The following is a 96077-nucleotide window of genomic DNA, read 5'->3' as shown; positions in this document are numbered from 1 at the left end:
CAGGCCGTTATTTGCTATAAATGGGCTGTTTTTGGCTGGATTTTCAGCAATTAACGGCCTCTCAGTCCGCGAAACCTCCCAATACCACGGATTTTGGCCAAATAAGAGCCTCTGAGTCCGCTAAAAATTTCAATGCGGACTCAGAGGCCCTTATTTTCAGTAAAAAGCTTGATTTCCTTGCGTTAGCGGACTCACAGGCCGTTATTTGCTATAAAACGGCTGTTTTCGGCTGGATTTTCAGCAATTAACGGCAAGACGATAACCTTACCGTTGTGATCAAAAAAATGCTGTGGATTTTCAGCAGGTTTTGATTATCCAATTCATTTATAGTTATTTCGTAATATAGGATTGCCTATGTATTCTACCAGGGTGATCGTCTGGTAATACGCTACTCCCATGTTCAAACAATTTTTCCCTCAATGTTCCTTTTGCATATTCGGTTTTGTATATTCCACGACGCTGGAGTTCAGGGACAACTAAGTCAATAAACTCCTCTAAGCTAGCTGGTGTAACGAAATGAGCAAGGTTAAATCCATCTAATCCAGCCTCCTCAAATTGATATTGAATCGCATCCGCAACTTCCACAGGGTTACCGACTAACACATTGTTACTATTAATTGTTTCAAAACGATTGAGCACTTCTTTGACTGTCAGTTTTTTTGGTTGATCCTTTGTTAAGGATTTAGCACTTGTTTGTCCGTGCTCTGTATGCTTATATTCAAAATAGTCATCTTGGTCTGTATATTCACTTAAATCATAACCACTCCCGCCACCATATAAAGCTTTTGCAGCGTCTGGGCTCCACAATTTGTTGTACTCTGCGAATTTTAAGTCTGCTTCCTCAGTTGTTTCGGCTACAACGACATTTAAGAAAGAAAGTGCTTTTATATGGTCAGGATTCCGTCCCCATTTTTCAGCACGAGCCTTAATATCTTCAATATAATACCTAATTTTTTCAGGATTTGGCCCGCCAACAAACACACACTCTGCATGCTTTGCCGCAAACTCTCGCCCTTTTTCTGACGTACCAGCTTGATATATAACTGGTGTTCGCTGCAAAGAAGGTTCACTCAAATGAGGCCCCTCGACATTGAAATAAAAACCATTATGATTGATTTGATGAACTTTACCGGGATCTGTTAATGTTTTACTCACTACATCCTCAATAATCGCTCCATCTTCCCAACTGGACTCCCATAGCTTGTAGGATACCTCTAAAAACTCATCAGCCATATCGTACCGCTCATCATGTTTAACCATGTTATCAAGCCCAAAGTTCCGTGCAGCGTTCGGTAAATATGATGTAACTATGTTCCAAGCTATTCTCCCTTTGGTCAAATGATCTAATGTGGAAAAACGTCTTGCATTAGAAAAAGGGTGATCATAAGTTGTACTAACCGTAACTGCAAACGATAAGTTTTCCGTAACACTAGCCATTGCTGGAACAACGAACGCAGGGTCATTTAAAGGAATCTGCAACCCGTCACGAATCGCTGGGTCTTTACTTTGTTGATACACATCGTAGACACCCGCTACATCAGCGAAGAATGCAGCATCGAACAGACCTCGTTCCAGTAGTTTGGCCATGTCTATCCAATAATCTAAATCTTTGTAACGTCTCGTTCTTTGGTTGTCAGGGTGTTTCCAAAGCCCATGTGAGTTATGCATAGCACTTGTCATATCAAAGGCATTCAAAATAATTTGTTTTGTCATAGGATCCCTACCTTTTATCCTAATTTTTTTATTATTTCTACCTTGCCTACTCATTCATTAAACGTTCAAGAGTTTGCTTGAGATCTTTTACTGAAACATCAACAACCTCACCTTGACCGGCTGTATCTTTCTTATATGCCTCTTTTATTTCTGGGTCTTGAATTAAAGTTGCTACCTTTTTATATGTTTCATTTTCGACATCTTCTGCTCGAACAGCAAATACATTTACGTATGGTAACCCCTCTATACTAAGAGGATCATTCTCGTAAAGCACATTGTTTGGGTCAATACCTGCCCTTCCTGCAATACTATTGTATATTGCAGAGAGGGCAACATCCTCAAGAGCCCTTGGCGTTTGTTGAGCATTCATTGCGTTAATTTCCAACTTTTTAGGATTGTTCGTTACATCTTCCGTAGTCCCAAAGATGCCTACCCCATCCTTCAACTCTATTAATCCAGCTGATTCAAGTAAACTTAAATCTAATCCCATATTTGCGGGGTCATTAGAAATGGCAACACTTGCACCATTAGGGATCTCCGAAATTTCGTTATATTTTTCTGAATAAAGCCCCTTAGGACCAACGAAACTAGAGCCAATTGGAACAAGATTAGCATCTCTTTGAACATTATATTGACTTAAAAAGGCTAAGTGTTGGAAGGCATTTATATCTATTTCCCCATTAACTAAGGCATCATTTGGCAACTGCCAATCTACTAACTCAATTATTTCTAAATTAATCCCTTCAGATTTCGCCTTTTCTACTAACAAATCCCAAACAGGCCCATCCGCACTAGAAACACCTAATTTCACAAGCTTTTCATCATTTCCTTCTGCAGAGGAACTACATGCCGACAGAATTGTAAGAGCTAGGATCATACAAATGGAAAAAAATAATTGTTTTTTCACGAACGTCATCTCCTTAAAAATTTTTATCTTATCTGCGTAGAAAGAAACGAGATAAATAATTCCCTAAATATTGAGCACCCTGCGCTAATACAATCAAAATTACAATCGTAACAACCATTACCGAGGTATCAAAGCGTTGGTAACCATAGCTCATTGCAATAGCACCCAATCCGCCGCCCCCAACAGTACCAGCCATTGCTGAGAAATCGATTAGTGCCACTGTTATAAATGTGAGTCCTAAAATAAGGGGCCCTAATGCTTCAGGAATTAAAACAGTAAATATAATTTGCACTGGGTTAGCTCCCATCGCTTGGGCTGCTTCAATCACACCAGGTTGAATGGATACAAGGTTGCTTTCAACAACACGCGCAATTGCAAATGATGCAGCAATAGTCATTGGAAACACCGCCGCCATTGTTCCAATTGTTGTTCCCATTAGTGTACGTGTAAGTGGACTAACTGCAACTAGTAAAATAATGAACGGAATCGGCCTTATAACATTGACCAGTATATTTAAAATAGAGAATACAGTTTTATTTTCTAATATATTTCCTTCACGAGTAACGAAAAACATTAAACCAATACCAATTCCGATCATACTTGCTATTAACAGGGTTAGAATAACCATTATGATGGTTTCCCCAAGTGCTTCTACAATTTTAGGCCAAAACGTGGTCCAATCTACTTTCACTGCCTAATACCTCCTTAACTTCAACGATTTCTCTTAGTTCGTTTACAGCCTCTTTCACAATAGAATCCGTCCCAATTAATTCGACAATCAAATTTCCATACAGCTGATCCTGAAGCTCATGAATGCTACCATACATAATATTAAAATCCAGATTATATTTTTTGGCTATTTGAGATATTATCGGTTTACTTGATACGCCTCCAGTAAATATAAGCCTATATATATTTCCTGAGTGTTCCCTATGCAAACGGTCTAGCAATCTTGGTGATAGGTTGTCGTTTAGTACGGAACTGATAAAATTTCTCGTTGTCTTCGATTGTGGATTTGAAAAAATATCATATACGTTCCCTTGCTCTATTACTTTTCCATCTTCCATTACTGCAACTCGACTACATATACTTCGAATCACATGCATTTCATGTGTAATCAATAAAATGGTAATGTCGTATTCCTTGTTTACTTTTTTTAATAGATTCAAAATTTCTTCCGTAGTTTCTGGATCTAAAGCTGAAGTTGCCTCATCACAGATAAGGATATCTGGAGAGGTAGCGAGTGCTCTTGCAATCCCGACTCTTTGTTTTTGACCTCCTGATAGTTGCTCTGGGTATTTATTTACTTTATCCTCTAAGCCTACGAAACGCAGCAATTCTTCTACGCGTTCATCTCTCTTGTCTTTTGGCACTTTCGCTAGCTTTAAGGGGTACGCAATATTACCAGCAACATTGCGTGAAGATAAAAGATTAAAAGACTGAAAAATCATCCCGATTCGGCTTCTTAATTTTCTTAGTTCTGTTTGTGAAATAGTACTTATTTCTTTTTCATTTACAATGATTTTTCCAAATGTTGGACGCTCTAATAAATTAACTAGTCTTAGTAATGTACTTTTTCCGGCTCCACTAAAGCCAATAATTCCAAATATTTCTCCTTTATTAATCGTTAGTGAAACGTCCTTTACCGCATGAACCTCCTGTCCGTCTGAACCAAATGTTTTCGTTACTTTATCGAATTTGATCATGGTACTCCCCCTTTTTATTCCAATAGAAAAAGACATCTTCACTCGACCTTTTTAAAATCATCGGAATGAAAGATGCCTTTAGTTGTCTAATCAGCATGCTATTTTTTTGTTCTACTTTAAATTATTAAGAGCAGTAGTTTGTTTTTAGGTAATGAGAAACGTTTCATACAACTATTTGGATGCTACTGCATGAGTTATTGCGTATTGCTTCCCTGGATGATGACCTGGTAACTGACTTCCCTTCCCAAATAAGCTATCTCTTAAAGTATCACCTTCATATTCTTTTCTTACTAGACCTCTTTCTTGTAAGATCGGCACAACCAATTCAACAAAATCTTGAAATGTACCAGGAGTTATTGCATAGGCAATGTTGAACCCATCTACTCCAGCTTCTTCTACCCATTGTTCCATTGTATCCGCAACTTGTTCTGGACTTCCAACAGATAGTGCTCCCATACCACCTAGGCCAACAAAATCTTTTATTTCATCTACTGTCCATTGTTTTTCTGGATCAATTTTGGTGAAATTTTCGACTGCAGACTGGATCGCATCATTTTCTACATAGCGAAGACTTTCATCTGAACTGTATTCTGACAAGTCAATACCAGTCCATCCCCCAAATAGAGCTAGTGCACCTTCATGGCTGATATGGTTCTTGTAATCACTGTACTTCTCAAGTGCTTCTTCTTCTGTTTTACCCACAATAGGAGTAAACATGGTAAGAATTTTCACTTCCTCAGGTGCTCTTCCCGCACCTTCAGCCTCTGCACGTAGCTTTTTAACAGTTTCCTTTGCTACATTGATAGTTGGGACTCCAATAAAGATACACTCTGCATTCCTTCCAGCAAATGCTCGCCCTTTCTTAGACGCTCCTGCTTGGTAAATGACTGGTGTTCTTTGTGGTGATGGCTCACATAAATGTGCACCAGGTACTTTATAATATTTCCCATCATGGTTTATATCATGGACTTTACTTGGGTCTGTGAAAATGCCATTCTCTTTATCTAGTAAAACGGCATCATCTTCCCAGCTCCCTTCCCACAACTTGTAACAAACTTCTAGGTATTCTTGAGCAATATCATAGCGCTCATCATGTTTAATTTGGTCTTCCAATCCCATATTGACTGCTGCACTTTTCAAATAAGATGTAACGATATTCCAGCCAACACGACCGTTTGTTAAATGATCCAGCGTAGATATGCGTCGCGCAAATGTATATGGATGTTCATGAGTGACAGAAGCAGTTACGCCAAATCCTAAGTGGTTCGTCACAGCTGACATTAATGGTACAACTAGTGACGGATCGTTAACTGGTGATTGTGCACCTTGACGAACAGCTGCATCCCTAGATCCTTGATAAACATCATAGGTTCCTAATACATCCGCTAAAAATATAGCGTCAAATTTTCCTTTTTCCAAAATCTGTGCAAGTTCTATCCAATATTCACTGTCTTTATAACGATGTGATTGATCTTTTGGATGTGTCCAAAGCCCAGGTGATTGGTGTCCAGCACAGTTCATATCAAATGCATTTAAATACATTCTTTTCTTTGCCATAATAGAAAATCCCCTTTACAAATTGAATTATATATCCCTTATAAAACAGCATTTTTCTGTCTATTTACTGTTTCAACAAAGTAATAAAGCTGCTTCTTTAATCGGTCTAAAATTTCATTTTGAACGATTGGATTGTCTATCTGTCTTTTATCTATTTGACTGTCCAGTAAATAAACGCCCTTTAAATTTTGACCTTTTAATGTAGCTAATAAAGGCTTTAATGTGTACTCAATCGCCAATAAATGTGATGGACTACCACCTGTCATTAAAGGTAATACCGGTGTACCCTGTAACACATCTTGAGGTAATAAATCTAACAAAGCCTTCAACACTCCTGAGTAGGCTGCCTTATATACTGGTGATCCGACTACAACGCCCTTGGCCCCTTGAATTAGAGAGGCTACATTCTCAATAGCTGGATCGTTAAACTTACCGTAAAATAATGCCTCATGTGGAACATCTCTAATGGAAATATGCGTTACTATAAATCCTTCTTTTTTTAGTAATGATCCGATATATTTCAAAACTAAATCCGATCTAGAACTTTCAGATGGACTTCCAGACAATATAACTATTTCACTCATCACTCTCATCCTTTCTTGTTTATAACTTTGAAAATCCTCTAATACTATTTTCATTTTTAAGTAAATCCCCCCTTTTGTAATAGTAATAGTAATAGTTACAGAATCATCCTTCTGTTCTGGCTCAAAGGTTTTCATTACTTTTTCATGTGTCATTAGCAGTAGTTCTCAAACAAAAAAGCACCCTTATTCATAACGTCAACAAAAACGTTTTGAAATAAAGATGCCTTTAGTCGTCTAATCGGCAAATTGGTTATTCATTCTATTACGAAGTGCATTACTAATTATTCTTCGGTGATTTTGGTTCGTTTTTTTGTAACGTGAAACGCTTCTTTTCTGTCGCATCAATCTGTGTTATTTCACCGTTATGGACTGTGATTACAACGGATCCATACTCCAATCCTTTTAGAGTTGATAAAATATGTTTTACTTTTGTGTCATCAAGGTTCCCCATATAAAAATCCCCCTTGTTTTTATGCAGTGAAACGATTACCAGTAGGTGTGACTTAAGCAAGAATACACGCGGATAAACCGGATTCTTTTTCATTGCGCTTCTGGTTGACCAGAAAGCACATTTTTCATTTTGATCAAAATAAAAACCCTCTTCCGCATAAGAAGAGGGTAAAAGTAATCCGTTCACTTTTCTCTTCTTATCTTTTCAAGCATTATGCTTGCTGGAATTGGCACAGTACAAAAAATGTCTGTTGCCGAGGTTTCAATGGGCCAGTCCCTCCACCTCTCTGGATAAGAAAAAATCTACTATGAATTTGTACTTAATAATGTACATGGATTTCATTTATTTGTCAATTACCTTTTTTGAATTTTTTCATTTTTTTAACACCCGATTTAGTATTCCTCTCAAAATGCGGCAAAAAAGTGATAATGATAAGGCTAATAATGGCTAGAACTAATAGACTCCAGTAGACACTTTGAAGCGAAAGGGTTAGACCTTCTTGGATTAACTTCACCGTTTCTTCTCCAAGTATACGTCTGCTTTCAGGATCTAGAATTGAATTTGTCACATTGACATCAACTGAGATGTCTAACGCATCCGTTTTTTGATCTAGAAAAGCTTGCAATCTAGTATTCAAGATTGCACCCATAAGTGATGCACCAATCGTGTTACCTAAAATGCGCATAAACATGTTCGAGGCTGTTGCGACCCCGCGCACCTTCCACTCTACACTGCTTTGAATCGAAACAATAAATGTTGTCGTAGCAAATCCCATGCCACTTCCAATAAAAAAGGAACCAACCCCCGCCCATACAGGGCCAAGTTTAGGTGTGAGGGTAATAAAAAAGATAGAGCCAATGATTAAATTTATTCCACCAATGATTGCTGTTCTAAGATATCCAATCTTTATCATCAGCCTCCCAGCAATCGTGGAGGAAATAGGCCATCCAATCGACATCATCCCCAACGTAATACCTGCAACAATAGGGGAACGTTCCATGACACCTTGCACAAATGTTGGTAAAAAAGTGGAAACGCCAATCATAATAGCGCCTGTTGTTAAAGAACCAATATTTGCCACGGCAATAATACGATTTTTCCAGATCCCTAGTGGCATCATTGGTTCACTTGCTCTCGTTTCTTGCCAAAAGAAAAAGACAAAAGTAATCAAAAATAGAGCCATAAGACCCAAACTAGGTGAAGAAATCCAGCTCCACGAAACACCACCTTGGATAAGCAGGATCATTAGCGAACTTACAGAAATGAATAATAAACTAGATCCAAGATAATCAATGTTATGTTTCTTTTGTTCGATATCCTCGTGTAAATAGTTCACAATTCCAATAATAGCCAAAATACCAATCGGAACATTGATCCAAAACACCCATCCCCAGTACAAATATTGTACAAAAAGTGCCCCAAGCATTGGGCCAGCAACAGAAGAAATCCCCCAAACACTGGCTAAGTATCCTTGGATTTTCGCCCTTTCTTCCTTTGTATAAATATCGCCGACAATCGTTGTTGCGATTGGTTGGACAGCTCCTGCACCAATCCCTTGAATGGATCGAAATACGATGAGCATTGGCATCGTTTTTACAAAACCACACAGAATGGAACCAATTAAAAAAATAATGACCCCAATCGTAAAAATGGATTTTCTACCGAATAAATCAGCTAATTTCCCGTAGATCGGAATCGTCACGGCCTGCATTAATAAAAAAGCGGAAAATACCCATGTGAAAAGTGAGAAACCACCGACATCAGCTACAATACTTGGAGTTGCAGTCGAAACAATCGTAGCTTCAATTGCCGCCATAAACATTCCTAAGATAACTGCAGCCAACACCAGTGGGCGGTTTGTTTTTTTAGTTTCTAAACGAGTATGTACCATAAATACAAGGTCCTTTCATTTCTTCTAGAAATAGAATTTTACACTTTTAGATCTATCTCCTGCAACCGTTTAATTGATTAAAAAAACAAGAATTGCCAATCATATGTATATGCAATGTCTTTTCTTATACTTTAATCCGACCAAAAATCACTTTCTTAAAGTGTTAAAAGACTGGATAAAATCTATGTATATTCCACACTTACTAGAATTTCAAAAAACATAAAGTAGCTTGATTCACAAACAATAATTTTCGCTAAAGGGTGCTTAAATGAAACACGAACACATGGATTTTAATAAAATCCATGTGTTTCTATTCTAACATGTTATTTTCACAATATTTGCGGTTTTTTTACAGTTTGTCCAAAGTATTGAACTACTTATAATTTGATAGTAAACATTGTCATGGAGGATTGTTTTACTTTTGTTTCAAATGGGTAATAGTTGTCCCTGGATAATAAAATTGGAGAATCTCTTCATAGGTTTTTCCTTTTTCCCCCATAAAATGTGCTCCCCATTGGCTCATCCCTACACCGTGACCGTACCCTTTTCCTTTCATTGTGTATAATTCGTCATTCATTTCAAGTGATTCAATCAAATAACTTTTAAATCGGTTACCGCCAATCATAGGGCGAATCCGATCAAGTTTCACATCGTCCAATGCTAGTTGTTGAAATAAAACCGTTCCTTCTGGCAACCGTTGTAAAAATTCAATGGTAATAGAGCCTTTCACACTTCGCTTTGATTCCAATTGTTCTTTTGATAACTCAAAACGAGGAATAGAAAGAATTTTGATGTCGCCCATATACCCTTTTCTGTAAAGCGATTTTTTCATAGATGTGGTGATTTCCTCATCCTTTTCTTTTATTTCACCCCACCAATTCGGATGATCCCAGTTGATGTCATCCATTGAAACTTGTGTCTGATGTAAAGTGAATCTCCATGGATTAACGGGGTCATGGGGATCTTTTTTGATTGGAAAATAGGACATAGCTTTTCCTCCCCATACATGAGCATTATTCTCCGTGTATCCACCATTGCTTGCAGAATAGAAAGCATTGATCAGTTTATTTTGAAAGGTTATCACTTCTCCACTCGTTTCCTCTACTGCTATTGTGGCTTTATCACTCCATGAATATCCTTCGTAAACTTGGTCTTGTATTGTATCTTTTATTTCCTTATTTATGTGGGAAACAGCATACGTCCGTGCAGCCAATGCTTGAGCTTTTAGTGTTTCAATTCCCCAAGAAGGAAATACTTCAAATGGAACAACTCCTTTTAAGTAATCCTCTAGCGGTAATTGGTTAACTGGGCGTACGTACTTCTCCTCCTCTATACGAAATTCAACCGCTCCTAAATATGGTCGTTCATTTATATAAATGTTGTGCTCCTTATCATAACTTTTGGGGATAAGAATAAAAGGAGCTTGTATTTTCTGTTTATTCCCATCGCCTTCCAAAATAAATTTCCCTTTTTTAACCGATAACGTATAGTTCCCTCCTTTTTTTAGCGAAAATGTTGGATCAAGCGTTACATAATCTCCTTTAAGTTGAATATTCAAATCTGAAGTATCGCCAATATGATTCATCAACTTTACAGATACCATTTCTTCTGCCTCTAATGTAACTGGAAATAGGAAGGATACGACAAATACGAATAATAATAAATATCTCATACACTTTATATTTCCTAAGTGAAACACAATTATTCTGAACGCACTAATCGAAATTGACGAGTAGGCTATTTTGCCCTTTGAGAAATAGGCTATTTACTAAGTTACTAACAAGGCGGGTGTAACATACTTTAATAAAGAAAATGTATGAAGGAGTTGTAAAAATGCAATATAGAAGTGTACATCCCCAGTATTATAGTTCATTTCCGGCCCCTGACCCATTCGTAAATGGAACGGGGTATCCTCACTTAAGCAATCCAGAAACAGTAGGAACCGATCACCATTTTAGAAAAGAAACACAAATGAATCTGAATCCAAACGAAAAAACAGGTCATACGCACGGCCATAATGGCGCAACCACGTGTAACGATGAGCATGTTCACATGCATCCGGGAGTTACAAGTACCCCTATCGAGACAAAAGAAGGGCATATTCATAAAGTCTGGGGTAATACCACTTTTGACGATGGTCACATCCATTATTATGAAGCATACACTGGACCTCCCATTCCTTTGCCAAATGGCTATCACACCCATTATGCAGAGATTAAAACGACTGAGGCTGATGGACATATTCATATGATTAAAGGCTTTACAAAGCCATCACAAAGTTAATCTTTAAATGGTTTTAGGGTTTTAGACCCCCACCTCTAAACGAAGCGTAGGTGGGATTTTCCAATCAGGTGGAGTCGAGACTCCATCTGATTCCCCGATGTTTCAACTTGCTGAAACGAGTTCGTTTTTGTACTGTCATTTATAATATATACGCACAATTTCATAGAATGAATAGCTAAATCCATTAGTTAGTGGTAAAATTAAGGAATAGTATGTGATTTAATCGTTACTTCAGTAATTTGATTACTTTGTTTAGTACTTCCTTGTCCTTTGATGATACAGTCTTCGGTTTCTTTGGGGACACGACACTTACCTTTTCTTTTTGATTCTTTACCGTTACAATCTGTAAGTAAAAGGCAACTGATTCTCTGTCGCCATTTAAATATCCTCTTAAAATTTTCATTTTATTCGTTGAACCAGTCATTTTCCCATTATAGTCCCATTCTATTCCGTTCTCGTATCTCTTGTCCATTTTTTCTTTTAATGCTAAGGCTTCGGAAACAGCCTCTTTTGGAGTGCTAAAGAATGAATTTCTTCTATTCATTCCTGTCATCTTGAATCCATCTCCAGCTTTAGCTTGATATAAATTACTTGTCATAACGGTCATCCTTTCAATGTGGGCTTCACCCTCTGATGGCACGTTTTATGCACCTAAACTTAAAAGGGTATATTCCTCTACTAATAGTATACTCTTTATTACCAGATAATACCACCAAAACGGTGAAACGTGTTTATTAAATTGAAAACTTGGGTAGGAATAGAAACTATAGACCGGTTTGAAAAATTAATCTGAGCATTTCTTTATTCACCAAATCAAAGGAAAAGTGGGGTCCATAATGAAAAATAAAAATAAATTCCAACGCAAGCAAAAAGTTACCCTCAAATCAACCGGAGAAATAGTTACGATAAACGACTGGAGCTACGTTGAAAATATGAAGCGTTACTCCTATACAGTAGAAGAGTACCCGAACACATTTTATTTTGAAGAGGAATTGGAAGAATAGTTATAACATCAGGGAGAAAATCCACCCATTTGTTGTTCGCTATTTTAACTCTATTTGACAATGAATTTTTGGCTGTGCACAGAAACATTCATTTGATATTACTTCCTTTATTTGTTATAATGAATTGGTTTTAATTTTATTAAGGGGGAACTTTTTTTGTCAATCGAAATAGGCAGCAAGGTACAAGGTAAGGTAACAGGCATCACCAATTTTGGAGCATTCGTAGAGTTACCTGGAGGCACAACAGGTCTTGTGCACATTAGTGAAGTAGCGGATAGCTATGTAAAAGATGTGAATGACTATCTTACAGTAGGCGATCAAGTTGAAGTAAAAGTGATTAGTGAGAAGGATGGAAAAACTGCCTTGTCCATCAAAAAAGCGATAGATAAACCAGAAGGACAAAGCAATTCCTATTCCCAGCGTTCACCGCGCCAGGGAAGAGATGATCGGAACGCAAAGAAATTCCGCTCAAAAGGTAATTTCAAGCCAAAGGAAACTTTTGAAGATAAAATGGCTCAATTTTTAAAATCAAGTGAAGAAAATTTATATAACCTCAAACGTAACACCGAAACAAAACGGGGCGGCAGAGGCGGAAGACGCGGATAACCCACTGCAATTTTTAATATTTTATCCTAATAAGAGGTTGTTCAAAAAGTCACCAAATGATAAGCGGCGCATCTCTTCGTTGGCTTGTTTTTCCGTTACTCACGTATTAAAAGCATACGTTCCGTTACTCAAAACAGCGCCGCCTCGACCTGCTTGCTTCTAATTTGCCGACTTTTTGAACACACACTATAAGATATGGGCAAGCCTGATTACACCGGCTTGCCCTGTTTGCTATGGCTTTAAATGGGTTGATTTGTTAAAAATTACAACTCAAAAAATGCCAGATACCCTTTTGTGAACATCTAGACACAAATGGCACCTGACACTATAATGCTTTAATTTAGACCTTTTTCTAGTTTGGTTTCGTCCTTTTTGTGTTTGGTCATGATCTGTACAATAAGCAGTATAGCAAAAACACCAAATCCAATTAGGTCTGAATTTCCTTCTGGATAAATCAAAAGTATACCTGTAACCATAGTAATAATTCGCTCTATCCAATTAATCTTCCGGTACCAGTATCCAATCATACCCGCACCGATTGAAATCATACCGAGAAATGCTGTTATTAAAGAAAGTGTAATTTCTACAGTAGTCGCATTAATCATCAGTAGCTGTGGACTTAACACAAACATATACGGAATAATATAAGCAGCAATTGCCAATTTTGATGCATTAAAACCAGTCCGAATTGGTTCTCCACCCGAAATTCCGGTTGCAGCAAAGGCGGCAAGCGCAACTGGTGGTGTAATATCTGCTAGGATTCCAAAGTAAAACACAAACATGTGAGCTGCGAGTACAGGAATTGCAAATTGATATTGGTCATTTAAAGCAACAATAGCTGGTAATGCAATTGTTGATGTAATAATATAGTTTGCTGTTGTTGGTGAACCCATTCCAATGATTATGGAAGTGATCATTGTAAAAAACAATGTTAGCAACAACAGTGCTTGTGGTGAGCTTGTAATGGAACCTGCTATATCAACAAGACCGTTGCCCAATTTCAATCCCAAACCTGTTTTTGTTACAACACCCACAATTATACCTGCACTAGCTGTTGCAGCTGCTACACCCAATGCGGTACGTGCACCCGTTGTCAGTCCCTCCATTAATTTACTTAATGTGAATTTGTTATCCTTCAAAAACATATTCGTATCTTTTCGAAACAAACTAATCCCTATGGTAATGATAATTCCATATATAGCTGTTCTATCAATACTGTAACCCTGAAATAACATATATACTATCGCTAGTATCGGTAACAACAAGTATATTTTTTTTAGTGTTTCCTTTTTGTTCGGTATTTCTTCCTTTGACAACCCCATTAACCCTAATCTCTTAGCTTCAAAATGGGTCATGATCCAAATTCCCGTGAAGTATAAAATTGCTGGGATGACTGCTGCCTTAGCGATTTCCCAATAGCCAACACCTGCAAATTCAATCATCAAAAACGCAGCAGCACCCATAATTGGTGGCATGATTTGTCCACCTGTTGATGATGCGGCTTCTACACCACCTGCAAAGTTCCGACTATACCCCAGTCTCTTCATCATTGGGATCGTATAGGAACCAGTTGTAACAGTATTTGCAACCGAGCTTCCTGAAATTGTTCCGTTTAGTGCACTAGAGAAAATGGCAACTTTCGCAGGACCACCAATACGACGACCAGCAATTACAAGAGCCAAGTCATTAAAATACATACCTATTCCTGTTTGAATCAAAAAAGCCCCAAATAACAGGAACAGAAAGATATAGGTGGAAGATACTTGTAATGGTGTACCTAAAATACCTTGTGTTGTAAAAAACATCGCATCAATTAATTGTCCAAGACTAAGTCCTCGGTGTGCCAGCATACCAGGCATTTGTTGGCCAAATATCGCATAGAGAAGGAACACAGCGGATATAATTGTGATCGGAAGACCTACAGCTCGTCTTGCCGCCTCTAGGACTAATAGAATCGCTATACCCCCAATAACCATTTGTGCCCCATCAATTCCGCCAATTTGCTGAACTAAATCTTCATAAAAAAATGGCCAGTATCCTGAAACAACAATGGATAATAGTACGAGGATCCAATCATACCAAGCAACACTTCTTTTATTCCCTTTCCTTCTGGCTGGAAATAACAGAAAAATAAGTGACAACGCAAAGCCTAAGTGGACTGTTCGCTGTATATATGCGGTGTATACACCGAACGCACCAGTATAGAGTTGAAATAAAGAAAATGCAATCAAACCAATATACACTACCCATCCAGCAAAGCCTGTTAATCTTCTCGTACTGGATTCAATGTCATATTTTTCGAGCAGCTTCTGTTGCTCGTCTGCTAATAATTGGTCGTTTTCTTTGTTTTTACTCACTTATTTTCACTCCTTTCACATACTCCCATAGAGATATTTTTTCAACTAAAATCGTAAACCATGCCCCTGGTTCGAAATATTTATTAAACCAAACCATATTACCTTCTTCAGAGTTTTCTGCTCCCCATACTAGTCGATTTTTTGAAACCGTTTTTCCGTTCCGAATCTTCATAGAAGGAAAAATATTATTCAAATCTGTTATGTGATACTTTCCGTCTTTATATTCAAATGTTGCTCCTTCTTCAGCGTTGGAAGGCATTCCTATTCCAAATTTTTCGTAAACGATCTCATACTGCTCGATTGTTAGGTCATCTGTAACTCGATATTTTTCAACAACGTCCGTTAAATGAATAGAATGCGTGAAAATGACTTGGAAGGTTTCCCCTTTTTTGATTGGTAGGAACGCTTCCATGTTATCTGTGTTTTTTTCATAAAAAACCAACGCGGTTCGGGAGGGAACGAGCATTACGATGAGAATGATGAGTAGGACAAGCAGGGTGAGTAATACGACCTTTAACTTCATTGAAAATTCCACCAATTCATAGACATGATATAGAAAGCATATGTACTACATAAATAACCGGCAGCAATCACCTACAATAGGATCAACTGCCGGCCTTTCCATTCTATCATTTCGTTAATTGCTACCTAACTATTCCAATACTCCTACTTCTTTGAAGTATTTTTCTGCACCAGGATGCAAGTCAATACCAACACCATCTAAAGCAGATTCAGTAGTAATGTATTCACCTTTAGCGTGTGTAATTTTATCTGTATTTTCAAAGATCGCCTTTGTAATGTCATAAACAACGTCTTCAGATAAACTATCTGTTACAGCAATCATCGCTAAAACTGCAACTGTAGTTACATCTTCTTCAAGCCCATACGTACCAGCTTTGATCGTATCTTTTGCATAATATGGATATTGTTCAACAAGCGCATCAATTTTGTCTTGTTCAATTGGTACAATGCTTACATCTGTAGTCGCAGTTAAGCCTTCTACAGCGCCAGTTGGTGTACCAGATGTAATGAATGCTGCATCGATATTTCCGTCTTGGATTCCACCTGTAGATTCACCAAAATCAAGGTTTTGCGCATCTATATCATCCATAGTTATTCCATAAGCACTAAGGATTTGTTCTGCGTTAACATATGTTCCTGATCCAGGTGCTCCAACCGAAACGGTTTTACCTTTTAAATCTGCAACGGATTCAATTCCTGAATCTTTCGTTGTAACGATTTGAATTGTTTCGGGATAGAGTGACCCAATTGCTAATACATTATCAACGGGATTACCTTCAAAAGAATTGATACCTTCTATTGCATTTGCAGTTACGTCTGTTTGAACAAAAGCTAATTCAGCTTCTTCTGCTTGTAAGGCAGCAATATTATCTGCTGAGGCGTTTGATGAGATTGCATCTGTTTGAATGCCTGTTTCATCTGTTATAATACTAGCCATTTCGCCACCTAGTGGGTAATATGTACCGCTTGTTCCACCAGTCAACAGACTTAAAAATTCAGGAGCTTCTTCACCTTCACTAGCGCCTTCACCTTCAGATCCTGTATCATTTCCTGTGTCTGTATCTGTTTCGCCTTCACTGTTACCGCCACCACAAGCTGCTAGAAACATGGTTAACGATAGTAGCAAAAGAGTCATAAATAGAAACTTTTTCATAACTTATAATCCCCCTTATATTTTATTACTTATATCACATGTATTTTATACTTATTTTACTGTAACTGTCAATATATCATAAAAAACATGATGTGCAATATATGTAAAAAATACTAGTTGTTGCTACTTGCTTCTATCTTATGTTTTTTATCTCATATATCGTATTATCACATTCACCTTGGGAAGTATAAAAGCAGGAGGGATTATGATGACACAGCAATACTTATCTGTTGAAGAATTTAATCAGTTGTTACAGCAGTGGAATGGAAAAACAATTAAAATATCAAAACGTGAACTTGAGGATCATGATAATATGGTAATGGAATTAAACTCCATATCCTATTCAAAAGACACAAGACGGATCGATGATTATGAATCCATTCATACTTTAAAGTTAAATGGCCCTGGAAAAATTCAAACAGATGCAGATGGTTACCAACCTCTTCCATCTGATTTTTATGAAATACCACTTGAAGATACGACCATATACCAATATGATCAATCCCAGTTTTCCTTACTTACCGATAGAGGCACGTATACAATCGAAATTGCATTGGATGTGTGATTAATCCACTTAATACAATTAAGTATTCTCGGCTATTTTTGGTACGATAAACAAGCTAAAAAGAACCTGAGGAAACTCCATATCTCTTCAGGTTCCATAGCCATTTATTCGTTATGCCCCTATCCTATCTTTTGCTTCGTATCCATATACTTTTTCTCATGTCGGTTTCCTAATAGACGGAGCAAGAAAAATTGAGCAACGATCCCCAAAACCAATAGAACAATACTACTTCCAATTAAGGAATAAGATAAGTATAATACACCTGCAATCCCTGCTGGAACGAGTGCATATGGAATTTGTGTATTTACGTGAGCGATATGATCTGACTCCGCGAATATCGATGCCATGACGGTTGTATCAGATATAGGAGATACATGATCCCCGAATATTGCCCCAGCAAATACTGCACCGATAACGATTGGAACAAGATCCACGCCGCCAAACGTGTACGCTAGTGGAATTGCAATTGGTGTTAAAATGGACATCGTTCCCCATGAAGTACCTGTTGCAAATGAGATAAACATTCCGATGACAAAAACCAGGAATGGAAGAAGCGCTGCAGACATCCAGCTTTCTGTTGCAGCTACAACGAATTCAGCGGTTCCAAGTACTGACGTTACTGTTCCAATCGACCAAGCCAACACGATGATTACAAGCGCCGGAAGCATTGTCCTTATACCGCCAAGTAAGGTCTCTTCACATAATTTCATACCCATTCCCTGAATAAGTGCTAAAATAATACCTATTAACGTCATAGCAAACGCACCCCATGTTAGCGCAATGGAAACGTCAGTAGCTGCAAGTGCATCCATAACTGAGATCCCTGTAGCACCACCACCTGTATACCATAATCCCCATACACTCACTAAAATGAGTGTTGCCAATGGCAAGATAAAGTTCCAAACATTACCTTCTTTCTTATAAGGCTGCCCTAAATCTTGATCTATTTAAACTATAAACTATGTTTTTAAAAACTCTTAAATAAATTTTTTAGTTTTCTAACCTTATTGAGGTATCGTCAGTAATCTTTTCATCTGTTTTTACCCCTATACTTGATGTAACAATTACTGTAAAAATTATAGTGCAGCATATTAAAACATAACCAAGGGCTTTATACCCTTTTGTCTTACCTTTGATTGCAAGAAAAATACCAAAGGACAATATTAATAATAATATTAACCATATCATAAATGTTCACCCTCAGTCGTATTTCTGATGTTTTAATAAATTAATTAATTAATTATAAGATGTGTAATTATAACTTCCATCCGGATAACCGACTATTTGGGACCTTGGATACCAATTTTGTACATTGTAACTTGAAATATCATAACTGAATTTTCCTTGGACATCAGAATTATATCCACTAGAATAAGTATTTTGGACATTCCTAATTAAACCATCGTATGACCATCCTAAACCAGGGGTTGAAGGAATTACACTCGTTGTTCCACTTGTTACTGATGTTCCATTTGAATACCAAACTATATTGTGAGTAAATTTAGCTAATGTATTACCCCAAACCCCCTGAAACGTTAGTATATGGGAGACATTGTATGAATTGCTTAGTATTGAAATAGAGCTAATTTCATCTGTAACCTCCTCATTAACTGCCGTGAGAGAAACATATATGGCAGTTTGTAAATCTTTAGGTAGTTTTTTAATTTCTTTGGTCAATTCCCCTTTATCCACGTCTTTCTCTTGTAATTCTTGGATTTTATCTTTAGCCGGTTCTGCAAAATTTTTAACAGCATTTTTTTCGCTATCAGAGAATTGATCCCATGTTTTATTCGGATTTTTAGATTCGATTAAAGATTTAGAAAGTTGTTTTCCTGAATTTTCTGATTGAGCGGACACGCTTGGAACAATTAAAAAAGACAAAATACAAAGCAACAAAGCAGAAAATAACAAATGTTTAATAGTTTTTATAATCTATTAACCTCCTAGTAATATTATGCACCTAGTATAACATATGTTTTTTCAAAATAATAATAAATTATGAATATTTTAAGAAAATTAACATTATTTGAGCGTGTTCAAAAAATGTACCTTTTAAACGAATTTGAGTCAGGTCAAGGCTATCTTTAACCCCCCTAATTGGAAATTAAAGTAAATTATGTGGAACGTACCGTACTTTTCAAGTTAGGGGACAACTGTCCATATGAAGGGGCTGACCCCAATGTCACCCCCCCACTTCAAGGTACTCAATTAACATTTGATCCAAAGTTAGCGTGTTACCAAATCATTACCATTTGCATTGAACGAGCTTTTCCCCTATATCAGATAATACGCTTCAATAGGCGTCACTATGCAATATTGGTACAACAGCTATATAAATAAATTTGAACGATTAAAATGATGAAAAATAGGGTACTTGACACATTTTACTGTAACTATTAAAATTACAGTTAGTTGTTGATTGACTCTTAGCAATTTAGTATAAAAAATTAGTCCGATATAATATTTCGAAAAACTTAAAAAGGACCTTTATTGAGGGAGGACGGGTAATGAATAGTGATTTCACCCTTGCTGTTCACAGTTTAACATTACTTTCACTGTTACCAGAGCGTATGTCATCAAGTGATGCAATAGCGGAAAGTGCTTCTGTACATCCTGTTCGCATTCGTAAAATATTAAGTATTTTGCGTAAACATGGATTTATTCAATCAAAAGAAGGAACTGGTGGAGGATTTATATTTACATCTAATCCTAATGAAATTAATCTTTGGGAAATCTATAAGATTACATCTGCGGGAGCATTACAGCCCAAGTGTCCCGAAGTAAATACGGATTGTATCGTTGGGGCAAACATGAAAAGTGTATTATTCTCTGTTTTTTCTGATGCCGAAGAACACCTTGGGGACTTTTTATGCCGATACAACATTGAAGACGTTATGAATTTAGTAAAACAAAAACAAGAGCAAGCTCTTTAATTGACTAAGGGCTTGTTATAAATGTAATAGAGGATGTTCAAAAAGTCACCAAATGATAAGCTGCGCATCTCTTCGTTGGCTTGTTTTTCCGTTACTCACGTATTAAAAGCATACGCTCCGTTACTCAAAACAGCGCCGCCTTGACCTGCTTGCTTCTAATTTGTCGACTTTTTGAACACGTACTAATATAAAAAATTACAGTTCCGCTATAGCGAACGATCATGTAGGGCACACGTTACTTCTTCTCATTTCAATGAACATAATTGTGCGTTTATAAAGGTGGGATTTTTATGAAGGCAATTTCTTTTGGTGTGAAAACAGGTAATGGACACCAAGTCTCAACTAGAATAGATGAATACGGAATCGAAGGGCACCTGTCAAAAGATGAAATTATATACTCCCCTGCACACCCTGAGAATGCTACTTTCTATTTGAAGACAGGGTATGTACAGCTTGTCAATCAGGAAAAGTGTATCACTAGAGTTGTTGGTCCAGGAGAATTTTTTGGGGATCGTTCTATCTTTCATTCCAAAAAAGTTTATACACAAGCACTCTCAAATATCGAATATGTTCGAGTTGATGAACAAAGCTTTAGCCAGTTAATGTACAGCAATGTAAAACTAGCGACGGATATCATTACAAGCTTGTCCAAACATTCCATTTTTTTAAATGAAAAACAAAATCTATTCTCACTTATGAAAGAACTATATGCCCATATCAAAAAGGGAAATTCCGTAAAGCTCTTATTAATGAATTGGAAAAAGAATAAGGTGAGTTCTCCCTGTTGTAACTAATTAAATTGTACAGTGCCTAATTAGGTGACAATCAAATTAAAAGGTGGTGCACATTCATGGATAATAATAAGTTGAAGCTCGAGGTCGGCGATTGGGTTAAAGGAATCACAAGGAATGGGGAATTAATACATGGATATCTCGAAAAATTCCAATCCAATCATTCAAGAGTAGAATTAAAAGTCGTGGTCAGTGATAATGAACAAATCATAGGAAGTACGGTTCGATTAGAAAAAAAGGACGTTGTAAAGATTGAGAAGTCATTGAAATCCACAGAGAAACAGCTCGAAACCTTAATTGATTTGGCACTAGTAACTAGGGATCATACTTGGTTTATGGAATTATCGAAAGAATTAATTGAACGCAGAAAAAATGTGTCTTCATCTAACAAAAGAAATACCACTATAGATCATAATGATAAAACAAGAAGAAATAATAGAGTTTAAGCAGACTGTAAAAAATTGAAGGGATACGAGGTTCACTTCACATCGTCAGAAAACCGACGAAGTGGGTAAGTACCCCTTTTTCTCTCGTCATTTATGTAGTAATGAGCAAGCCATAACATACAAGATTGGTAATTTGTATGCTATGGCTTGTGTACTTTTCATTCTACTTGAAGTATCTCACAAGCACACATCACTGACGTTTTTTTGTTTTTTTATTATTATGTTTTTCAGTTGCTGTTAGTGGTTCATTTGCAAATTCATGATCAAATTTCCTAGGCATTCCCCTCCTTATAGCTTGTTCGTCGCTTATTCCACCATTTTCATTTTTCTTATTTTTACTCAATTGATTCACCTCCACACTAGATATTTTGTCTACATACGCATTCATTATCCAAGTTTTTAAGCTGCTTGTATCAAACAAATTGAAAATCAGAAATCACCACATTCATAATATAACTGCGCAATGTTCATTGAGGAGAAAAACTAGACGTTAAAAACAGACAGTGTATGTTAAAATTGTTGTAACACTAAATGGATTATTGATTGGGGAGTTATCATGGCAACGTCTACTAAACAAAACACAAATAAAAGTCCGTGGGGATGGCTTGCTGTAATTGGAGCTTTCTTACTAACCAAAGCGAAATGGCTATTCGTTATTTTAAAAATAGGAAAGTTCGCTACCTTAGCTTCGATGTTTATCTCACTTTGGGCATATGCTGTATTTTACGGGTGGAAATTTGCCATTGCGCTCGTATACTTAATATTTATCCACGAAATGGGGCATCTTGTTGCAGCCAAAATAAAAAAAATCCCGACGAGCCCTGCTATTTTCATTCCGTTTTTAGGAGCTGCAATTGGGATTGATCCTAAGAAAATAGACCATGCAAAAACTGAATTTTTTGTAGCTTATGGTGGCCCTTTAGCTGGTTTAATATCAATATTTCCAGCAATTGCTCTTTATCTGTTCACAAATGATCCATATTGGGTCCTTGTCGTTCAACTAGGAGCCCTTATTAATTTATTTAACTTATTTCCGGTTTCTCCACTCGACGGTGGACGGATTGTGAGTGTTCTGTCCACAAACATTTGGTTAATAGGGCTGTTCATTTTGATTCCGTTCCTTTTAATTTCACCAGATCCGATTCTTATTTTAATCTTTATTTTTGGGCTAGTAACATGGTGGAAACAATTTAAAGAACATACAAACATAGCAATCATGAAATACGAAGAAACAGTTTTAACTGAAATTAACAAAGACTTGCGGTTTTTCGTCCAAAACGAGTCAGACGCGTTAAATGATGTTGACCATCCAGGAAATCATCTCTCTGTCTTGTTTGTGAGATTAAATGACCGTAAAGATAAAGTAAACCAATTTCTTCTACGGAACTCAGGCTTTAAACTTCCAATTTTACAAGAGAAGAAACGGATAGAAATCAAAAAAGCCAAGGCAGAGGAAGTAATATTGAAGAATATTTTAAATGAAATGAGAATGAGAGAAGGCACATTAGAAGTAGATCCTCAATTTCATTTCATTATAACAAGCATAATAAATAAAAATGAAACGAAACAAACAGAAATTAGAAACGAAATAGAACGAGTGAAAACGTATTACCAAACATCGACAGGGACTAAAGTCAAATCTCTTATACTATACTTATCTTTAGCTATTGCACTAGCTTTCATGCTTGTTTACGCGATGAACATATTAGAGTCAAACCAGTTGTCGAATTTCTAACGGAAGTCTTTTAGAGGTTGTTTAAAATCACAACAATTTAAACGAGTACTTTTTTTGTCCGATCAACCCGTACCTTCATAAAATAGATGAATGAGATCAAGCATACTCGCCATATAATTTCATCATTCAAAACTTCTTGTATTTTTGCTTTATGTTTGGTACATTATAAATAATAATTGAATACTTTCTTATTTTAAATGTTTTTAAAGTAAGAATAGAGGTGCAGAAACCATCAGTACTTATGTAGAGGAGAATGAGCTCCAAAGAAACATAAGGAAAGGGGAATTTGCCGAAGTGGATGGAGACTCATCTCCTGAAGCTGGTTCTGTTATTTAATAAATTCAGGACTGTCATATAGGAAACTATATGGGGGGCTATTCTTTTGCTTAGAACGATTATACATGTTCTAAAAGCAACAGCGGTCTCTCGCTGTTGCTTTTTTGGTCCTCCACACCTTCGAAAAACCAAAATAACGAAAAGGGTGTGTGACGTAATGAATTTCGGTCAAGTGTTAACAGCTATGGTCACTCCATTCGATCAAAATGGAGAGCTTGATTTAGTAGCAACAAAAGGATTGGTTAATTATTTAATTGCTAACGGATCCGACGGTTTGGTGATTGCAGGAACAACAGGTGAATCCCCGACACTTTCACATGACGAAAAGCTACAGCTATTTCGATTTGTTGTACAAGAAGTGAACGGAAGAGTACCGGTCATTGCGGGAACTGGTTCGAATAATACAAAAGCCTCCATCGAGCTTACCAAAGAGGCGGAAGCTATAGGTGTCGATGCGATTATGCTCGTTACACCATATTATAATAAACCTTCACAAGAAGGTTTGTATCAACATTTCCAGACTATTGCAGAAAGTACGACACTTCCTATAATGCTTTATAATATTCCAGGACGAAGTGTCATTAATATGGAACCTGAAACGATCATCCGTCTTTCACAAATGGAAAACATTGTTTCTATTAAAGAAGCAAGTGGGGATTTAGATCGAGTAACAGAAATCATCAGCAAAACACCAAATGATTTCAGTTTGTATAGTGGGGAAGATAGTCAGACCTTACCTACACTAGCTGTTGGAGGCACAGGTATTGTTTCCGTTGCGTCTCATGTAATCGGCAATGAAATGCAGGAGATGGTTCATTGTTTCCGAAAAGGCGATGTTGCCAACGCTGCGGCAATTCATCAGTACATTTTCCCAATGATGAAAGCTCTATTTGCGGCTCCAAGCCCAACTCCTGTAAAAGAAGCACTTAACCGAATTGGCATACCAGTTGGAAGTGTGCGCTTGCCACTAATACCACTTAATGATGCAGAAAAAGCATCTCTAGAACGTGTCATCACTCAGTATGAAACAAAAAAAGAAGTAGTTGGATATTGATTAGAAGGGATAAGCCGATCGGCTTATCCCTTTGTATTTGGCGGGGAATTTTAGGTGTGTAGCTTTTCATTTGGTGACTTTTTTGAACACTAGTAAGTCTCAGCAATATACAAGGTCTTTCTTCATATGATGAAACATACTTATCAAACATACATGAATTATTTTTGCAATATTTACGATATTTAAATTATTGTGGTACGATTAGTACTGAAGAAAAGGGGGGTTGCTTCCAAAGCTACTTTCTTTAACAAAAGGAATAATCATTATTAAAGGAGGATTTCGAAATGGGGAAAACGAGAAAAATAGGGTTACTAACGCAAATTTTAATTGCCTTTGTCGCTGCAATCCTTGCTGGAATGGTGTTTGGACCTAGTATTGACATTGTTCAGCCGTTTGGCGATCTTTTTTTACGTCTTATTAAATTCATTATTGTACCATTAATCGTTACCTCCCTCATTGTAGGGGTTGCCAGCACTGGCAGCATGGAAACATTGGGAAGAATCGGTGGAAAAACAATCCTTTATTATTTAGGCACAACCTTCATTGCCGTTAGTATCGGTTTGATTGCAGGGTTATTGTTTACCCCTGGGGCAGGAGTTACGATTTCGTCTGCGGGTGAAGTTCCTGAAGCAACGGAAACAGGTGGTGTCATAAATGTTTTATTAAACATCATCCCGACTAACCCGCTTGAAAGCTTATCAAGCGGCAACATCTTGCAAATTATATTTTTCTCTATTTTCATCGGTGTAGGAATCACGATGGTTGGCAAAAAAGCCGAACCCGTATATCATTTCTTTGACGGGTTTGCCGAGATCATGTATAAAATAACCTGGCTTATCATGAAGCTTATTCCGATTGGTGTTTTCGGTTTATTAGCACCGATCATCGGGAATTATGGCCTTTCCGTGTTGCTGCCTTTAATTAAGCTGGTCTCGGTTGTTGCCATCGCTTGTATCGTCCACGCACTCGTGACCTACTCGATAGCCGTCAAAACGCTTGGAAAAATGAATCCATTAAAATTTTTCAAAGGCATTGCACCTGCAAGTCTTGTTGCATTCAGTACGCAAAGCAGCTCGGGGACGTTACCAGTTACGATCAAATGTACGGAAGACAGTTTGGGCGTTTCCAAAAAGATTTCTAGCTTTGTCTTACCTTTAGGCGCGACCATTAATATGGATGGTACATCACTTTATTTAAGTGTTGCTGCGCTTTTTACTGCACAAGCTTATGGAGTTCAATTATCCATTGGGCAAATGTTGATGATTCTACTGATTGCAACATTGGGTTCTATTGGAGCAGCCGGGGTACCTGGAGCAGGCTTGGTTATGCTAACAATGCTTTTGACTACGTTAAATTTACCTCTAGAGACAATTGCATTAATTGCCGGCGTCGACCGTTTCATGGATATGTTCCGGACCGCAGTGAATGTTACTGGAGACGCTTCAGCATCTGTAGTTGTGAACGCATCTGAAAATGAGAATCTAGAATCAGGTTTGGAAACCGCTTGAAAGATAGAGGGACAAAATTTTTGTCCCTCTGACCTTTTTTAGATATGCGAAAAGGCTCTTTTCTTTATGGCTGGACGTTATCTTGCTGGGCATTCAAGTTAATGAGTGCCCTTTCCATTTGATGCTGAGTTTCTTCCACACGTAGTTGAGCTTTAATTAATGGCTCACTAGAACCACCACTTCCATTGATCGCCTTACCACGCGCGTGCTGAATTTGGTTCTGTACCTCACGTAATTGCTGCTGAATGTGCTGTATTTCCTCGGTACTTGCATTATTTTTGGCTTGACGAGCTTGATCCTCTAATTTCCGAGAAACTTCAGCTAGTTGTTGTATTTCGTGTTCGTTTTGAATAGGCATAAAATTTATCCTCCTTGCATTTTATCTAAGCATATCATTTACAATATTCCATTAACCTACTCACTGTTTTAAAGAAGATGTTCAAAAAGTCACCAAATGATATGCTACGCATCTGTTCACTCGCTTGCCCATATCACCGCGTCAATGAAACATCAATATGCTATACTAGGAACAAAGAGGTAACAAATTGGAGGACAATGACACATGAGTTTAAACAAAATTTCTTTAATGGATGCATATATGATCGAAACACTTCGTATAGAGGGAATATCTGATAAACAAATACTTGCACAAGTGACAAAGGGGGATGTGACACCTTGGACGGAGCTAAATGCAACGTATGACTTTAGCAGGCTTGTTAAACTAGCACAACAAGATACGGAAGCTTTTCGTAACATTATCACAGAAGGTTATGCAATTAAGTTTGTAACGATTAAAGGGATAAAGAATCTATTGAAAATGAAATTTGATATAGAAATAGATGATTACGAAGTCGTGGAAAAGGGGATTACTAATTTAAAGGTAAATGAAAAACAAGAATCCCAGCTTAAGCAAATGCTATCGATGAACTGGAATATAAGTGAAACAGCATCAGCAGATAGCAATGGCTCAAGCAAGGAGATTAGTATTTTAGTAAGCTAACTTGGAACGAGACATTAATCTTTAAAGGGTTTTAGACTCCCACCTCTAAGCGAAGCGTAGGTGGGAATCTCCAATCAGGTGGATTCGCAACTCCATCTGATTCCCCGATGTGTCAGCTTGCTGAAACGAGTTCGCTTTATAGTTTTGTTTGTTTTACCTCCTGCTCTCGTTCTATAGGATAGAAACAAGCTACATAATGCTCATTTTGCCCTTTCTGTTTTAATGGAGGGGTATTCGTTTTGCAATCTTCACGAGCAAATTGGCACCTCGTGTGGAAAACACACCCAGATGGCGGGTCTGCTGGAGATGGTAATTCCCCACGTAAAACGATTCGTTGCCGTGTTCTTTCTTTCTCGGGATCAGGGAATGGAATAGCAGATAACAATGCATTCGTATAAGGGTGCTGTGCGTTTTTATAAAACGATAAACTGTCGGACATTTCCATAACCTTTCCTAAATACATGACTGCTACTTTGTCGGCTATGTGTTTGATCACAGATAAATCATGTGCGATAAATACATATGTTAAATTCAATTGCTTTTGTAGGTCTTCAAGCAAATTGATCACCTGCGCTTGCACGGATACGTCCAACGCACTAACTGGTTCGTCGCAGATAATTAATTTAGGCTCTAATGCGATGGCGCGTGCGATCCCTATTCGTTGACGTTGCCCCCCAGAAAATTCGTGCGGGAGTCTGTTATAGTGATCATCTGGTTTCAGACCAACAAGCTCCATTAATTCTTTCACACGATGCTCCAAATTATTTGTTGTTTTGTATGCTTTTAAAGGAGCGGCAATAGTGTCGCCAACCTTCATTCGTGGGTTCAGACTGGTAAATGGATCCTGGAAAACCATTTGAATATCGCGGCGTAACGCGCGCATTTGCTTTGCGCTATAATTTGGTAAACTTTCTCCTTCAAACAAAATATCTCCAGATGTTGGCTTTTGCAAACCGATGATTGTTCGTGCTAGTGTACTTTTTCCACAACCAGATTCCCCAACAATCCCAAGCGTTTCCCCCTTGTTAACTGATAAATCCACGCCATTAACTGCTTTAACGTGGCCCGTTGTTTTTTGAAAAATTCCTTCTTTAACTGGAAAGTGAACGTTAAGATCCCGAATTTGTAGTAACGGTTCAGACATTATGAATGGACTCCTTTCCGTTCAGCTATGATCAGCGCCTGCTTTGCTTCCTCAAATTGTTCGTTAGACAAAATACATGCCGCGCGATGATTGGATCCTCTTTCTGTTAAAGGCGGATCCATTTTTAAGCATTCTGGGGACACGAATGGGCAACGAGGATTAAATTTACATCCTTCAGGCGGATGGATTAAATCAGGTGGCTGCCCCTTAATAGTAAGCAGGCGTTCACTCTCGTCAATGTCCAAACGTGGTAACGAACGTAATAGTGACCATGTATATGGCATTGATGTCCGGTAAAATATATCATGCACACTGCCTTCCTCTACAATTCTGCCAGCGTACATGACTAATATTTTATCCGCGATATTAGCGACGACACCTAAATCGTGGGTAATGATAATAATGGCTGTACCATACTTTTTTTGTATATCTTTCATAAGTTCTAAGATCTGTGCCTGGATCGTCACGTCTAAAGCGGTTGTTGGTTCATCGGCAATCAACAATTTTGGTTTGCATGCCAGCGCAATCGCAATCAGTACACGTTGTCGCATCCCACCTGAAAATTGATGCGGATAATCGTTTATACGACGCTTCGGATCAGGAATACCAACATCTGTTAATAGCTCGATTACCTTTTTTTCAACATCTTGACGAGACATTTTTTTATCATGGGTACGGATTGCTTCTTTAATTTGATCACCAATATTAAAAACAGGGTTTAAACTGGACATTGGATCCTGAAAAATCATCGCGATATCGTTGCCTCGGATTTTTCGCAAATCCTTCTTTGTTCGTTTCAATACATTTTTGCCTTCAAATAAAATTTCTCCTTGAGGATAGAAAGCAGGTGGCTGTGGGTTCAGCTGCGTCAAAGACATCGCAAGCACACTTTTACCACTTCCAGACTCCCCAACTATTCCAATAGTTTTACCAGCCTCAACTGTGAAAGATACACCATCGACTGCTTTGACGATTCCGCTATCAGTATCTAAATGTACTTTTAAATCATTTACTTCTAGCAATTTAGCTTCCCCCATTAAGTGTGACATCTTGATTTCTTCGTCTTAAAAATCGTTTCTTCTTTCGGTTTGTGGAATGTGGATCAAACGCATCACGTATTCCATCACCTAGAATATTTAACGTAAGAACTGTAATAACGATCGCAATCCCAGGGAAGATCGAAAACCATGGAGCGATTGTGACATAGATCTGTGACTCCTGCAGCATGTTACCCCAAGTAGGTATTGATGGATTTACCCCAACACCTAAAAAGCTAAGTGCTGCTTCCGCTAATATCGCTTTAGCAAAAATGAATGTACCTTGCACAATAATCGGAGATAACACATTCGGCAACATGTAACGCAACAATATTACGATATCGCTAGCTCCTGTTGTTTTCGCAGCTTCAATATATTGCAAGTGATTGATTTGGAGCACGGCCGACCGAACGATTCTGGTCATGACAGGGAAAAAAGCAAATGTCAACGCAATGATAATGTTTGTAATGCTACCGCCCAATGCCGCAACTAAAGATAATGCCAAAAGTAAAGCCGGAAAAGCGAGCATCCCATCAATAATACGCATTAAGATAAAATCAGCTTTTTTATAATATCCCGAAACAAGGCCGACAATGGTCCCTAGTACAGTTGACACAAGAGAAACAACAACACCTACGAGTAGCGACACACGGGCAGCGACAATGGTTCGGCCGAAAAGGTCTCTTCCAAAGTCATCTGTCCCAAACCAGTACGTCTCAGAAGGACTGAGTAATCGTTGTGATGGATCAATATAGGCAGGAGATAACGGGAGCCATAACGATGCAGTAGTGGTTGCAAGGCTAATAAGCAATAACAAGCTTAGTGCAAGTATGTTTCGTTTTTTCTTAAACATAGTGAACGCTCCTCTAAGTTAATCATAACGAATTCTCGGGTCTAAGAATGCATAAAGTAAGTCAACCAATAGATTTATTAGTACATAAATAGCTGAAATAATTAAAACCACACCTTGAATCACTGGGTAATCACGACGATAAATAGAGTCGATCAAAAGCTGGCCGATTCCTGGGATCGTAAATAATGTTTCGATTATAACTGTTCCACCTAATAAACCAGCAACCGCTGTTCCGACTACTGTTGTTGTTGGTATTAATGCATTTGCGAATACGTGCTTCATTAACACGGTGCTTTCGCGAACCCCTTTGGCACGAACGGTTCGGGTGTAATCCTGATTGATTGACTCAAGCATTCCATCTCGTAGCATTCGGGCAATAAGACCAACTTCAACTGCCGCAAGAACGAATGCAGGTAAAATTAAATAGTAAAGCCAAGAAAACACTCCTTCTGCGATAGGAGCATAACCTGCAACAGGGAAAATTGGAAACGTAACCCCGAAAGCTAAAACGAGTAAAATCGCAAACCAAAATTCTGGAATCGATACACCGAGTAGCGATATCGTTAAAAATATTGGATCCAAAATGGTTTTTCGCATTGCGACAACAAATATTGCTATAGGGATTGAAATAACCAAAATAAAAATTAAAGATAAAAGCATTAAACTAAATGTGGGCCCAAAACGATCAAAAATAACTTGAGTAACTGGTTCAGATGAATATATCGATTGACCGAGATCCCCAGTTAGTATATTTTTAATCCAATCAAAAAACTGCACAACAATTGGTTTATCAAGACCTAATTGTTGTTCAAGCTGCTTAATGCTTTCCTGTGAACTATCTTCGCCTAAAATCAAATAGGCTGGATTCCCAGGTGTTAAGTGCACAAGCAAAAATACGATGACACTAACGATAAACATCACAGGAATGACGGAAATGAACCTACGAATCGTGTATTGCAGCAATTTACTTCCTCCTCCCCATTACTCAAATTAAAAACGGAAGTACGCCAGAAGAACTCTTCTAGCGAACTTCCGAAGATAGCTTAAGTTATTTATCACTCTTCCAAGTATTCCAGAAACGTTGGCCAATCCAGCTATCGTAATCTTTCACCTTTGTACTCTTGATATCGAGCGTTGACTCATTAGCAATTTTAACGAATGGTAATTCATCATAAACCGTTTGGTTCATTTCCCCTAGGATTTCTTTTCTTTCTGCGTCTGTTGTTACATTACTATATTGAGCAATGAGGTTTTCCCAACGTTCACTTTGATACCATCCACTACTTGACGTGTCTAGGCTAAGCATTCCCAATTCGTTTGGTGAGAAACGCGTAGACCATCCGATAACTACTAAATCCCAGTTGGCAGGATCTGCCCATTTTTCAAGATATGTTGCCCATTCGTATGGTACAAGCTCTACTTTAAATCCAACAGCTTCTAATTGTTGTTTTACTACTTCAGAAATATTTTTGTAATCATCATAGTTGTTTGCATACATAATTTTTATAGGCTTACCGTTATAATCGGACTGTTCCAACAAATCTTTTGCTTTGTTTGTGTTATATGCCAAATACATATCTGTACCTTTTTCTGAATATAATTTGGTTTGCTCTGGTACAAATAAGGCACCGTCAAATGAGTAAAACTTTTCATTTCCGTATGCTGCCTGTGCAATTGTTTTTTTATCAAGTGCATAGTTTAGTGCTTGGCGTACTTTTAGATCATCAAATGGTGCTTCTGATTTATCCGGTGTGATAATGGAGTAACCATTAATATATGTTACCGGATCAATAGTTGGTGTACTTTCAACTACTGTATATAAGTCTGGTGGAATAGATTGACCATAATCGTATAGATTTGTTTTCAACCCGTTCACCACAACTTGTGGGTCTTTTACAATTTTAAAATTTATTTGGTCAAAATAAGCTACTTTTTTACCAGTTAATCCGCCCCAGTCTTCTTCTGTACGAGCACTGTAGTCTTCAAATTTCGTTAAGACGATTTCGTTCCCGCGATCCCACTTTTCAAACTTGAATGGCCCGGTACCGATTAGTTGATCAGGTTTTAACGGTTGTTCACCCGCAGATTCAGCAATTTCAGCAGGGATGATCATCAGTGCTGATTTTGGTGCAGACATATCTACTAGAAGTGAGTTATATACTTCATTTAACTCGATTTCAATCGTTAGTTCTGTTGCTTTAACGGATTCAATGTATTGACTTGCAATTTTTCCAACAGAAGATACTTTTCTCCAACGATCGATGGACGCAGCAACATCTTCTGCTGTCACTGTTGATCCATCATGGAATTTAACTCCTTCACGAATTGAAATGGTATATACCGTACGATCATCATTCACTTCATAGCCTTCTGCGATCATTGGTTTCGTTTCGTAATTTTTATCTAATGCAAATAAAGTTTCAAAAATGTGCCAGCCGATATCTCTTGTAGAGCTAGCCCCTGTGTACATCCAGTCAATCGTATCAGGTTCTGCTGCAAATGCAACGTTCAGTGTACCCCCAGCTTGTGGATCTTCTATTGTTTGTTCTGTATCTGACTTTCCATTTTCAGTTCCACTAGTATCACTGTTTGAACAACCTATTAAAGTAATAAGTAGTAGAATACTAATGAAAGAAATTGCTAGTTTATATATCTTATTCAATTCCAAAATTAATTCCCCCTAGTGTGTGTACTTATATTATTAAACCTATTCGTTTAATCGGAATTTAGACAAAGCTATAATAAAGCCTTATTAATAAACCAAGACTAGATCTGTTTCGCATAAAAAAGCTCTTCTTTGAAGACAAGAAGAGGACAAAATGCGATTGATTGTTCCTCTTATCTCTTGAGCATTTTTATAATGCTCACAGGAATTAGCACAGTACTTTTTTGAAAAAGTCTGTTGCTCGGTTTCAATGGGCCAGTCCCTCCGCCTATCTTGATAAGAAACAATATTTAATTCTGTATTAATAAGGTACTAGGACTTTGAAAGTATGTCAACACATAAGTTTATCAAGGACAAAGGACTCGGATCCTCTCCCTATCACTCACTTACTATCCAAGCATTTTTGTAAAAACAACATTTCTTCAGAAAGCATCTTTATGCGCATTGATACTTCCTTGTCTATAATTTCATTTACATCATTAAACGCATCTTCATGGATGAAAATACTTGTTGTAGGTACCAATGCCTTCAAATAGGTTAAAATCGGTTTTAGTTGATACTCGGAGACAAGAAAATGTTTGTCAATTGCCCCATTTGTGACCATGCCAGTTACTTTACCCTTAAAAGCGTCTACTGGAAGGTGATCGAAAAGGTTTTTTAATGCGCCTGAAATGGATGCTTGAAAAATTGGAGTGCCGATAACAAGTAAGTCAGCAGACGTGACCTTATTTACCACATTCCAAGTATCCTCATTATAATATGCTAATGGATCACCATTCATAAATTCGACTTCGTAATCCCTTAAATCAAGTAATTCAGTTTCTATGTTAGAATCAAGATCTTTTGCCGCTGTTAAGACATTATGGACAGCAACATTTGTCTTCCATCCAACTAATGATCCTGATAATCCTAAAAGTTTCAATATTGTCCCTCCCTACTTAGTACCCCACTTTATTGTTTTCTCACTAACCCTAATATCCATGATAACTTATTGGAAGAGCAATTTCATGTAATTCAGAACCGTCATTTTTGTAAGAACAAAAGAACATAGTAAACTAACAAAAACAGATAAGCAATAAAAAACCTGAAATCCATTTTCAATTAAGAATGTCAGGTTTTTTATCTTCTATTGTGGTCATGCTAATGCACACTCAATCCCTACCATCAAGCATATTTAAATGTTCATATCGTTACCTGTTCCTTTACCAAATACCTAACATATTTATATATACAATCAATATTGTAATCGGTACAACCCATTTCATCAAAAAAACCCAAGCAGAATACCAATCTATGGATTTAGAAGTAGCAAGTTTAAACTCCTTCTCTACAAGTGATTTATCCATTCTATAAACGATAAACATGGCAATTAAGAAACTTCCAAGTGGTAGCATGATATTGCTAACGAGATAATCGGTTGCATCGAATACGGTTTTACCGAAAATGGTAAAATTACTTAGCGTACTCATCGACAGAGCGGCTGGAATCCCAGCAATAAACATGATACTACCAGAAACCCAGGATACTCTTTTTCTTGAACGTTCTTTGTTCTCAGTAAAAGCAGAAACAATAATTTCTAATAGGCTAAACGAAGAGGTTAAAGTTGCAAATAAGAACAAGAGCATGAATAAACTAAGGAACAATCCACCTAATGGAATCTCAGCGAATACGGTAGGTAAAATAACAAATAAGAGACCTGGTCCCTCTGTTGGCTCTAACCCAAATGCGAATACTGCTGGAAAGATTGCCAATCCCGCAAGCAATGATACAAAAATATTCATTAAAACAACAGAAGAAGCAGCATTAGGAATACTTACTTCTTTACCTAAGTAGGAACTGTATGTAACCATACAGGAAAACCCAACAGCTAATGCGAAAAACGATTGACCAAGTGCATACAGGACTCCCCCAGCTGTAATGCTAGAAAAATTCGGCTTTAAGAAAAAAGAAACTCCCTCCATAGCTCCTTCTAATGTCAAGGAACGAACAACGAGAACAATGAAGAAAATGAATAATAATGGCATCATGTACTTACTCGCTTTTTCAATTCCATTTTTGATTCCAAGAGATATAACCATGACATTAATAAGTAAGAATGTCGCCAATCCTGTTAAAGTTATGAATGGAGATGCTGTTATACTGCCAAAAAGGTCTGGATAGTTCGCACCTTCGCCAATGACCTGCCCAGTAATGGATAAAAAGGTATAGATTAACACCCATCCACCGACAACGCTGTAAAAAGATAGCAAGAGAAAAGAACCTAAAACCCCGAACTGCCCAACTATTTTCCACTTACTATTTGGCGCAAGTGTTTTATAAGCAGTAATCGCCTCTTTCTTTGCGCCTCGTCCAATAACAAACTCAGAAATAAGCATCGGAAGACCAATTAAAACAGTAAACAAGATAAAGATGAGGAAAAAAGCTGCTCCCCCATTCATGCCTGCTACATATGGGAATTTCCAAATTGCCCCTAGCCCAATTGCTGCACCTGCCGAAGCCATAATAAAGCCTAGTTTCGATGACCACTGCTCACGATTCATATTATCACTCTCCTCTAATTTTATTCGACAAAGCCTATGTGGTAACAGTATACAAAAGCTGTCTGGCCTACAACTCCGTCCGAATCTCCCAGAGTTCTGGGAAAAATCGGTGATCAAGCACTTTTTTTAAATAACTTACGCCCGAAGATCCGCCTGTGCCTGATTTAAAACCAATAATTCGTTCTACAGTCTTCATATGCCGGAACCTCCATTGCTGAAACCAATCTTCAATATCCACAAATTTTTCAGCAAGTTCATATAACTCCCAATACTTATCCACGTTTTGATACACTTTCATCCAGGCATTTTTGACGGACTCGTCTTCATTATATGGTATGGAAAAGTCTCTTTCCACGATTTCACTGCTAATAGGAAATCCAGCCCGTGCTAAAGCCTGAATAGCGACATCATATAATCCTGGCGCTCCGAAAGCCTCTTTTAATACAGCGTAAAGCTCTGAATTCTTTTGATAAATTTTTAAAATATGTGGTGTTTTATACCCGAGTGCAAATTCTATTAGTCGATATTGATACGATTGAAATCCAGATGCTTGCCCTAGCGCATCTCGAAATTCAATATACTCTGCTGGAGTGAGTGTAGATAAAACATCCCAGGCAGAAATAATTTGGTTTTGGATTTTTGAAACCCTAGCCAAACGCTTGAAAGCTGACGAAAAATCGTCCTGCCTAATACAATCTATCGCAGAATGTATTTCGTGTAAAATCAGCTTCATCCATAGCTCACTAACTTGATGAATAACAATAAATAACATTTCATCATGATGATCCGACAACCGATGTTGGGCGGACAGAATATCATCTAGTTTCAAATATTCTTCATATGTCATGTTTCTTGCAAAATCTGTCTGAATATTTCTTTCAGAATCATAAGCAAACTCCTTGTTATTTACCATGTTTTTCCTCCTTGCCTTTTATTTAATGATCGAATAACAGCTCGAACTGGACTACCATCTGCCCCTACTATTGGAAGAGGAAGTGCGATCAGTTCATAATCCCCCTGTTCAATATCATCAACCATAATATTTTCTAAAATGTGAATCCCATTTCGGTATAGCGCCTTATGGGCACTCATTTCCTTGCTATTAATTGGGTCAACTGAGGGAACATCCACCCCAACAAGGAAGATACCTTTTTCCTTTAAAAGATCAGCACCTTCTTCTGTTAAAAAAGGAATTTCTTCTGGAAATCGTTCAGGCTTATTTGGAATCGCTGTTTTCAGCAAAACCCTCTCTACCCCGTCAAGGTCAAATCGACTTAACACCTCTCTATCAATCTGTTTAAACTTCGAAACATCTATTAATCTAGCAGGCCCAATAAATACGTTTATATCCAGTTGGTGAATATTTTCCCCATTCTTTTCAAAATGAAATGGAGCATCAACGTGGGTCCCTGTATGCAAGCTTGAGGATATTCGACCAATATTAACAGAACCCGTTTGTTCTTTGGAAAATGACAATTCATAGGAAAACGGTGTATCTCCTGTCCAATGACCGATATTAGCATCCAAAGGCTGGGAAATATCTATATAATTATTAACGATTTTACTTTTACCTTTCATCACTCATGCCACCACTCCCCTTTTGTTATCGAACTCCTTGTACTCTTCTTCATCCATAATTGTTTTCAACGTTTGTATGGTCTTCCAAACTTCTTCAAACGTGTTGTAAAGGGCAACTGGTGCTAGGCGAATCCCATTAGGAGTCCGAAAATCAGGCACAATATGTTTTGCTTTTAAAGCCTTGCAAATTCTAGCCGCTTCTGGATGCTCCAAATAAATATGTCCACCACGTTTACTATCTTCTTCAGGATTACGAACGACAAATTCATACTCAATCAATTCATGATTAATTAGCTCTAACATATAACCCGTCAGTTCCAATGATTTTTCTCGAATACTTTCGATCCCAATTTCGTCAAAGATCTCCAAAGAACCAATCAATGGAGCCACACTTAAAACATGGGGAGTTCCCATTTGATATGCTCCAGCATGATTGGCCTGGGTTAAGTCGTGCTCCATATCAAACTGTTTATCCTTCCGTGAGCTAAACCATCCCGCAAGACCTGGCTCTTTTCCAAAATGTCGCTTATTTACATACAGTGCTCCAACCGACCCCGGTCCACCATTCAAATGTTTATATGTGCACCAAAAAGCAAAATCCACCTCCCATTTACTTAGTTGGTGTGGTATTGATCCTATAGAATGGCAAAGATCAAATCCAATTATAATTCCTCGTTTGTGTGCTTCTTCTGTCAACAGCTTCATATCAAGAATTTGTCCACTACGATATAATATACTTGATAAAACAATTACCAGTATATCATCCGTCATGGACTCAATAATGTCCGCTTCACTGAGTAGATGACCATCTCGACTGTTTACCGTGACCAAATGCTCATCAGGATCATAACACTTTAGCCTTATTTGACTTTTCAAAGCATAAATATCGCTTGGAAACGTAATGTTATCCGCTAAAATTTTCGTCCTCATTCCTTTAGGTTCATAAAAAGTTGAGATTAACTGATGAAGATTCGATGTCGTGGAGCCTGTGACAATTACTTCTTCAGGTGCTGCCCCAACTAAAGATGCCATTTTTCCCCCAAGGGACTCAGATAAATAAAACCACGGATACTCCCCTTCTATCCAGCCGTCTATCCCATATTTTTTCCACGAATCTAGTAACAACAGCATGGATTTTTCAGCCCTTTTCGATAAAAGACCAAGAGAATTCCCATCAAAATAAATGCTACCTTCCTTAACATAAAATTCAGCACGATAGGCATGAAGTTCATCTTCTTCATCCATTTGTATTGCAAATTCGCGTGAATACTTAGTAGGTTGATCGTTCATTTCTTAATCCTCCTAGATTTCTGAAAATTATAATTATTAACTACATTAATTATATGTTTTGGGTGACAATATGTCAATGACATAATATCAATGGTATACTATACAAAAATATACTTACCAATATCCATAAAATCCAGTAAAATAAAAACAGTCTTAGAGCATGTTCAAAAAGTCACCAAATGATAAGCGGCGACTTTTTGAACACACACTCTTATATCGTGAAAGGAATGAAAATATGTCTACAAAGGAACCCTCAACGAATAGACAACAACAAGCAATCCAAACGAAAAAAAAGCTTCTTAAAGCTGGACGTGAAGTCTTTCTTCAGTCTGGATTTCAAAAAACAACCATATCCCAAATTATTAAAACCGCAAATACTGGGTACGGAACAGCTTACGTATATTTTAAAAATAAAAACGACTTGTTCATTGAATTAATGGAAGAACTAATGATTAAATTTTACGAAATTGCGGAGAAGCCTTTCGAACCAACGACAAGAGAAAACGCCCACGAAATGATCGCAAATCAAGTAAATTTATTCCTCTCGTTGGCAGTGAAAGAACGGGAAATGATGCAAATTGTTAAGGAAGCAATCGGCGTATCAGAAGAGGTTAATCAAGAGTGGAAAAACATACAAGAGCGTTTCATTAAACGAATTGCACAGGACATCCATTATGCCCAATCTCAAAATCTAGCAAAACAAAATTTAGATCCCACCCTCGTTGCAAGAGGCTGGTTTTATTCCAATGAGATGTTCATGTGGGAATTAGTGGATAATGAAAGTCACCATTCGATGGATGAAATAATTCGCCATTTAACCATAATTTATACGAGTGGATTGTATTTTCAAAATCAGTTCTAAACATATTTCAACCGTCTGTTAATAATCTCCAAATCCAACTCTGAAAACCCTGTACAACACTCCATCTTATTGTGTCCTGATGGTTGGATGATTTTTATCATTGATCACTTTCAAAAATTCCTCTCATATCCAGGTTCTCCGCCAACGTCATCTGGTGGTATATCCTTCCCCCTCTAGGCAGATAGGATATTAGAATAGCTCATCAATACGGGATAGGAGGGGACAGGCTCCTTGTCCCAGTGGGGCAGTGAGCCTGAACTCCTGTCCTCTCATGTGCCGCAAAATGTTTGGTATGGAATGTTTGATGGTGCTGGTGGAGTGGTGTATTCGGCCTGTTCAGGCGTGTGCGCATAAGGAGTTGAAAGAACATCCAGAAATTGCTCCATCACGCTGTAATCTCCTTCTTCCACTGCAGCATCTAGTGCCTCTTCTACCCGATGGTTCCGCGGGATAACGGCAGGGTTGCTGTTTCGCATTAACTCATGAGAATCAGCTGTTGACGCTTGCTGTCTGTCTCGTCTTGTCTGCCAACGGTCCTTCCACTTGGTAAAGTCTGAGGTTCCAAATAAGACAAAATCTTCTGGCTCATTAAAAGTTAATGCGCGGAAAGTATTGGTATAGTCCGCACGATACTTTTTCATCATGCTGAGAAGGTCTTCCATAAGCGATTGGTCTTCTTTCTCTTCGTTAAATATCCCCAATTTTGCTCTCATTCCCTCAAGCCAATGAGAATGATACAAATCCATATACTTTGAAATTTCATCTTGGGCAATTTGAACAGCCCGATCCTGATCTTTATCAAGTAGTGGTAATAAACTCTCAGCAAAACGGACTAGATTCCACCCTCCAATAGTCGGTTGATTGCCATAGGCATAGCGGCCTTGTCTATCAATGGAACTGAAAACTGTTTCAGGATCATAAGTATCCATGAAGGCACAAGGACCATAATCAATGGTTTCCCCACTAATGGTCATATTATCCGTGTTCATCACCCCATGAACAAAACCTACCAGCTGCCACTGTGCAATCAGTGCAGCCTGCCGATTGATCACTTCCTTAAGAAGGGAAAGATATTGATTCTCATCTTCTTCAACATCTGGAAAGTGGCGCTTTATTGCATAATCAGCCAGGGCTTGAAGCTCCTCTTCTGTTCCCCATTTCGCAGCGTATTGAAAGGTACCAACACGCAAATGACTGGCAGCCACACGAGTCATTATTGCACCAGGAAGTTCGGTTTCACGAGTGATTGTTTCTCCAGTTGTCACCACAGCTAGACTACGGGTAGTAGGTATACCAAGTGCATGCATAGCTTCACTGATGATGTATTCCCTAAGCATTGGTCCAAGTGCTGCTCTACCGTCACCACCGCGGGAATATGGCGTCCTACCCGAACCCTTGAGCTGGATATCCACTCTCTTATCTTGACGAGTGACTTGTTCGCCAATTAGCATGGCCCGACCATCCCCTAAGATGGTAAAATGCCCGAATTGATGCCCAGCATATGCTTGCGCAAGAGGCATACCGCTATCAGGAGTCTGGTTGCCTGCAAGAACTGCTACACCCTCTTCACTTTTTAGCGCTTCGACGTTCAAATCTAGGGTTGTTGCCAAAGAATTATTCAGTACGACCAACTCCGGGGATCGTACAGGGTTTAAGCTAAGATTTGAAAAAAATAATTCTGGCAAACGAACATAACTGTTATCTAAGTTCCATCCTATCTTTGTACTTTCCTCTTTATTATTCATTGTATCACCTTTTTCTTACGACTACTGTTTATTATTTTCGTCAACCTACACTTATGACACTACATTACTCTTTTAGTGTCTACTGTAGCAAATTTAATATCCTCTCTCCACTAATGTCGTTCAATGTGACAAGGTGGCGGGACATAAGATCGTGTTTTCTGTCCTACTAAAAAAGAGGATGGCTCAATGGACACATAAAGCAAGAAAAACTCCCCTTAAAGGGGAGTTTTTTCGTTTACTACTTTACTCTGCAGGTTCCAGATCTTCAATGGAATCAATGTCCATATAAGATGGTACAACTAGCCCAATCTTGGCACCTGTTAAATTTTTCCCAAGATCTTCAAATTGACCTTCATACTCTTCATAGAAAGCAGCGTGAGTCTGAGGCATCCATGGAGCAAGAGAAGCATCTCCATCACCTTCTGCAATTGCTTGAAACATTACAGAGGGATCAACTGGAGTAAGTGTAACATCATAACCTTGTTGTTCTAATACTACTTTTGCAACATTTGCTGAAGAACGCTCTGTATCCCAAGGAGTTAATACTAACTCAATTGGAGTACCATCTACAGGCTCCACACCGTCCGTCCATTCTGCGACTGTTTCCTGGTTTTCATCGACCCATTGTTGAGCAGCTTTTTCAAAATCAATGTCCTGTGCGGCAAGCATGACTGATTCCATGTCAGCTGGTTCCCACTGGAATCTGTCAAGAATTGTATAAGCCTCAGGCATATCTTCTTTTAAACCTTTTCTTACGATAGTTGCAATGTATTCAACACCGCCGAAAACACCTTCTGGATCCTCTAAATATTTTAAATCATATTTTGCAAACATGTAGTGAGGTGACCACCCAGTTACGACAATTGGTTCCTCATTATCAATTGCATCCCCAAGTGCAGTTAACATTGCAGCTGTTGAAGAAGTTTCTTGTTCCCAGCCTGAAAGATTTTCATACTCAGTTAAAGCATTATCAGTTGCTTGCGTAATGCCAGCACCTGGTTCGATACCTGTGATCGTATACTCTATTTCTGAACTAACATTTGCAGTAGTCTCGGTCTGGTCATCACCACCATTATCCGCATTATTTGCAGTATCGTCTGTATCTTCTTGTCCACAGCCAGCTACTACAAGTGATAATGATAATCCAGCAACTATCCCTAACCTTTTCCATTTAAATTGAAACATGTTGAAAGACACCCCTCTTTTTGTATTATTACTAGTATTTTATTTCTATTATCTTTTTATAAAAACATTAAATTGATGCAATCATTCGTAGTTTTTATGTAAGAGTAAAATAGAAAAATTACATTTACTGCGTGTTCAAAAGTCAGTCGGTTAACAGTCTAATTTAGATGGTACATTTATTATATACAAAATTCAAACAGTGAAAACAGTAAAAATTGTTTATATGGTACGTACATTTTAACTCCATTAACTATTTATAAGGATTCCGTTTACTTCCTTTACTTTACTCTGTCTTACTGTATTTTTTAGAAAATCTTCTAATTTATTCAGAAAAATTGGGATTAGGGTAAAACATTGTCCACTAAATTTGAAAAACCCCTTAAAGATTAGGACGTTTCTAACTCAGACATTAGTCTTAGGATCCTGCACAGTTTTACATATGGTGCCTATTGAACCAACTCTATACATAAAAGCTAACCACATATTGTGATTAGCTTTATATATTGGATAAATAAAGTTCAATGAGTAAATGATACTATTTGAGATTAGTCGCAGTTTAATTAAACCAGTTGCCGTGTTTATGTGGGACTTCTAGTCGCTAATGAGATTCATTAGCCGATCTTTCGTGTAATGCCCTTGTACACCAGGTTTTATTATCAAATATTCTGCAATCTCTTTATTTGTTAAATCAAATGTCTCCTGGTAGCCTCGAATAAGCATTTTTAAATAGCTCTCAGACGGGATAGAAATCTCGTTATCTTTCATGTCACGGTAACTGGTAAAGGTAAAAATGGGATACCCTTCACAATCACCAGTATAAACGATGTTTCCATAAAACGACTCCTGCATCACAAAGGATTTATTTTTGATGACCTTTTCAAAGTCAATCTCGAAATCATCGATCCCGTTTTCCTGTCTGACGACATCGACAAACTGCTCCTTCGTGATTAAAAACATGCGACCGAGCGTTTCTTCTGATTCCGGTTCTGTTAGTCCGATAACCGCACCACCACCGCCCCAACGGCTGGAATATCCTGTGAAATAAAGTGGAAATTTAAATTTAACAGGTTGGGAATCCCTTGGTAATGTTTTATCCCGTGCTCCGACCTCACTTTCAGCAGAACCTGGTGGTCTTCCACCTAAAATATAGCAAAGAAACCGTTCTTCACATAAGTTGGAGCCATAACTGGCATACCATACATATTCTGTCTGATCTTCTGTCATTGCTTTCACCACCTTTTTGTTCCCATGTAAGCGCTACAAAAAAAGCAACTTCCTTATTTTTTACCGTAATTTGCCCTCGTAGTACCTTGTGATTTTGTTGAATTTAAGCGAATTCAAATACAAAGAATGCAACTAATTTCAGCCAATATGTAAGGTTTTCGGTTTTATAACCATACTAGCTGTTAGTCCCAACCGTATTATCGATCTTTTCTATGCAAGGAGGTTTTACTTCATCGGAAATCCCTGCCACATAACGCTTTCCATCCGTGCTCTTCTGAAATTCCTCTTTTGTCCGATCTAATATATTATCCCTATTCATCAACAGGTCATATGCTGATAACGCCATTGTTTGTGCTGCAAAATGCATGCCTTTGAAACCGATCGGTGAACCAAACGAAGCGGTTGCCTGCCATGAATGTAATTGTACTCCGACTGGCGCACATGTAGTCATAATGGACCCCACTGGCGTAATCCAGCTAACATCACCAACGTCCGTAGAACCTGGCATTGTTTTCCCGAGTGTTTGTTTATCATTTTGATAGGTAATCGGGAGAAGTTCACCTGTTGTTTTTTGAGCCATTTTTAATATATCAGGGTCAATTGTTTTCACTATTTCTTGAGCAAAATTTTGTTCTTCGTCAGTAAATTGTAAAGAGCCTGATTCTTGCATGTTTTCGTACATCAAGTCATTTATGGTTTCATTCGGCAACGTATTATAAGCAAATGCCTCCATTTCGGAATTTACTTCTGTTTCAGTCATTAATGCAGCACCTTGTGAAATTTTTTGGACTCTTCTAAGCATATCCTCCACTTGTTCTTTTGTAGCTGCCCTTAGATAATACCATACACTGGCATACTCAGGGACGATATTAGGAGCAAGACCACCATTTGTAATCACGTAATGAATTCGTGATCCTTCTGATACATGCTCTCGTAGATAGTTTGCACCTACATTCATCAGCTCAACTGCATCAAGTGCACTTCTCCCAGCATGTGGTGATGCAGCAGCATGTGCTGGGATACCCTTAAAGTTGAACTTAATAGATACCATTGATTGCATACTCATATTTGTGGCGGAATTTGATGTCCATGGGTGCCAGGTCAACGCACAATCTAAATCGTTAAATACACCTGATCTTGCCATAAATGTTTTACCTGACAGTACTTCTTCAGCTGGACAACCATAGTAGCGAATCGTACCGCTTAGATTTTCCTCTTCCATTACTTTTTTTAATGCAATAACTCCTTCTACACCAGCTGTTCCAAGTAAATTATGTCCACATCCATGACCAGGTCCGTTTGAAACAACTTGTTCTTGCACTGCACTAACTTTTTGCGAAAGTCCCGGCAATGCATCATATTCACCTAATATACCTATAATTGGTTTACCTGAGCCATATTCAGCAGTAAACGCTGTAGAAATCCCGCTGATGGGTGAATGAATCGTAAAACCTTCATCTTTTAACTTGGATACTTGTAAGTTGTAAGCAAAATCTTCTTCATACGCTAGTTGAGGATGTTCCCAAATCCATTTTGCCATATCCGTAAACTCTGACTGACGTTTTTCCATCCAGTGTAATATTTTCTGTTTATTCATTTCGTACACACCCCATTATAATTTTTGGTCGTCATAGGACACACCCTCCTTAGACATTGATTGTAATTTCTTAACTAAGTATGTCTATGAAACTATACTAGCATCAAAACTACTAATGTAGGTAAACGGCAGTTTTATGAACTAAACTTACGCTTCTTTCTTTTTATTTTTCATTTTCTCCAAAAGCATACAAACAACAACTGTTCCAAGGATTGATAAAAACGTTTGTAAAGAACGTGGTACAGGGCCAATATTGACAAATAATCCAAAGGCTATTCCAATAACTCCGAATAAAGGTTTCTTAATTGCAAATTGGGCAATTACTGCCCCGAATATTGCTGGGAGAACAAATCGGAAATTACTTACAACAGATTCTGGCATTAAAGATATAAAGTAAGAACCAGCAAGTATAGCGATTAAAAGCATGACAATATTAACGATAGAGGCTGTGGCTATGGCCAGTGAAGCGGTAATTTCGCCTTTTTTTGTTCCAGGTTCTGCGCCAACAACATTTTGAGCAATTGAGGCACATGGAAGGCACATATTTCCTATATTACCAGTTAAAAAGGCAAGGTATGTACCAGAAACACCTAATACCGGATAATAACTGATTGGTTCAAGTACCCACACAAACATGACAATGGATGCATAAGCAGCAAAACCTGAAATAATTGTACTCCAACCAGGATGAAAACCAAGAACAAATGAAAGATAAAGAGGTACCGCTAATGTTAAAACGATCACTGCCCAAATGGTCAAACGTCCCCAAAAATGGGATTTAATTTGAAATGTCTCAAAATCGATCATTGGTGTCGTTCCTATTTCTTTTGCCCCCGTAGTACCTTCACTAAGAGCTATATTTTTCCCTTCATTACTAATTGACATTGATCTTCCCCTACCTTTCTATTAAGATATGAAATATCCTACAAATAATCCTACAATGATAACCAATCCAAGTGACCATTCTTTTAACCAGCTCATCTTTAGCTTATTGGCAATCCATATAATGATTGGCATGACGATAAATGCAACAACTAATACAATAGACTCGTTAAAGCCTTTCACCATTTCACTTCCTCCAAGATAACCAAAGGCTCCCACCATCGCAGCAATCGAAATAGTATTTAAAGCGTTTACATTTTTAGTTTTAGCAGCTGCTTTTTCTTGTATTTTTCCTAGAGATTTTGTAAAGAGGGCTGTAAATAATAGCCACCCCATTCCACCAAGACACATAACCCAAACAGCAGTAGTAAACGCCTGGGCAGTAAAGTTAGCAGATCCTAAATCAGTTCCAGCTGCTTTTGCACCAATGCTGGCACCTACCGTTTCGATCGCAGCAGAACCGATAATCCCAATTCGCATTAATGTAACAGGATTTCCTATAAGTGTAATAAAAGAAATAGCTACAAAAACAATCGCTAAAGAAGGCCCCAAAGAGCTAAACGCTCCAGCTCTAATAGCAGCTTTCACATCTGTATTAGTCATTCCAACAGATGAACTTGCTTTCGTACATAGTTTGATAAAGACAATCCCTTGAAATATTACAATGCCAACAATAAGTAAAGCAAAAATCCAAAGCGGAAAACTATTTGCCGTTTGCAATACTTTTTCCAAGATTTGTTCCTCCTTTTTATAATGAATTGATAAAAAATGGCCTTGCACATATTTGCGCCCAGATTCTATCTGTGCTTGCTCAATAATTCCTCTGAAAATCTGCGAGGCATTTTTATGCTTTTCGCTATACCATTTACATCACCCCTAACCCTTTTAGGAAAACAAAAAAGCACAGAAAAAGGGAGTTAAATTCCCCCTTCTCTGTCCTTTTACCTGAGAGTTTTATGCTACTTAATGTAGGTTCCCCTTTGGTGGCATATTTGAATATGCGCTCTCCAGAGATGCGTCAAATTATGGTCCCTTTACCTGAGAGATTAATTCCATGGGTTGTTTTGGAACTTGCTCCTTCGGCGACTAATTTTCCGTACTCTCCCATAATTCTCATCCGCGAAAATATGAATTTATAGATTTTAGAATATTTCAACAACTAGCGAATGTCAAGTGTATTTTAAAATTTCATTTTCTAAATGAATCTCACAAAAATTTATAATTAAAATTACTACGGAAGTTTATTATTAATAATAAGTACATGGAATATTATTAGATATAACCCTTATTTATTAGTTTATTTTAAAAAAAACACAAATATTATGTTATGTTTTTTTTGCTAAAGTTTCAAAAAGGTATTGATTATTTCATGAGTTGAATGTATCATAAAATTCAGAAAATAACATCATTAATTGTAAGCGCTTCCTAAAAACAAAAAAGGTGGAGACAAAAAATGAGAAAAATACTTATGCTTATCAGTTTGGTTTTTGTTTTAGCTATCTTATCTTCTTGTGGAAATAGTGCGATAGAATCAAGCTTAAACTCTGAATCAGAATCAGATGAGTCAGGGGACGGTGACGGGCAAGAAACGATTAAAGTAGGGGCAATTCTTCCATTCTCTGGTGTTTATGCATCTCTTGGAAAAGATCTATTAAACGGCATGAAACTTTATTTCGATAGTATTGGTTGGGAAGTTTCAGGGAAAAAAATCGAATTAATCGAAGAAGATACAGAAGCTGATCCACAGGTTGCCTTAAGGCGTATCCGTAAGTTAATGGATCAAGATAATATTGATATTTTAACAGGCCCAGTAAGTACAGCTGTTGCTTATGCGGTCCGTAATGATGTTGACTCTAACAAATTGCCATTTCTTGTTTCTCATGCAGGCGGAAACGATCTAACTAGAGGAAAGCGTAGCGATTATATTTGGAGATCATCATTCTCTTCATGGCAAATTGGTAACTCAATGGGCGAATGGGCTTATGAAAACGTCGGGGATAAAATGTATATTGCTGCCGCTGATTATGCGTTTGGACGAGAGGTTTCAACCGCATTTAAGGAAGCGTATATTGCAGCAGGTGGTGAGATAGTCGGCAATGTTTATCCTCCTTTAGGTAATAACGATTATGCCTCTTATCTAACGACCATCGGGGGTGAAGAAGCAGACGGTGTATACTCCTTCTTTGCTGGAAGCGATGCCGTTCGTTTTGTACAACAATTCGAACAGTATGGATTAGATAAAGATTTTACTCTCGTTGGATCAGGATGGTTAGTATCAGAAAATTTGCGTAAATCTGTTGGAAGTGCAGCAGAAGGAATTCTAGCATCTACATTTTGGGATTATAGTCTAGAGACAGAGGAGAACCAAAACTTTATAAAGGCCTATGAAAAAGCATATGGAACCCGACCAACTATTGAATCTTTGGAAGGATATGATGCAGCAAGTATCATGGTGGAAGCAATTAAAGAATTAGATGGCGATGTGTCAGATTCAGATAAAGTAGTGGAGGCAATTTCCAATGTATCATTTACTAGCCCACGAGGCCCTATAAAGTTTGATAAGGAAACACATCAAATTATTCAAAATATGTATATCACAAAGACGCTGGCTGTAGAAGATAAAACTGAAAATAAAGTAATTTACAAAGTTGAGGAAGTTAAAGATCCAGGCAAATAAACATCAGGAAGGAGTATTAATGTGGAATTAATTGGAGCGCAACTTGTGAACGCTGTAGCATATGGCTTACTTTTATTCATTATTACATGTGGACTTACACTTGTTTTCGGAATACTAGGAGTTTTAAATCTAGCACACGGATCATTCTACATGTTTAGCGCATATATTGCTTATTCTATTACTGAAACATATACGCAAAGTTTTTGGCTAGCTTTATTTGTTGCTCCAATGGTTGTTGGTCTGATCGCATTGGTGGTGGAGATTACATTGCTCCGCCCAACCTATCACCTTGGGCAATTATCACAAGTTTTACTAACGTTCGGATTAGCCTATATATTCAATGATATTGCCCCAGTTATCTGGGGATCTGATGTACTTTCGATCAAAGTGCCATCGGTCTTATCAGGCTCTGTTACTATTTTCGAACAAAAATTTCCAGTTTACCGCTTTGCAGTTATTGGAATTGGCATAGCAATAGCAATCCTTTTATGGATGGTGCAAAACAAAACAAAATGGGGAGCAATAATCCGAGCTGGATTAAGCGATAAGGAAATGGTAAGTGCGCTAGGAATAAATATCAAATTAGTCTTTACATCTGTCTTTATAATAGGCGGGGTTTTAGCTGCATTTGGTGGAGTAGTTGCTGCCCCAATTTTAGGGATTTACCCCAGTATGGAATTTCAAACGCTAATTCTTGCGCTGGTCGTTCTCGTAATTGGAGGACTGGGTTCTGTTGCAGGTACGCTTGTAGCAAGTCTTCTAGTTGGGATAGTAGAAACGTTTAGCCGTTTTCTAGCACCTGAAATAAGCATGTTTCTGATTTTTGGACTTATGGCAGTTATTCTTGTGCTAAAACCAAATGGTTTATTAGGAAAGAAGGTGGTTTAAACGTGAAAACTATAGTATTTAAGCTAGTTACAGTATTTGTACTATTAGGCTTAGCTCCACTTGTTCTTTCTCTATTTCACCTGAATTTACTCTCTGAAATTCTGATCCTCGCGATCTTTGCCTTAAGTTTAAATATATTAGTAGGCTTTACTGGCCTTGTTTCATTAGGGCATGCCGCATTTTTTGGTATTGGTGCATATACGGCAGGTTTGGTTTCCTTAAATCTTTCTAACAACTTATTAGTGTCGATGGGGGCATCAATTATTGTGTCAATTATTACAGCAGCTATTATTGGAGCCTTTTGTATGAGAGTCAGTGGGTTCTACTTTCTTATGTTAACATTAGCGTTCTCGCAAATGATTTATTCATTTATCTATCAATCGACTAACATTACAGGAGGATCAAACGGCCTCTCTGGAATTCCCAATGCAGTTCTGTCGGGATTTGAGTTTTCCAATGCGGTTTACGTTTTCTATATAGTTTTACTTGTCTTTTTAGCCACTTATGCAATTTTGGGGATAATAGTTAAATCCCCTTTTGGTCAAGTATTAATTGGAATTCGCGAAAATGAATTAAGAGTTAAAGCTACGGGATATAATACCAGTGTTTACAAGTATGTAGCATTTGTCCTAGCTGGCGCATTCGGGGGTCTATCTGGTTCTCTGTATACTTATTTTAATGGATTTATTGCTCCAAGTGATGTGTATTGGACAATGTCAGGTAACGTTTTAATTATGGTTTTAATAGGTGGTTCAGGTACAATGCTAGGTCCGGTTTTGGGAGCCGCTTTATTCGTTATATTGGAAACAGTTGTTAGTTCATACACGGATTCATGGATGTTAATTGTAGGATCGGTCTTTATTATCTTTGTTATCTTCTTCCCTAAAGGAATCGTCGGAATTGGACAAAGTTTGATGCGCTTAGCAAAAAAAAGAAAGCTAAAGTATGATGCGAAAAGAAAGTCAAAGGCTGCCTAGTATAGATAATAGATAAGTAGGGGTGAATAGTTTGGTAGAAGATAAAATATTAACAATCAGCGGTATCGGTAAAAGCTTTGGCGGATTGACTATATTAAAAGATATTTCACTCGAGGTTGAAAAAGGTGAACGCATAGGTATTATTGGACCGAATGGAGCTGGGAAAACAACCTTTTTTAACTTGCTTGTTGGAGACATAAAGCCTACCCACGGAAAGATATTTCATTATAATAAAAACATAACAAAGCAGCCAAACTATTTACGGGCTCAAAACGGGATTGCCAGAACATTTCAAAAGAACAATCTATTGAACGAGTTATCCGTTTTAGAAAATTTGCTTCTCGTCTTACAAAGGAGGCAAGGGTATGGTCATAAGTGGTTTAACAGGAGGGAAGAGAAACAATATCCCGATTTATATCTTAAAGCTTATGAGCTTTTAGAAACATGGGGATTAAGCCATCGTCGAGAAGTAATTGTTAAAAGTTTGTCATACGGGGAACAGCGACAAATTGAAATTTTGTTAGGTATTGCATCTGATCCCTCTATCTTGTTACTTGATGAACCAACTGCAGGTATGTCTCAATCAGAAACTAACTATATTGTAAAATTGCTTTATGGACTGCCTAGAGAATTGACATTAATGGTTATTGAGCACGATTTGGATGTTGTTTTCGGCTTAGCAGATCGGATGGTTGTGTTAAATGATGGCGAGGTCTTAACGGTGGGTGAACCTGATACTGTAAGAAAAGATGAAAGAGTAAACAAAATATATATTGGAACTGGAGATGAAGACTAATGCTTGAAGTTCAAAATCTCCATACATACTATGGAGATAGCCATATACTTCATGGTGTAACATTGAGTGTACAAAAAGGATCGGTATCGATTCTGCTCGGACGCAATGGCATGGGGAAAACAACTACCCTTCATTCTATTATGGGAATTACACCATCCAAACAGGGGAAAATTTTAATAAACGGGAAAGAAATTCAGGGAGAACCTAACTATAAGGTATCCAAATCAGGAATTGGAATCGTTCCACAAGGCAGAAGAATTTTTGGGAATCTAACTGTTAAAGAAAATTTGCTGACAACTCACAGACCGTATAAAGACGGTTGGAATTTAAATGATATTTATGATATGTTCCCCCGCCTAAAAGAACGAGAATCCTCAATGGGCGGAAACCTTAGTGGAGGAGAACAGCAAATGCTCTCGATAGGCAGAGCCCTTATGACAAACCCTAAACTTCTTTTGTTGGATGAACCTTCAGAAGGTCTTTCTCCTTTAATGGTTCGAGAAGTAATTAAAATTATTATACATTTAAAAAATGAAGGGCTACCAATGCTAATAGTTGAACAAAACCTCGCAATGGCTACTTCTCTAGCCGATCATGTTTATGTTCTAAATAAAGGTAACATAGTGTTTGATGGCCCATCAGAGGAGTTTGACACTGCTACTAGAAACAAGTTTTTATCATTAAGTTCTTAATTCTCAGTAGTTTCGTATCCACCTAAATTGTTTTAAGAGGCTGTTTAAAAAGCCACCAAATGATAAGCCGAGCATCTGCTTTCCCACGACGAGCAGTTCCGGCGTTTGACACAGGACGTGACTTTCTTAATAACCTTCTAATTCACAGCTTTTTACACACGCACTTTAAGGATTCTTCCTGAAAATACACACAAAGAAGGGCAAAGACTAGAATAGCTTTGCCCTTCTTTGTGTGTATTTATCTGACAAACATCAAGCGTTTTTGTTCCCTTCATGAAGGGAGAAGAAATGATCCCCTAGGTCTCAATAATTATAGAATTCTTATAAAAGATACTTTTGAGGGATTAAAGTCCTCACTTCTTACCCACAGGAATAATAATGCCATTCGCTGTTTTTTTGTTTTTTTGATATTTTATTTAATCCTTCAAGCCGATACAAATGTCCAATAATTTCAGACATAACTAAAGAAAACTCACTATCATATTTGTGCTCGTAATATGTTTGAGCAACTTGTGCAGCTGTGCAAGGTTGTTTATTGCTTATGATCTTTCTTATCTTTTCTGATTTCGATTCTATACCATTTAGCCTTTTTTTGATAAGTTCTTTAGGATCTTCCACGATCTCCCCATGACCTGGGTAGGTAACGGTTAAAGCATAATCTTTACATTTTTTTAGAGACCTCTCGTACTGTTGCAGTGTTGATATCTTTTTCCCTAGTTCATCAGGCTCTATCAATGCATTACTTGATATATGCTGGATCAAGTGATCACCTCCAAGCAATATCCCACTTTCTGGATTAAGTAAGGCAATGTGGTCTGGCCAATGTCCAGGTGTTTCAATAACCTTAAATCCATATATTCTGTCTCCTTCTTTTAGTGGTAATATTTTGGCTTTTATCGCTTGATATTGATTTTGCTTTGCTTTTTTTTGCAATAATTTCACTTGTTTTTCTCCCATTTCCTTGCATCCCATCTCGGAATATAAAGACCGGAAAAAATCAATACGTTTATTCAAAAATGTTTCATTTCTTGCCAGGCGGTCAAGCGAACTTTGGTGGGCATAAACAGGTATCTCATGTAAAGATAGCACACGATTAACTATTCCAGTATGATCTTGATGACTGTGCGTTAAAATAATTCCATTTATATCGTTGAGTTTAAATCCATTCTCTTTTAATACATGATTAAAATAAAGCCAGCATTTCTCTGAATCTAGACCAGCATCTACTAGAAATAATTTATCTTGATTTTTCACAAGGTAAAAATTAAAAGATAATAAGGTACTAGAAGTTGGAACAATAATTGGATAAATGATAGGTGCTGTTGAATTTATGTTCATATCATCTCTCCCTCATTTAGTAGTTGTTGTGCTTTACCATAAATGCCTCTTTTTGTTCACACTCACAACAATACAAAACTAATTTTTACGGGAACAAAAGCGCAATCGCTCGGCGCTAGAACTAGACGTGACATACTAGCCGATCGTTATTCACGCGCAAATAATTTTACAATTCCCTATACTATTAAAAAACTTGATTTTCCACTTCAGTAAAGTGGAAAATCAAGGAAATTTATACGTTGTTTGTATCTGTTAACGATTGTTTTAGTTTAAATCTTTGAATTTTCCCTGTAGTGGTTTTGGGTAAACTTTCCATAAAGGTGATTTCACGTGGATATTTATGTTTTGCCAGTTTACCTCTAACATACTGAATTAATTCAGCTTCTTTGTCACTATTTCCGACAACTCCTTCTTTTAACACAACATAAGCTTTTGGCTTTTCTAAACCTTTTTCATTTTCATTTCCTTGCACTGCCACTTCCAAAACGTCAGTATGATCTATGAGAGCGCTTTCAATCTCGATAGGCGAAACCAAAATGCCTCCTACATTTAACATATCATCCGACCTGCCGACATACCAGTAATAGCCATCTTCATCTTTGTAATACTTATCACCAGTATGTAGCCATTCTCCGTTCAATTTCATTTTGTTTTGAACACTATTAGACCAGTATCCAGCAGTGATACTATCTCCCTTAATCAAAAGATCCCCTACTTCATTAGACTCAACTGGTTCAAACTTTTCATTTACGATCTTTGCTTCATAACCAGGTACCACTTTACCTGTACTTCCCGGTTTAAAGTTTTCTAACGTATTGGACAGATAAATATGAAGTACTTCGGTAGAGCCAATACCATCAAGAATGTTTATACTAAATTTCTCTTTCCATTTTTTAAAATAATGTGACGGAAGCTTTTCACCAGCAGAAACACAAACTCTTATGGAAGAAAGGTCATATTTCTTTTCAGAACGTTCCACATAATCAAGCATGGAACCATAAAGTGTCGGTACACCAAAAAATATAGTAGGTTTGTACCTTTCAATTGCTTCAAACACCTTTTCTGGAGTGGGTTTATCTTTCATTAGCACTGTACTAGCCCCCACACCTAAGGGAAAATACATTCCGTTACCCAAACCATAGGCAAAAAACAGTTTAGAAGCGGAAAGAGTTACATCGTCCTCAGTCATACGAAGTACTTTTTTTGCAAAGTTGGATAGAGCATGCTCCATACTTTTTTGTAAATGAATAGCTCCTTTTGGTTTTCCTGTGCTACCAGACGTATAAAGCCAAAATGCTGCATCATCTACTGTTGAGTAAAAAGTTTTTACATATTCTGATTTACCTTTTACAAAGTCTTTAAAATGAATAACATTATCATAGCTATAATTATGATCAGATACAACAATTACATGTCGTAAGTAGGCAAATTCACTTCTAAAATCTTTTATATTTTCCCAAAGATCATCATTAACTACAAGTACCTTTGCCCTACTATGATTTAAATAATATACATAATCCTTAGCAGTCCCTAAAGTATTGAGTGGAACTGGTATAGCTCCAATTTTCACAGAACCAAAAAACGAAATTATAAATTCTGGGCTATCATGCATGAGCAGCATTACCCTATTTTCATGTTCTACATTAATATCAGATAAAGCTTGAGCAAATTGATTTACTTCCTTGTTTAGTTCAGCATAACTAATTTGTTTGTTCTCGAAATAGATGGCAGTCTTCTCTCCGTAACCCTTTTCTATATTCCTATCTATAAATCTTAATGCAGCATTATACGGTGAATCTATTCCACTAACTGGATTAAAATGATCACTCATTGAAATTTACACACCCCTTTTTAAAGATTAAATTCACTTAAATCAACTGACTTAAATACTTGTGTAAGCGAGCGGTACTATTAGAGGTTGTTCAAAAAGTCACCAAATGATAGGCTACGCATCTGCTTGCCCATGACGGGCTGATCCACGTTTGACACGAACGTGGCGACATTAGTCCATCTTCTAATTCGACGACTTTTTGAACACGTACTATTAACGTCATCTCAATCTATGCTGCATATTAATATTTACTGTTACCTTCTTATTTGCCACTCCACTCAGGGCTACGTTTATCAAGAAATGCCTGTAATCCTTCTTGTGCATCGTCAGAACGGAATAATAGATTTTGTAGTTCGCCTTCATAACGGATCGCTACGTTTAACGGCATTTCTTTTCCGTTCATAATAGAAAGCTTGATATTCCCAGCTGCATAGGAAGCATTATTCGCAATTTTTTTCGCGTACGCTTGTGTTTGTTCACGGATTTCCGACTGAGGATATAAACGATCTACCAATTTAATGTCATAAGCCTCCTGCGGGCTGATTGTTTCACCAGTTACATTCATATCTAACGCTTTCGAATGGCCAACTTGACGTGCTAAACGTTGGGTGCCGCCTGTTCCTGCCAACACGCCTAGGGACACTTCTGGTAGACCAATTTTACCTGCTTCATCCCCAATAAAACGCAGGTCGCATGCTAGCGCCATTTCCAGTCCTCCACCGACCGTATGTCCTTCCAAGCAGGCAATCCAAATTTGTGGGGAACGTGCTATTTTATCCAAAGTTTCGTTACAGAACAGACAAAACTGGGTTTTAAACTTTGGATCGGAACTTTTTAAAAACTGCACGTTCGCTCCGACTGAAAAAAATTTAGGCATATCACTCATTAAGATAACTGCCTTAATATCTGGATCAAAACGGATATCATCAATCGCTGCATTTAGTTCTCTGTAGTAATCCAAATCATACGCGTTCGTCTTATTCACATGAATATGAACTTCTGCCACCCCTTCTGCCTTTTTCACCGTTAACATTTTGTTTTCTGTTGCAGTTGTTGCACTCATTTTTTTCCTCCTTGTCATTTTATCTATTTATTTGATTCATATTTCAACTAGATTCACATGCTTTAACTCTAGCAGTTTATAATTTAAAGTCCAAAAGGGTTTAAAGGACGTTCACCGGTATAAGAGACGACACTCTTCGTTTCCATATACAAGTCCAATGTTTCCAAACTTAATTCTCTTCCAAAACCTGACTGTTTGTAACCGCCAAATGGTGAACCTGGGAAAGCTGAAATATGGTTATTAACCATAACAATCCCTGCCTTTATTCCAGCAGCAACCCTTGTTGCCTTTGCATGATCTTTTGTCCAGACAGCGGATCCAAGTCCGAATTTCGTGTCATTTGCTAGCTTCAAGGCTTCTTTTTCATCTTTGAATTTCATTACAACTACAACTGGCCCAAACACTTCTTCCTGCGAGATACGCATATCATTCGTAACGCCACCTATGATTGTCGGTTCATACCAGAATCCATTATTATATTCTTCCCCTTCTGGCCGTTTTCCTCCAAAAAGAATTTCCCCACCTTCTTCTTTAGCTAATTGCACATAATCATCAATTACTTTTTCATGACTTTTAGAAATTACAGCACCCATATGTGTCTTTTCATTAAATGGATCCCCCACTTTTAACTTAGCTGCCTTATCCAAAAACTTTTCCATAAACTCATCATAAATGTCTTCCTGAACAAACAATCTAGATCTTGCCTCACAAGACTGACCTGAATTGTAAAATATACCAAATAACGACCCGTCCACCGCATTATCGATATCACAATCGTCAAATACTAGATTAGGAGACTTACCACCAAGTTCTAGTGTTACTCTTTTCAAAGTTTGAGATGCTCTGGACATGATGTCTTTCCCTGTCTCCGTTTCACCAGTGAATGCTACTTTATCTACATCTGGATGATCCGTTAAATAGGAACCTATATCAGCACCGCTTCCAGTTAGAACATTCACTACTCCGTCTGGCACTCCTGCCTCTTTACAAATATCTGCAAGCATATATGCGGTAATTGGTGTATAGCTGGCTGGTTTTAAAACAACTGTACATCCAGCAGCAAGAGCAGGAGCAACTTTCCAAGCAGCCATCATCAATGGATAGTTCCAAGGAATGATTTGTGCACATACACCAACTGGTTCTTTTAATGTATAATTAAAGAAACCATTTGGCATTGGATTTGTTTTTCCTCCAAATGAAGTTATCGCACCAGCATAATATTCAAAGTCCTGTATTGCCTGCATGATCTGTCCTTGTGCCGCAGCTACAGTTTTTCCAGTATTCAATACCTCTGCTTCGACAAGTTGTTCAAATTGCTTACGCATAAGTTCAGCAATTTTATTTAACAACCTTGCGCGTTTAGCTGCCGTTTGTCTAGGCCACTTACCACTCTCAAAAGCAGTTTTCGCCGCTTGAACTGCACTATCTGCATCATCTCTTGTACCTTTAGCAACAGATGTTAGTATTTCTCCTGTAGCCGGATTTACTACTTCAAATCTGTCACCGTTACTGCTATCTTTGTATTCACCATTAATAAATAATTGGTATTGCTCCTTTATTACTTCTGTACCACGTTTACCTTCTTTTGTAATTTCAGTCATCATAAAACCTCCTATAATTTTTCAACTATGGTTGCAATCCCCTGACCAACACCAATACACATGGTTGCTAGCCCATAGCGACAATCTCGTTTTTGCATCTCATGAATGAGTGTTGTCATAATTCTAGCTCCACTGCACCCTAATGGATGACCTAACGCAATAGCCCCTCCATTGACATTTACTTTTTCTATGTCAAATTTCAATTCCCTTATACAAGCGATGGACTGAGAAGCAAATGCTTCATTGATTTCAATTAGGTCTAAATCTTCTACCGTCAAATTCGCCTGTTTCAATGCTTTTTGAACAGCAGGAATCGGACCTAGTCCCATATAGGAAGGATGTACCCCTGCAACTGAAGCAGCAACAACACGAACCTTTGGCTTCATCCCCAGTTCCTCAGCTCTGTTATTATTCATAACTAGCAAGGCACTTGATCCATCATTAATTCCAGAAGAATTTCCTGCTGTAACCGTACCATTTTCCTTAAATACTGGTCTTAGTTTTGCTAATGTTTCCAGAGTACTATTAGGACGCAAATGTTCATCTGTATCAAAAAGTACCTCTTCTTTCTCTTGGAGAATGGAGATCGGGGCTATTTCTTCTGAAAAACGATTCTTCTCCACTGCCTTTTGCGCTTTCAGCTGACTGCTTAGCGCAAATTCATCTTGTTCTTCTCTTGAAATGTTATACTTTTCTGCTACATTTTCTGCAGTTTTCCCTAGGCTTATCGGCGGGTACGCTTCAGCTAACTTCTCATTCACGAGCCTCCACCCTATTGTTGTATCATACATAGTTTGGTTACCTCTCGCTCCTGATAAATGAGGCTTCGGCATGACATAAGGAGATCTTGTCATATTTTCAGTTCCGCCAGAAATATACATTTCTCCGATTCCTGCTTTTATAGCTGCAAACGCTTGATTTACTGCCTCCAAACCCGAACCGCATAAACGATTAACCGTTACCCCTGGAACAGTGTCAGGAAGTCCAGCCAGTAGTAACCCCATTCGGGCCACATTTCTGTTATCCTCCCCAGCTTGGTTTGCACAACCAAAATAAACGTCGTTCAGTAAGGAAGGATCTAGATCTTTCTTTCCTATTAATTCCTTTATTACATGTGCGGCCAGATCGTCTGGCCTAACTTGAGTTAGTGAACCATTGAATTTACCAATAGGGGTTCTGACCGCTTCAACAATTACTGCTTCATTCACTCACTTCACTCCCCCTTAAATGATTTTGATAATAATAAAATCCTTTTTGAGCTTTTTCACCAGTCCACCCTGCATATATTAATTTTTTTATTAATGAAGCAGGCCGATACCGCTCCTCTCCTAATTGATCAAATAAACCTTGTAAAATTGCATAAATGTCTTCGAGGCCAATTTTCTCCGCCCATTCTAACGGCCCATAAGGATAATTGGTTCCCTTTTTCATTGCTTCATCTATACTTGCTGCATCTGCAGTGTTTTCCATTAACGCAAAAGCAGCTTCATTGATGATCATAGCTAGGATTCTCGGAAAGACTAAACCCACTTCATCTTTTACGACTTCTGTAACGTTGCCAATCATCCGAAAAAATCCCTTTGATTCGTTTAGATGTGAAGGATTGGTTTGTAGTGCTGGAGCTATTTCTACAAGACCTGTCCTTTCTATCGTTGCAAACGTTCCAAAACCAACGATCCTCGAAGGATTTTGTGCCCAAGATGCTATTTCAGTAGTTGGAAGCCTTAGTACTGTTGAAAGGATTGTTGTTTCTGGATGTACCGCAGCTTCAATCTCTTGAATTGCTTTCTTCTTCTCTTCTCGATTGCTGTTTTCAGTTTCAATAATTACATCTGCATTTATTCCCTGACTTAAATCATTCCAAAAAACAGAAACACCTGAACGTTTACATTTTTCGTAGAGTACCTTTGCAATAGGGTTATGGCCAATAATGATAACCTGATTAATCCTACTCATAATCGTAAAACCCCTTGTTCGTTTTTCGTCCCAAAATACCTGCTTGAACCATTCTTTCCTGATACGAATTTGGCCTAAATCTACTTTCTCCAAAGAAACCTTGATAAACGGATTTGGTAGATGAAAAGTTAACATCGATACCAATCATATCCTGTAATTCAAAAGGGCCCATCTTAAAATTCCCTGCTTTTTTCATAATAGTGTCGATTTGTTCAGGTGACGCTATCTGATCTTTCATGATACGAATTGCCTCATTATAAAAAGGACGTGCTACCCGATTCACAATAAATCCAGGGGTATCTTCGCACAAAACAGGACTTTTATGTAACTGCTTTGCGAAATTCATAACTTGATCAATAACTTCTGGAGCAGTTTTTATCCCTTTTATGATTTCAATTAATGGCATAAGGGGAGCTGGATTGAAGAAGTGCATGCCAACAACACTTTCTGAGTGATTTAAACTACTTGCAATTTCTGTTACGGACAATGAAGAAGTATTAGTGGCTAATATTGCATCTTGTTGACAAATTCTCTCTACTTCCTTGAATATATTTTTCTTTAACTCTAGTTTTTCTGGTACAACTTCTATAATTAGATCACAATCCTGAAGATCTTTTATCTGTGATGAAAGTGTCAGATTTGCTTTACTTTTGCTCCACTGATCTGGAGTAAGACGTTCTTTTTCTTTTAACCGATCGAGTCTTTTAAAAATGGAGTTTTTGGCTTTCTCAAGAATATCTTCGTTTATGTCATACATGATTGTTGCAAAATCACTTTGCACTAGTAATTGTGCAATTCCTGATCCCATTGTGCCTGAACCAATGACGCCTATTTGTTTGATCTGCATAACGAATAGATCCCTCACTTATACCTTTAATTTTCTCTCCACCTAACATACTCGAAAATACTTTTACAATTATTACAGTAATATTGACTGACAAGTTGCGCGGTTCCAAATGGAGCTATTTTACTAACGTTTTTAGACGAACAGAATGAACACGTAACGATATTTTCGTTATTTTCCATAGCTGCACCACGATTAAGGAAAGCGGTATCATTTGCGTTTTTTATTGACATCTAAACCCTCCTCTTTTCAAAGTAATAGTTATATAGGTTTGCTATAAATCTATAAACGCATCATAATTACATTACGTTTTATTAACTTTCGTATATTATATATAATAAACCAACGCCGCTTTTAATGTCAATGAAAAATAGATATTTTTTTCTTTTGTATTATTTGTTGCATTTAATTTTACAATGAACCTTTATTGGATTTAGTTCCGTCCAAGTAATTTTTCACAACTTATCAATGTTATACTACAAAAAACCATTGTTCCACTTCCTAGAAGGAGTGGAACAATGGTTTTAAAACTTCGTAACAGTATTTTTTATAACCTCTATAACAGGAATAAAGTTCAAAATGACTTTAGTCTGTTATCATTAATGGTAGTCTAATAATCTGAAAAACCATCGGAGTTTTGAACACACACTATAGGGAATTCGCATACAAAATAGGAGTCGACTGTATTCGGGATATTTTACGCTCGTCAGCCAAATATTCTAAGTGTGCGAGCGTTTCTGAAATCGCAAACCGCCACTGATGGGCATTTAGTTGTCGTCCGGCAAAGAGTGCGTCGGCAATTTCAAACGTGGATTTACTAGTTGCTAAAGAAGATATTTTATCAAGTCGACTATAATGGTGGTGCATTAACTCTTCTATTCTTTCCGTAACATGATAAATAATATCCCCATGGCCAGGCCATACCTGTTCTACGGAATAATCCATTAATTTTTCTAATGAGTTAAAATAATCATGTAATGGATACTCACTTCCTCCAGGCCAAAGGCTAATATTAGGAGTAATAGGATCAAGTATCATATCACCAGCTATTAAGATCTTTTCTTCTTTTTGGTAAAAGCAAAGATGACCCTTACTGTGTCCAGGGGTTTGAATAATTTCCCATGTCCTATCATCCAACTTGCATTCTTTTTCTGTGATAGGATTTATATCCACAAAAGGTTGAACATGTTTGCTCATTTTTTGTAGATTTGTTTGAATTTCATCTCGAAGTTTAGCTGGTACACCATGGTCATAAATGAGTTTTTCAACATTTTCCTTCTGAACGCCATTATCTTTAAAAGCAAGTTGAAACATTTCCAAATCATCACTACTCATCCACACCCTAGCACCTGTCCTCTGCTGCATCCAACCTGCAAGGCCAGAATGATCGGGATGAAAATGTGTTAGGAAGATTGTATGGATCCGATTCGTATCAACTTGTAGTTCTTCAAATGTCTCTTCCCACGCTTCTACTGCTTTTTTGTAATGAAAACCAGTATCTATTAACGTGTAACCAAATTCATTTTCCATCAAGTAACAATATACATATTTCATAGGAAATGGCACAGGAATACCAACGCGGTAAACTTTATCATTCAAACGTTTTATATTCATATTCAACCTCCTTATATTGTTATAAGTGCATCCTCTATAGAAATCATTCACCTCTAAATTGTGGTTTTCTTTTCTCTTTAAAAGCCTCTAATGCTTCTATTCTATCTTTAGTAGGAATAATTCGTTCATATGCTTGGGATTCTATTTTTAAACCCGAATAAATATCCGTGTTTGAGCCATTATTCATGGCATATTTTGCTTGTGCTACAGCAAGAGGTGCGTTATTCATCATTTCGTATGCAAGCGCATTCACTTCTTCCCATAGTTTTTCCCTTGGAACAGATTTATTAACAGCTCCCATAAGAACCGCTTCTTGTGCTTTAACCTTTCTAGCAGTCAAAATCCATTCTTTTGCTTTTGAAATGCCAATCAATCTAGGAAGCCGCTGTGTACCGCCTGCCCCAGGAACAATAGCCCAGCTCACTTCAGGGAGGCCTAATGTAGCATCATCAACAGCGATCCGAAAATCGCATGCCAGAGCCAATTCGAAGCCCCCTCCTAGCGCATAGCCATTGATGGCTGCAATGGATGGTTGAGGCAGTTCTTCTAACGTAAGGAAAACATCTCTAATCTTGTTGACATTTCTTCTGACTTGCTTTTCTGTTAGTGTCCTTCTTTCTTTTAAATCTGCACCGGCACTGAATGCTTTTTCGCCTGCGCCAGTAACAATAACCACCCTCACTTCCTTATTTAGTTTTATATCGTCTAATGCTGTCTCTAATTCAGTAAGCACCTCATAGTTAAACGTATTTAATTGTTCCTGTCTATTAATGGTAAGACAAGCTATATTATTTTTTATTTCAAGCATTACATTTTCCATAATATCACCTTTCCGTTACCATAAATTCCGCATTAAAGGTATTAAAGTTTCAAAACGAGTGGATTTTTGATCACTAATATTAAGAATAATAGCTTAAATCAGACTTTGCGCCGCATTCATCAAGAAAAAACACTCTGAAAGGGATTAGTTGCGGTATGACGATCCAGTGTTATATCCCTATCAGGAGGGGATTGAAAGACAGACTCAAAAAAACGAACAGCAGGTAATGCCAATAATTGATGGATTTCCCCAAAAAGCTCGTAAGCCCTTGTTCCTGCCCAATAAGAAGGCACCAATTCCAATGGAAATCCTGGATCTCTGAATAAAAATTTCCTGTATTCATGCACGAGAGCTGTTCTTTCTATATAACATTGTTCATCTGTTAGAGTATTATTAAAAGCCTTTTCTCTCAATTCTTCTTGGATTGGAGTATATTTTTCAATAAATACATTGTACTGATCTGATACGTCTTTAAGATCCCACCCTTTATTAATAATGTGTTCGATAGAATGAGAGACTATATCAGAGGAGCTAAATAGTGTAATGTAATCCTCCAACTCATACGCATCAATCAAATTTATGATTTGCTTTTCGATCGGCTTCGGACTTATCCAAGTACTATTCGTAATAAGACCAAACCCCATCCAATTTAGTTCCGTTCTTATTTGATTTCTCAATTCTCGCTTTTCTTCTGGAAAGGAATAGGTCAATATTCTCCATTTTTTATCCCATACGTAATTACGGGGGCTATACACTCTTCGAACCCCATCCTTGATATTTCTTTTCCCTTCTTCCGTCAGTGAATAATAGCTTTTATTTTTAACTTTTCTAGCTTTTAAATAATTTTGTTTCACCATACGAAAAATTGCACCGCGGACAGAAGACTCCGATACTCCAAATCTATTCATTAATTGGATCAGGCTCCCGACCCACACTTCGTCCCCATAATGTTGGATATATTCACCATATAATGTAAACATTAGCGATCTAGGCTTCATGGTTTTTCACCGTCCGTTCTAAAGTTGTAAAACCATCTTATCACATCCTCTATTTTTTTCATAATTGATACTTATTTTTTTATGCATTTAATCTTGGTCCCTTTCCATCATCGACAGTATGTTTATTTTCACTAAGTATATTCCTTATATTTTCAGGAATTGGCACCGCCTTTATTTTGTCATGAGATTGTTTTACCCATCCTCTTAATTCATACCCATAGCCCATTCGCATGTCGTTTCTTTCAATTTCGTGGTTCAGTTTAATTGTCTTTCTGTTTATTTCTGCTACCTCTGTGTGAATGGTAATGATATCATCATATAGTAAGGCATTTTCAAAGGTACAACGTGCATCTAGAAGAGGCACTATAATGTTATACTCTTTTTCTAAATACGTAGGTGATAAGTTACAGTCTCGAAAAAACTGATGTCCGGCAATGTCAAACCATTTAAAAAAGTTAGGGTAATAAACAATACCTGCTTTATCGGTATCTCCCCAATTTATCCTTAAATTAATACTGTTCTTTCTCATTCATACACCCCTAACGCTAATTATTCCCTGTCCAAAATCCTTCTTTATCAATTGATCGAATCACATCTAATTCTTCTTTCAATGGAGGTTCTGTTTCTTTTAAGTATTTAGAATGTTTTAATTCCCAGCCCGTATTTTCATGAATCTCTTCGATCGATACTCCTGGATAAATTGAATATAGTTCCAACTCTTTCGTTTCCATGTTGGGTTTTAAAGTTCCAAGTGTTGTGATCAATGTTCCAATACCACCCCTTGGTAATCCCTGTTCTTCTCTCCAGTTTCCTCCATCTCCATATCCTGGCGTTGTAACATAATCGACTTTTTCTTTTAATCTTCTTTTTTCATGATTCATGATGACAAGAAGTCTCTTAGATAAAGCGGCAATATCCGCTGCTCCTCCACTCCCTGGCAACTTCACCTTTGGTTCCTCGATACCACCAATATAGGAAGTATTAATATTGCCAAATTTATCGATTTCCGCCCCCCCTAAAAACCCAGCATCTACATCTCCTTTCTGCATTAAATACATTAAATTATTGGTAGAGGTACACCACTGCGCTCCTTTTAGATTAGGGGTGTCCCCCATTGTAAAAAGCATATCTTCCACTGACGTGTCTCTGACAATGCCACAATCATAAAAACCGACAGCATTTGGGGCGTGTGTACGTTTGGCAACAGTGAAAGCTAGAATCGGAAGACGCGTTCCGACTTCAATCACTTCATGATCGGCAATTTCTCTTGCAGCGGCAACGACCATTAATTCAGAAGTTGTATAATTCAAAGCCACACATTCCTTTCATCCATTTATTTATCAGCATAATTTACTGGTGCAGCCAATTGCTTTTCCTTAATCTTAAGTTGTTCTAAGCGATTTCTGCCTAGTTTATCCAAGTACTGTTCATGATTGGACAGAGACAAAACCCAGTCATTGAGCCATTCCCCAAAGCCTTCCTCTGTCTTTGTCTCTTTATGGTACTGATGGAAAAATTCGTGATCTCTTTGATAAAAGCCTTGAAAAGGAGACGGATGATTAAATCCTGGACAGTGAACTACAGCTGTAACCTTGTAACTGGGAACAAGTACCCTGTTCGGATCACTAAGTATTACCTCCTTACTCACTATTTCTTCTGCTAATAAAATAACTTTTTTACTAGCCATTGCTGCCTCCATTGCGATTCCTGTATTCCCCCACAAATGGGAGTTACCATAAATGTCTGCCCGCTGTACGCCAATAATAGCTACATTAGGTGTTAATGCTGGAACATAGGCCAATTTCTCGTCTTGGTACGTATTTATTTCAATACGGGGATTACTTTTCAATAGATCTGTTCCTAAAAGAGATTTCGTAGGCAAAAATGGAACCCCCATCGCACCTGCTAATACGGAAAGTCCAATTGAAAAGTTACTATGATCTTCGACTTCAAGAGGATGGGGTATGCTTTTCTCAACTGCTCTACGGTAATTATTACCCAATCCACCACTGACATTACCGACCCATGCAATGATGACCTTTTTTACAACTCCAGCACCGATCATCATATCAACCATAATGTCTGATATTGTTCCAACCAGTGTTAAATGTTGCTTTTTTTGTCTTATTATTTCATGAGCAGCAGCAAAAGGAATAATCGGTTCATGACAAGCACCCATCACAACCGTATCTCCATCTTCAACCAATACTCTAATCGCTTCATTCAATGACATGTTTTTTTCCACGCTATATCACATCCTATGCATATTACTTTTATACCACACAATTTTGGCATAAATGAAATCTATCATCAGAAGTCCTCCTCACCTCTCTAATGAAATAAATTCCCGATAGACTTCTCTCTTCATACTTTTCCTTTACCACTCTCGCTTAGGAGAGTGTTTATTCGATCTTAACCTATAAATTAGTACTGTATTTTTAAAAATAGCGATATCGATTCAACGATACCGCTATCTAGTATTATTTATAATCTTTTATTTACCGCTGCTATAACCGTTACTTACCACTCCACTCAGGGCTACGTTTATCAAGAAATGCCTGTAATCCCTCTTGTGCATCGTCAGAACGGAATAATAGATTTTGCAGTTCGCCTTCATAACGGATCGCTGCGTTTAACGGCATTTCTTTTCCGTTCATAATAGAAAGCTTGATATTCCCAGCTGCATAGGAAGCATTATTCGCAATTTTTTTCGCGTACGCTTGTGTTTGTTCACGGATTTCCGACTGAGGATATAAACGATCTACCAATTTAATGTCATAAGCCTCCTGCGGGCTGATTGTTTCACCAGTTACATTCATATCCAACGCTTTTGAATGACCAACTTGGCGTGCTAAACGTTGAGTGCCACCTGTTCCTGCCAAAACACCTAAGGAAATTTCTGGTAAACCGATTTTACCCGCTTCTTCTCCCATGAAACGTAGGTCGCATGCTAATGCCATTTCAAGTCCTCCACCAACAGTATGCCCTTCCAAGCAGGCAATCCATATTTGTGGGGAACGCGCTATTTTATCCAATGTTTCGTTACAGAATAGGCAAAATTGTGTTTTAAATTTCGGATCAGAATTCTTCAGAAACTGAATGTTCGCTCCTGCAGAGAAAAATTTTGGCATATCACTCATTAAAATAGCTGCCTTGATATCTGGATCAAAACGGATATCATCAATCGCTGCATTTAATTCTCTATAGTAGTCCAAATCGTACGCATTCGTCTTGTTTACGTGAATATGGACTTCTGCCACTCCATCTGCCTTTTTCACCGTTAACATTTTATTTTCTGTTGTAGTTGCTGTCATACTTATTTCCTCCTTGTAAATTATAAAATTTAATATAGTTTCAATTGTTCATAAAGACAGAGCGTTCGTTACATATCATTACTTTATATAAGCAGTTGCTTGATCTGAGAAAACGCTTCCTATTTCTTCATTAAACAATTCTATAACATTAGTCTTATCACCTATAATTTCAAAATGTCTGATCTGGTCATCATTTTGCCAAGAAAGCAGCCAATCTTGCGCTTCTTTTTTAGCATTTTCGAAATCTTTTTGAAATTGAATAGGGATTCTTCCTTTATCGTTTGCGAGCTGTCTACACCAACTTCTTGCATAAATGATATTGTCCTGTTGCTCCTTCACCATTTTGGTTATCATTTTAGTAGAATAAGGAGAATCTGAGATTGCCCCTAATATAATTTTTGAAGTTACATTTGTTGTAAACAAGTTAGCAATTAACGATATCCAATTTTGTGTGTTAACAGTGTTAAAAAAAGCTTTACCAGTTTGTTCTTTAATTTCTGGTTTTTTTCCTTTTACTTTTCCATTTTTCAACTCATAAACCCAGTTATAGAGAATTCTAGCGTGGCCTAACTCAGATTGTGCTATCGCAACAGATGATAAAGTCGCTTCTAGATTTGGACCACTAATCCCGATTTCTACGAGATGATCCCCCATTACAAATTTGTTATCGGCAATTGTTTCTAACAATTCGATAAGTATGGTGTTTTCTAGGTCAGACATTCCTTTACTTCACCCCTTTCTGTGCGAACACTCCTTCTGGAACCTTTATTTTAATGATATGATCCCGGCGTACTACCTGCATCTCCGCCCAGTCCTGTTCATCATAAATTTTTTGAGCATAAACGGTTGCAATATCGTCATCAGGTGCCTTAAAAGACCCGATTTGTATAATACTTTCACCACGTTGAATTCTTGTAAATACATCGTAATCCTTCAGAGCCTGATAATTCATCACGCTCTCACTCCCCACCGCTTTAATTTACGCTTTCCTTCTTCAGTCATATTGTCCACTGTCCATGCAGGATCCCATACTATGTTTATTTCAACTGCATCCACATCCGCTTCATCTAGTAATCTATTACGGATATCACTTTCAATCCATTGCATACATGCACACCCAGTAGAAGTGTAAGTCATTTTCACATGTACAGTACTGCCTTCTTTTTCAATTTCATAAATCAGTCCCATGTCCACCACACTAATGGGAAACTCTGGATCCATTACTTCCCTTAATGCACCCCAATATTGATCCGTTGCGCTTTCTTTTAGCTGATGCATTATTAACGCTCCCCTCCATTTCTTAATTCTTCTAATTCCTTTGCACCTTTCTGAATTCTCTGAACAAATACAGCGTTTTCAGGACCGCGATTTTTAAAACGCTGAATTGCTCCTTCCCAAGTGTCGGGTTGGTCGTATAGCCATTTTCTATTTTCAATATCAAATTTACATGGAAATGGTACATCTATTTCAAATCTATCCTTTTCTTCATCATAATGAGCTGGAACCTTTAGTCCGATTGATTCACAAAATGGTACCGCTGTTGACATGAATTTTTGACGCAACTCATCGTTCGTTCTTCCTTTAAGTTTGTAATCAATTTGAGCTGAACGACTTTTTAAGTTGTCTGCAACTCCAAAAAATTCAAGAGCCATTAGAAACATCCAATCAACAGCATCCTGCACCTGCTTAGCTGTTTCTTCGTTTTTCATTCCGAGTTTCATGATCGTTTCACCATTTCTCAGATGAAATAGTTCCTCTTTATCTACCTTTACTAAAGCTCTTTTCCAAGGACCATAGGAAGTGTTTTCAAAAGCATCTCCCAACAGAGTATAACCTGCTCGATCAAATAGACCGTTAAATACACCTAACTCTATCCAGTTATTTAATTTAAAATCAAATGCAAAAGGATTTTTCCATCTGTGCGGCGCTCTTTCATATAATAGCTCACTTTTATCCTCTCCAAGATCCTCCAGTAATCGATATGCAATATGAGCATGCCCTATTTCATCTTGCATCACAGCAAGTGCCGTAATTTTTAAGTTCAAGCTGGGAGCTTTATTGTATACAGTCAGAAGTGGAGGCACACTTAACAACTCAGTATCTCCAACAATTGTCAAAGTCTGTTTTAAAGCTTTTTTGTATTCTCCATTCATGTCTTCAGGAAGTTCAACCATAAAACCTTTTTGAATCTTTTGCTGCAACAAATTTGTCTCACTCAACCTCTTCACCACCTCAATATGTTTTTTTAACTTCCGTTTATATTTCATACTATACATTGTAATTTTCTTATTGTCAACATTTTTTATTGCGTTTATTTTGTTATCGTTATTAAAAAGTGCGATTAATTTTTGCTGACTAGCCTTGGTTTTGCCTATTTCCTAACCATTTTATAAGTTAATCCTGTATAAAAGTTAATATTGATATTGACTTTAGTAACCGTTTCTTATATATTATTAAATAATAACGATAGTATTTAAAACGTAATGAGGAGGAAGTGTTTTGTATAGTGAAAAGAAAATTAGTGATATCACAATTATTGGAGGCGGCCCCACCGGTCTATTCGCTGCTTTTTATGGTGGCATGAGAAATGCTTCAGTCACGATCCTGGAAAGTCTACCACATTTAGGGGGACAACTTTCTGCTTTATATCCTGAGAAATATATTTATGATGTAGCTGGATTTCCTAAAGTGAAGGCACAGGATTTAGTTGATAATTTAATCGAACAAACATCTTATTTTGAGACAGATATTTTCTTGGAAAAAGTGGTTACAGATTTACAGGTGCGGAATAACGGAATAATAAAAATATCTACCAATGATGAAGAACAATTTACTAAATCAGTAATTATCACTGCAGGAAACGGAGCATTCAAACCTAAAAAGTTAGCGCTTTCAGATGCGGAGAGATTTGAAAACTCTAACCTCCATTATTTCGTTCATGATATGAATGCGTATAAAAACAAAAGAGTGCTCATATGTGGCGGTGGTGATTCAGCGGTCGATTGGGCATTAATGCTTGAACCAATTGCTAAAGAAGTAACCCTCGTTCACCGAAGAGATCGATTCCGAGCTCATGAACACAGTGTTTCTAAATTAAAAGCCTCCAATGTACAAATTAAAACGCCTTACACACCTAAGAAACTATTAAGCAATGAAAATCGTATTGAATCTGTTATTTTGGAGAAAGTGAAAGAAGAAGACACACAAGAAATAATCGATGTGGATGAGGTGTTGGTTAATTATGGATTCTCAGCATCATTGGGTCCTATAAAAGATTGGGGTCTTGAAATAGAAAAAAATTCAATTGTCGTTAACTCCCGAATGGAAACGAACATTCCTGGCGTATATGCTGCAGGTGATATATGTACTTTTGATGGCAAAGTAAAATTGATAGCAACTGGTTTTGGAGATGCTCCTACTGCTATAAACAATGCCATTGCATATATAAATCCAGGATCTAAGGTTCAGCCCAAACACAGCACAGCGATCTTCGCTTAATATAAGCAGGCTAAATTCATAAGTAAATAGAAGAACTATATTATAAATTTCAAACTTGAACTTTTCATCTCGGCAAAAGTCGAGAATCCATAATAATTAAAGGAGGATATTTTTCCATGGCTCTTGTTATTACCTCTCCATGTATAGGTGAAAAGTCCGGTGAATGTGTAGAAGTTTGTCCTGTCGATTGCATAGAAGAAGGGGAGGATATGTTTTATATCAACCCTGATGTATGTATTAATTGCAATGCTTGTGAATCCGTTTGTCCCGTAGGCGCAATATACGTTGACGATGAAGTGCCAGATGAAGAAAATGAATTCATTGAACTAAACCGTAAATTCTTTGAGTAAATCAACAAATAGAACAGGGTGATACCGATTGGTGGGACAAAGAACCAGCCTCACTCCCCTCGTCCACTTGATAAACTCAACAATTATGGTATAATTTAATCAAAATAAGAATAGTACTAAATCTAAATAGGCCACAGCTGGGAACTGTGGCCTATGGATAAGCGGTTCCCCCAGAGGGATCGGCTATCCTTAGTGGCATAGACCTCACCTAGTTAGCTTGACGGGTAAATAGGGAGGTCTATTTTCTATTGATCAAATTAACGATCAATGCGAATAATGCAATCAAAAATGTGCCAAAACCAATCAGCACCATGAAACTTTCATACATACTCATAGGCATCACCCCCTTTCAACGGGGCTAGCCGACCTCTCTAAAAGAACATTATCTTACTAGAGTATAACATAGATTTTATCACACAGGAACATATATTCTTATTTTCTACTGACGTTGCTATGTTCTCATCACTCCTGTGTTCCTCCTTTGCCTTTGTTACCCAACATAGTTTAGAATAAAATTAATCTGTTAACAAATTTTGGGAGGTTCAAAAATGGCAGCTTTAAAACGGACTATTACAGCTAATGATTTTATTCGATTAGAAATTTATAGTGACCCACAAACAACATCGAATGAGAACAACCTTGCTTTTGTATTAACTTTTCTTTTTGCGGAATTTAGAAACGACCTCATATACAATCGGAACAATAACCAGGGTCAAAATGGTTGAACTGGTGAGCCCGCCAATTACGGTGACACCTAGACCTTTTGAGATTAATCCTCCACCTTCAGCACCAATGGCTAACGGGATGAGCGCTCCAACCGTCGCTATTGCTGTCATAAGAATTGGACGTAAGCGAGTAGATCCAGCTTCCAGCAGCGCCTCTCTAGTAGATAGCCCTTCTTTTTCCTTGTGAATCACACGGTCAATTAACACGATCGCGTTTGTCACAACAATACCTATTAGCATCAATGCTCCAATCATGGCGGAGACACTTAGTGGTTCATTGGCTATCCATAGCGCAACCAATCCCCCAATAACCGTAAACGGTAAAGAGAAAAGGATGGCAAATGGTGCTAATGCTCCTCCAAAGGTAACGACTAAAACAAAGTAAACAATTGCGATAGCTGCAAGCATAGCTAAACCTAGTTGGGTAAAGGATTCATTGATTTGTTCAGTGACACCACCAAACTCTACTGTTGCACCACCAAGGTCGACACGATCCACATCATCGGCTACCTCATTGGATACGGCTGCAGCATCATTACTTAGTATGTCAGCTGAAAGGGATGCATACATTTCCCCTCCTCTTCGTGTAATCGTATCTGGTGATTTGCCTTCTTCTATATCCATAACATCTTCCACTTTGACAGAAGTGCCTAATGGAGTTTCAATTTCGATTTCCTTCATGTCATCAATACTGTTGTAGTCTTTTTCTTCTACTTCAACGTAAACATTAATGTCTTCTCCATCATTTTTTATAGTAGTTAATACTGGCGCTTCGCCTGTTCCTCTTAAATTCATGCCAATTTGTGCTGCAGTTAATCCATATTTACTTAATTTTTCTTGGTTCGCTACTAATGTGTATTGGTCATATGAATCGGACAAACTAGACTCAATATTATCTAAATCTTCTTTTCCTTCCATAATAGGGAGAATTTTATCAACAGCTGCTTGAATTTCTTCAGTGGAGTCACCATAGACAAATAATTCTAGGCCGCTTCCGCCTGTGCTAGTGAAATCAAGGGTTCCCCATTCTCCTTTGTCCGTATCTTTGTTCAATTGGTCGATCACAGTAGAGCTTTCTTCGCTAAAGTTCTCATAGTCATCATCATATTCGATAAAGAATAAAGCGGAGCTATTCCCTCCCATGCCCATCATCGACATCGATTCATTTCCACCACCAATGGAGTACTGATAAGTATTAACTCCATCGCGATTACTAAAAAATGCCTCTGCATCGTTTGCAACCTCTTGGACGTTTTCTTGCGTCTGTCCAGGTTCAGGACTATAGGTAGCGATAACCATTTTTTGCTCTTCTTCCGGTAAGAAGCTGACGCCGATTACTGGAATTAAGAATAGACTAGCAGCTAGTACTACGACTGCACCACCAAATGTGATGCCTTTATGATTAAGTGCCCATTTCAAAATACCTTTGTAAAAGTTTGCAAGCTTACCAGTTTTTTTACGATGTCCATCTGCAGTTGTTTTCCCCACTTCGTTCAATGACTTTCTAAATAAAGAGTGTGCTAGCATTGGCACGATTGTTACTGCTACTAGTAAAGATGCTAATAGGGCAAACACAACCGCTAAAGCAAATGGTAAAAACAGTTCCCCTACTTGTCCGCTAACCAAACCCAATGGTAGAAACACTGCAATTGTTACAATTGTTGACGAACAAATCGGAACAAACATCTCTCTTGTTGCTTCAAGTATTAAATCTTTTCCTTGAAGTTTTTCATTTGATAAAGACATTCGCCGGTAAATATTTTCGATAACCACAATTGAGTCATCAATAACACGACCAATTGCTACCGTCAAGGCACCTAATGTCATAATGTTTAACGTGATATCCATTTGATTCAATAATAAGATTGCCATCAATAAAGATAATGGAATCGAAATGATTGAGATAAAGGTTGTTTTCATACTTCTTAAGAATAGTAAAATGATGATAACAGCAAAAATCGCTCCAAAAATTGCTTTGTTAAGCATCGTATTAACGGAATCCTCAATCGGTTCCCCTTGATCAAAAGTTGAAGTTACCGTTAAACCTAGTTCTTCAAAGTTACTAATTTCATCTTTAACTCCATTCACTACATCTACGGTATTCGATTCTTGAGCTTTTACAATTTGAACACCAATGGAATCTTCACCATTTGTTTTTGAAATAGACTCTGACTCACTAGTTATTTCAATTGTAGCAAGATCTTTTAGAGCCACAGTTGGTAATTCCACCGAGTCTGCATTTTCTTGATTTACTTCTGAATCCGTCGGCATATCTTGGCCAGCTTGTTCATCTAGGCCAGTTTGCGAAGATTGCCCACCTTGTGGAGCTTGACCAGCCTGTGCACCCTGCCCATCTTGAGCCGCCTGATTCGTCTGTCCAGCTTGCTCTTGTTGAGCAGATGGAGACGGAGTGATAGGAATCTCAAGGTTCTTAAAATCCTCCACTGAAGCAACATTTCCATCAATAACCAGGTTTTTGACTTCATCGTCAAAATTCGTTAGCCCTAATGGAAAAGAAAGATTAGATCCTTGTATGATTTGTTTGATTGTATCCTCAGTTAATCCGTATTCTGTTAACGCATCTTGGTCAAACTTAACGTTAACTTCTTGAACTTGTTGACCTGATACTTGAACATCAGCAACTCCATCAATACCCTCTAAAACTGGGATGACATCATCCTCCACTTTTGCAGATAATTGTTCTAGGTTTTGATCTGAATTACTAATACTCAAAGACATAACTGGAAAAGCATTGATACTCAAACGTGAAACTACTGGTTCATTAGCACCTTCTGGTAAGTCTAAATCGTCTAAAGCATTTTGCACTTCATCTGATGCTTTATCCATGTCTTTATCATAATCAAACTCGACCTGCACAGACGAAGCACTCTCCAAGGAGTTAGAACTTACTAATTTCACACCATTTATATTTTGTACACGTTTTTCTATTTGTTCTGTTACTCCAGAAGCAACCTCATCCGGAGAAGCACCTGGATATGTGGTCATAACGGAAACATTAGGCATCGTAATATTTGGCATTGTTTCCTGTTTCATATTAAGTCCCGCATAAAGTCCTGCAACAGTTACCATAATGGTAAGAATCCATATGGCAAACTTGTTGTTCAGCGAGAAATTGATTATCTTCTTCACTTATTGACACTCCTTTTTTTGACTGACTGGTCATCACTTGTATAATATAACCGATTAGTCACTCTGATGCAATCCCTAATTGCTGGCTATTTGGTTCAGTCTAATTTAATCATTTATTTGATCTTCAGAAAAAATGTGCTATTCTAAAAGGGAATCATTAGTTTGGTAACAAGTCTATTTTAAAATGACTAAGTAGTCACCACATAAAGAGGTCGTGAAATAATGAATGAAAAGAAGGAAAAACTTATAAAAACTGCCATTAAGTTATTTGCCGAAAAGGGTTTTCACACTACTTCAATACAAGAAATTGCTGAAAAAAGTGAAGTGTCGAAAGGGGCATTTTATTTACACTTCCATTCTAAGGATGAGTTATTATTAGAAATTTTTAAGTATTATTATGAGATAATGAATGAAAAGATTTATAATGCGTTCTCACCTGAACGAAGCACTAAAGAAAATTTCTTTAGACAGATTGAGGTGCAACTCAGTGAAATACTAGAGCATTCCAGTTTTATTATTACGCAACTACGAGAACAAGCAATTACGCTAAATAAAGATTTAATAGATTTCATGCACTACAAAGAAGTAAAATTGCAAAAATGGTATGAAGGTGTTCTTATAGACATATATGGAGAAGAAATCAAACCTTACGTAATGGATCTCATTTTCATGTTTGAAGGTATTAAAAATAATTTCCTACAAATGCTGATCAAAGATATTATTGAAGTAGACACCCGTAGACTAGCAACATATCTCATTGAAAGATTAGATGATCTTGTCAAGCAGTTGTTGTCTAGGCAAGAGTCACCCCTGATTACGAAGGAACAAATTAAAAGTTCGTATGCAGACCTCGCTTCACCACAGGAGTATATTAAAAAAGAGGTAACGAAAGAATTAATTGAGATGCAAAATCTTATACATGATTTAAATTTAAGTGAAGATAGAGTATGTGAGCTACAAGGAGTGGCAGATTTTCTCTTGTCTGAAATGCAGAAGGCAGAGCCAAAGAAAATTGTGATTCAGGGCATGTTAGCCAATTTTAAGGGAATTTCGGAATTCGATAAGTACCGCAAGTGGATATCGCAAAAGTTAAACGTAAGATTGCTGTAAGACATCTATCACATCTAGATTTTTGTTGAATACTGCAAGATAAGAAAGATCTTAGAAGGAGCTTGGGGGCAGATCCCAAGCTCCTCCTCATGTGCCACAAAAGGTTTGGTAAGGGATGTTTGATAGTGCTGGCGGTGTAGTGTATTCGGTCTGGTCAGGCGTGTGAGCATAAGGGCTTGAAAGAACATCAAGAAGTCTCTTCATTACGCTGTGATTTCCCTTCATCCATTGCTGCTTCTAGTGATTCTGCCACTCGATAGTTCCGCGGTATAATGGCTGGGTTGCTGTTTCGCCAATTTATTGGCCTGTCCTCAGGTGGGACAGCAAGGTAAGTTTTTATGTCCCAGAATACAGACAATACCATCTCTTTTATGGTAAAGTACTTACGATAAAGTAATAACATTAAAAAGACCACAGTTGCAACTGTGGTCCACAGATAAACGATTCCCCCAGGGGGATCGGCTATTCATTGTGAATAGACCTCGCCAAGGTACTTTGTGGGTAAATAGGGAGGTCTATTTCTTATTGATCGAAGTAACGATTAATGGAACGAATGCTCCCTTGCATCATTGATATTTCAATCCACGCACCTATAAAAGATGCGACAGCGATTTTTGATCAAAAAACATAAAATAACATGTTATCAACCAAAAAAACACACTATTTTCTTTATTAATATAAAGAACACAACAAAACAATCACCATAATTTAGGGGGCTTTGACTAAATTTGGTGCGAATGTTGCTATATATTTATGCGCTTCATATTCGCACTAAAAAATCAAAGATCCCTCTAAATCATTTGTTCCAATGTGTTCAACCTTATTCTTATAATTATTTCCTAGCTAATAAAACCTAAGGCTGTCCAAATCTTCATCAATTATTTTAGCAAGTTCTATTTTTATAGACGAAAATTGAGTGGGCATCAACCACACATTCGAACACTGAGTTTTGAACTCTTTGAGCATAATTTTGACATACTTTGATACTTTTCGCAGTCTTTCTAAATCATCACATGCTCTTAACTCTATAATGATAGAAGACAGATGTTGTGAAATATCTTTAAATTGATCTACTGCTACTCGTAGTGGGTAATCTCTTGTCATTCTTTCTAATATCCATTTATTATTGTACACTTTACCAATAATAAAGTTACGTGCAATTTTGGCAGCCATAACCTCATCTTCTGATAGATGATACTGTTTCTTCCTCAAAACTACATTACACCTAGTTTCACCACTTAGTTTATTCTATGACTATGAAACGACCCAATTATTTTCGGATGGCCACCAACTTACCACGCCGCCTTACTTTACACTTCTGTATTTGGTCTGCATGTCGGAATACGGTTCTCTCGATTTTCCGCATCACCTTCAGACACTACCTCACAATAATGCCCTAGATTAGTCTTCACTAGTTGTAACAGCACTCTGGCGGGAGGACTTTCACCTCCGAGAAAACTTACCTTCCAGGATTTATACAGAGCCGTGTTTACACTAGGTAACATACTCCACTCCTTTAACAGTTAGTTCAACGCAATTATTACGCTAGGTGCGACTGCCCGTCGCAGTAGAGTAGGAGGAGGGATTTCGCCCTCCGACCTCTCGTCAAACCGTACGTGCAGATTTCCCGCATACGGCTTTCTCTTCGTCAGTTCCCCATCTCCAGGAGTGAGTGTTGTTCTTCCTTATTTCACTCGTGAATTAGGAACGATATGTGAGTAAGTCAACCATAGAGACTAAACCTGCCTGAGCCAATGCCTTGTTCGGTATGCGCCAATTGGATTCCATTGACCTTTTCTTCCGCATATACGCTCGCACCCTCATCCGAATCCATTCATCTAAACGTTTGAATTTACTCTTCACATTTCCTACCATGAAATAGTTAGAAAATCCTCGGATAACTTCGTTAAGTTTCTGAATCATTTCAATAAGACTTTTTCCTTGTTGTCTTCTTGATAGGTTTCTTATTTTTTCCTTATACTTTCTGATTCTATCCTCTGGAAGCACCATATAGTCTTTCCAAAAATCAAAACCCAGAAAGCGAAATCCTTCGTCAAAATGAACTATTTTTGTTTTGATAGGGTGCATGGTAAGTTGCAGTTTTTGTTCAAGTATCTGTTTGGCGACTTTATAGGCACGTTTTGCATTATTTTGGGTTTTACAAAAGATAATCGCATCATCTGCGAAACGAACAACCGGAAAACCTTCTTCATTCATCTCCCAATCAAATTCATCAAGGTAAATATTCGCTAATAGTGGCGAAATGACGCCACCTTGAGTGGAACTCATGTTCGTGTAATGGAACTGATCATCTTCCAATACACCTGCTTTTAACCACATTTCGATTAAATCAAGCACTTTTCCATCAGTAACTTTATCCTTGATTTTCTTCATGAGTAGCTCATGGGGAATATTATCAAAATAGGACTGAATATCTAAGTCAACCACATATTCATATCCGCTCTTTTTGGCACGTCTGACTATATCCAATGCTTGGTGTTGGGAATGTCCCTTTCGGAACCCATAACTGTGTGGATAAAAGTCTCGGTCAAAAAGCGGTTCAATCATCTGGCGAACTGCCTGCTGGACAATTCGGTCTCTGACTGTGGGTATGCCCAATGGTCGTTTCTTTCCATTATCTTTTGGTATATAATGTCGCAGCACTGGTTGAGGTTGGTAACGACCCTCTTTAAGCAACCGCTGAATCTCTAATAGGTTTTGATTGAGTTGTGTCTCAAACCATAGGATGGTTTCCCCATCCACTCCAGCACTTCCTTTGTTTGCCTTTACGGCATTCCATGCCTCATACAGGTTATCCATACGATACACTTTGTCGATAATGGAATAATATTTGCGTTGTGGTCTCATGATTATCACCACCTTCACGCTTACTCACTACATTGGTCTTATAATCGCTACAAGAGACGATTCCTTACACTTTCCATCATGTTGAAATGCGTGCTTAGGCTATCGCCAATCGCTTCTTTCCAATCATCATGTACTCAGGACGCCAGTCTACCTGTTTCCTTGCACGGTTCTCGTGTTCGGCAGCGCGTTCTTTTGGTAGACCTTTCTTATTTAAGACGATACGTCTCCCACTCACCATTATTCACAATGTTGACGAAGCAAGTTCCCTTCGCCTCCACCTCGCAACTTTTAGTCACGATATGGGTTGGATGACGCTATGCATCCACTCATCCAAGTTTTATCCTCCACACTGTCACCAGCTTTCAACGGCTCGGATTTCATCACTACTACGAAACCTTCCGCCACCTGCAGTACCATCGGTTCAGCTTTCCCCATTAGGGTTATACCTCCCCTACCTAATAATGTTTACCATTAGGAGTCTACAGTGCTTCCCCCAGTAATTACACATTCTTTTCCATCCATCCTGACCCTAATCACGTCGCTGTGTCCTATAGGTCGTTTCCCTTTATCTCGTTTACCTATAGGATATGCGCTTTGCATAAGTTTCCTCGTTTTTCGGGCGAGTCACCCATCATCGCCGCCACCTCTGGTTCACCTAATGTTCCAGGCTGGACTTTGCCTGCAGACCTTTCAGATTCCTCTTCGCAGAGGACACCCTGTCCATCCTGCCTTTAACAGGCGAGGATGTTGCTTTGGCTACGGTACTTCAAAGGGTAAAGTTGCCGTGTGGATTTGAACCACCTAGATTGTGCAACAGTGGGGCACACCAAAAATGAGAGAGATTATAACATCTCTCCCACTTGCCAATAAATATTACAGCGGCTGGTTTGCTTTTAGCTCACTATATTTATTCACTATATATTCTTGAGATTTATTCGCCTTTTTCCGTAAGTCAGCTAAATCAACATTCAAAAGCTTTCCGTTTCTCTTAACACCTTCACCTGCAACAAATACTGAATCAACATTACCTGTGTGAGCACATTGAGTAACTGCAGATACGGGATCATTTACAGGGAACATATTGACATCACTTGTACGGACAAAGATAAAGTCAGCCTCCTTCCCAGGAGTAAGCGTTCCTACTTTATGATCCAATTTTAAAGCTTTTGCACCAGCGTCTGTCGCAAATTCTAATACTTCCCTAGCAGAGAGGTGTAAATCATACGGCATCTCTTGCTTACTTAAAGTTTGATCATTCACTCTTGCACGTTCTGCTTGTAGAGCAGATTTCATTTGTGCAAACATATCTCCACCTGTAGTGGTCACCACATCAACGCCAAATGCTGGATTACCACCATTTTCCATGAACAATCCTGTTGCTGGATAACCATGACCCATGTTCATTTCAATTTCAGGTGTAATAGAAACAGAAGCCCCAGAATCAGCAATCAGCTTATACTCTTCATAGCTTAATGTATTTGCGTGAACAAAATTTAAGTCCGACCCTAAAAGTCCTGCTTGGTGTAATTTTTCAATAGAACGATCAACAGAACCCCAAGTTCCGAACCCTAAGTGCATAGAACAAATGACATCTAGCTCACGAGCCAACTTGATTTCATTAACTGCTGCATCCCATGCACTGAATTCCGGCCCTCTTATCGCTAATCCCATTGTCATTAGTTGATTGTCAGATGAAAAATATTGTTTTCTAATTCTTCTACTATCTTGTATTTCTAACAAACTATCTCTTGACCAATATTCCCCGTCACCTGGCACACCATGGGCAAATACTGAACGAATCCCTGAGTCTTGTAATCCACGTATCAATTCATCCGAATGATCAGGGGAAATGATCATTGACCAATCCAATATAGTTGTAACACCTGCATCTAACGCCTCTAGTGCACCAAGATAATTTGCAACATATCCATCTTCTGGTCTAGATAAACTACCAATATTTCCATAATAAATATTCTCTAAATATTTTGGTAACGACCAATCCGGACCAATATTCCTTACTAAAGATTCCCAAGTATGACGGTGACTATCAACAAATCCTGGCATCACAATCATGTCAGAAGCATCAACTATTTCACTATCAGTTGCTACTATGTTTGGTTTTATATCAAGGATCTTCTTTCCTTCTATTAAAATATCCGCTTTATGAAAATCACCAATATTCTTGTCCAATGTTAAAACCGTACCATTTTTCACTAATAACTTTTTACTCATTCATCTCTCTCCTTTTTCATATTTTTTATTGTAAATAATTACATGAAAAATCAGAAGTTTTATAAGTTAACATACCCTCCTTCATCATAAAATCTTGATGCTTGTTTGCAGTTATAAAGTTCTTAAAATCTATATATAAGTAGATACTAATTGTCACCCAGTCAGTCAGGGATGCGACTCTATATTCGAACTTAAATTATGTTCATTTAAAGCTATTGATTTCCATTTAATATCTACTGTATATTGCGTTTTTAGCATACAATATAAATCTGATATCAACGCATCTCTCCATTGAATAACATCGTATATAGAAAGCGCTTTCTTAACAGAGATTACTAATTGTACTTTTTCAAAATCTACTTGTACTTTATGTAACTTTATAGCACTAATTGCATTAAACTGAACGATATCTTTAACGCATTGAGGGGAAATGATTATTTTATTTTTTTGAAAATATATTGGCTTTACCAGAAGTATTGATTCATTTCGTTTTCCCAATTTAATGACCAATCTTCTAAACCATTTCCCATAAAAAGTACTATCGATTTTCAAAGGAAACACTGGAATCACATGATAATTTTTCGCTCTTCTTGCTCTAGCAATCCTAAGCTCTCTATTTGACTGATATTTTTCAATGGGAATCCATGATATATCAGGTTGTAAATCTAGTCTTTCTACAATTTTTCGGATCATCTTTCTGGATGTCCCGATAATTAAAATGGATCTGATGTCTGATTTTTGCAAGTATTGATATACCTCATTTCGTTGACGATCAGAAAAGAAGGTTGCGCGCTTAGTAGCAGCTATAAATGAATTTTCATTCTTAGCTGATTTTCCTGCTACTTTACGCTTATTTATAATTAATAAACCATCATCAATGATTGCATCAGCTTCGTAATCTTTTAATACTTGCATCGCCTTATGACTCTTTCCCGTCCCACTCTTTCCATAAAGACCATATATTTCCATGCCCGTGCTCCTAGGTCAAATACTAATATGAATCTTTGTATTACTTGAAATTCGGATATCTCTTTTCAACAAATGCTAAACAACCTTCATGAAAATCATCTGGATCAACAAAATCCCATGCCATATCATTTTTATATGAGGATGTATCTATCGCTTCTTTGACTGCATTTAATGAAGCTCTAGATTGTCTACCGATGTATTCTGCTAAACTGATGGTATATCGATCAAGTTCGGTACTTGAAACAACTTTATTCAATAGACCTAGTTTCTCAGACTTATCTGAATCATATATTTCATTGGTAAATACCATTTCTTTTGTATAGCTAGGTCCCACCAAACTGGCTATCCTTCTCACAAATGAAGGACTTAGTTTAATACCTAATCTTGAAACCGGAATCCCCATACTGACCAACGGTGTACCAACCCTTAAATCACATGCAAGTGAAAGTACAAAACCTGCCCCAATTGATGGGCCATCTAAAGCACCTATGACGGGGATCGGCAAGTTTTCATAAATAGAAATTGTTTCTTCCATACATTCAAAAGCTTCATTTGCCTCGGTAACACTCATTTGGCAAAATTCTTTTATATCAGAGCCCGCTGTAAAATTTCCAGAAATGCCTCTTAGAATTACCACTTTATTCTTGGGTCGCGATTGTATTTGTCGTCCAATTTCAGCAAGTTCTCCCCACATTCTTTTGGTAAGAGCATTCCGAGCGTCTGGACGATTTATTGTAACGATTGCAATCTTAGCTGTTTCTTGTAAACTTATTTTTCCATCTGGAGCTCTTTTAATCATAACCCGCATTATATCGCCTCTTTTTGAAATTAATAGATTTCCACCTTAAAAGGCATCTAACTTTACGTCTGCATCAATTATTAATTCAGGTTCTGTCAATGATTGTATTTCTTCAATTGTCGATCCTTTAGCAACTTCAACCAGCTTAAGGCCATTTATTGTAACTTCTATGACTGCTAAATCGGTTATAATATGATTCACTACCTGCTTTCCCGTTAACGGTAGTGTGCATTGTTTTAATATTTTAGAGAGGCCTTTTTTACTCACATGCTCCATAATAACCAGTACTCGTTTTGCACCATTTACTAAATCCATAGCACCACCCATCCCTTTTACGGACTTACCAGGAATCATCCAATTAGCTAAATCTCCATTTTCAGCAACTTCCATACCGCCTAATATGGCTAGATCAATATGCCCTCCTCTAATCATGGCAAATGATTCTGCACTATCAAAAAAGGCAGCACCTTCTATCGTTGTGACAGTCTCTTTTCCTGCATTGATTAAATCAGGGTCTATTTCTTTTTGATCTGGATAAGGACCGATTCCAAGTAATCCATTTTCAGATTGTAAAACTACTTTTTTATCATGAGGTATGTAGTTTGCAATTAATGTAGGCATCCCAATGCCTAAATTGACGTAACTACCATAGACAATTTCTTTTTCTGCTCGTTCTGCAATTTTTTGACGAGTCGCAATCTTATCTGATGACATCGTACCCCCCCCTAAACGTAAAATAAAATTAATTTTTGACTGTCCGTTTTTCTATTGGCTTCTCTTGCTTTCCAATGATTAGACTTTGTACATAGATACCTGGTGTATGAACCATATCTGGGTCTAAATCACCTGATTTTATCAATTCTTCCGTTTCGACGATTGTTACTTTTCCTGCTGATGCCATCATCGTATTAAAATTACGAGCTGTTTTATTAAATCTTAAATTACCCATTTCATCTGCTTTTGAAGCTCTTATTAAACTGAAGTCCGCTTCAAGGGATTCCTCATATAAATATTCTTTACCTTTGATCACTCGAGACTCTTTATGATCAGCAACCGGTGTGCCTACTCCTGCTGGTGTATAAAAAGCAGGTATTCCTGCACCACCAGCTCTTATTTTCTCAGCTAGTGTTCCTTGTGGAGTTAATACCACTTCTAATTCACCGGAAATAAGTTGTCGCTCAAACTCTTTGTTCCCACCAACATATGAACCAATCATCTTCTTTATTTGTTTATTTTTAAGAAGTAGACCTAAGCCAAAATCATCTACGCCACAGTTATTTGAGATAATAGTTAAATCTTTAACCCCTTTATCAACGAGTGCTAAAATAAGGTTTTCTGGAATTCCAACTAGTCCGAACCCTCCAACCATAATAGTAGCTCCATCATGTATATCTCGTACTGCATCTTCAAATGATTGAAAAATAGTTTTCATTACGACTTTCCTTTCATCAAACTCCATCGATTAATGAAGCGTTCACTGAGTCTTTGTTTTCAGATAAAACTTTACTTTGTTTTCTTGAACACCTAGATTGATTTCTCCGTCAAGACTTTTAATTTCACACCTTACAACATCACCTTCAGTTAAATAGTGACCATTCTCTCGTTGACCTTCATTTAGACGAGCAATTTTATCATCAAGCTTTGCGACAGGATTAGATAATTGATCAAAGTCTTCTGATGTTAATTTAAGCGCTACACCACCGGGGGTTCCTGTTAAAAGTAAGTCGCCAGGATAAAAACTCATAAAACCTGAAAGCTCTTTTAAACTTTCTTCTGGTTTATATAAAAGTTGTTGCGTAGATGCTGATTGTCTGACTTCACCATTAACGGTTAATGTTAATTCAAGGTTATGAAGATAAGAAGTATCTTCAGGTTCAATGAGGTAAAGGATAGGACCTACCGGGCAGAAGGAGCGATAACTTTTCGCTTTATACCACTGTCCTTCTGTGAATTGAACATCTCTGGCTGATACGTCATTCGCGATAACAAACCCAGCAACATATTCATGAAAATTATCTTTATCTACATTCACTTCTTCTGTAATTTCTTTTTTGATCACAAGTCCTAATTCAATTTCGTAATCTAGTAGATTTACATGAGATGGACTTAAGATATCATCGTTCGGACCTGAAATTGAGCTCGGTGCTTTTGTGAAAATCAAGTTGAATGGCGGTCGTTCTCCCTGCAATCCAGCTTCTTGTCTATGTGCACTATAGTTAGCACCCTGGCAGACAACTTGAGCTGGTGAAGTAACGGGACTTAACAGTTGTATTGCAGACAACGCGATCCCATTATTACTTCTAGATAAAGTATTTTTAGCTTCTTGGACTCCTTCTTCTAAAAAAGTTGCTAATGTACGATAATGGCCTGGAATTGGATATACTTGCTCACCTTTTACTACGCCCCACTTTGTATTCCCTTTGTCGCTATATCTGACTATACTGATTCCCATATAATTTCCCCCTCGTATAAGATAACGCTTTTATAACTAGTAATTTTTAATTAATAATATTATATGATTAATATATTCTTTATGTCAACTTAATATCCTGAATATTCCGAATCTAACTATCTTGTATGAACTTAACAAATGTTTTAATCACCGAGTCAAGAAAGTCAATTGTCGGCTGATCAACAAGTTGACCATTTTCGTCCAATTTATCTTGAACTCTTCCTATAAATACTTCATTACCTGGTAATACCTTTGCAGCAATTCCAGGAGAAGCAAAAATTTGTCTTAAATGCATCTGGCAGCGTACTGTCCCAAGCAGACCAGTTGACGCCCCTACTATTAGAGCAGGCTTTCCAATCATCACCCGATCCACGCGTGATAGCCAATCAATAGAATTTTTCAAAATGCCTGGAACAGAATGATTATACTCTGGTGTTACAATAAGTACAGCATCTGCTTCCTTTATTGTTTTTTTAAAATCTTTAACTACTGTAGGTTGATCTTCTTCAATAGTTTGATCAAAAAAAGGAAGCGCTTTTATACTTAAAAACTGCAAATTCATCTCTTCTTTATAACGATTTTTTATAAAATTAGCGACGTACTGATTATATGAATCTTTTCGAATGCTTCCTACCAATCCAACTACTTTCATTGTTTCGTGTCCTCCTTTGTCTCTTGAATGACATCTTGGAAGTTATTTAGTAGATTGGCTAAAGCTTCTGGCTGTTCCAACATAAGATAATGACCACAGTCATTCACAACTGAAACATCTGCATTTGGCTTGAGCTCTTTTACTTCCTTAGATACTTCCCTAGGTACCATTCGATCTTCATTTCCGTATACACACATTAACGGTACATCTATTTTTGTAAATTTTTCTTTACCCTCTTTATAGTCATCGCACGCCTTGAAATCTCTGTATGTTCGTTGAATAGATACGAGCTCAATTTCTTTTTTTTCTTCTTTTAATAGTTTCTGGTCAGTTCCTTTATGATATGAAGCATAAAATAGACCGTCAGGAAACACTTCTTGCTTTAAGCTTTCTAAAATTTTCGGATGCACAGGAAGGGTAAAATGGCTATTTATCAAAACTACTCCTTTAACATGTGGATTGGAACTAGCAACATCTACAGAAACAAGTCCACCCATGGAGTGACCTACGATAATCACATCATCATTTATCTGACTTTTAATATAGTCAGCAAGATCACTTATAGTAGATGTTGATTGATCTTGGATTTGATCTCGTCCTGGCAAATTAATATATTGATTTTCCTCATTATTTAGTTTCTTACGTAAAGACCTCCATTTGCTTGCAGTACCACCTGCACCATGGATAAATAAAAACGCTGGTTTTGACGCTTCACCCATATTTTCCTCTCCAATACTTTTTAATTTCTTTATATAATAATATAATATTATTAATTAAATATGTCAAAACATTTAGATTCCTTTAAGCATAAAATTATCTTAAAATTACTTTTAAATATTCTACATTCGCTTGAAATTAAATTTAAATCATGCCGCACCCATGTACGGAAGTACAAAAATTTTATCAGACATTATTTCCGCTAAAATAAATACTCAATATCAGTAAAACTACTAGATAAAATACTAGATAACGGAACCTGTGTCCGATAAGGTAGATTAAATGTATAATTTGTTAGGAACTGATGTCCTTTAGTAAGTTCGCTCTGATATTCCAGCCTACGGATTATTAACTTGGAGGAGAGATTTATATACAAAACTTTTATTTAAAAACAACAAAAAAGACCAGAATATCCTCTTGGCCTTAAAATGTATTTCTTATGTCATTCAATTAAGAGTCGGCATTTTCAATAAGTTGGCCCACTCGTAGAAGTAAATCATGCATTTTTTGATAAGCTAATCCACCATCACGGGCACACACTGCTTCCATTAAGGCCTTATGCCATTGAATGACTTCTGTATTAGATTCGGTATAAGTGTTATGATGTGTTTGTTTTAATGATTTAATGCTTGTCTGCCTACTTTGTAATAATGATGAATGTAATGTTTTTATTAAGCTAAGCATCAATTCATTGTGTGATGCAACCAAAATGCTATTATGAAATTCATAATCACATTTTGCCCATTCTGCGTCGTCTTCTAACGAATCTTCTAACCTCTTGAAACATTCACGAATACACTTCAGATCTTCATCTGTTGCATTCATAGCTGCTAATTTTACTGCAGCCGGTTCGATCGCTAGGCGCACTTCATTTAACTGTAGAAGCATTTCTCTAGTTACTCCTGAGTTTAATCCCCAGGATAACACATCTTGATCCCACCATTGCCATTCACTTCTGTCCTTGACCATCGTCCCTATTTTAGTTGATGATTCTATCAGTCTACGTGCAGATAATCCCTTCAAAACCTCTCGGACTACAGTACGGCTAACACCCTTCATTTCGCTTATAGCTTCAACTTTAGGTAATATATCTCCTGGTTTCAAATCACCCTGAACAATCTCCATTCCTAAATCGTGTAGCAATTGCTCACTTAAATTTCGAGGTGACATACGTATTCATTCCTTTCTACTACTGCATCTACCTTTTTTATATTAGAAGAATGTTTCACTTCTCAAATTAATTATTCCATACATTAAATAATATCATAGTATCATTTATGAAACTATAAGAATTTACATACTAAAAGTATAAGTTAAAGACACCTAGCATAAAATTTCGATATACATTTGAATTGACTAGACTTCCATTGATAATAAGGATTCATAAATTTATAAAAGCACCTTACCAATAGTAAGATGCTTTTATGTAGCAACACGTCAAAGGTCATGCTCAACTATTAAACTAATGCTTTTTCAAAATCCACTCCCCATAACGAAAGACATTCATCTGTACTCCATACTTTAGGCTTTTGTGGGAAGTCCTTATGCCAAGGGCGAGGTTCAAAAATGCCTAATTCTTTAATATAAATATCCGCATCTGTAAATAATTCGATTAAATTCCCTTCAGCATCTTCGTGATAGCATGCAATATTATGGCCTGCTCCATGTCTAGAAGGCCCCCATATAAGGTTCTTATTGTTTAATCTTAAGAAATCAAGCTTTTCTACTAGATGTGAGTAATTTCTCATTTCAAAGGCAATGTGATGCATGCCTTTGTGTTCTGAAGTAAAGAAATTCAGAACATGATGATCGTAGTTACAAGTCATAAATCCGAAGAAGCTTTCAATCCAATCGGTATTATGGAAACCTAGTTGTTTATAAAACTCCACTTGCTTCTTGGCATCTTTTACCCGTAATGATAAATGCCCCAATTTATTAGGAAGAATACCTTTTGTTTTAAAACCAGGATTTGTCATAGTCATCTCAGGGTATAAATGCACCTCATATCCTTCTGGGTCAGTAAATTGAAGATATTGATAAATACCAGGCTTTACATCTGTTTTTAATTCGGTTGTAATTCCAAAGTTTAAATTCAAGTATTCAGCTACTTCTTCTATTCCTAAGTCAGATTTATATTGTAACCCAAAACTACGAATTCCAGATTCATTGGAAGGTGTAAGAACGATATTGTGATGATCTGTAGAACTACTGAAATAAGCGCTTCCACCAGGGCCGTATTCAGTCAATGTAAACCCCATCGTATCTGAATAATAGGTAGACATTGCTCTCATATCTTTAGCATCAAACTCAACAAAGCCTAGTTTAAAAATATCAATCATGTTACTCTCCCCTTTATTACATTTATTTTCTTCATTAATAATATTATAATATTATTTAACTATTAATATGTCAAGCGCTTACATAATAAACTTATTTGAATTTTTATAATTAAAAGTTTAAATGTATAACTAAACTTTCGGTGCGACCGAGCATAGGTCGTGTAATTAAACAGGTGGATCACCCCCTATCAAGGGGCTAGCCGACCTTCCCTAACAGAACATTATCTTACTAGATTGTAACTATAGTTCCAACAAAAACAAACATATGTTTCTTTTTCGAATTCTTCGTTTTACTAAGGTAAATTAGCAAAAACAATCTTCTTTCACCATGCCTAGACACACTATTTAAGTCTATTCCCTTTCTTGTTTTCTCCTTCTACTGTTTGTTTCCAACCAACAGAACAAATAGTAGCAATGGGCTTCGTATGAGCTATATGCGGTTTAATGATAGATAGTTCCATAGGCCACACCCTTTTTATAATTTAAAACGACTTTTAATCATTTTTGCTACTTCGTCAGGACTTAGGTTGGTATTGTTTATCCTTAGATAGTTTTCCTTAATAATTTCTCCTTCATTTGTGTTCAATCTAAGGCTTTCCATCGTACTTAGTAATTCCTGTTCAGATTGCTTAATATTTCGTTTCGTCGGCTTTTGCTCAAGTCTATTAGATGTCTTATTGCGCTTAAGCCTCTCTTCTAAGTCAGCTTCCAACTCAACAAAATATAAATCAGCTCCCTGAGAATTGAAAATGTCACAGATTTTATCAACAAACTCCCAATCTTCTTTTTCGTCAAATGACCAAACAAATGTAAATATCATTCCATACTTGTCACTAGTTGAAAAAGATTTAAATATCTCCTCACGAAATAAATTTGACAATCTCCACATTTCGGGACTAAATCCAAAATGTGGTTCAAGTAAGTCAATCGTCATGTGATTGTGAAATAATGTTAAATCAGTGATTTTTGATAACTGTTGACCAACTGTCATTTTACCAACGGCTTGAGGTCCAAATAATAAAACGAACTTCATACATTCTCCTCCTGGCATTACTAGAATTGTTCTTGCTTCTAATTCAGCGATTTTTGAACACGTATTAATTTATAGTTTACAGTTTTTTATCCTACTCTGACAGTATGAATATAAACCCTCAAACATCAGTATTGACCAAACGAACACTATAATCTAAAATACTACTCAATTATATTGCAAATGAATATAATTAATCCTATACTAAACTTATAAACATATTCATTTATGGTTATTATGATCATATTTAACACAAAATAATATAGATTTAATTCTTTTTTTAATCAACCCAAACACAAATAAACATAATCATTTACACTTCTTTTGAGTATTTTATCATTTACAGTTAATGGAGGAAATTGAATGAGAAATTACGATTATATTTCACTAAAAAAATTACTGCTTCCTATGGAAACGGTAAGCCTAATATCAAAGATAAATGAATATAAAGGAAAACAAGAGCTATATAAGCAGCAAGCACCACAAGTTCTTAAAACTCTTAAAGACGTTGCTGTTATTCAATCAACAAAGGCATCTAACGCCATTGAGGGAATCATCATTACAGACAAACGATTAAAGGGGTTAATGGAAAATAAGACAAGTCCATTTGATAGATCTGAGGGAGAAATTGCAGGATATAGAGATGTTTTAAATCTAGTCCATGCTTCATTTGAGGGTATTCCAATTAATCCTAATGTCATTCTGCAACTGCATCGCCAACTATTCCATTATATTGCAACTGAAGGCGGCAAGTGGAAAAATGTAGATAACGTCATCAGTAAACATTTACCTGATGGAAAGAAATTTGTTCGTTTTGTTCCTGTATCCTCATCCGAAACTCCAGAGGCCATAGATTCACTCTGTCATGAACTAAATGAACGTATGAGTAAAGAAGATATTGAACCTCTCATATTGATTAGTTTATTTATATTAGACTTTTTATCAATACACCCTTTTAATGATGGAAATGGAAGAATGGCACGTATACTAACATTACTACTCTTATATAAATTTGGTTATGAAGTTGGTCGTTATATTAGTTTAGAAAAAATAATTGAAAATACAAAAGAAAGCTACTACGAAACATTACGTCTATCATCACAAGGATGGCATGAAAATGAAAATGAAAATGACATTTTCCCTTGGGTGAATTATATTTTAGGTACTTTTGTAGCAGCTTACAAGGAATTAGAGTCAAGAGTGGGTATTGTTCAAACAGGTAAAGGGAATAAAGCAGCTAGAATTAAGAAATATATCGAAAATAAAACCGGGTTCTTTACGAAAGAAGAAATTCGTAAAGCTTGTCCAGATGTGAGCGAATCAACGATAAACCGAGTTCTGAATGAGCTTAAAGATCAAAATCTTATAGAGCCGACTGGGTTGGGAAGAAACGCAAAATGGAAAAAGAATCATTAAATAGAGCTAATTGCGATGTCCCAAACCCCTTGTGTTTCAAGGGGGATTAAAGAGGGGAAAAAAATCCACCCAAAAAAAGAGGCTAAATAGGTTCAATTCCGCGTGGTTTGTGCTCCTTGGATCTTTTCACTGATGACTGTTAATGACGCATCAAATTCAAAGGTTTGACTAGTATGTCTCCATAAAAAGTACAAATCATAGCCTTATGAGTTTATTTCGCTGCATCAACAACCGCCGCAACCAATAATAAATTGTCTCTTCCTACATTTCAAACAAAATCAGCCCATCTACTTCCATTTTTACCTTGAATATGATTGAATGATGTATATGCCATCGTTTTCATCTCCTTTGGTCGGGATAGTAATTTTGGAAGTTCTATGATAGGTACTTCTATTTTACAATGAAAACGGTGGTCTTTTTTATGATTTGGAACTATTTACTATACTCGGCAACCGTAATTTAGAATTACTTTTTTCGTTATTTTTCTACTCGTGCAATGTCCCTAAGGAAGCACGAGCTCCGTCCCCACGCTTCCACACGCTTCCAGTCACCCGCACCTACCTGTTCTTCTGAATCCATTCGGAAACTAAAGCGGTTAGCTCCTCTTTTCCGGTTATATCATAAATGGATGTTGCGTTAACTTTAGGTAAGTACTGGAGAAAGATTCCGCAGCTTTCCGGACAAACGATGGGCTGGGCTTCACTACCAGGATAGACACAAACGACCTGGCCAATAGCATGGCGTTCGAAGTTATTTAGTTCCCGGATATACATGATCTTCCAGTATTCGTACATTTGTTCCATTGCGCGGGTTTGACCTTGCCTATGAAAAATATTATGAAATGGACTATATTTAACCTCAACAATAAAGGTGTTTTTATAGAACCAATTCCCATCTGACTTCTTATATAAGTCGATACGGATATCCGGTTTTCTTTTACCGCCCCCACTATAGAAATGGGTCTTTCTTTCGAGAGCTACATTAGCGTCAGGTTCAATGTCCTCATCATAGGTCAGATTAATGAGTGTATCATCCTTAACGAGCGATACCTTCGTCCCGTCCCTTAGACCGTCTTGGTAGAAGGTTCTTAACAGCTGTTCGGTTAGCGTTTCTTCCTCTGCATCATACCCAAGCTCCTGAAGAATAGTTAACATCCCAAAATATACATAGTATTCATAAAGGACATAAGTAGGCTTATAGACCGGAAGTACAGTAGAATCATTCCCCTTTACCTTATTAAGCGAATGGGACGCCCTCCATACTTGGTGAAACAGATGGTATCCTGGATGCTTTCCAACCATCAATCGCTTCGGTGGATCAAGGGTAACTGCCCTCCAAAAATTTGAATGAATTTTGCCAGTTAACGTTCTTTTAAAAAGCTCTACCTTTTTTAGTAGGTTACTCATTTGGTCTAGCTGTCCTTTTTGTTTTTGAAAGCTAATTTCCTTTCCAAAGATGGTACTACTGATCCTCTGTTTTTCACGCTCTGTGATTCGCTTTGCATTCTCTATTGTTTCCCGAGTGGCTTTCAGTTCTTCGAGTTCACTTTTCATTTTATCCAAATAGTTCAATTGATCCGTATAGATCTTTTTAAGAAAATGAATACCTTGCCCCATTTGCGAAAGGATATCATACGTTCTTATCTTCACTAACCGATTTATATCGAGATCAAAGGTGGAGTCATACAATTTGTTGAGATACTTTGTTCCTCTAAAAATACTTCCCTTATAGCTTGCTTCAAAGCGCAGGCTTTTGTTATCAAGACGTCTTGGCTGTTCACCAATTTGATACGATGGTTGAATGTCATGATAACCATTTTGTTCAATCATTTTAAGACTACTCAATAATTTAGTCTCGATACTCTCATACCACCTGAAATAGTGCCAATAACTGTGATTTTCAAAGTCCGATAGGTTCCCGTTCCCTAGGGCCTTTTTGTGATGGATATAATCTTGAGCTAAACCATTAAGATTTTGATTAATCACCTCATGGATATGTTCAAGCTGATTGCTGTCGACATTTTTCGGATCAATTTTAAAGCCGCCAAAATATACTCTGTTATTAAAATAAACTTCAAAGTGATAGGTCCCACATCTCCAAGGGTACTCTTCTCCTCGTCCATTTTGATAGAGAATATGAACCGGATTATTTCTCGATAAATGAAACGAATTTGTATTTTCCTCCGCCTCGTTTTCATTCATCTTATTCCATACAATTTTAATATCAAGGTCCTCACCTGTTCGAAGCTCAATCATAACATCTTTTAGTTCAGTGATAGGATAAATATATTGATGGATCATGTGTGACTTTGTGGTTAATCCGGTTACGTCTAGCACCTCTTGATGGAGACCTTGTCCAACAACGATCTTAAGTAAAAATGGTAGATGCTCTGTATTGTCAATTAAAAGGGGGATATTCCTTGTTTTAGTTAACGAATCCATAGATCATCAGCTCTTTCGCCTTATTTTTTAACGTGTCAATGGATTGGTCAAAATCGGACACTTTTTGCCCTACCTCAGATTTTAACAGCATCGTAATTGAGCCCTCGTTATAGTCGCCGTCAATCTGACTACCAACTAGGGGTTCAATATACGATTCAATACCGTTAATCTTTGTTAACACTCGTTGTTTAAGCTGTAGATCAAAGGCATCTCTCCGGTCAATCACTAATGTACCCGTTTCAGTTGCAGGGATGTTAGTAAGAAAATCAGCAATTCCCAAAGCTACACGGAAGGAAACACCCTTTTGGATGTCACTACTGCTCAGTAGATTGTGGAGCTCATCAAGCAGATGTATTTCTTCAACCGTCAAGTTTTTTAATCCTTTCTGGGTGTCTTTTGTTGCCCATTTCCGGTAGATGGTCGTGTAGACGTCTAGGGTCTCTAGCTTCCCTTTTTCCCCATGATCATATGCTAGTGATTCAGCAAAGGACATTTTATTAGGACTAATGACGTTCGATCGGTCTAACAATCGGTCCGAGAAGCTTTTTGTCGTCTCGTCGAAATTGACGGTGCCAACAAAGATCACATTATTTCCAATTTTGATTTTTGGCTTGTATTTTCCGTTAATACAGTGACTATTTTCGTTAAAAAGGGAGAGGAACCTTTTATCTTCATCAAGTTCTAAAAGGGAGATGAATGGGCTAAACCAATGCTCAACCTGTGATAGGTTCATTTCGTCAAAAATAACCATGTACATTCGCTCAGGATACTGCTCAGCCTCTAAAAGTAATTTAACTAACCCTGTTTCACTTTCATGGTATACCCCGGTCGTCGGATTTAAGTAGCCTAATATGTCGTTTGGTTCATGGTATGACGGCGAAACAGGAATCATCACAAGGTTTTTCCCGAATTCTAAGCCCATCGTTTCTCCGTACAGCTGCGCCAATTGTGATTTTCCAGTCCCTGACATCCCTCCAATAATTGTTAAGAGGTTCGTTTTCATACTTATATGGAACGAGCTTAAGTCAAGCTGTTTATAGAAAAGCCCTTTGATCTTTGCGTTTTCCTCTAATCTTTTAATAAACTCTATTTCTTCTTTGTTATGTTTGTATGTCATTTTTATACTAGAAGAGCTACTCATCGGTCTTTTCTTTATGCCGATCGGTTCTGCTAATTCGGTTGCAGCTATCTCATCAAGCTTTAAAACAGCCTCGACAACCTTTTCACTTAGACTACTATCAGATTCGTGCATTAAATCACGAAGCTCCATTATTTTCGAAATATCGATAAAATAAATATGACTATCAATGGTAGCGTCGACCATATTGTAAAATTTGTCATTTAATTCTTTATAGGTAACGTTAAAGGATACGTCCTGTGTATACGTCGTCGGATTTGGGCTTGTATTTAAATACACACTATAAATTGTACCTTCATAGAATAAAAACTCAGGCTGCTCAAAAATATGAGGATACATTCTTAAGGTAAAGGGACGGCCTTTATCAACGAGTTTTTTCTCGAAATCTTCCTTATTTTCATCTAGTCTTAACTCTGGCCCAGGGATAATTCCATATTCCTTTGCCGGTACAATGTCATCTTCAATTTTTAAAATTTCAACATATAGAAACTCTGGTCTTGCCGTCAAAGTAAATACGATTAATTTATTATGAAGCAGTTCTCTGACCTTATCCTTTTTTTCAAAATGGGGTAATCGATCATACTTAATATAGTCATTAAATTTCTTTAAATTGTTCTTACTTTGCGTACTGCCAGTAAATATTTTGTTAGGATAATAGAATTGAGCTGAAACTTCATCTGGAATTGGTGATAAACATTTTATATAGAATTGTATATCGTCTTGGAATTCATCTTTATATCGAACCGGCTCGTCCATGATCGTTAAGGAAAGCTCGTCTTCCTTGACCAACCGACCAACAAATACCGCATCACTTAGCTTTCTTTCAACTTCTGAGTTTAATCTATGTTTTAACCTCATATCTTAATTCTCCTTCCAAATAATAAGTGATTTTTCTTATGATATTTTCAATCCCGTTGCTCACTAATTTATAGGTGAATTGCTTACTTTTAACCCGAGTTTGGCGTTAAATTTTTCCAATTGCAGTCGTATCAAGGGTTAGAGGCATGTAGAAAAAAGCTTGTTGTCACTACATGCTCTTTTTTAGTTTTTCCACTATTTTTTTAATGCTTGTTTGCTT

The 96077-nt window shown here is 37.4% G+C and carries 90 protein-coding genes, 3 pseudogenes and 4 riboswitches; of the genes and pseudogenes, 21 read left to right on the top strand and 72 right to left on the bottom strand.

The window, feature by feature from the left end; genetic code table 11:
* Nucleotides 1-330: 330 nt before the first annotated feature.
* The 9 genes from NC797_RS06320 to NC797_RS06280 all read right to left on the bottom strand — a co-directional run bounded on the left by NC797_RS06320 (nt 331) and on the right by NC797_RS06280 (nt 10481).
* Nucleotides 331-1713 (bottom strand): LLM class flavin-dependent oxidoreductase, encoded by a 1383-nt coding sequence (locus tag NC797_RS06320; protein WP_272435924.1) that lies wholly within the window; start codon nt 1711-1713, stop codon nt 331-333.
* 46 nt (nt 1714-1759) lie between these two features.
* Nucleotides 1760-2620 carry a MetQ/NlpA family ABC transporter substrate-binding protein gene (locus NC797_RS06315; RefSeq protein ID WP_272435923.1) on the bottom strand — a complete coding sequence of 287 codons (861 nt, stop codon included), beginning with the start codon at nt 2618-2620 and terminating at the stop codon, nt 1760-1762.
* A 28-nt stretch (nt 2621-2648) separates the two neighbouring features.
* Nucleotides 2649-3311: a methionine ABC transporter permease gene (locus NC797_RS06310; RefSeq protein ID WP_272435922.1), complete on the bottom strand. Its 663-nt coding sequence runs from the start codon at nt 3309-3311 to the stop codon at nt 2649-2651.
* Entirely contained in the window at nt 3280-4326 is a 1047-nt protein-coding gene (locus tag NC797_RS06305; protein ID WP_272435921.1) for a methionine ABC transporter ATP-binding protein, read from the bottom strand. Before NC797_RS06305 ends, NC797_RS06310 begins: the two co-directional genes overlap by 32 nt.
* A gap of 171 nt (nt 4327-4497) precedes the next feature.
* Entirely contained in the window at nt 4498-5883 is a 1386-nt protein-coding gene (locus tag NC797_RS06300; protein WP_272435920.1) for an LLM class flavin-dependent oxidoreductase, read from the bottom strand.
* A 38-nt stretch (nt 5884-5921) separates the two neighbouring features.
* Entirely contained in the window at nt 5922-6620 is a 699-nt protein-coding gene (gene ssuE / locus NC797_RS06295; protein WP_334313217.1) for an NADPH-dependent FMN reductase, read from the bottom strand.
* Between the two features lie 124 nt (nt 6621-6744).
* Nucleotides 6745-6918, bottom strand: a complete 174-nt coding sequence (locus NC797_RS06290; RefSeq protein WP_272435919.1) for a YezD family protein — start codon at nt 6916-6918, stop codon at nt 6745-6747.
* A gap of 193 nt (nt 6919-7111) precedes the next feature.
* A riboswitch (SAM riboswitch) is annotated at nt 7112-7215 on the bottom strand.
* 52 nt (nt 7216-7267) lie between these two features.
* Nucleotides 7268-8809 carry an MDR family MFS transporter gene (locus tag NC797_RS06285; protein ID WP_272435918.1) on the bottom strand — a complete coding sequence of 514 codons (1542 nt, stop codon included), beginning with the start codon at nt 8807-8809 and terminating at the stop codon, nt 7268-7270.
* Nucleotides 8810-9224: 415 nt separating this feature from the next.
* Complete coding sequence (locus NC797_RS06280) at nt 9225-10481, bottom strand: SpoIID/LytB domain-containing protein (RefSeq protein ID WP_272435917.1); 1257 nt, start codon at nt 10479-10481, stop codon at nt 9225-9227.
* Nucleotides 10482-10642: 161 nt separating this feature from the next.
* Between NC797_RS06280 and NC797_RS06275 the strand changes: the two genes are divergently transcribed.
* Nucleotides 10643-11092 carry a YmaF family protein gene (locus NC797_RS06275; RefSeq protein WP_272435916.1) on the top strand — a complete coding sequence of 150 codons (450 nt, stop codon included), beginning with the start codon at nt 10643-10645 and terminating at the stop codon, nt 11090-11092.
* Between the two features lie 226 nt (nt 11093-11318).
* Here the strand turns inward: NC797_RS06275 and NC797_RS06270 are convergent, their stop codons facing one another.
* The gene (locus tag NC797_RS06270; protein WP_272435915.1) at nt 11319-11690 is read right to left on the bottom strand and encodes a hypothetical protein; all 372 of its coding nucleotides are present in this window, start codon (nt 11688-11690) and stop codon (nt 11319-11321) included.
* Between the two features lie 238 nt (nt 11691-11928).
* Here NC797_RS06270 and NC797_RS06265 point away from each other — a divergent pair, with 238 nt between their 5' ends.
* Both NC797_RS06265 and NC797_RS06260 read left to right on the top strand, forming a co-directional pair.
* Nucleotides 11929-12096 (top strand): hypothetical protein, encoded by a 168-nt coding sequence (locus NC797_RS06265; protein ID WP_272435914.1) that lies wholly within the window; start codon nt 11929-11931, stop codon nt 12094-12096.
* A gap of 156 nt (nt 12097-12252) precedes the next feature.
* Complete coding sequence (locus tag NC797_RS06260; protein ID WP_272435913.1) at nt 12253-12702, top strand: S1 domain-containing RNA-binding protein; 450 nt, start codon at nt 12253-12255, stop codon at nt 12700-12702.
* Nucleotides 12703-13037: 335 nt separating this feature from the next.
* On the opposite strand, the gene NC797_RS06255 is transcribed toward NC797_RS06260, so the two are convergent.
* The 3 genes from NC797_RS06255 to NC797_RS06245 form a co-directional block, all read right to left on the bottom strand.
* Nucleotides 13038-15059 carry a TRAP transporter permease gene (locus NC797_RS06255; RefSeq protein ID WP_272435912.1) on the bottom strand — a complete coding sequence of 674 codons (2022 nt, stop codon included), beginning with the start codon at nt 15057-15059 and terminating at the stop codon, nt 13038-13040.
* Nucleotides 15052-15582, bottom strand: a complete 531-nt coding sequence (locus NC797_RS06250; RefSeq protein ID WP_272435911.1) for a DUF1850 domain-containing protein — start codon at nt 15580-15582, stop codon at nt 15052-15054. The genes NC797_RS06255 and NC797_RS06250 overlap by 8 nt, the downstream gene beginning before the upstream one ends.
* 129 nt (nt 15583-15711) lie before the next feature.
* Complete coding sequence (locus NC797_RS06245) at nt 15712-16734, bottom strand: TAXI family TRAP transporter solute-binding subunit (RefSeq protein WP_272435910.1); 1023 nt, start codon at nt 16732-16734, stop codon at nt 15712-15714.
* Between the two features lie 208 nt (nt 16735-16942).
* On the opposite strand from NC797_RS06245, the gene NC797_RS06240 reads away from it, so the two are divergent.
* Complete coding sequence (locus NC797_RS06240) at nt 16943-17299, top strand: hypothetical protein (protein ID WP_272435909.1); 357 nt, start codon at nt 16943-16945, stop codon at nt 17297-17299.
* A 119-nt stretch (nt 17300-17418) separates the two neighbouring features.
* Here the strand turns inward: NC797_RS06240 and NC797_RS06235 are convergent, their stop codons facing one another.
* Nucleotides 17419-18246, bottom strand: coding sequence for a Na+/H+ antiporter NhaC family protein (locus NC797_RS06235; protein ID WP_272436010.1), 828 nt, complete (start codon nt 18244-18246; stop codon nt 17419-17421).
* A gap of 289 nt (nt 18247-18535) precedes the next feature.
* Nucleotides 18536-19180, bottom strand: coding sequence for a hypothetical protein (locus NC797_RS06230; RefSeq protein ID WP_272435908.1), 645 nt, complete (start codon nt 19178-19180; stop codon nt 18536-18538).
* A gap of 626 nt (nt 19181-19806) precedes the next feature.
* Between NC797_RS06230 and NC797_RS06225 the strand changes: the two genes are divergently transcribed.
* The 3 genes from NC797_RS06225 (at nt 19807) to NC797_RS06215 (ending at nt 21469) form a co-directional block, all read left to right on the top strand.
* Nucleotides 19807-20232, top strand: coding sequence for an RrF2 family transcriptional regulator (locus NC797_RS06225; protein WP_272435907.1), 426 nt, complete (start codon nt 19807-19809; stop codon nt 20230-20232).
* 290 nt (nt 20233-20522) lie between these two features.
* On the top strand, nt 20523-21026 hold the full coding sequence (locus tag NC797_RS06220; protein WP_272435906.1) for a Crp/Fnr family transcriptional regulator: 504 nt from the start codon (nt 20523-20525) through the stop codon (nt 21024-21026).
* Nucleotides 21027-21082: 56 nt separating this feature from the next.
* A complete protein-coding gene (locus tag NC797_RS06215; RefSeq protein WP_272435905.1) occupies nt 21083-21469 on the top strand; it encodes an IDEAL domain-containing protein in 387 nt (128 codons plus the stop codon).
* A gap of 190 nt (nt 21470-21659) precedes the next feature.
* Here the strand turns inward: NC797_RS06215 and sspO are convergent, their stop codons facing one another.
* Nucleotides 21660-21812 carry a small acid-soluble spore protein O gene (sspO, locus tag NC797_RS06210; protein ID WP_272435904.1) on the bottom strand — a complete coding sequence of 51 codons (153 nt, stop codon included), beginning with the start codon at nt 21810-21812 and terminating at the stop codon, nt 21660-21662.
* 213 nt (nt 21813-22025) lie between these two features.
* Here sspO and NC797_RS06205 point away from each other — a divergent pair, with 213 nt between their 5' ends.
* The 3 genes from NC797_RS06205 (at nt 22026) to NC797_RS06195 (ending at nt 26102) form a co-directional block, all read left to right on the top strand.
* Nucleotides 22026-23204 carry a site-2 protease family protein gene (locus tag NC797_RS06205; RefSeq protein WP_272435903.1) on the top strand — a complete coding sequence of 393 codons (1179 nt, stop codon included), beginning with the start codon at nt 22026-22028 and terminating at the stop codon, nt 23202-23204.
* A 207-nt stretch (nt 23205-23411) separates the two neighbouring features.
* Nucleotides 23412-23589: riboswitch (Lysine riboswitch) on the top strand.
* A 108-nt stretch (nt 23590-23697) separates the two neighbouring features.
* The gene (gene dapA / locus NC797_RS06200) at nt 23698-24594 is read left to right on the top strand and encodes a 4-hydroxy-tetrahydrodipicolinate synthase (protein WP_272435902.1); all 897 of its coding nucleotides are present in this window, start codon (nt 23698-23700) and stop codon (nt 24592-24594) included.
* Nucleotides 24595-24878: 284 nt separating this feature from the next.
* A complete protein-coding gene (locus tag NC797_RS06195) occupies nt 24879-26102 on the top strand; it encodes a dicarboxylate/amino acid:cation symporter (protein WP_272435901.1) in 1224 nt (407 codons plus the stop codon).
* Nucleotides 26103-26166: 64 nt separating this feature from the next.
* Here the strand turns inward: NC797_RS06195 and NC797_RS06190 are convergent, their stop codons facing one another.
* Nucleotides 26167-26460, bottom strand: a complete 294-nt coding sequence (locus NC797_RS06190; RefSeq protein ID WP_272435900.1) for a hypothetical protein — start codon at nt 26458-26460, stop codon at nt 26167-26169.
* Between the two features lie 204 nt (nt 26461-26664).
* On the opposite strand from NC797_RS06190, the gene NC797_RS06185 reads away from it, so the two are divergent.
* Nucleotides 26665-27102 (top strand): hypothetical protein, encoded by a 438-nt coding sequence (locus NC797_RS06185; RefSeq protein WP_272435899.1) that lies wholly within the window; start codon nt 26665-26667, stop codon nt 27100-27102.
* A 136-nt stretch (nt 27103-27238) separates the two neighbouring features.
* On the opposite strand, the gene NC797_RS06180 is transcribed toward NC797_RS06185, so the two are convergent.
* From NC797_RS06180 to kynU, 10 genes are all read right to left on the bottom strand, one after another.
* The gene (locus tag NC797_RS06180) at nt 27239-28246 is read right to left on the bottom strand and encodes an ABC transporter ATP-binding protein (protein ID WP_272435898.1); all 1008 of its coding nucleotides are present in this window, start codon (nt 28244-28246) and stop codon (nt 27239-27241) included.
* Nucleotides 28246-29283 carry an ABC transporter ATP-binding protein gene (locus tag NC797_RS06175; RefSeq protein WP_272435897.1) on the bottom strand — a complete coding sequence of 346 codons (1038 nt, stop codon included), beginning with the start codon at nt 29281-29283 and terminating at the stop codon, nt 28246-28248. Before NC797_RS06175 ends, NC797_RS06180 begins: the two co-directional genes overlap by 1 nt.
* Complete coding sequence (locus NC797_RS06170) at nt 29270-30136, bottom strand: ABC transporter permease (RefSeq protein WP_272435896.1); 867 nt, start codon at nt 30134-30136, stop codon at nt 29270-29272. Before NC797_RS06170 ends, NC797_RS06175 begins: the two co-directional genes overlap by 14 nt.
* Nucleotides 30137-30154: 18 nt before the next feature.
* Complete coding sequence (locus NC797_RS06165) at nt 30155-31099, bottom strand: ABC transporter permease (protein ID WP_272435895.1); 945 nt, start codon at nt 31097-31099, stop codon at nt 30155-30157.
* A gap of 85 nt (nt 31100-31184) precedes the next feature.
* The gene (locus NC797_RS06160; RefSeq protein ID WP_272435894.1) at nt 31185-32804 is read right to left on the bottom strand and encodes an ABC transporter substrate-binding protein; all 1620 of its coding nucleotides are present in this window, start codon (nt 32802-32804) and stop codon (nt 31185-31187) included.
* Nucleotides 32805-32971: 167 nt separating this feature from the next.
* A riboswitch (SAM riboswitch) is annotated at nt 32972-33084 on the bottom strand.
* Nucleotides 33085-33183: 99 nt separating this feature from the next.
* A complete protein-coding gene (locus NC797_RS06155) occupies nt 33184-33723 on the bottom strand; it encodes an NADPH-dependent FMN reductase (protein WP_272435893.1) in 540 nt (179 codons plus the stop codon).
* A gap of 280 nt (nt 33724-34003) precedes the next feature.
* Nucleotides 34004-35341 carry a sodium-dependent transporter gene (locus NC797_RS06150; RefSeq protein WP_272435892.1) on the bottom strand — a complete coding sequence of 446 codons (1338 nt, stop codon included), beginning with the start codon at nt 35339-35341 and terminating at the stop codon, nt 34004-34006.
* A 67-nt stretch (nt 35342-35408) separates the two neighbouring features.
* On the bottom strand, nt 35409-36254 hold the full coding sequence (gene kynA / locus NC797_RS06145; RefSeq protein WP_272435891.1) for a tryptophan 2,3-dioxygenase: 846 nt from the start codon (nt 36252-36254) through the stop codon (nt 35409-35411).
* Entirely contained in the window at nt 36248-36919 is a 672-nt protein-coding gene (kynB, locus tag NC797_RS06140; protein ID WP_272435890.1) for an arylformamidase, read from the bottom strand. The genes kynA and kynB overlap by 7 nt, the downstream gene beginning before the upstream one ends.
* A gap of 3 nt (nt 36920-36922) precedes the next feature.
* The gene (gene kynU / locus NC797_RS06135) at nt 36923-38209 is read right to left on the bottom strand and encodes a kynureninase (protein WP_272435889.1); all 1287 of its coding nucleotides are present in this window, start codon (nt 38207-38209) and stop codon (nt 36923-36925) included.
* A 235-nt stretch (nt 38210-38444) separates the two neighbouring features.
* On the opposite strand from kynU, the gene NC797_RS06130 reads away from it, so the two are divergent.
* Nucleotides 38445-39071, top strand: a complete 627-nt coding sequence (locus NC797_RS06130; protein ID WP_272435888.1) for a TetR/AcrR family transcriptional regulator — start codon at nt 38445-38447, stop codon at nt 39069-39071.
* Nucleotides 39072-39340: 269 nt separating this feature from the next.
* On the opposite strand, the gene NC797_RS06125 is transcribed toward NC797_RS06130, so the two are convergent.
* The 6 genes from NC797_RS06125 to NC797_RS06100 all read right to left on the bottom strand — a co-directional run bounded on the left by NC797_RS06125 (nt 39341) and on the right by NC797_RS06100 (nt 46436).
* Entirely contained in the window at nt 39341-40816 is a 1476-nt protein-coding gene (locus tag NC797_RS06125) for a protein adenylyltransferase SelO (protein WP_272435887.1), read from the bottom strand.
* Between the two features lie 243 nt (nt 40817-41059).
* On the bottom strand, nt 41060-42001 hold the full coding sequence (locus NC797_RS06120) for a glycine betaine ABC transporter substrate-binding protein (protein WP_272435886.1): 942 nt from the start codon (nt 41999-42001) through the stop codon (nt 41060-41062).
* Between the two features lie 591 nt (nt 42002-42592).
* Nucleotides 42593-43225 (bottom strand): hypothetical protein, encoded by a 633-nt coding sequence (locus NC797_RS06115; RefSeq protein WP_272435885.1) that lies wholly within the window; start codon nt 43223-43225, stop codon nt 42593-42595.
* Nucleotides 43226-43400: 175 nt separating this feature from the next.
* The gene (locus NC797_RS06110; protein WP_272435884.1) at nt 43401-44822 is read right to left on the bottom strand and encodes an amidohydrolase; all 1422 of its coding nucleotides are present in this window, start codon (nt 44820-44822) and stop codon (nt 43401-43403) included.
* 147 nt (nt 44823-44969) lie between these two features.
* The gene (locus NC797_RS06105; protein WP_272435883.1) at nt 44970-45707 is read right to left on the bottom strand and encodes a small-conductance mechanosensitive channel; all 738 of its coding nucleotides are present in this window, start codon (nt 45705-45707) and stop codon (nt 44970-44972) included.
* A 21-nt stretch (nt 45708-45728) separates the two neighbouring features.
* Nucleotides 45729-46436 carry a DUF5058 family protein gene (locus NC797_RS06100; protein ID WP_272435882.1) on the bottom strand — a complete coding sequence of 236 codons (708 nt, stop codon included), beginning with the start codon at nt 46434-46436 and terminating at the stop codon, nt 45729-45731.
* 284 nt (nt 46437-46720) lie between these two features.
* Nucleotides 46721-46821: riboswitch (glycine riboswitch) on the bottom strand.
* 336 nt (nt 46822-47157) lie between these two features.
* Here NC797_RS06100 and NC797_RS06095 point away from each other — a divergent pair.
* Genes NC797_RS06095 through NC797_RS06075 form a run of 5 tightly spaced genes read left to right on the top strand, consistent with a single transcriptional unit; the run spans nt 47158 to nt 51734 of the window.
* On the top strand, nt 47158-48381 hold the full coding sequence (locus NC797_RS06095) for an ABC transporter substrate-binding protein (RefSeq protein WP_272435881.1): 1224 nt from the start codon (nt 47158-47160) through the stop codon (nt 48379-48381).
* 21 nt (nt 48382-48402) lie between these two features.
* The gene (locus NC797_RS06090) at nt 48403-49269 is read left to right on the top strand and encodes a branched-chain amino acid ABC transporter permease (protein WP_272435880.1); all 867 of its coding nucleotides are present in this window, start codon (nt 48403-48405) and stop codon (nt 49267-49269) included.
* Between the two features lie 2 nt (nt 49270-49271).
* Nucleotides 49272-50246, top strand: coding sequence for a branched-chain amino acid ABC transporter permease (locus NC797_RS06085; RefSeq protein ID WP_272435879.1), 975 nt, complete (start codon nt 49272-49274; stop codon nt 50244-50246).
* A gap of 22 nt (nt 50247-50268) precedes the next feature.
* Nucleotides 50269-51042, top strand: coding sequence for an ABC transporter ATP-binding protein (locus tag NC797_RS06080; RefSeq protein WP_417168687.1), 774 nt, complete (start codon nt 50269-50271; stop codon nt 51040-51042).
* Nucleotides 51042-51734, top strand: coding sequence for an ABC transporter ATP-binding protein (locus NC797_RS06075; RefSeq protein WP_272435877.1), 693 nt, complete (start codon nt 51042-51044; stop codon nt 51732-51734). The genes NC797_RS06080 and NC797_RS06075 overlap by 1 nt, the downstream gene beginning before the upstream one ends.
* Before the next feature lie 360 nt (nt 51735-52094).
* Here the strand turns inward: NC797_RS06075 and NC797_RS06070 are convergent, their stop codons facing one another.
* The 19 genes from NC797_RS06070 to NC797_RS05985 all read right to left on the bottom strand — a co-directional run bounded on the left by NC797_RS06070 (nt 52095) and on the right by NC797_RS05985 (nt 69287).
* Complete coding sequence (locus NC797_RS06070; RefSeq protein ID WP_272435876.1) at nt 52095-53072, bottom strand: MBL fold metallo-hydrolase; 978 nt, start codon at nt 53070-53072, stop codon at nt 52095-52097.
* 232 nt (nt 53073-53304) lie between these two features.
* Nucleotides 53305-54903: a benzoate-CoA ligase family protein gene (locus NC797_RS06065; protein WP_272435875.1), complete on the bottom strand. Its 1599-nt coding sequence runs from the start codon at nt 54901-54903 to the stop codon at nt 53305-53307.
* Between the two features lie 262 nt (nt 54904-55165).
* Nucleotides 55166-55966 (bottom strand): enoyl-CoA hydratase/isomerase family protein, encoded by an 801-nt coding sequence (locus NC797_RS06060; protein WP_272435874.1) that lies wholly within the window; start codon nt 55964-55966, stop codon nt 55166-55168.
* 83 nt (nt 55967-56049) lie between these two features.
* Entirely contained in the window at nt 56050-57567 is a 1518-nt protein-coding gene (locus NC797_RS06055) for an aldehyde dehydrogenase family protein (protein ID WP_272435873.1), read from the bottom strand.
* An 11-nt stretch (nt 57568-57578) separates the two neighbouring features.
* Nucleotides 57579-58775 carry a thiolase family protein gene (locus NC797_RS06050; RefSeq protein WP_272435872.1) on the bottom strand — a complete coding sequence of 399 codons (1197 nt, stop codon included), beginning with the start codon at nt 58773-58775 and terminating at the stop codon, nt 57579-57581.
* Nucleotides 58768-59523, bottom strand: a complete 756-nt coding sequence (locus NC797_RS06045; protein WP_272435871.1) for a 3-hydroxyacyl-CoA dehydrogenase family protein — start codon at nt 59521-59523, stop codon at nt 58768-58770. The genes NC797_RS06050 and NC797_RS06045 overlap by 8 nt, the downstream gene beginning before the upstream one ends.
* The gene (locus tag NC797_RS06040) at nt 59516-60370 is read right to left on the bottom strand and encodes a 3-hydroxyacyl-CoA dehydrogenase family protein (protein ID WP_272435870.1); all 855 of its coding nucleotides are present in this window, start codon (nt 60368-60370) and stop codon (nt 59516-59518) included. Before NC797_RS06040 ends, NC797_RS06045 begins: the two co-directional genes overlap by 8 nt.
* A 26-nt stretch (nt 60371-60396) precedes the next feature.
* Nucleotides 60397-60549, bottom strand: a complete 153-nt coding sequence (locus tag NC797_RS18510) for a PaaD-like zinc ribbon domain-containing protein (protein ID WP_465250246.1) — start codon at nt 60547-60549, stop codon at nt 60397-60399.
* 466 nt (nt 60550-61015) lie between these two features.
* Nucleotides 61016-61981 (bottom strand): MBL fold metallo-hydrolase, encoded by a 966-nt coding sequence (locus tag NC797_RS06035; protein ID WP_272435869.1) that lies wholly within the window; start codon nt 61979-61981, stop codon nt 61016-61018.
* 43 nt (nt 61982-62024) lie between these two features.
* Nucleotides 62025-62801, bottom strand: coding sequence for an enoyl-CoA hydratase-related protein (locus tag NC797_RS06030; RefSeq protein ID WP_272435868.1), 777 nt, complete (start codon nt 62799-62801; stop codon nt 62025-62027).
* A gap of 119 nt (nt 62802-62920) precedes the next feature.
* The gene (locus NC797_RS06025; RefSeq protein WP_272435867.1) at nt 62921-63799 is read right to left on the bottom strand and encodes a PaaX family transcriptional regulator; all 879 of its coding nucleotides are present in this window, start codon (nt 63797-63799) and stop codon (nt 62921-62923) included.
* 79 nt (nt 63800-63878) lie between these two features.
* A complete protein-coding gene (locus NC797_RS06020; protein ID WP_272435866.1) occupies nt 63879-64328 on the bottom strand; it encodes an acyl-CoA thioesterase in 450 nt (149 codons plus the stop codon).
* Nucleotides 64329-64344: 16 nt separating this feature from the next.
* Nucleotides 64345-65115, bottom strand: coding sequence for a CoA-transferase subunit beta (locus NC797_RS06015; RefSeq protein WP_272435865.1), 771 nt, complete (start codon nt 65113-65115; stop codon nt 64345-64347).
* Nucleotides 65116-65132: 17 nt separating this feature from the next.
* The gene (locus NC797_RS06010) at nt 65133-66044 is read right to left on the bottom strand and encodes a CoA transferase subunit A (RefSeq protein ID WP_272435864.1); all 912 of its coding nucleotides are present in this window, start codon (nt 66042-66044) and stop codon (nt 65133-65135) included.
* A 271-nt stretch (nt 66045-66315) separates the two neighbouring features.
* A complete protein-coding gene (locus NC797_RS06005) occupies nt 66316-67113 on the bottom strand; it encodes an enoyl-CoA hydratase/isomerase family protein (RefSeq protein WP_272435863.1) in 798 nt (265 codons plus the stop codon).
* 78 nt (nt 67114-67191) lie between these two features.
* A complete protein-coding gene (locus NC797_RS06000; protein ID WP_272435862.1) occupies nt 67192-67833 on the bottom strand; it encodes a Phenylacetic acid catabolic protein in 642 nt (213 codons plus the stop codon).
* Between the two features lie 4 nt (nt 67834-67837).
* The gene (locus NC797_RS05995) at nt 67838-68065 is read right to left on the bottom strand and encodes a hypothetical protein (protein WP_272435861.1); all 228 of its coding nucleotides are present in this window, start codon (nt 68063-68065) and stop codon (nt 67838-67840) included.
* Nucleotides 68065-68391: a metal-sulfur cluster assembly factor gene (locus NC797_RS05990; protein ID WP_272435860.1), complete on the bottom strand. Its 327-nt coding sequence runs from the start codon at nt 68389-68391 to the stop codon at nt 68065-68067. The genes NC797_RS05995 and NC797_RS05990 overlap by 1 nt, the downstream gene beginning before the upstream one ends.
* Before the next feature lie 2 nt (nt 68392-68393).
* The gene (locus NC797_RS05985; protein ID WP_417168690.1) at nt 68394-69287 is read right to left on the bottom strand and encodes a Phenylacetic acid catabolic protein; all 894 of its coding nucleotides are present in this window, start codon (nt 69285-69287) and stop codon (nt 68394-68396) included.
* 325 nt (nt 69288-69612) lie between these two features.
* Between NC797_RS05985 and NC797_RS05980 the strand changes: the two genes are divergently transcribed.
* Both NC797_RS05980 and NC797_RS05975 read left to right on the top strand, forming a co-directional pair.
* On the top strand, nt 69613-70611 hold the full coding sequence (locus NC797_RS05980; RefSeq protein WP_272435858.1) for an NAD(P)/FAD-dependent oxidoreductase: 999 nt from the start codon (nt 69613-69615) through the stop codon (nt 70609-70611).
* A gap of 116 nt (nt 70612-70727) precedes the next feature.
* Nucleotides 70728-70961: a DUF362 domain-containing protein gene (locus tag NC797_RS05975; RefSeq protein WP_272435857.1), complete on the top strand. Its 234-nt coding sequence runs from the start codon at nt 70728-70730 to the stop codon at nt 70959-70961.
* Between the two features lie 238 nt (nt 70962-71199).
* On the opposite strand, the gene NC797_RS05970 is transcribed toward NC797_RS05975, so the two are convergent.
* Nucleotides 71200-71295 (bottom strand): putative holin-like toxin, encoded by a 96-nt coding sequence (locus NC797_RS05970; protein ID WP_272435856.1) that lies wholly within the window; start codon nt 71293-71295, stop codon nt 71200-71202.
* Between the two features lie 316 nt (nt 71296-71611).
* Complete coding sequence (locus NC797_RS05965; RefSeq protein ID WP_272435855.1) at nt 71612-74836, bottom strand: efflux RND transporter permease subunit; 3225 nt, start codon at nt 74834-74836, stop codon at nt 71612-71614.
* A gap of 222 nt (nt 74837-75058) precedes the next feature.
* Between NC797_RS05965 and NC797_RS05960 the strand changes: the two genes are divergently transcribed.
* The gene (locus NC797_RS05960; RefSeq protein ID WP_272435854.1) at nt 75059-75946 is read left to right on the top strand and encodes a TetR/AcrR family transcriptional regulator; all 888 of its coding nucleotides are present in this window, start codon (nt 75059-75061) and stop codon (nt 75944-75946) included.
* A gap of 87 nt (nt 75947-76033) precedes the next feature.
* Here NC797_RS05960 and NC797_RS05955 read toward each other — a convergent pair.
* From NC797_RS05955 to NC797_RS05880, 16 genes and pseudogenes are all read right to left on the bottom strand, one after another.
* Nucleotides 76034-76238, bottom strand: a pseudogene (locus NC797_RS05955) (hypothetical protein); the annotation flags it as partial.
* Between the two features lie 479 nt (nt 76239-76717).
* Nucleotides 76718-76931, bottom strand: a pseudogene (cas2, locus tag NC797_RS05950) (CRISPR-associated endonuclease Cas2).
* Between the two features lie 5 nt (nt 76932-76936).
* Nucleotides 76937-77173: pseudogene (locus NC797_RS05945) on the bottom strand (CRISPR-associated endonuclease Cas1); the annotation flags it as partial.
* Between the two features lie 474 nt (nt 77174-77647).
* Entirely contained in the window at nt 77648-78814 is a 1167-nt protein-coding gene (gene ltrA / locus NC797_RS05940; RefSeq protein WP_272435853.1) for a group II intron reverse transcriptase/maturase, read from the bottom strand.
* 288 nt (nt 78815-79102) lie between these two features.
* Complete coding sequence (locus NC797_RS05935; protein WP_272435852.1) at nt 79103-79249, bottom strand: hypothetical protein; 147 nt, start codon at nt 79247-79249, stop codon at nt 79103-79105.
* 438 nt (nt 79250-79687) lie between these two features.
* A complete protein-coding gene (locus NC797_RS05930; RefSeq protein WP_272435851.1) occupies nt 79688-81046 on the bottom strand; it encodes an amidohydrolase family protein in 1359 nt (452 codons plus the stop codon).
* 165 nt (nt 81047-81211) lie between these two features.
* On the bottom strand, nt 81212-82015 hold the full coding sequence (locus tag NC797_RS05925) for a hypothetical protein (protein ID WP_272435850.1): 804 nt from the start codon (nt 82013-82015) through the stop codon (nt 81212-81214).
* Nucleotides 82016-82055: 40 nt separating this feature from the next.
* Nucleotides 82056-82823, bottom strand: a complete 768-nt coding sequence (locus NC797_RS05920; protein ID WP_272435849.1) for an enoyl-CoA hydratase-related protein — start codon at nt 82821-82823, stop codon at nt 82056-82058.
* A 36-nt stretch (nt 82824-82859) separates the two neighbouring features.
* Nucleotides 82860-83528 carry a 3-oxoacid CoA-transferase subunit B gene (locus tag NC797_RS05915; protein WP_272435848.1) on the bottom strand — a complete coding sequence of 223 codons (669 nt, stop codon included), beginning with the start codon at nt 83526-83528 and terminating at the stop codon, nt 82860-82862.
* A gap of 28 nt (nt 83529-83556) precedes the next feature.
* Nucleotides 83557-84246 (bottom strand): CoA transferase subunit A, encoded by a 690-nt coding sequence (locus tag NC797_RS05910; protein WP_272435847.1) that lies wholly within the window; start codon nt 84244-84246, stop codon nt 83557-83559.
* 42 nt (nt 84247-84288) lie between these two features.
* Entirely contained in the window at nt 84289-85266 is a 978-nt protein-coding gene (locus NC797_RS05905) for a fumarylacetoacetate hydrolase family protein (protein WP_272435846.1), read from the bottom strand.
* A 112-nt stretch (nt 85267-85378) separates the two neighbouring features.
* Nucleotides 85379-85918, bottom strand: coding sequence for an NADPH-dependent FMN reductase (locus NC797_RS05900; protein WP_272435845.1), 540 nt, complete (start codon nt 85916-85918; stop codon nt 85379-85381).
* Complete coding sequence (locus tag NC797_RS05895; protein ID WP_272435844.1) at nt 85915-86637, bottom strand: alpha/beta fold hydrolase; 723 nt, start codon at nt 86635-86637, stop codon at nt 85915-85917. Before NC797_RS05895 ends, NC797_RS05900 begins: the two co-directional genes overlap by 4 nt.
* Before the next feature lie 448 nt (nt 86638-87085).
* Complete coding sequence (locus NC797_RS05890) at nt 87086-87805, bottom strand: FadR/GntR family transcriptional regulator (RefSeq protein ID WP_272435843.1); 720 nt, start codon at nt 87803-87805, stop codon at nt 87086-87088.
* A gap of 287 nt (nt 87806-88092) precedes the next feature.
* The gene (locus NC797_RS05885; protein WP_272435842.1) at nt 88093-88974 is read right to left on the bottom strand and encodes a VOC family protein; all 882 of its coding nucleotides are present in this window, start codon (nt 88972-88974) and stop codon (nt 88093-88095) included.
* Between the two features lie 475 nt (nt 88975-89449).
* Nucleotides 89450-90007, bottom strand: a complete 558-nt coding sequence (locus NC797_RS05880) for an AAA family ATPase (protein WP_272435841.1) — start codon at nt 90005-90007, stop codon at nt 89450-89452.
* 360 nt (nt 90008-90367) lie between these two features.
* On the opposite strand from NC797_RS05880, the gene NC797_RS05875 reads away from it, so the two are divergent.
* Complete coding sequence (locus NC797_RS05875) at nt 90368-91420, top strand: Fic family protein (protein ID WP_272435840.1); 1053 nt, start codon at nt 90368-90370, stop codon at nt 91418-91420.
* Nucleotides 91421-91977: 557 nt separating this feature from the next.
* Here NC797_RS05875 and NC797_RS05870 read toward each other — a convergent pair.
* Nucleotides 91978-93861 (bottom strand): nuclease domain-containing protein, encoded by a 1884-nt coding sequence (locus NC797_RS05870; protein WP_272435839.1) that lies wholly within the window; start codon nt 93859-93861, stop codon nt 91978-91980.
* Nucleotides 93845-95857: an McrB family protein gene (locus tag NC797_RS05865; RefSeq protein WP_272435838.1), complete on the bottom strand. Its 2013-nt coding sequence runs from the start codon at nt 95855-95857 to the stop codon at nt 93845-93847. The genes NC797_RS05870 and NC797_RS05865 overlap by 17 nt, the downstream gene beginning before the upstream one ends.
* Between the last annotated feature and the right edge of the window lie 220 nt (nt 95858-96077).

Origin of the sequence: Terrihalobacillus insolitus (genome assembly GCF_028416575.1) — a bacterium.
Classification (GTDB): Bacteria; Bacillota; Bacilli; order Bacillales; family Amphibacillaceae; genus Terrihalobacillus; species Terrihalobacillus insolitus.
This window is presented reverse-complemented; position numbering and strand designations above follow the sequence as displayed.

Bases quoted from the DNA above. Each gene is read 5' to 3' on its own strand.
- NC797_RS06320 (WP_272435924.1), bottom strand. From the start codon at position 1,713: ATGACAAAACAAATTATTTTGAATGCCTTTGATATGACAAGTGCTATG.
- NC797_RS06305 (WP_272435921.1), bottom strand. From the start codon at position 4,326: ATGATCAAATTCGATAAAGTAACGAAAACATTTGGTTCAGACGGACAG.
- NC797_RS06300 (WP_272435920.1), bottom strand. From the start codon at position 5,883: ATGGCAAAGAAAAGAATGTATTTAAATGCATTTGATATGAACTGTGCT.
- ssuE (WP_334313217.1), bottom strand. From the start codon at position 6,620: ATGACACATGAAAAAGTAATGAAAACCTTTGAGCCAGAACAGAAGGAT.
- NC797_RS06290 (WP_272435919.1), bottom strand. From the start codon at position 6,918: ATGGGGAACCTTGATGACACAAAAGTAAAACATATTTTATCAACTCTA.
- NC797_RS06285 (WP_272435918.1), bottom strand. From the start codon at position 8,809: ATGGTACATACTCGTTTAGAAACTAAAAAAACAAACCGCCCACTGGTG.
- NC797_RS06280 (WP_272435917.1), bottom strand. From the start codon at position 10,481: ATGAGATATTTATTATTATTCGTATTTGTCGTATCCTTCCTATTTCCA.
- NC797_RS06275 (WP_272435916.1), top strand. From the start codon at position 10,643: ATGCAATATAGAAGTGTACATCCCCAGTATTATAGTTCATTTCCGGCC.
- NC797_RS06270 (WP_272435915.1), bottom strand. From the start codon at position 11,690: ATGACAAGTAATTTATATCAAGCTAAAGCTGGAGATGGATTCAAGATG.
- NC797_RS06265 (WP_272435914.1), top strand. From the start codon at position 11,929: ATGAAAAATAAAAATAAATTCCAACGCAAGCAAAAAGTTACCCTCAAA.
- NC797_RS06250 (WP_272435911.1), bottom strand. From the start codon at position 15,582: ATGAAGTTAAAGGTCGTATTACTCACCCTGCTTGTCCTACTCATCATT.
- NC797_RS06245 (WP_272435910.1), bottom strand. From the start codon at position 16,734: ATGAAAAAGTTTCTATTTATGACTCTTTTGCTACTATCGTTAACCATG.
- NC797_RS06240 (WP_272435909.1), top strand. From the start codon at position 16,943: ATGACACAGCAATACTTATCTGTTGAAGAATTTAATCAGTTGTTACAG.
- NC797_RS06225 (WP_272435907.1), top strand. From the start codon at position 19,807: ATGAATAGTGATTTCACCCTTGCTGTTCACAGTTTAACATTACTTTCA.
- NC797_RS06220 (WP_272435906.1), top strand. From the start codon at position 20,523: ATGAAGGCAATTTCTTTTGGTGTGAAAACAGGTAATGGACACCAAGTC.
- NC797_RS06215 (WP_272435905.1), top strand. From the start codon at position 21,083: ATGGATAATAATAAGTTGAAGCTCGAGGTCGGCGATTGGGTTAAAGGA.
- NC797_RS06205 (WP_272435903.1), top strand. From the start codon at position 22,026: ATGGCAACGTCTACTAAACAAAACACAAATAAAAGTCCGTGGGGATGG.
- dapA (WP_272435902.1), top strand. From the start codon at position 23,698: ATGAATTTCGGTCAAGTGTTAACAGCTATGGTCACTCCATTCGATCAA.
- NC797_RS06195 (WP_272435901.1), top strand. From the start codon at position 24,879: ATGGGGAAAACGAGAAAAATAGGGTTACTAACGCAAATTTTAATTGCC.
- NC797_RS06190 (WP_272435900.1), bottom strand. From the start codon at position 26,460: ATGCCTATTCAAAACGAACACGAAATACAACAACTAGCTGAAGTTTCT.
- NC797_RS06185 (WP_272435899.1), top strand. From the start codon at position 26,665: ATGAGTTTAAACAAAATTTCTTTAATGGATGCATATATGATCGAAACA.
- NC797_RS06180 (WP_272435898.1), bottom strand. From the start codon at position 28,246: ATGTCTGAACCGTTACTACAAATTCGGGATCTTAACGTTCACTTTCCA.
- NC797_RS06175 (WP_272435897.1), bottom strand. From the start codon at position 29,283: ATGGGGGAAGCTAAATTGCTAGAAGTAAATGATTTAAAAGTACATTTA.
- NC797_RS06170 (WP_272435896.1), bottom strand. From the start codon at position 30,136: ATGTTTAAGAAAAAACGAAACATACTTGCACTAAGCTTGTTATTGCTT.
- NC797_RS06150 (WP_272435892.1), bottom strand. From the start codon at position 35,341: ATGAATCGTGAGCAGTGGTCATCGAAACTAGGCTTTATTATGGCTTCG.
- kynA (WP_272435891.1), bottom strand. From the start codon at position 36,254: ATGGTAAATAACAAGGAGTTTGCTTATGATTCTGAAAGAAATATTCAG.
- kynB (WP_272435890.1), bottom strand. From the start codon at position 36,919: ATGAAAGGTAAAAGTAAAATCGTTAATAATTATATAGATATTTCCCAG.
- kynU (WP_272435889.1), bottom strand. From the start codon at position 38,209: ATGAACGATCAACCTACTAAGTATTCACGCGAATTTGCAATACAAATG.
- NC797_RS06130 (WP_272435888.1), top strand. From the start codon at position 38,445: ATGTCTACAAAGGAACCCTCAACGAATAGACAACAACAAGCAATCCAA.
- NC797_RS06125 (WP_272435887.1), bottom strand. From the start codon at position 40,816: ATGAATAATAAAGAGGAAAGTACAAAGATAGGATGGAACTTAGATAAC.
- NC797_RS06120 (WP_272435886.1), bottom strand. From the start codon at position 42,001: ATGTTTCAATTTAAATGGAAAAGGTTAGGGATAGTTGCTGGATTATCA.
- NC797_RS06115 (WP_272435885.1), bottom strand. From the start codon at position 43,225: ATGACAGAAGATCAGACAGAATATGTATGGTATGCCAGTTATGGCTCC.
- NC797_RS06110 (WP_272435884.1), bottom strand. From the start codon at position 44,822: ATGAATAAACAGAAAATATTACACTGGATGGAAAAACGTCAGTCAGAG.
- NC797_RS06105 (WP_272435883.1), bottom strand. From the start codon at position 45,707: ATGTCAATTAGTAATGAAGGGAAAAATATAGCTCTTAGTGAAGGTACT.
- NC797_RS06095 (WP_272435881.1), top strand. From the start codon at position 47,158: ATGAGAAAAATACTTATGCTTATCAGTTTGGTTTTTGTTTTAGCTATC.
- NC797_RS06075 (WP_272435877.1), top strand. From the start codon at position 51,042: ATGCTTGAAGTTCAAAATCTCCATACATACTATGGAGATAGCCATATA.
- NC797_RS06070 (WP_272435876.1), bottom strand. From the start codon at position 53,072: ATGAACATAAATTCAACAGCACCTATCATTTATCCAATTATTGTTCCA.
- NC797_RS06065 (WP_272435875.1), bottom strand. From the start codon at position 54,903: ATGAGTGATCATTTTAATCCAGTTAGTGGAATAGATTCACCGTATAAT.
- NC797_RS06060 (WP_272435874.1), bottom strand. From the start codon at position 55,966: ATGAGTGCAACAACTGCAACAGAAAACAAAATGTTAACGGTGAAAAAG.
- NC797_RS06055 (WP_272435873.1), bottom strand. From the start codon at position 57,567: ATGACTGAAATTACAAAAGAAGGTAAACGTGGTACAGAAGTAATAAAG.
- NC797_RS06045 (WP_272435871.1), bottom strand. From the start codon at position 59,523: ATGAGTAGGATTAATCAGGTTATCATTATTGGCCATAACCCTATTGCA.
- NC797_RS06040 (WP_272435870.1), bottom strand. From the start codon at position 60,370: ATGCAGATCAAACAAATAGGCGTCATTGGTTCAGGCACAATGGGATCA.
- NC797_RS18510 (WP_465250246.1), bottom strand. From the start codon at position 60,549: ATGGAAAATAACGAAAATATCGTTACGTGTTCATTCTGTTCGTCTAAA.
- NC797_RS06035 (WP_272435869.1), bottom strand. From the start codon at position 61,981: ATGAATATAAAACGTTTGAATGATAAAGTTTACCGCGTTGGTATTCCT.
- NC797_RS06030 (WP_272435868.1), bottom strand. From the start codon at position 62,801: ATGGAAAATGTAATGCTTGAAATAAAAAATAATATAGCTTGTCTTACC.
- NC797_RS06025 (WP_272435867.1), bottom strand. From the start codon at position 63,799: ATGAAGCCTAGATCGCTAATGTTTACATTATATGGTGAATATATCCAA.
- NC797_RS06020 (WP_272435866.1), bottom strand. From the start codon at position 64,328: ATGAGAAAGAACAGTATTAATTTAAGGATAAATTGGGGAGATACCGAT.
- NC797_RS06005 (WP_272435863.1), bottom strand. From the start codon at position 67,113: ATGACAGCAACTACAACAGAAAATAAAATGTTAACGGTGAAAAAGGCA.
- NC797_RS06000 (WP_272435862.1), bottom strand. From the start codon at position 67,833: ATGTCTGACCTAGAAAACACCATACTTATCGAATTGTTAGAAACAATT.
- NC797_RS05995 (WP_272435861.1), bottom strand. From the start codon at position 68,065: ATGAATTATCAGGCTCTGAAGGATTACGATGTATTTACAAGAATTCAA.
- NC797_RS05990 (WP_272435860.1), bottom strand. From the start codon at position 68,391: ATGCATCAGCTAAAAGAAAGCGCAACGGATCAATATTGGGGTGCATTA.
- NC797_RS05985 (WP_417168690.1), bottom strand. From the start codon at position 69,287: ATGGTTGAACTTCCTGAAGACATGAATGGAGAATACAAAAAAGCTTTA.
- NC797_RS05975 (WP_272435857.1), top strand. From the start codon at position 70,728: ATGGCTCTTGTTATTACCTCTCCATGTATAGGTGAAAAGTCCGGTGAA.
- NC797_RS05970 (WP_272435856.1), bottom strand. From the start codon at position 71,295: ATGAGTATGTATGAAAGTTTCATGGTGCTGATTGGTTTTGGCACATTT.
- NC797_RS05960 (WP_272435854.1), top strand. From the start codon at position 75,059: ATGAATGAAAAGAAGGAAAAACTTATAAAAACTGCCATTAAGTTATTT.
- ltrA (WP_272435853.1), bottom strand. From the start codon at position 78,814: ATGAGACCACAACGCAAATATTATTCCATTATCGACAAAGTGTATCGT.
- NC797_RS05935 (WP_272435852.1), bottom strand. From the start codon at position 79,249: ATGGGGAAAGCTGAACCGATGGTACTGCAGGTGGCGGAAGGTTTCGTA.
- NC797_RS05930 (WP_272435851.1), bottom strand. From the start codon at position 81,046: ATGAGTAAAAAGTTATTAGTGAAAAATGGTACGGTTTTAACATTGGAC.
- NC797_RS05925 (WP_272435850.1), bottom strand. From the start codon at position 82,015: ATGGAAATATATGGTCTTTATGGAAAGAGTGGGACGGGAAAGAGTCAT.
- NC797_RS05920 (WP_272435849.1), bottom strand. From the start codon at position 82,823: ATGCGGGTTATGATTAAAAGAGCTCCAGATGGAAAAATAAGTTTACAA.
- NC797_RS05915 (WP_272435848.1), bottom strand. From the start codon at position 83,528: ATGTCATCAGATAAGATTGCGACTCGTCAAAAAATTGCAGAACGAGCA.
- NC797_RS05910 (WP_272435847.1), bottom strand. From the start codon at position 84,246: ATGAAAACTATTTTTCAATCATTTGAAGATGCAGTACGAGATATACAT.
- NC797_RS05905 (WP_272435846.1), bottom strand. From the start codon at position 85,266: ATGGGAATCAGTATAGTCAGATATAGCGACAAAGGGAATACAAAGTGG.
- NC797_RS05900 (WP_272435845.1), bottom strand. From the start codon at position 85,918: ATGAAAGTAGTTGGATTGGTAGGAAGCATTCGAAAAGATTCATATAAT.
- NC797_RS05895 (WP_272435844.1), bottom strand. From the start codon at position 86,637: ATGGGTGAAGCGTCAAAACCAGCGTTTTTATTTATCCATGGTGCAGGT.
- NC797_RS05890 (WP_272435843.1), bottom strand. From the start codon at position 87,805: ATGTCACCTCGAAATTTAAGTGAGCAATTGCTACACGATTTAGGAATG.
- NC797_RS05885 (WP_272435842.1), bottom strand. From the start codon at position 88,974: ATGATTGATATTTTTAAACTAGGCTTTGTTGAGTTTGATGCTAAAGAT.
- NC797_RS05880 (WP_272435841.1), bottom strand. From the start codon at position 90,007: ATGAAGTTCGTTTTATTATTTGGACCTCAAGCCGTTGGTAAAATGACA.
- NC797_RS05875 (WP_272435840.1), top strand. From the start codon at position 90,368: ATGAGAAATTACGATTATATTTCACTAAAAAAATTACTGCTTCCTATG.
- NC797_RS05870 (WP_272435839.1), bottom strand. From the start codon at position 93,861: ATGGATTCGTTAACTAAAACAAGGAATATCCCCCTTTTAATTGACAAT.
- NC797_RS05865 (WP_272435838.1), bottom strand. From the start codon at position 95,857: ATGAGGTTAAAACATAGATTAAACTCAGAAGTTGAAAGAAAGCTAAGT.